The 115,343-nt window shown below is 43.3% G+C and carries 109 protein-coding genes, 1 pseudogene, 1 riboswitch and 1 other annotated feature (2 of these 112 only partly in view); of the genes and pseudogenes, 83 read left to right on the forward strand and 27 right to left on the reverse strand.

Annotated features, from left to right (window positions below):
* The 9 genes from ACTW1R_RS05355 to ACTW1R_RS05395 form a co-directional block, all read left to right on the forward strand.
* A protein-coding gene (locus ACTW1R_RS05355) for a sensor histidine kinase (RefSeq protein ID WP_375826234.1) crosses the window boundary here: on the forward strand, positions 1-206 show its end. 1,543 nt of this gene lie to the left of the window's left edge; 206 of the gene's 1,749 nt are visible here — the last part of the coding sequence; its start codon lies beyond the left edge, outside the window; it ends in the stop codon at positions 204-206.
* On the forward strand, positions 199-1,683 hold the full coding sequence (locus ACTW1R_RS05360; protein WP_489927490.1) for a response regulator: 1,485 nt from the start codon (positions 199-201) through the stop codon (positions 1,681-1,683). Before ACTW1R_RS05355 ends, ACTW1R_RS05360 begins: the two co-directional genes overlap by 8 nt.
* A 107-nt stretch (positions 1,684-1,790) precedes the next feature.
* Positions 1,791-2,390, forward strand: a complete 600-nt coding sequence (locus ACTW1R_RS05365) for a YczE/YyaS/YitT family protein (protein ID WP_005225521.1) — start codon at positions 1,791-1,793, stop codon at positions 2,388-2,390.
* A gap of 188 nt (positions 2,391-2,578) precedes the next feature.
* A complete protein-coding gene (locus tag ACTW1R_RS05370) occupies positions 2,579-3,799 on the forward strand; it encodes an MFS transporter (protein WP_010747782.1) in 1,221 nt (406 codons plus the stop codon).
* A 123-nt stretch (positions 3,800-3,922) separates the two neighbouring features.
* Complete coding sequence (locus ACTW1R_RS05375; RefSeq protein ID WP_010747783.1) at positions 3,923-5,254, forward strand: APC family permease; 1,332 nt, start codon at positions 3,923-3,925, stop codon at positions 5,252-5,254.
* Positions 5,251-6,210, forward strand: a complete 960-nt coding sequence (locus tag ACTW1R_RS05380; protein WP_115232107.1) for a D-2-hydroxyacid dehydrogenase — start codon at positions 5,251-5,253, stop codon at positions 6,208-6,210. The genes ACTW1R_RS05375 and ACTW1R_RS05380 overlap by 4 nt, the downstream gene beginning before the upstream one ends.
* A gap of 168 nt (positions 6,211-6,378) precedes the next feature.
* Positions 6,379-7,410, forward strand: a complete 1,032-nt coding sequence (locus ACTW1R_RS05385; RefSeq protein WP_115232108.1) for a YibE/F family protein — start codon at positions 6,379-6,381, stop codon at positions 7,408-7,410.
* Positions 7,407-8,168 (forward strand): YibE/F family protein, encoded by a 762-nt coding sequence (locus ACTW1R_RS05390; protein ID WP_115232109.1) that lies wholly within the window; start codon positions 7,407-7,409, stop codon positions 8,166-8,168. The genes ACTW1R_RS05385 and ACTW1R_RS05390 overlap by 4 nt, the downstream gene beginning before the upstream one ends.
* Before the next feature lie 17 nt (positions 8,169-8,185).
* Positions 8,186-8,707 carry a GNAT family N-acetyltransferase gene (locus ACTW1R_RS05395; protein ID WP_034857670.1) on the forward strand — a complete coding sequence of 174 codons (522 nt, stop codon included), beginning with the start codon at positions 8,186-8,188 and terminating at the stop codon, positions 8,705-8,707.
* An 82-nt stretch (positions 8,708-8,789) separates the two neighbouring features.
* On the opposite strand, the gene ACTW1R_RS05400 is transcribed toward ACTW1R_RS05395, so the two are convergent.
* On the reverse strand, positions 8,790-9,788 hold the full coding sequence (locus ACTW1R_RS05400) for a LacI family DNA-binding transcriptional regulator (protein ID WP_123834121.1): 999 nt from the start codon (positions 9,786-9,788) through the stop codon (positions 8,790-8,792).
* Between the two features lie 254 nt (positions 9,789-10,042).
* Here ACTW1R_RS05400 and ganS point away from each other — a divergent pair, with 254 nt between their 5' ends.
* The 4 genes from ganS (at position 10,043) to ACTW1R_RS05420 (ending at position 15,621) form a co-directional block, all read left to right on the forward strand.
* Positions 10,043-11,314, forward strand: a complete 1,272-nt coding sequence (gene ganS / locus ACTW1R_RS05405; protein ID WP_270290547.1) for a galactooligosaccharide ABC transporter substrate-binding protein GanS — start codon at positions 10,043-10,045, stop codon at positions 11,312-11,314.
* A 106-nt stretch (positions 11,315-11,420) separates the two neighbouring features.
* On the forward strand, positions 11,421-12,689 hold the full coding sequence (locus ACTW1R_RS05410; RefSeq protein ID WP_325836326.1) for a sugar ABC transporter permease: 1,269 nt from the start codon (positions 11,421-11,423) through the stop codon (positions 12,687-12,689).
* A 1-nt stretch (position 12,690) separates the two neighbouring features.
* Positions 12,691-13,545 carry a galactooligosaccharide ABC transporter permease GanQ gene (gene ganQ / locus ACTW1R_RS05415; RefSeq protein WP_010747791.1) on the forward strand — a complete coding sequence of 285 codons (855 nt, stop codon included), beginning with the start codon at positions 12,691-12,693 and terminating at the stop codon, positions 13,543-13,545.
* A 9-nt stretch (positions 13,546-13,554) separates the two neighbouring features.
* On the forward strand, positions 13,555-15,621 hold the full coding sequence (locus ACTW1R_RS05420; protein ID WP_115232112.1) for a beta-galactosidase: 2,067 nt from the start codon (positions 13,555-13,557) through the stop codon (positions 15,619-15,621).
* Between the two features lie 83 nt (positions 15,622-15,704).
* On the opposite strand, the gene ACTW1R_RS05425 is transcribed toward ACTW1R_RS05420, so the two are convergent.
* Positions 15,705-17,219, reverse strand: a complete 1,515-nt coding sequence (locus tag ACTW1R_RS05425) for a flavocytochrome c (protein WP_034857667.1) — start codon at positions 17,217-17,219, stop codon at positions 15,705-15,707.
* 573 nt (positions 17,220-17,792) lie between these two features.
* Between ACTW1R_RS05425 and ACTW1R_RS05430 the strand changes: the two genes are divergently transcribed.
* Both ACTW1R_RS05430 and ACTW1R_RS05435 read left to right on the forward strand, forming a co-directional pair.
* Positions 17,793-18,515, forward strand: coding sequence for a metal ABC transporter ATP-binding protein (locus ACTW1R_RS05430; RefSeq protein WP_375826238.1), 723 nt, complete (start codon positions 17,793-17,795; stop codon positions 18,513-18,515).
* 1 nt (position 18,516) lies between these two features.
* Positions 18,517-20,274: a metal ABC transporter permease subunit gene (locus tag ACTW1R_RS05435; RefSeq protein ID WP_005225531.1), complete on the forward strand. Its 1,758-nt coding sequence runs from the start codon at positions 18,517-18,519 to the stop codon at positions 20,272-20,274.
* A gap of 28 nt (positions 20,275-20,302) precedes the next feature.
* Here ACTW1R_RS05435 and ACTW1R_RS05440 read toward each other — a convergent pair whose 3' ends face one another.
* The 3 genes from ACTW1R_RS05440 to ACTW1R_RS05450 form a co-directional block, all read right to left on the reverse strand.
* A complete protein-coding gene (locus tag ACTW1R_RS05440) occupies positions 20,303-20,476 on the reverse strand; it encodes a hypothetical protein (protein WP_375826239.1) in 174 nt (57 codons plus the stop codon).
* 134 nt (positions 20,477-20,610) lie between these two features.
* Positions 20,611-21,471: a metallophosphoesterase gene (locus tag ACTW1R_RS05445; protein ID WP_015509322.1), complete on the reverse strand. Its 861-nt coding sequence runs from the start codon at positions 21,469-21,471 to the stop codon at positions 20,611-20,613.
* Between the two features lie 172 nt (positions 21,472-21,643).
* Positions 21,644-22,360: a hypothetical protein gene (locus ACTW1R_RS05450; RefSeq protein ID WP_015509323.1), complete on the reverse strand. Its 717-nt coding sequence runs from the start codon at positions 22,358-22,360 to the stop codon at positions 21,644-21,646.
* A 185-nt stretch (positions 22,361-22,545) separates the two neighbouring features.
* On the opposite strand from ACTW1R_RS05450, the gene ACTW1R_RS05455 reads away from it, so the two are divergent.
* From ACTW1R_RS05455 to ACTW1R_RS05525, 15 genes are all read left to right on the forward strand, one after another.
* Positions 22,546-23,316, forward strand: a complete 771-nt coding sequence (locus ACTW1R_RS05455; protein WP_005225534.1) for a TatD family hydrolase — start codon at positions 22,546-22,548, stop codon at positions 23,314-23,316.
* Complete coding sequence (gene rnmV / locus ACTW1R_RS05460) at positions 23,309-23,881, forward strand: ribonuclease M5 (protein ID WP_118214878.1); 573 nt, start codon at positions 23,309-23,311, stop codon at positions 23,879-23,881. The genes ACTW1R_RS05455 and rnmV overlap by 8 nt, the downstream gene beginning before the upstream one ends.
* Positions 23,878-24,765, forward strand: a complete 888-nt coding sequence (rsmA, locus tag ACTW1R_RS05465; protein WP_005225536.1) for a 16S rRNA (adenine(1518)-N(6)/adenine(1519)-N(6))-dimethyltransferase RsmA — start codon at positions 23,878-23,880, stop codon at positions 24,763-24,765. The genes rnmV and rsmA overlap by 4 nt, the downstream gene beginning before the upstream one ends.
* Positions 24,766-24,883: 118 nt before the next feature.
* On the forward strand, positions 24,884-25,495 hold the full coding sequence (locus tag ACTW1R_RS05470; RefSeq protein ID WP_005225537.1) for a hypothetical protein: 612 nt from the start codon (positions 24,884-24,886) through the stop codon (positions 25,493-25,495).
* 138 nt (positions 25,496-25,633) lie between these two features.
* Entirely contained in the window at positions 25,634-26,404 is a 771-nt protein-coding gene (locus ACTW1R_RS05475) for a C39 family peptidase (RefSeq protein ID WP_015509325.1), read from the forward strand.
* A 399-nt stretch (positions 26,405-26,803) separates the two neighbouring features.
* Positions 26,804-27,772 (forward strand): homoserine O-succinyltransferase, encoded by a 969-nt coding sequence (locus ACTW1R_RS05480; protein ID WP_489927491.1) that lies wholly within the window; start codon positions 26,804-26,806, stop codon positions 27,770-27,772.
* The gene (locus tag ACTW1R_RS05485; RefSeq protein ID WP_489927492.1) at positions 27,762-28,961 is read left to right on the forward strand and encodes a MalY/PatB family protein; all 1,200 of its coding nucleotides are present in this window, start codon (positions 27,762-27,764) and stop codon (positions 28,959-28,961) included. The genes ACTW1R_RS05480 and ACTW1R_RS05485 overlap by 11 nt, the downstream gene beginning before the upstream one ends.
* Positions 28,951-30,045 (forward strand): aminotransferase class I/II-fold pyridoxal phosphate-dependent enzyme, encoded by a 1,095-nt coding sequence (locus ACTW1R_RS05490; protein ID WP_016608218.1) that lies wholly within the window; start codon positions 28,951-28,953, stop codon positions 30,043-30,045. The genes ACTW1R_RS05485 and ACTW1R_RS05490 overlap by 11 nt, the downstream gene beginning before the upstream one ends.
* Before the next feature lie 256 nt (positions 30,046-30,301).
* Positions 30,302-31,132 (forward strand): MetQ/NlpA family ABC transporter substrate-binding protein, encoded by an 831-nt coding sequence (locus tag ACTW1R_RS05495; RefSeq protein WP_015509329.1) that lies wholly within the window; start codon positions 30,302-30,304, stop codon positions 31,130-31,132.
* A gap of 51 nt (positions 31,133-31,183) precedes the next feature.
* Positions 31,184-32,764, forward strand: a complete 1,581-nt coding sequence (locus tag ACTW1R_RS05500) for an ABC transporter substrate-binding protein (protein ID WP_060791840.1) — start codon at positions 31,184-31,186, stop codon at positions 32,762-32,764.
* A gap of 72 nt (positions 32,765-32,836) precedes the next feature.
* On the forward strand, positions 32,837-33,796 hold the full coding sequence (locus tag ACTW1R_RS05505; protein ID WP_002307597.1) for an ABC transporter permease: 960 nt from the start codon (positions 32,837-32,839) through the stop codon (positions 33,794-33,796).
* The gene (locus tag ACTW1R_RS05510) at positions 33,796-34,626 is read left to right on the forward strand and encodes an ABC transporter permease (protein ID WP_010747808.1); all 831 of its coding nucleotides are present in this window, start codon (positions 33,796-33,798) and stop codon (positions 34,624-34,626) included. The genes ACTW1R_RS05505 and ACTW1R_RS05510 overlap by 1 nt, the downstream gene beginning before the upstream one ends.
* 3 nt (positions 34,627-34,629) lie before the next feature.
* The gene (locus ACTW1R_RS05515) at positions 34,630-35,508 is read left to right on the forward strand and encodes an ABC transporter ATP-binding protein (protein ID WP_060791841.1); all 879 of its coding nucleotides are present in this window, start codon (positions 34,630-34,632) and stop codon (positions 35,506-35,508) included.
* Positions 35,508-36,398 (forward strand): ATP-binding cassette domain-containing protein, encoded by an 891-nt coding sequence (locus ACTW1R_RS05520; protein WP_002316738.1) that lies wholly within the window; start codon positions 35,508-35,510, stop codon positions 36,396-36,398. Before ACTW1R_RS05515 ends, ACTW1R_RS05520 begins: the two co-directional genes overlap by 1 nt.
* Positions 36,395-36,787 carry an OsmC family protein gene (locus ACTW1R_RS05525; protein WP_074932129.1) on the forward strand — a complete coding sequence of 131 codons (393 nt, stop codon included), beginning with the start codon at positions 36,395-36,397 and terminating at the stop codon, positions 36,785-36,787. Before ACTW1R_RS05520 ends, ACTW1R_RS05525 begins: the two co-directional genes overlap by 4 nt.
* 55 nt (positions 36,788-36,842) lie before the next feature.
* On the opposite strand, the gene ACTW1R_RS05530 is transcribed toward ACTW1R_RS05525, so the two are convergent.
* Entirely contained in the window at positions 36,843-37,499 is a 657-nt protein-coding gene (locus ACTW1R_RS05530; protein ID WP_008378905.1) for a Crp/Fnr family transcriptional regulator, read from the reverse strand.
* Positions 37,500-37,721: 222 nt separating this feature from the next.
* On the opposite strand from ACTW1R_RS05530, the gene ACTW1R_RS05535 reads away from it, so the two are divergent.
* The 4 genes from ACTW1R_RS05535 (at position 37,722) to ACTW1R_RS05550 (ending at position 41,448) form a co-directional block, all read left to right on the forward strand.
* Positions 37,722-38,987: an MFS transporter gene (locus ACTW1R_RS05535; RefSeq protein WP_016608200.1), complete on the forward strand. Its 1,266-nt coding sequence runs from the start codon at positions 37,722-37,724 to the stop codon at positions 38,985-38,987.
* Positions 38,988-39,018: 31 nt separating this feature from the next.
* Positions 39,019-39,201, forward strand: coding sequence for a hypothetical protein (locus ACTW1R_RS05540; protein WP_375826243.1), 183 nt, complete (start codon positions 39,019-39,021; stop codon positions 39,199-39,201).
* A 231-nt stretch (positions 39,202-39,432) separates the two neighbouring features.
* Positions 39,433-39,534, forward strand: a riboswitch (THF riboswitch).
* A 26-nt stretch (positions 39,535-39,560) separates the two neighbouring features.
* Positions 39,561-40,091: a folate family ECF transporter S component gene (locus ACTW1R_RS05545; protein ID WP_005225551.1), complete on the forward strand. Its 531-nt coding sequence runs from the start codon at positions 39,561-39,563 to the stop codon at positions 40,089-40,091.
* A gap of 130 nt (positions 40,092-40,221) precedes the next feature.
* Positions 40,222-41,448 (forward strand): glycoside hydrolase family 3 protein, encoded by a 1,227-nt coding sequence (locus ACTW1R_RS05550; RefSeq protein ID WP_077452719.1) that lies wholly within the window; start codon positions 40,222-40,224, stop codon positions 41,446-41,448.
* 73 nt (positions 41,449-41,521) lie between these two features.
* On the opposite strand, the gene ACTW1R_RS05555 is transcribed toward ACTW1R_RS05550, so the two are convergent.
* The 9 genes from ACTW1R_RS05555 to ACTW1R_RS05595 all read right to left on the reverse strand — a co-directional run bounded on the left by ACTW1R_RS05555 (position 41,522) and on the right by ACTW1R_RS05595 (position 46,735).
* Entirely contained in the window at positions 41,522-42,373 is an 852-nt protein-coding gene (locus ACTW1R_RS05555; RefSeq protein ID WP_074535038.1) for an Rgg/GadR/MutR family transcriptional regulator, read from the reverse strand.
* Positions 42,374-42,776: 403 nt separating this feature from the next.
* Positions 42,777-42,965, reverse strand: a complete 189-nt coding sequence (locus tag ACTW1R_RS05560; protein WP_005225554.1) for a hypothetical protein — start codon at positions 42,963-42,965, stop codon at positions 42,777-42,779.
* A gap of 217 nt (positions 42,966-43,182) precedes the next feature.
* Positions 43,183-43,605: a VOC family protein gene (locus tag ACTW1R_RS05565; RefSeq protein ID WP_375826245.1), complete on the reverse strand. Its 423-nt coding sequence runs from the start codon at positions 43,603-43,605 to the stop codon at positions 43,183-43,185.
* Positions 43,606-43,708: 103 nt separating this feature from the next.
* A complete protein-coding gene (locus ACTW1R_RS05570; RefSeq protein WP_142423656.1) occupies positions 43,709-44,293 on the reverse strand; it encodes a DEAD/DEAH box helicase family protein in 585 nt (194 codons plus the stop codon).
* An 84-nt stretch (positions 44,294-44,377) separates the two neighbouring features.
* Complete coding sequence (locus ACTW1R_RS05575; protein ID WP_086294897.1) at positions 44,378-44,794, reverse strand: YybH family protein; 417 nt, start codon at positions 44,792-44,794, stop codon at positions 44,378-44,380.
* A 35-nt stretch (positions 44,795-44,829) separates the two neighbouring features.
* Entirely contained in the window at positions 44,830-45,201 is a 372-nt protein-coding gene (locus ACTW1R_RS05580) for a hypothetical protein (RefSeq protein ID WP_074535041.1), read from the reverse strand.
* A gap of 226 nt (positions 45,202-45,427) precedes the next feature.
* Complete coding sequence (locus tag ACTW1R_RS05585; protein ID WP_167821710.1) at positions 45,428-45,913, reverse strand: tetratricopeptide repeat protein; 486 nt, start codon at positions 45,911-45,913, stop codon at positions 45,428-45,430.
* 57 nt (positions 45,914-45,970) lie between these two features.
* Complete coding sequence (locus ACTW1R_RS05590; protein ID WP_167821711.1) at positions 45,971-46,498, reverse strand: GNAT family N-acetyltransferase; 528 nt, start codon at positions 46,496-46,498, stop codon at positions 45,971-45,973.
* Positions 46,499-46,522: 24 nt separating this feature from the next.
* A complete protein-coding gene (locus ACTW1R_RS05595; protein ID WP_005225563.1) occupies positions 46,523-46,735 on the reverse strand; it encodes a hypothetical protein in 213 nt (70 codons plus the stop codon).
* Positions 46,736-47,411: 676 nt separating this feature from the next.
* Positions 47,412-47,465: a sequence feature (sodium ion sensor (DUF1646 type); this cis-regulatory element may regulate processes involved in with the transportation of sodium ions), on the forward strand.
* Between the two features lie 110 nt (positions 47,466-47,575).
* Here ACTW1R_RS05595 and ACTW1R_RS05600 point away from each other — a divergent pair.
* The 10 genes from ACTW1R_RS05600 to ACTW1R_RS05645 all read left to right on the forward strand — a co-directional run bounded on the left by ACTW1R_RS05600 (position 47,576) and on the right by ACTW1R_RS05645 (position 57,449).
* A complete protein-coding gene (locus ACTW1R_RS05600; RefSeq protein WP_186318412.1) occupies positions 47,576-47,908 on the forward strand; it encodes a V-type ATPase, subunit F family protein in 333 nt (110 codons plus the stop codon).
* A complete protein-coding gene (locus ACTW1R_RS05605; RefSeq protein WP_270290540.1) occupies positions 47,886-49,847 on the forward strand; it encodes a V-type ATP synthase subunit I in 1,962 nt (653 codons plus the stop codon). Before ACTW1R_RS05600 ends, ACTW1R_RS05605 begins: the two co-directional genes overlap by 23 nt.
* On the forward strand, positions 49,844-50,314 hold the full coding sequence (locus ACTW1R_RS05610; RefSeq protein WP_005225567.1) for a V-type ATP synthase subunit K: 471 nt from the start codon (positions 49,844-49,846) through the stop codon (positions 50,312-50,314). Before ACTW1R_RS05605 ends, ACTW1R_RS05610 begins: the two co-directional genes overlap by 4 nt.
* 13 nt (positions 50,315-50,327) lie before the next feature.
* Positions 50,328-50,912: a FliH/SctL family protein gene (locus ACTW1R_RS05615; RefSeq protein WP_086292065.1), complete on the forward strand. Its 585-nt coding sequence runs from the start codon at positions 50,328-50,330 to the stop codon at positions 50,910-50,912.
* A 3-nt stretch (positions 50,913-50,915) separates the two neighbouring features.
* Positions 50,916-51,902, forward strand: coding sequence for a V-type ATPase subunit (locus ACTW1R_RS05620; RefSeq protein ID WP_074535045.1), 987 nt, complete (start codon positions 50,916-50,918; stop codon positions 51,900-51,902).
* Entirely contained in the window at positions 51,892-52,200 is a 309-nt protein-coding gene (locus ACTW1R_RS05625) for a V-type ATP synthase subunit F (RefSeq protein WP_005225570.1), read from the forward strand. The genes ACTW1R_RS05620 and ACTW1R_RS05625 overlap by 11 nt, the downstream gene beginning before the upstream one ends.
* Before the next feature lie 15 nt (positions 52,201-52,215).
* The gene (locus ACTW1R_RS05630) at positions 52,216-54,003 is read left to right on the forward strand and encodes a V-type ATP synthase subunit A (protein WP_016608179.1); all 1,788 of its coding nucleotides are present in this window, start codon (positions 52,216-52,218) and stop codon (positions 54,001-54,003) included.
* Entirely contained in the window at positions 53,987-55,384 is a 1,398-nt protein-coding gene (locus ACTW1R_RS05635; protein ID WP_016608178.1) for a V-type ATP synthase subunit B, read from the forward strand. Before ACTW1R_RS05630 ends, ACTW1R_RS05635 begins: the two co-directional genes overlap by 17 nt.
* Complete coding sequence (locus ACTW1R_RS05640; RefSeq protein WP_167821713.1) at positions 55,365-55,994, forward strand: V-type ATP synthase subunit D; 630 nt, start codon at positions 55,365-55,367, stop codon at positions 55,992-55,994. Before ACTW1R_RS05635 ends, ACTW1R_RS05640 begins: the two co-directional genes overlap by 20 nt.
* A gap of 78 nt (positions 55,995-56,072) precedes the next feature.
* A complete protein-coding gene (locus ACTW1R_RS05645) occupies positions 56,073-57,449 on the forward strand; it encodes a TrkH family potassium uptake protein (protein ID WP_375826246.1) in 1,377 nt (458 codons plus the stop codon).
* A gap of 43 nt (positions 57,450-57,492) precedes the next feature.
* Here ACTW1R_RS05645 and ACTW1R_RS05650 read toward each other — a convergent pair whose 3' ends face one another.
* Positions 57,493-58,152 carry a hypothetical protein gene (locus ACTW1R_RS05650; protein ID WP_270290538.1) on the reverse strand — a complete coding sequence of 220 codons (660 nt, stop codon included), beginning with the start codon at positions 58,150-58,152 and terminating at the stop codon, positions 57,493-57,495.
* Between the two features lie 309 nt (positions 58,153-58,461).
* Between ACTW1R_RS05650 and ACTW1R_RS05655 the strand changes: the two genes are divergently transcribed.
* The 9 genes from ACTW1R_RS05655 (at position 58,462) to ACTW1R_RS05695 (ending at position 69,135) form a co-directional block, all read left to right on the forward strand.
* Positions 58,462-58,833: a MarR family winged helix-turn-helix transcriptional regulator gene (locus tag ACTW1R_RS05655; RefSeq protein WP_016608175.1), complete on the forward strand. Its 372-nt coding sequence runs from the start codon at positions 58,462-58,464 to the stop codon at positions 58,831-58,833.
* Positions 58,834-59,005: 172 nt separating this feature from the next.
* Complete coding sequence (locus ACTW1R_RS05660) at positions 59,006-60,118, forward strand: NADH-dependent flavin oxidoreductase (RefSeq protein WP_016608173.1); 1,113 nt, start codon at positions 59,006-59,008, stop codon at positions 60,116-60,118.
* Between the two features lie 170 nt (positions 60,119-60,288).
* The gene (locus ACTW1R_RS05665; RefSeq protein ID WP_156235443.1) at positions 60,289-61,599 is read left to right on the forward strand and encodes an ABC transporter substrate-binding protein; all 1,311 of its coding nucleotides are present in this window, start codon (positions 60,289-60,291) and stop codon (positions 61,597-61,599) included.
* Between the two features lie 30 nt (positions 61,600-61,629).
* Complete coding sequence (locus ACTW1R_RS05670) at positions 61,630-62,514, forward strand: carbohydrate ABC transporter permease (protein ID WP_156235441.1); 885 nt, start codon at positions 61,630-61,632, stop codon at positions 62,512-62,514.
* 21 nt (positions 62,515-62,535) lie between these two features.
* Positions 62,536-63,351 carry a carbohydrate ABC transporter permease gene (locus ACTW1R_RS05675; protein WP_270290537.1) on the forward strand — a complete coding sequence of 272 codons (816 nt, stop codon included), beginning with the start codon at positions 62,536-62,538 and terminating at the stop codon, positions 63,349-63,351.
* A gap of 241 nt (positions 63,352-63,592) precedes the next feature.
* On the forward strand, positions 63,593-64,639 hold the full coding sequence (locus ACTW1R_RS05680) for a DUF2189 domain-containing protein (RefSeq protein ID WP_196228629.1): 1,047 nt from the start codon (positions 63,593-63,595) through the stop codon (positions 64,637-64,639).
* Positions 64,640-64,866: 227 nt separating this feature from the next.
* Entirely contained in the window at positions 64,867-65,703 is an 837-nt protein-coding gene (gene licT, locus ACTW1R_RS05685; protein WP_010747835.1) for a BglG family transcription antiterminator LicT, read from the forward strand.
* Between the two features lie 116 nt (positions 65,704-65,819).
* Positions 65,820-67,691 (forward strand): beta-glucoside-specific PTS transporter subunit IIABC, encoded by a 1,872-nt coding sequence (locus ACTW1R_RS05690; protein ID WP_325836312.1) that lies wholly within the window; start codon positions 65,820-65,822, stop codon positions 67,689-67,691.
* A gap of 16 nt (positions 67,692-67,707) precedes the next feature.
* The gene (locus ACTW1R_RS05695; RefSeq protein WP_128431841.1) at positions 67,708-69,135 is read left to right on the forward strand and encodes a 6-phospho-beta-glucosidase; all 1,428 of its coding nucleotides are present in this window, start codon (positions 67,708-67,710) and stop codon (positions 69,133-69,135) included.
* 81 nt (positions 69,136-69,216) lie between these two features.
* Here ACTW1R_RS05695 and ACTW1R_RS05700 read toward each other — a convergent pair whose 3' ends face one another.
* On the reverse strand, positions 69,217-70,164 hold the full coding sequence (locus tag ACTW1R_RS05700; protein WP_016608166.1) for an AraC family transcriptional regulator: 948 nt from the start codon (positions 70,162-70,164) through the stop codon (positions 69,217-69,219).
* 117 nt (positions 70,165-70,281) lie between these two features.
* On the opposite strand from ACTW1R_RS05700, the gene ACTW1R_RS05705 reads away from it, so the two are divergent.
* The 4 genes from ACTW1R_RS05705 to yicI all read left to right on the forward strand — a co-directional run bounded on the left by ACTW1R_RS05705 (position 70,282) and on the right by yicI (position 75,661).
* A complete protein-coding gene (locus ACTW1R_RS05705) occupies positions 70,282-71,556 on the forward strand; it encodes an ABC transporter substrate-binding protein (RefSeq protein ID WP_489927493.1) in 1,275 nt (424 codons plus the stop codon).
* A 71-nt stretch (positions 71,557-71,627) separates the two neighbouring features.
* Positions 71,628-72,494 (forward strand): carbohydrate ABC transporter permease, encoded by an 867-nt coding sequence (locus ACTW1R_RS05710; RefSeq protein WP_489927494.1) that lies wholly within the window; start codon positions 71,628-71,630, stop codon positions 72,492-72,494.
* The gene (locus ACTW1R_RS05715) at positions 72,491-73,366 is read left to right on the forward strand and encodes a carbohydrate ABC transporter permease (protein WP_008378845.1); all 876 of its coding nucleotides are present in this window, start codon (positions 72,491-72,493) and stop codon (positions 73,364-73,366) included. Before ACTW1R_RS05710 ends, ACTW1R_RS05715 begins: the two co-directional genes overlap by 4 nt.
* Before the next feature lie 12 nt (positions 73,367-73,378).
* Complete coding sequence (gene yicI, locus ACTW1R_RS05720) at positions 73,379-75,661, forward strand: alpha-xylosidase (protein WP_489927495.1); 2,283 nt, start codon at positions 73,379-73,381, stop codon at positions 75,659-75,661.
* A 109-nt stretch (positions 75,662-75,770) separates the two neighbouring features.
* Here yicI and ACTW1R_RS05725 read toward each other — a convergent pair whose 3' ends face one another.
* On the reverse strand, positions 75,771-77,474 hold the full coding sequence (locus tag ACTW1R_RS05725; RefSeq protein WP_270290598.1) for a sensor histidine kinase: 1,704 nt from the start codon (positions 77,472-77,474) through the stop codon (positions 75,771-75,773).
* Positions 77,471-78,994, reverse strand: a complete 1,524-nt coding sequence (locus ACTW1R_RS05730; protein ID WP_325837641.1) for a response regulator transcription factor — start codon at positions 78,992-78,994, stop codon at positions 77,471-77,473. The genes ACTW1R_RS05725 and ACTW1R_RS05730 overlap by 4 nt, the downstream gene beginning before the upstream one ends.
* 168 nt (positions 78,995-79,162) lie before the next feature.
* Here ACTW1R_RS05730 and ACTW1R_RS05735 point away from each other — a divergent pair, with 168 nt between their 5' ends.
* The 6 genes and pseudogenes from ACTW1R_RS05735 to ACTW1R_RS05760 all read left to right on the forward strand — a co-directional run bounded on the left by ACTW1R_RS05735 (position 79,163) and on the right by ACTW1R_RS05760 (position 85,170).
* Entirely contained in the window at positions 79,163-80,452 is a 1,290-nt protein-coding gene (locus ACTW1R_RS05735) for an ABC transporter substrate-binding protein (protein ID WP_096741405.1), read from the forward strand.
* Positions 80,453-80,513: 61 nt separating this feature from the next.
* Positions 80,514-81,389 (forward strand): carbohydrate ABC transporter permease, encoded by an 876-nt coding sequence (locus tag ACTW1R_RS05740; protein ID WP_010747841.1) that lies wholly within the window; start codon positions 80,514-80,516, stop codon positions 81,387-81,389.
* A 2-nt stretch (positions 81,390-81,391) separates the two neighbouring features.
* Positions 81,392-82,207: pseudogene (locus ACTW1R_RS05745) on the forward strand (carbohydrate ABC transporter permease); the annotation flags it as partial.
* Positions 82,208-82,247: 40 nt separating this feature from the next.
* Positions 82,248-84,440, forward strand: a complete 2,193-nt coding sequence (locus ACTW1R_RS05750; RefSeq protein WP_489927496.1) for an alpha-galactosidase — start codon at positions 82,248-82,250, stop codon at positions 84,438-84,440.
* Between the two features lie 191 nt (positions 84,441-84,631).
* Positions 84,632-84,910: a (4Fe-4S)-binding protein gene (locus ACTW1R_RS05755; RefSeq protein ID WP_015509363.1), complete on the forward strand. Its 279-nt coding sequence runs from the start codon at positions 84,632-84,634 to the stop codon at positions 84,908-84,910.
* Positions 84,898-85,170: a GNAT family N-acetyltransferase gene (locus ACTW1R_RS05760; protein ID WP_060793047.1), complete on the forward strand. Its 273-nt coding sequence runs from the start codon at positions 84,898-84,900 to the stop codon at positions 85,168-85,170. The genes ACTW1R_RS05755 and ACTW1R_RS05760 overlap by 13 nt, the downstream gene beginning before the upstream one ends.
* A gap of 67 nt (positions 85,171-85,237) precedes the next feature.
* On the opposite strand, the gene ACTW1R_RS05765 is transcribed toward ACTW1R_RS05760, so the two are convergent.
* From ACTW1R_RS05765 to ACTW1R_RS05785, 5 genes are all read right to left on the reverse strand, one after another.
* Positions 85,238-86,992, reverse strand: coding sequence for an ABC transporter ATP-binding protein (locus ACTW1R_RS05765; protein ID WP_489927497.1), 1,755 nt, complete (start codon positions 86,990-86,992; stop codon positions 85,238-85,240).
* A complete protein-coding gene (locus ACTW1R_RS05770; protein WP_010747847.1) occupies positions 86,989-88,719 on the reverse strand; it encodes an ABC transporter ATP-binding protein in 1,731 nt (576 codons plus the stop codon). The genes ACTW1R_RS05765 and ACTW1R_RS05770 overlap by 4 nt, the downstream gene beginning before the upstream one ends.
* 15 nt (positions 88,720-88,734) lie before the next feature.
* Positions 88,735-89,274, reverse strand: coding sequence for a GNAT family N-acetyltransferase (locus ACTW1R_RS05775; protein WP_489927498.1), 540 nt, complete (start codon positions 89,272-89,274; stop codon positions 88,735-88,737).
* 149 nt (positions 89,275-89,423) lie between these two features.
* Positions 89,424-89,783: a hypothetical protein gene (locus tag ACTW1R_RS05780; RefSeq protein ID WP_489927499.1), complete on the reverse strand. Its 360-nt coding sequence runs from the start codon at positions 89,781-89,783 to the stop codon at positions 89,424-89,426.
* 81 nt (positions 89,784-89,864) lie between these two features.
* Positions 89,865-90,797, reverse strand: coding sequence for a helix-turn-helix transcriptional regulator (locus tag ACTW1R_RS05785; protein ID WP_489927500.1), 933 nt, complete (start codon positions 90,795-90,797; stop codon positions 89,865-89,867).
* Positions 90,798-90,874: 77 nt separating this feature from the next.
* Between ACTW1R_RS05785 and ACTW1R_RS05790 the strand changes: the two genes are divergently transcribed.
* The 8 genes from ACTW1R_RS05790 to ACTW1R_RS05825 all read left to right on the forward strand — a co-directional run bounded on the left by ACTW1R_RS05790 (position 90,875) and on the right by ACTW1R_RS05825 (position 99,127).
* Positions 90,875-91,339: a VOC family protein gene (locus ACTW1R_RS05790; protein ID WP_489927501.1), complete on the forward strand. Its 465-nt coding sequence runs from the start codon at positions 90,875-90,877 to the stop codon at positions 91,337-91,339.
* A 193-nt stretch (positions 91,340-91,532) separates the two neighbouring features.
* The gene (locus ACTW1R_RS05795; RefSeq protein WP_086292080.1) at positions 91,533-92,672 is read left to right on the forward strand and encodes an LCP family protein; all 1,140 of its coding nucleotides are present in this window, start codon (positions 91,533-91,535) and stop codon (positions 92,670-92,672) included.
* A gap of 177 nt (positions 92,673-92,849) precedes the next feature.
* Positions 92,850-93,764 (forward strand): cation diffusion facilitator family transporter, encoded by a 915-nt coding sequence (locus tag ACTW1R_RS05800; protein WP_128488898.1) that lies wholly within the window; start codon positions 92,850-92,852, stop codon positions 93,762-93,764.
* 765 nt (positions 93,765-94,529) lie between these two features.
* Positions 94,530-97,196, forward strand: a complete 2,667-nt coding sequence (locus tag ACTW1R_RS05805) for a cation-translocating P-type ATPase (RefSeq protein WP_128489497.1) — start codon at positions 94,530-94,532, stop codon at positions 97,194-97,196.
* 209 nt (positions 97,197-97,405) lie between these two features.
* Positions 97,406-97,813 (forward strand): MarR family winged helix-turn-helix transcriptional regulator, encoded by a 408-nt coding sequence (locus tag ACTW1R_RS05810; protein ID WP_034857624.1) that lies wholly within the window; start codon positions 97,406-97,408, stop codon positions 97,811-97,813.
* A 14-nt stretch (positions 97,814-97,827) separates the two neighbouring features.
* Positions 97,828-98,463, forward strand: a complete 636-nt coding sequence (locus ACTW1R_RS05815) for a nitroreductase family protein (RefSeq protein ID WP_008378805.1) — start codon at positions 97,828-97,830, stop codon at positions 98,461-98,463.
* A gap of 14 nt (positions 98,464-98,477) precedes the next feature.
* The gene (locus tag ACTW1R_RS05820) at positions 98,478-98,765 is read left to right on the forward strand and encodes a putative quinol monooxygenase (protein ID WP_016608137.1); all 288 of its coding nucleotides are present in this window, start codon (positions 98,478-98,480) and stop codon (positions 98,763-98,765) included.
* 2 nt (positions 98,766-98,767) lie between these two features.
* The gene (locus ACTW1R_RS05825; protein ID WP_015509373.1) at positions 98,768-99,127 is read left to right on the forward strand and encodes a DUF1304 domain-containing protein; all 360 of its coding nucleotides are present in this window, start codon (positions 98,768-98,770) and stop codon (positions 99,125-99,127) included.
* A gap of 132 nt (positions 99,128-99,259) precedes the next feature.
* On the opposite strand, the gene ACTW1R_RS05830 is transcribed toward ACTW1R_RS05825, so the two are convergent.
* Entirely contained in the window at positions 99,260-99,862 is a 603-nt protein-coding gene (locus ACTW1R_RS05830; protein ID WP_016608135.1) for an ECF transporter S component, read from the reverse strand.
* A 109-nt stretch (positions 99,863-99,971) separates the two neighbouring features.
* Between ACTW1R_RS05830 and ACTW1R_RS05835 the strand changes: the two genes are divergently transcribed.
* The 3 genes from ACTW1R_RS05835 (at position 99,972) to ACTW1R_RS05845 (ending at position 104,368) form a co-directional block, all read left to right on the forward strand.
* Positions 99,972-100,592 carry a TetR/AcrR family transcriptional regulator gene (locus ACTW1R_RS05835; protein WP_015509375.1) on the forward strand — a complete coding sequence of 207 codons (621 nt, stop codon included), beginning with the start codon at positions 99,972-99,974 and terminating at the stop codon, positions 100,590-100,592.
* Positions 100,593-100,957: 365 nt separating this feature from the next.
* On the forward strand, positions 100,958-102,448 hold the full coding sequence (locus ACTW1R_RS05840; protein ID WP_489927502.1) for a C40 family peptidase: 1,491 nt from the start codon (positions 100,958-100,960) through the stop codon (positions 102,446-102,448).
* Between the two features lie 33 nt (positions 102,449-102,481).
* Positions 102,482-104,368 carry a glucosaminidase domain-containing protein gene (locus ACTW1R_RS05845; RefSeq protein WP_489927503.1) on the forward strand — a complete coding sequence of 629 codons (1,887 nt, stop codon included), beginning with the start codon at positions 102,482-102,484 and terminating at the stop codon, positions 104,366-104,368.
* A gap of 61 nt (positions 104,369-104,429) precedes the next feature.
* Here the strand turns inward: ACTW1R_RS05845 and ACTW1R_RS05850 are convergent, their stop codons facing one another.
* Positions 104,430-105,053, reverse strand: coding sequence for a hypothetical protein (locus ACTW1R_RS05850; RefSeq protein ID WP_074535072.1), 624 nt, complete (start codon positions 105,051-105,053; stop codon positions 104,430-104,432).
* A gap of 487 nt (positions 105,054-105,540) precedes the next feature.
* Here ACTW1R_RS05850 and ACTW1R_RS05855 point away from each other — a divergent pair, with 487 nt between their 5' ends.
* The 3 genes from ACTW1R_RS05855 to ACTW1R_RS05865 all read left to right on the forward strand — a co-directional run bounded on the left by ACTW1R_RS05855 (position 105,541) and on the right by ACTW1R_RS05865 (position 108,209).
* Entirely contained in the window at positions 105,541-105,918 is a 378-nt protein-coding gene (locus ACTW1R_RS05855; RefSeq protein WP_016608130.1) for a DUF7006 family protein, read from the forward strand.
* Between the two features lie 139 nt (positions 105,919-106,057).
* Entirely contained in the window at positions 106,058-106,825 is a 768-nt protein-coding gene (locus ACTW1R_RS05860; RefSeq protein WP_489927504.1) for a putative ABC transporter permease, read from the forward strand.
* A 205-nt stretch (positions 106,826-107,030) separates the two neighbouring features.
* Positions 107,031-108,209 carry a 3D domain-containing protein gene (locus ACTW1R_RS05865; protein ID WP_489927505.1) on the forward strand — a complete coding sequence of 393 codons (1,179 nt, stop codon included), beginning with the start codon at positions 107,031-107,033 and terminating at the stop codon, positions 108,207-108,209.
* A 222-nt stretch (positions 108,210-108,431) separates the two neighbouring features.
* Here ACTW1R_RS05865 and ACTW1R_RS05870 read toward each other — a convergent pair whose 3' ends face one another.
* Positions 108,432-109,901: an AcpB/EbpR/MafR family transcriptional regulator gene (locus ACTW1R_RS05870; protein ID WP_153883265.1), complete on the reverse strand. Its 1,470-nt coding sequence runs from the start codon at positions 109,899-109,901 to the stop codon at positions 108,432-108,434.
* 854 nt (positions 109,902-110,755) lie between these two features.
* Here ACTW1R_RS05870 and ACTW1R_RS05875 point away from each other — a divergent pair.
* The 6 genes in view from ACTW1R_RS05875 to ACTW1R_RS05900 are tightly spaced (at most 45 nt apart) and all read left to right on the forward strand, a layout consistent with a single transcriptional unit that may run on beyond the window.
* Positions 110,756-111,625 (forward strand): hypothetical protein, encoded by an 870-nt coding sequence (locus ACTW1R_RS05875; protein ID WP_074931993.1) that lies wholly within the window; start codon positions 110,756-110,758, stop codon positions 111,623-111,625.
* 45 nt (positions 111,626-111,670) lie between these two features.
* Positions 111,671-112,600 (forward strand): LCP family glycopolymer transferase, encoded by a 930-nt coding sequence (locus tag ACTW1R_RS05880; RefSeq protein WP_489927506.1) that lies wholly within the window; start codon positions 111,671-111,673, stop codon positions 112,598-112,600.
* 16 nt (positions 112,601-112,616) lie between these two features.
* On the forward strand, positions 112,617-113,396 hold the full coding sequence (locus ACTW1R_RS05885) for a YveK family protein (protein ID WP_270273414.1): 780 nt from the start codon (positions 112,617-112,619) through the stop codon (positions 113,394-113,396).
* Between the two features lie 13 nt (positions 113,397-113,409).
* Positions 113,410-114,114: a CpsD/CapB family tyrosine-protein kinase gene (locus ACTW1R_RS05890; RefSeq protein WP_270273416.1), complete on the forward strand. Its 705-nt coding sequence runs from the start codon at positions 113,410-113,412 to the stop codon at positions 114,112-114,114.
* Positions 114,115-114,137: 23 nt separating this feature from the next.
* A complete protein-coding gene (locus tag ACTW1R_RS05895; RefSeq protein ID WP_489927507.1) occupies positions 114,138-114,902 on the forward strand; it encodes a tyrosine-protein phosphatase in 765 nt (254 codons plus the stop codon).
* 11 nt (positions 114,903-114,913) lie between these two features.
* Positions 114,914-115,343: the 5' portion of a sugar transferase gene (locus tag ACTW1R_RS05900; RefSeq protein WP_489927508.1), read on the forward strand. Its footprint extends 266 nt past the window's final position; 430 of the gene's 696 nt are visible here — the first part of the coding sequence; its start codon is at positions 114,914-114,916; its stop codon lies off the right edge, out of view.

Consider the following 115,343-nt stretch of genomic DNA (forward strand, 5'->3'; position numbering starts at 1 on the left):
AGTTGGCGATGATCCAAGAAGAACTGCAAAATCAGGAGATCGGAGCCCAAACCTCGATCGGGATCAAAAATGTTCACGAACGGTTGCGGGGTATGTTCAACAGTGCCTATCAAATGGACGTTACATCTCAGGCAGGTGCTGGGTTTACGGTCAAGATCCGGTTAGATGAGAAACGTTTGCAAAGGGGGCATGAGACAGATGTATAAAGCAATGTTCGTTGATGATGAATACATGATCTTGCAGGGGCTGCAAATGATCTTGCCTTGGCAAGAACTGGGCTTTGAAGTGGTGCATACAGCGAAAAGTGCTAGTGAAGCCCTCGAGTACTTGCAAGAGCATTCCGTTGATTTGCTGATCACGGATATTCGGATGCCAGAAATGAATGGCATCGATATGATCCGCCAAGCACAAGCGTTTGGGAATCGATTTTTCTCGATCATTCTATCAGGCTATCAGGAGTTTGCCTTTGTCAAACAAGGCATGGCGTTAGGTGTGCGTAATTATCTCGTCAAACCTGTTAACAAAGAAGAACTACGCAGCAGTGTACAATCAATTGAAGCTGAGTTAGAGGAGCAGCAAAAACTGTTGGCAGAAAAAGAACTGTATCAAGAATCAAGCCTGCTGCTTTGGTTGAATGATGAATTGAACGAAAGCGAGTACCTCCATTTGCTGGCGCAACAGCGGGTGCCACTAGCAGCACCCTTTACCGTTTTGCAGTTCAATGGGACTGCTGAGATCTTACAAAAAATCACGACGTTTTTTCAGCAACACGATCAGCCATTGATCTTACCAGGGCGATTAGATGAAAACCAAGTGATCATTACTGCTGCTGGACCAAGGCAGCAAATCAACGCTGATCTAAAAGCACTGGCACAGCAGCTCAATAGTACTGACTGGCAGTTGATTATGAGTGAGACCATCAACGAGTGGGAGAATTTGTATAAAGCCTATGAAAAAATCAAGCAGGTTCAGTCACTGCAAGCCTTCTACCCAGATCTGTTCTTACAAGAACAGACGATCCACGTGGATATTTTAGAGCGAAACGAAGAACTCCCGTTTCTATCTTTTAACAAAGCACTGACTATCGGGGATGTCAAAACGATCCAACATGAGCTGGATAAAATGTTCGCTATTTTGGAACAAACCCAAGCAGACCCTGAACATGTTCGCTATGTTTCGTTCTTGTTGTTCAATGATATCTATCGGCAGCTGCCAGTACTTTCTCATGAAAACCATGAACAGATTTTGGCACGGATTCGTGAGTCTAATACACTGGCAGATTTGCGGCAGCTCTTTGATGATGTGCTGGAGCTGGCGAAATCGCAGCCACCGCAAAAACGCTATTCGGAGATCGTTCAAAAGACGATCCAACTGATCGAAGAAGGCTATACCCATGATTTGACGGTCAAATTAGCGGCAGAAGAACTGCATGTCAGCGTCGTTTATTTGGGCCAGCTCTTTAAGAAAGAAACGGAAATGAGCTTTAATCAGTACGTCAATCTGGTGCGGATCAAGCAAGCCCAGCAGCTGCTGCTTCATTCGAAAGCCACGATCAGTGAGATCGGCGATCGTATTGGTTACAACAATACCAACTATTTTTCCAAAATGTTTAAGAAATTGAATGGTCTGACTCCCAAAGAGTTTCGCGATACCTATGAACAGCATTACGAATCCCTTGATTGAATTTAGATTTCTTCAAAAAAATTCTGGTTTTTGTGATTAAATGATAGTAATTGTGACGCTTTCACGGTAAACTAAGAGAGGAAAAATAAAGAAGAGAGCGTGATGTTGTGAAAGAAACCAAAAAATTTGCACAAGTTTTGATAGGTACCGGGCTGATTGCGTTGGCCATTTCCTTATTGATCACCGCCCATCAAGGATATGATACGATCAGTACGTTTTTACTAGGAATTTTGAATTTCGTCGATGTCCCTTTTTGGATTGCCAGTTTGTGTTTTAATATTATTGTTTTGTTGATCGTTGCTGTCTTTGATCGTGCCGAATTAGGCATTGGCAGTTTTATCAACGGGATCGGATTAGGCCTGTTGATCGGGATCTTTGAACCAGTGATGGACAAAGTATCGATTCATTTGCCTTTTTATCCTTGGATCGCTATTTTCGCAGCACCGATCTTATTTGGGATCGGCGCTGGTATCTACGTTTCTTCCAACAAAGGATCAGCGGCGTTAGAAGCCTTGACTGCCTTGATCTACAAACGAAGCAAATTGACGCAAAAAACAATCCGTATCGGCTTGGATGCAGCCATGGTCTTGATCGGTTTTGCGCTAGGCGCCAGTGTTGGGTTAGGTACTCTCTTGTGTATCGTCTTTATTGGCCCAATCTTTGAAGCCACCATGAAAACCATCGCTGCTCGGAAGAAAAACGCCTAGCCTTGAGAATAAGTCGGAAAAAGCTGTCCTTACAGACAGCTTTTTTGCTGCTTCCATTTAAGGGAATTATCTGAGGTAAGAAAAATCCTGATTTCCTTAAGATTCTCTGGGTAAAAAAAGTGTTTTCTCCATGGTTACTGTCTTATTGGACTTGGTATACTGATAAGACGAGTAAAGGAGAAGTGAAAATGAAAAGTTATCGTTCGACGATTGCGGCTTGCTTTGTAGGGTACATCGTTCAAGCCGTCATCAATAATTTTGCCCCCTTATTATTTTTGACCTTTCAAAGCCAATACCAGCTACCGATCAGCCAGATTACTTTGCTGGTTAGTTTTAACTTTTTGACCCAGTTAGCCGTCGATTTTGCAGCAATCTTTTTTGTAGACCGCATCGGCTATCGAGTGTCGATCGTAGCCGCGCATTTTTTTGCAGCGATCGGCTTGATTGGTCTAGCCGTTTTTCCCTTATGGTTTCCGACCCCGTTTAGCGGATTGTTAGCAGCGGTTTTGTTGTATGCCATTGGCGGTGGCTTGCTGGAAGTCTTAGTCAGTCCCATCGTTGAAGCCTGTCCAACGGAACATAAGGAAAAAACGATGAGCATGCTGCACTCGTTTTATTGCTGGGGGTACGTGGGGGTCGTTTTGTTCTCAACGGCGTTCTTCATGGTGTTCGGTATTCAACAGTGGCCGATTTTGGCGATCATCTGGGCGCTGATCCCGTTGGTCAATTTGTTTTTCTTTACCAAAGTCCCGTTGGCGCCAATCGTTGCCGAAGGAGAACGAGGGTTGACCACTCGGCAGCTCTTTTCCTTAAAAAGCTTTTGGCTGTTTCTGGTGATGATGGTCTGTGCTGGAGCCAGCGAACAAGCAGTCAGCCAATGGGCATCGACCTTTGCCGAACAGGGCTTAGGCGTTAGTAAGACGCTAGGCGATTTAGCAGGGCCAATGGTTTTTGCCTTGATGATGGGGATCTCCCGCTTGCTTTACGGCAAGTTTGGGGAACGCATCGATTTGAAACGCTTTATGTTTTTGAGTGTTTTGCTTTGCCTACTGGCGTATATGATGATCGGCTTTGCTTCATTGCCATTGATCGGGTTTCTTGGCTGCGGCTTAAGCGGTTTTGCCGTAGGGATCATGTGGCCAGGGGTCTTTAGTCTTTCTGCGCAATACATTCGCAACGGCGGAACGGCGCTATTTGCTTATTTGGCATTAGCAGGAGATCTAGGGTGTTCAATCGGACCCGCTGTCGTCGGCAGTATCGTCGAATGGACGGGACAACAGCTGCAGGTTGGGATTCTAGGGGCGATCGTTTTCCCGATCATCTTGCTGGCAGGAATTTATTTGGTTCAACAAATGCACAAAAAACGACAGCTTCCGTTGCTGGTTTTTCAAGAATCCACAAAAGAATAAAAAATTTTTGGAGCAAATGCCGTCTTTTCATGGTATTTGCTTTTTGTTTTCTGAAATTCCTCTAGTCAAGATAGTTTCTATCCGCTATACTTTGACTTATTCATTTAAAAAGGAAGTGATGTTGTGAAAAGTCAATTGAAAAAAGAAATCAGTTTTTTTGGGGCATTATCGACAGTAATGGGAACGGTGATCGGCGCCGGCGTGTTTTTCAAAGCAGCGGCTGTGGTCCAGCAGACCCAATCCACCGGTTTGACCTTGTTGGTCTGGCTGCTTGCTGGCTTTCTAACGATTTGCGGCGGCTTGACCGTGGCGGAGTTAGCGACTGCGATTCCTGAGACTGGCGGACCCATTCGATATATTGAAAGAATTTATGGAAAATTACCCTCCTTTTTATTAGGCTGGGCACAAAGTATCATTTACTTTCCAGCGAACGTGGCGGCTTTAAGTATTATTTTTGCGACCCAGTGTTTGAACTTATTTCATCTACCCAGCAATTATTTGCTTCCTTTATCGATTTTGACCGGAACGAGTGTGACCTTGATCAATCTTTTGGGAACAAAAGCCGCTGCTCAAGTCCAGTCCGTCACGTTGGCAGTCAAGCTGATCCCGATTGCGGTGATCATCGTGGCGGGCCTGTTGACACCAGGGCAAGTATCGGTCTCATTGGTGGATTTTTCTTCCAATACTCAAGGATCGCTTGCAGCTGGCATCAGTAGTGCCCTCTTAGCAACCCTTTTTGCTTATGACGGCTGGATGGGAGTCGGTAATGTCGCTGGGGAAATGAAGCGACCCGAAAAAGATTTACCAAAAGCCATCATCTTTGGGTTGAGTTTTGTTACCTTGGTGTATGTGTTGATCAATGTTGCCTTTTTAAAAACATTGCCGATCGATCAAATCGCTGGTAATTTGAACAGTGCCTCAGAAACTGCGATGGCCTTGTTTGGCAGCTTTGGCGGAAAACTGGTCACGATCGGTATCCTGATCTCTGTGTATGGCGCATTGAACGGCTATACAATGACTGGCTTGCGGGTCCCATATGCCATGGCGTTGGAAGATGAGATTCCTTTCAGCAAGACCTTTGCCACCTTAAGTAAAACCACCAATGCACCTTATGCGGCGGCCTTTTTACAGTTGGGGATCGCATGTATCATGATGCTTTTAGGTACCTTTGATCTCTTGACCGATATGCTGGTTTTTGTTATGTGGTTCTTTAGTGTATTATTGTTTGTAGGGGTTTTTCGTTTGCGAAAAACAGAACCGCAGATGAAGCGTCCGTATAAAGTTCCCTTCTATCCAATCATTCCCTTGATTGCGATCTTAGGCGGCTGTTTTATCTTGATCATGACCTTGATCACTGACACGTGGTTAGCAGTCGTGGGAATTGGCGTGACGTTACTAGGAATTCCCGTTTTTTATGGAAAAGCAAAAGGAAAAGCGAGAGGAGCGAAAGAATGAAGATCGTTGTACTTGATGGCTATGCGTTGAATCCAGGAGATTTGTCTTGGCACGGGTTTGAAGAATTAGGAGAGGTGACGGTGTATGATCGTACCTCGTATACAGATAAACAAGAAATTATTGAGCGAATCGGCGATGCCGAAGCAATTTTGACAAATAAAACACCGATCACCGCAGATGTTCTCAAAGCATGTCCGCAATTGACCTACATTGGGGTCTTGGCAACTGGATACAATGTCGTTGATTTGGCAGCAGCGAAGGAACAGGGAATCACCGTGACCAATATACCTAGCTACAGTACCAATGCAGTGGCACAAGCGACCTTTGCTTTGCTGCTGGAAGTGACGAATCAAGTGGGACACCATAATCGTTCCGTGCATCAGGGCGACTGGCAAACCAGCAAAGATTTTTCTTATTGGCAGACACCATTGATGGAATTGGCAGGCAAAACGATTGGGCTGATTGGATATGGTGCGATTGCTCAAGCAGTTGCCACGATCGCTCATGCGTTTCAGTTGAAGGTGATCTACTTTAATCATCGACCAAAACCAGCACAAGCGGATTGGGCAAAACAAGTTTCGCTGGCGGAATTGTATCAAGAAGCAGATATCATCAGCCTTCATGTTCCGCAGTTTCCTGAGACAGAAAAAATGATCGATCGCACAGCATTGGCACAAATGAAATCTTCTGCGATCCTGATCAATACCGCCCGTGGCGGCTTGATCGATGAAGGGGCAGTTGCTGAAGCGCTGCACACTGGGCAGATCGCAGCCTTGGCGGCAGATGTCGTTTCAAAAGAACCGATCGCAGCTGACAATCCCTTATTACAGGCGCCAAATTGCTATTTGACACCGCATATCGCTTGGGCACCCGTCGAAACGCGGCGTCGTTTGATGGGGATCGCTGTGGCGAACTTAAGCGGTTTTAAAGCAGGTACACCGCAAAATGTCGTGTAAGCAAAACGAGCAAGTAAAAGGACTTTGACAAAGCAGGCGACTAGCAAAGCAGTTAGTCTCGCCGACACAGTAACCATTTCGACCAGTCATCCAGCCTCACAAGGTGATTGGTCGTAGGACTGGTGGTTTGTCTAAGTCTTTTTTTGCTGAAAATGAAAGGAGACGGTCTTGAAAAAGTATTATTATCTAGTGGCCTTTGTTAGCGTGCTGGTCTTTAGCTGGCTGATCCAAACCCAAAGTAGCCGCTTTTATGCACAACCGATCATAGAAGTACAAACGGTTCAAGTCACCGCCGACCAGCAGCAGATCCAAGGGATCGTTCGTAACGGAGAAGAAGCTGGGGTACTACGGACAGTCACTACGCAATACACCCCCAACGGTGCGATTCATCCCATGTATCAGACCGGACAACAGCTGCTTTTGCAAAAAGAAGGGGATGGCTGGCGGGTACAAGCACAAAAACGGGATGGGTATCTCTTTTTCTTCCTTGCCTTATTTTTGATGGCAGTAGTCGCAATTGGTGGCAAAAAGGGCTTGCGGGCTTTACTTAGTATCTTTGTGAATACTGGCTTGCTGCTCCTTTTTCTTTGGTTTCACAAAGGCAACAGCTCCTTTTCATTGGTCTTTTTGATGATCGTTTTTACGATCGTCTCGTTGGTTTTGACGATGGGGATTTCCTATGGCTTTCGTACGATCGACAGTCGCAAAATCATTGCCTCGTTAGCCAGCGTCCTCTTGGCGTTTTTTCTCTGTCGGTTCGCCATGGATCTTTTGCAAGATCATGGGTTGCGCTATGAAGAAATGTCGTTTCTGACCCGTCCGTATCGCAGTGTCTATCTAGGGAGTCTGCTGATTGGCGCGATTGGTGCCAGCATGGACAATATTGTCATGCTGATTGCCAGTCTAGATGAGATCCAGCGCATCAATCCCCAGACTAGCCGCAAGGAACGATTAGCGATCGGTCGGTCCATCGCGCAAGATACGACTTCTTCGATGATCAATGTCTTGTTGTTTGCTTATTTAAGTGGGAGTATGCCAGCGCTATTGTTTTACCTAGCAAATGGCTGGCTGCTGTCGCAAGCATTGCCGATGCATCTTTCTTTAGAAATAGTGCGTACATTATGCGGCGGCTTTGCGCTGGTTTTATCGGTACCGTTGACGCTCCTTTGCTTTGAACTACAAAGGAGGAAAGCAAAATGAATGTTTTGTTTGTGTTGAGCTTGCTTTTTCTCTTGCTGACCTTCGCTGTTTTTCGGATCGAAGGGCTGTTTCAAGTCACTGGTCTGTTTATGAATGTGGCTGTCTTTCTAGCGCTGCTGGTCCTGATTGACCGAGGGACACCGATATTACCAGCGGCTTGTGTTGCCTTTTTAGCCGTGGCGGCGATCACCTTGTTTTTCGTGAACGGCGTCAATCAGAAAACCAAAATTGCCTTTGTCTGTGTGTTGGTCTTTCTAGGGCTTTTTCTACTACTATTTCCGCTTGTGCTCTCTGCAATGAATCTGCATGGGTTTTCGGCAGAGGAACTGGATGAGTTGGCGATGTATTCCTTTGATGTAGCCATCGATTTTAAGACATTGATGACTGCGATCATTTTGATGAGTTTTTCGGGGGCGGTGGCAGATGGGAGTATGGCGATCAGCACTGCGACCTATGAACTTTTTCAAGCAAACCCGCAAGTCTCGATCAAGGCATTAAGTAAAAGTAGTATGACCGTGGTATCAGACGTATTGTCTTCAACGATCAATACCTTATTGTTTGCCTTTATGGGAAGTAATCTGGCGTTGATTGCGTGGTTTCAAGATTTGTCGATCTCCTTTGGTGAAATGATCAATTCGAAGGCGTTCGTCTCAGAATTGGTCGTTTGTTTGATCACGGGTCTGGCAGCGGTGATTATTTTACCCATCACCGCATGGGCAGCGAGTTGGTATTTTTTGAAAAGAAACCGAATGGAATAGGAAGGAGCGCAACCACCATGGAACCACTAATTGAAACTAAGCGATTAGTGCTGCGAGAAATGAGTCATGACGATCGACCAGCGATTGAAAAGATTTTGCAAGATCCAGAAGTTATGATTGCCTATGAAGGACCCTTCAGTGAGCAAGAAGTCACTGGTTGGATCGACAAACAGCTGCAACGCTATCAAAACGATCACATTGGCTTGTGGCTAGTGATTGAGAAAGCATCAGGGCAAGCGATCGGTCAATGCGGGTTGACATGGCAAGACGTCAAGGGAGAAGCCGTTTTAGAAATTGGGTACTTGTTTCAAAAGAACTTCTGGCATCATGGGTTTGCCACAGAAGCCGCCCAGGCTTGTAAAGACTATGCGTTTGCAACGCTGAATGCCGCCATTGTTTATTCGATCATTCGTGAGACCAATCAAGCCTCCATAAATGTGGCATTGCGCAATGGAATGAAGCTGGTGGATCGCTTTGTCAAACACTATCGGCAAGTGGACATGCCGCATCTTGTGTATGCTGTGGCGAAAGAGATGTGAAAAACGTAAGAATGCTTTTTTCGATTTAGACAATGAAACGCCCTTAGAAAGTTAGCTTTTTCTAACTTTCTAGGGGCGTTTTTTATGCTTGCGTAAAGCTTTTTCGTTCGATGAGTTCAGCACCTAAAAGGACTGTTTTGGTGATCGCTCGAGGATGAACGATCTGATCCACCAATAAATCGATCGCGGTTTTGGCGATTTCCTCCACATCAATGTTAAACGTTGTTAGAGGGGGAGCCACAAATTTTGCGATCTCATTGTCGTTGATACTGATTAATTCCAAGCGATCAGGAATGATGATGGATCGTTCATTTAACGCTTGGAGCACACCAACTGCGATGGTGTCAGAAGCCACAAAGAGCGCCTCTGGCAAATTATCACCAAGGGATTCCACCATTTTTTTCGCCAAACGATAGCCGGTTTCAACGGAAAAATTGCCACCACTAAATAAGAACGCCTCATCGAGCGCATCTCGACGAGCCAGCGTTTGACGGAAGATGACCTCGCGACTATCCATTTCTGCACGTTGGGTATCAGGATTTAGATAAGCACCACCAATAAAGCCGATCTTTCGGTATCCTTTTGTTAAAAATAGATCGATCGCCAGTTGCGTCATTCGATCAGTATCAGGTTTGACCGTATCGAACAGCTCTGGACAGGGGTTGATTTCCAAAAGGACGCCATAGGGGCAAACGGATTTGAACTGCTGCGTTTCTTTCTCAGTGAAAGAGCCAATCCCAATAAATCCGGCGACTTCTTGCAGTGTTTCTAAAACATCATCTTCATGGGTGATCAGTTGAATTTCCAAATTGTTGATTTTCGCATATTTTTCTAAAGAGATACGCAATTGTCGAAAATAGACATCTTGCAGCTCTTCTTGTTCTGTCAGCCAGAAAAGGACGGCGATTTTTTCTAGTGTTGTTTTTATTTTTGAGCGATCATAACCTAGTGATAAAGCGGTATGAATAATTTTTTGACGCGTATCGGCTGCGATCGACAACGATTCGTCGCCTTTCAATAATCGGGAAACAGTCGCTTGTGAAAAGCCTGATTGCTCGGCAATTTTTTTTATTGTAACCAATCTTCTTCACCTCTTTCTTCTAGTATACGCTAACAACTTTACCAAGTAAATGAATTTACTAAATATATTTACTCAATAGTGAAAGTTTAGAGCGTGGAGGTATTTTGAAAAATTATTTGTGAGATAAACCTTGATTTTATCCGTTTATTTACTCCGTTGGAGAAATTAATTTAGTAAAACTATTTACATATTAAGTAAAATAATTTATTATAAACGAGAAGATAGCGTTTGCAAAATAAAGAAAAGGTGGAGAAATGATGATGAAAAAAATGTCTCGAGTTCTTTTTTTAAGTGTAGCAGCTTTAGGATTAGGTGCTTGCGGTCCACAAAGTGAAGGGACAGATAGTACTGCAGCAAATAGTGGCAGCAATAAGGACTATGATCTATTGGTCTGGGAGGACCAAGCAAAATCAGCTGGGATTGAAGAGGCAGTCAAACAATTTGAAGAAGAACACGATGTGACGATCAAAGTGGTCGAAAAAGCCTATGGTGGACAGATCGAAGATTTACGATTGGATGGACCCGCTGGTACAGGTGCGGATGTCATCACGATTCCTGGCGATCAAATCGGTACAGCCGTTACCGAAGGTTTGTTGAAAGAATTAACAGTCGATCAAACGCTACAAGAGCTGTATACAGAATCAGCAATGCAATCGCAAATCGTTGACGGCAAAGTCTACGGCTTACCAAAAGCGGTTGAAACACAAATTTTGTATTATAACAAAGAACTAATTTCCGAAGAAGACTTGCCACAGACAACGGATGAGTGGCTGGAGTATTCCAAGTCTGTTTTAGGTGCTGACAGTTATGGGTTACTGGCATTATGGGATCAAATTTATTACGCACAAGGTGTATTGAGCGGTTATGGCGGTTATGTTTTTGGCGAGAATGTCGATGGATCCTATGACCCTGAAGATATTGGATTAGCTAATGAAGGCGCGATCGAAGGGGCAGACTATATCCAACAATTTTATGATGCAGGTGTTTTTCCATCCGGATTGGTCGGTGAACAAGGAATCAATGTGTTGGACTCTTTATTTACGGAAGGAAAAGCTGCAGCTGTCGTCTCGGGACCATGGAACTTGTCTCCTTATAAAGAAGCGGGCATCGACTATGGTGTGAAAGAATTGCCATTATTAGGCAATGGTGAACATATGGGCTCCTTTATCGGTGTCAAAAGCTACAACGTAAGTAGCTATTCCCAAAACCCTGAATTAGCTGAAGCGTTCGTCAAATTTATCAGCAATGAGGAAAATTCAAAAGTTCGTTATGAAAAAACACAGGAAGTACCAGCGGTTGCTTCATTGGCAGATGATCCAGCAGTTCAAGAAAGTGAAAGTGCTGCAGCCATTGCCGCTCAGTCCCAACACGCAGAACTAACGCCTGGGATCACTGAAATGAATTCAGTATGGGAACCAATGGATGCCGCATTGCAAACTATTGCTACTGGAAAGGCTGAACCGAAAACAGCTTTACCACAAGCAGTCGAACAGATCAAATCAGCCATTGCGGCAATTCAAAACTAGAAAGTCGTCTCAAGGACAAACGTTTCGGATGGTCATTCATCATTAGGAATCAAGTAAGGCCGAACGAAACGTTTGTCAGCGGCTTTTTCTTACAGGGGGCGAAAATGTGAAAAACACGCAGTCGTATGCAAAACGAGCAATGCTATTCTCGATAATACCAGGATTCGGTCAACTCTATAATCGGCAAAAAATCAAAGGCGCTTTATTTTTCTTCTTTTTTGCTATGTATCTTGTCGTCTTTAAAGATTTATTTAATATGGGACTTTGGGGCATCGTGACATTAGGCGTGGAAGTGCCGAGAGACAATTCCATCTTTTTATTAGCAGAAGGATTAGTTGCCTTGATCGTCATCGGTTTTGGTCTGTTGTTCTATTATTTAAACATCCGTGATGCCTATAAAAACGGTGAATTAAGAGACAATGAGCTACCAGTCAACTCTATCCGTGAAAGCTACCAGGCACTATTAAGAGAAGGCTATCCTTATTTAATGAGTAGCCCAGCATTTTTCTTACTCGTGTTTTCTGTTATTTTTCCGATTCTCTTTAGTATCGCGTTAGCTTTTACGAACTATGATCTGTATCATTCTGCACCTGCCAATTTAGCAGATTGGGTGGGATTAGAGACCTTTAAGAAGATTTTTACTGTCGATATTTGGCGTAGTACCTTCTTCAATGTTCTGGGCTGGACAGTTATCTGGACCTTGATCGCCTCAACGTTACAAGTTTCTATCGGAATATTTTTAGCGGTGCTGGTGCATCAAAAAGAACTACGACTCAAAAAGTTCTTTCGAACGATTTTGATCCTCCCATGGGCAGTTCCGGGATTTGTTACGATCTTGGTGTTTTCAGGAATGTTCAATGATTCCTTTGGTGCGATCAATCATTCGATTTTGAATTTCTTCCAGATTTCACCGATTCCTTGGCTAACGAGTGCGAATTGGACCCGCTTAGCTTTGCTACTGATTCAAGGCTGGCTAGGCTTCCCGTATATTTTTATCGTGACTACAGGGACGCTGCAATCCATTCCTGATGATTTGTATGAGGCTGCGACCATCGATGGTGCTTCAGCTTTACAAAAATTCCGCCGAATCACATTGCCATTATTGCTTTATGCAATGGCACCGATTTTGATTACGCAATATACGTTTAACTTCAACAATTTCAATATCATTTATCTGTTTAATTCTGGTGGACCAGCAGTTCCTGGTTCGACCGCTGGTGGTACCGATATTTTGGTTTCGTGGATCTATAAGCTCACGATGCAAAATAGTCAATATGCACTGGCAGCAGCGTTGACGATTCTCTTATCGATCGTCGTGATCGCGATTGCTTTATGGCAATTCCGCCGAACAAATTCATTCAAGGAGGTTGGATAACATGAAGGCAGCAAGTATGAAGAAACAAAAATTTGTCCGCCTATCCTTGACGTATCTCGTACTGATTTTTACGGTAGTGGTGATCGTCTACCCTTTACTTTGGACGATCGGTGCTAGTTTTAATCCTGGGAACAGTTTAGTAAGTACGAGTTTGATTCCGACGAGTCCGACATTAAGTCACTACACGAAATTGTTTGCTGGCGACAACTCGCTTTATTATAGTCAATGGTATTTGAATTCATTAAAAATCAGTGTATGCACCATGTTCTTGTCACTGATTTTTGTCTCCATGACGGCGTATTCCTTTTCACGATTTCGTTTTACAGGCCGTAAAAATGGGTTGATGCTGTTCTTACTCCTACAAATGATCCCGCAGTTCTCTGCCTTGATCGCAATTTTTGTATTGGCGCAAATGCTCGGCTTGATCAATAGCCATTGGTTGCTGATCTTGATTTACGTTGGGGGCCAGATTCCCATGAACACGTACTTATTGAAAGGGTATTTTGACTCGATCCCGTTAGATTTAGACGAGAGTGCCAAGATAGATGGCGCAAGCAATACGCGAATATTCTGGCAAATTTTGATTCCTTTATCACGACCAATGCTGGCAGTCGTTGCCATGAATGGCTTTACTGGACCACTTGGAGACTTTGCCCTGTCTTCTGTGATTTTACGTAATCCTGAGTACTATACATTACCCATCGGGTTATACAAATTAGTCACGGATAAAATGGGAGCCAGCTATACGACTTTTGCGGCAGGGGCTATTTTGATCAGTATTCCGATCGCACTCGTCTTTATTGCATTACAAAAACATTTTGTCTCCGGTTTGACCGCTGGTGGCACAAAAGGATAGGAAGAGAAGATGACAAGATATAACTTAGAAGAACGCTTTTTACATGGTGGGGATTATAATCCTGACCAGTGGCTAAATTATCCCGAGATCTTAGCCAAAGATTTAGAACTAATGGAAAAAGCTCATGCTAATACATTTTCCCTTGGTATTTTTGCTTGGAGTGCCTTAGAGCCAGCAGAAGGGGTGTTTGAATTTGAATGGTTAGACAAAATCATGGATGAGCTCGCCGAACGAAACAGCAACGTCATTTTAGCGACGCCAAGCGGCGCGCGTCCTGCCTGGTTGTCTAAAGCATACCCTGAAGTTCTACGGACCAATGAAAAACGGGAAAAAATGTTACACGGCGGGCGTCACAATCACTGCTTTTCTTCACCGATCTATCGTGAGAAAGTGGCGATCATCAATCGGAAATTAGCTGAACGCTACCACGATCACCCAGCACTATTGATGTGGCATATTTCCAATGAGTATTCTGGCGATTGTCATTGTCCCATTTGCCAAGAAAACTTTCGTCAGTGGGTCAAGCAGAAGTACCAAACATTAGCAGCCTTGAATGAGGCCTGGTGGGGACCTTTCTGGAGCCATACGATCACCGATTGGTCGCAAATCGAATCTCCTTCACCGATCGGCGAAATGCAAGTTCATGGACTAAATCTAGACTGGCATCGTTTTGTGACCGATCAGACCATTGATTTCTATGAACATGAGATCAAAGACATTCGTCGTTTGTCTCCAGATGTACCGATCACAACGAATTTCATGGCAGATACCCGAGATTTGATTCCCTTTTATAGCCTTGACTATGGAAAATTTGCCCAGCATGTAGATGTCATTAGTTGGGATTGTTATCCTGCTTGGCACAATGATTGGGGAACGACCGCTGATTTGGCAAGTAAGGTTGGGTTTATCAATGATCAGTACCGTAGCTTGAAAAAGCGGCCCTTTTTGATCATGGAATCAACCCCTAGTGGTGTGAATTGGCATCCAGTCAATCGCACGAAACGCCCCGGGATGCATCTGTTGTCTTCTATGCAATTTATTGCTCACGGTTCAGATAGTAATCTTTATTTCCAATGGCGAAAATCTCGAGGCTCATCTGAGAAGTTCCATGGGGCCGTCGTGGACCATGACAACGACGAACAGAATCGTGTTTTTCAAGATGTAGCAGAAGTGGGAAAAGCCTTAGAAGAAATCAAAGAAATCAAAGGATTGCACAAAAAAGCCAAAGTGGCGATCATCTATGATTGGGATAACAATTGGGCGCTCAATGATGCGCAAGGTTTTGGTTTGGAGAGCAAACGCTACCCACAAACGTTGCAAGAGCATTATCGCTATTTTTGGGATCATGACATCGCGGTTGATGTCATCACGAAAGACCATGACTTTGATGCTTACCAATTGATCATCGCTCCGATGCTTTACCTTTTACCAAAAGAAACTATGAAAAAGTTTCAACAGTATACGAAAAATGGCGGGACGCTGGTTTCCACTTATTTGACGGGGATCGTGAATGAAACGGACTTGACCTATTTAGGGGGCTGGCCCCAAGAGTTAGAAGAACTGTTTGGTGTGTCTGTGAAAGAAATCGATACGTTATATCCGAAACAAAAAAATTTGCTTTTAATGAAGGAGCAGCAGTACCAAATTCATGATTATTGTAGTGTTGTTCAAACAAACACTGCCCAAACGTTAGGGGTCTACGGTGCTGATTTTTACCAAGGTCAAGCTGCAGTGACCGTAAATGATTATGGTGAAGGGAGTGCCTACTATCTTGGGGGACGGACGGATCAAGCCTTTTTGGAAGACTTCTATCAAGAAATAATACAACAGCTTCGCTTACAAAATGAGTGGGTCCGTCAAGGTTCGACGAGCGTGTCGATCCAAAGTAGAGAAAGTCAGCAAGAGCAGCTCGCTCCGACCACCTATTATTTTGTGATGAATTTTTCCGAAGAAAATCAAGAAGTAGAGGTAGCAACTTCAGGAATCGATTTGCTTACTGGAAAAACGACAAACCAAAAGCTTCAGTTGGCGCCTTATGAGGTGCAGATTATCAAAGTGACAGCACCAGAACAATAAAAACTATTGTGTCAATTATATGAAAAAAGAAGTACTTACGTTGATGAAAAAAACGTAAGTACTTCTTTTTTATAGAGAGTGTTTTAATTTTCTTGCGCAAATTCGGCAGCTTTTGTTCCTGCTTGGCGTCCGAAGATGATGATATCGGCAACGGCATTACCGCCAATTCGGTTTTCACCATGCAACCCACCAGTTACTTCACCGGCTGCAAAAAGACCTGGAATGATCTCGTTATCCGTAGCGATCACTTCTGTGTTGGTGTTGATCTTCACGCCGCCCATCGTGTGGTGGATACCAGGAGCGATGGCAATGGCATAGTAAGGTCCTGTTGACAAATCGTTGTCCATTGCTGTGCTGCGTCCAAAGGCTTCGTCTTCACCAGCAGCTACACTGCTGTTCCAGGTAGCGATCGTGTCAGCAAGCGCTGCTTCTGGCATGTCCAATTCTTTTGCTAATTCTTCGATCGTGTCAGCGGATTTTACTAACCCTTGTTGCTCGTAAAAATCAATGGCTGTCACGCGTTCTTTGACACCTGCATCAAAAACTAACGTTGCTGATTTTTCAGGTAAGGCAATGATCGCTTCAGAGACTTTGTCTCGTGTTTCCATTTCATTGAAGAACCGTTCGCCTTCTTGATTGACCAAGATCGCGCCTTCTCCACGGACAGCTTCAGTGATCAACAGTGATTTAGACTGATCCACTGTTGGGTGGATTTGGATTTGCTCTAAATCAACCGTTTGTCCACCTAATGCTTCGATCATTTTGATCCCATCACCAGTCGAACCCTCTTGGTTCGTTGTCACGTAGTCTGCCAATTCTGGTTTGTATTCGGTGATCATGTCGAAATTGGCACCGAAACCGCCTGTTGTAACGACAACTGCTTTGGCATCAATGGTTTGTTCGGTTCCTTCTACTTCAACGGTCACCCCGTTGACTTGACCATCTTCTTCATTGATTTCTTTGACATCGGCATTCACAAAAATTGGGATTTCCAATTCATGGATGTTGCGCATCAAGCCATCAACTAAGTATTCCCCAACAGCGGAACCATCCGATGGACGGTGCGTTCTTTTTTCACTCATCCCGCCAGTCGTTGTTAAGTTGTCTAAAGTGATACCCATGGAATCTAACCAATCGATTGCTTCTGCTGAATGATCCACAAAGTAGCGCAACAATTCTTCATCATTGGTGTTGTGACCGCCAGCTAATGTTTCTTCATAAAATAGATCGTTTGAATCTTCGATGCCTTCTGCTTCTTGGAATTTGGTTTCTGAAGCGTTCATTCCTGCTGAAGATTTCAATGTATTCCCACCAGAAATTGGCATTTTTTCTAAAATAACTGGGTTTGCGCCAGCTTCTTTTGCTTGGATCGCAGCGGCCATTCCAGCGCCACCTGCACCGACGATCACGACATCGTAGCTGTCTGCAAGTTCGCTAGGGTCTGTGTATTCTTGACCAGATGCAGCAGAAGTTGCATCTGTTTCTTCATTAGCAGATGAACCAGTACTTGAGCTGCTGCTTGTTTGTGAATCAGCGCCACAAGCACTCAAAGTTGCTAACGAGGTTAGGACTAATAGTGTTTGGAAAATTTTCTTCATTGTTTTTATTCCTCCTAAAACTTTTTCCAAATCAAAGACTAACATAGTTGTCATGTTATTTTTAGCTTTTGTTCGAAAAATCACATAATAATTAGAAAAGTTTAATTTATAAAGCGTTTTAGTCGAGATGAAAGGGTTTCTTGGTCATCATAAAAAAGAGTGAATTCGTGAATTTATGGAAATAGAAGAATTATTGATTCTTTGATTTGTTTGGTATTAATCATGAAGGGAGAAAGCGAAGAGGCTTTGATTCGCCTCTCTTCTGTTATTGAAAAAACGTACGTCACTGAGGTGCCGAGGAATAATCTCTTTTATTAAGAATAAATCAAATGCTTTGCGCTCAAAATATAGAAAGAAATTGATGGCATCCGTGTTTGTGGGCACCAACTTTTACTCAATAAATAAAGATAGAATCTTAGTTTTCAAGAGTCATTGCCAAGAAACTGCGGTGTTTCTTAAAAAAATCAAGAGAACTGTCTTGCAAAACAAATCCTTTCTAGTATAATAAAAATAAGTTAGGTCTACCTAAAAAATAAATAAACTATCCTTAACTATGGAAATGGAGTGAAAATAATGATTACTTTTTCAGAAATATCCGCAGCCTATGATGGCGATCATCAAGTGATCTCGGATTTGTCGTTTCAAGTAGAAAAACCGTCGATCGTAGGGATCATTGGTCCAAATGGGGCAGGGAAGTCGACGCTGATCAAAGCGGCGTTGAAATTGATCACTTCCAGTGGGAACATGAGTGTCGACAAAAAAGCGTTAAAAGACTTTCAAAAGGAAATTGCCTATGTCGAACAAAAGACCGCGGTTGATTACACGTTTCCGATCACAGTCAAAGAAGTCGTATCTTTAGGCTTGTATCCTAAGATGCGCATGTTCCAAAGGATGTCGGCAAACGATTGGCAGAAAGTGACAGCCGCTCTGGCAGCGGTAGAAATGGAATCCTTTGCGGAACGTCAGATTGGGGAATTGTCCGGCGGGCAGTTTCAGCGGGTCTTGATTGCTCGAACGTTGGTGCAAGATGCCAACTATATTTTCCTCGATGAGCCCTTTGTAGGGATCGATGCCACCAGTGAAGCGATCATCGTCGGCCTGTTGCGTAACTTGCGAGATGCTGGCAAGACGATTTTTATCGTTCACCATGATCTGGGGAAAATCACCGAATACTTTGATTACTTGGTTCTGCTCAATCAAACCCTGATCGCTGCGGGACCAGTCAGTGAAGTCTTTACCGAAAGCAATTTGAAGCAAACATTTGGCGATGCGATCATCGTGAAAGGAGGCGTTTAACATGTTGACAAGCTTTTTTACGAGTTTAAGTAACTATCATTTCTTGCAAAATGCCTTGATCACGGCAGTCGCGATCGGGATTGTGGCAGGGGTGATCGGTTGTTTTATTATCTTACGAGGGATGTCCTTGATGGGGGATGCAATCTCTCATGCGGTCTTACCAGGGGTAGCCTTGTCTTATATCTTCGGCGTTCATTTTTTTGTCGGGGCGATCTTCTTTGGGATCTTGGCTTCCATGATCATTACCTATATCGCCAATAACAGCCTGATCAAAAGCGATACGGCGATCGGTATCACCTTTAGTTCGTTTCTAGCTTTAGGGGTTATCTTGATTGGAGTAGCAAATAGTTCGACTGATTTGTTTCACATTTTGTTTGGGAATGTGCTAGCGGTGCAAGACAGCGACAAATGGCTGACGATCGCTATCGCTATCCTTGTGCTGGCAGTGATCATCCTCTTCTTCCGTCCACTGTTGATCACGTCTTTTGATCCGATGATGGCAAAGGCCTTTGGGATGAAAGTGCAAGCCTATCACTATTTATTGATGTTCTTGTTGACTTTGGTTTCAGTGACAGCGATGCAAAGCGTCGGAACGATCTTGATCGTGGCTCTGTTAGTCACTCCAGCAGCAACGGCTTATCTTTATACAAAACAATTGAAGCATATGATGGTCATCGCAGGGGTTTTAGGTGGTTTCGCCTCATTTATCGGCTTGTTTATCGGGTACAGTTTTAATATTGCCGCAGGATCAAGTATCGTTTTGACCGCAGGAGCCTTTTTCGTGATCGGTTTCTTGTTCTCACCAAAACAAAAGACCAGTCCAGTCAAACGCTGGTCAGCGACGGCGGTTTTAGCAACGGCAGCTGTAGCTGGTGGCTTCTTTTTGGCACAGCAAAACGGACAGATGGCCCAAACAGAAGGGAAACTTTCAGTAGTAGCGACCAATTCGATCATTGCTGATATTACGGAAAACATTGCCGGTGATCGAATCGATCTTCACAGTATCGTACCAGTGGGGCGTGATCCCCATGAATATGAACCTTTAGTGGAAGATGTTCGAAAAGCGACCGATGCCGATCTTATCCTTTACAACGGCTTGAATCTAGAAACTGGCGGCAATGGCTGGTTTACCAAATTGATGAACAATGCCAATAAGGTAGAAAATGAAGATTATTTTGCCGTCAGTGATGGCGTGGATGTGCTTTATCTTTCTGATGATGAAGACCACAGCAAAGCCGATCCTCATGCATGGTTAAATCTAGAAAACGGTATGATCTATGCCCGCAACATTGCTCAACGCTTGAGCGAAAAGGATCCTGACAATCGCTCTTTCTATGAAGAAAACCTTGAACGCTACTTGGCTTCATTAGAAGAACTGGATCAGCAAGCGAAGGAAAACTTCCAATCGATTCCCGAAGAGAAGAAATTGATCGTCACCAGTGAGGGAGCCTTCAAATACTTCTCCAAAGCCTACGGTGTACCGTCTGCCTATATCTGGGAAATCAATACCGAAGAAGAAGGAACCCCTGCGCAAATCAAGAACTTAGTGGATCAGCTGCAAAATTCAGCCGTCGCTTCCTTATTTGTCGAAAGCAGCGTCAATACTCGTCCGATGCAAAGTGTTTCTCGTGATGCAGGTATTCCGATATTCGGAACCGTCTTTACCGATTCGATTGCAGAGCCGGGAGAAGAAGGCGACAGCTACTATAACATGATGAAATGGAATCTCGATACGATTTATCAAGGCTTGAATCAATAATGCAAAAAACATCCTTAGCTCGTTCTGGCTAAGGATGTTTTTTCGTCGTATTTTTGTGCTGGAGAAAAGCAAAGAGATAAAATCCGCAGCCCATCAAAGCAGCAAGAAAAGCGATGACAGGAAAGTACAACCCTTGACCGTATACATAGGCTGTATAAGCGAAGAAGGCGGTCAAAAACCCAAGCGTTCCCGAGATGAGCATTTTTTGGTTCCTCCTAATTGTTGAAAAGTGTTTATTTAGTATATTTTAACACGGTAGGCGCAAAAAGAAAATCAGCGAATCGAACGTTTGCTGAAACGAGTCGCTGATTTTTTCCCAATTGCACCGATAAACAGTTAAGAAACGTTCAATTGCTGTTGCGGTTCTAAATGGTAATAAAGGATCTCAGGTGGGACACCGAGTCGGGCGGGAATCTTGGTCATACCAACCCCGCTGGAAACACTTAATAAGGTCTCATTACCTAAAAGGTAGAGCCCATCGGTATATTTCAACGCGCCCTTTGTTTTCGCATAATAAAAAGGCAAGCGAATCTGCCCGCCATGGCTATGGCCAGAAAGAATCAAGTCGTAGTTTGGCAGATTGGTGATCCGAGAAACATAATCGGGTTCATGGAGCAAAAGCAGCTGCCATTCTGCTAAGGTTGCTTCATAGGTAAAACTGACTTTCGGACTTTCTATATCGATACCGACAATATTCATCGACGTCTTGTCATCAGAACCAAAAACCGACTCATTATCAAGTAAGGTAAACCCTGCATGCTGGTATATTTCCTTAACAAAGTAATGCCCGTCATTCAAATGGTCATGGTTCCCCATAACTGCGATCTTACCCAGAGGCGCTTGCAATTTTTTCAGCTTTTCGATCAGTCGCTTGGTTGAACGATGCGGCCATTTTTTATAATTATCGATCAGATCCCCCGTGATGATGATCAGATCCGGCTTGTTTTGGATCGTTGATCGAATGATGCGATTCATTCGCCGTGGTTTGTACCAACGAGAAAAATGAAGGTCGCTGATATGGGCGATCACGAGATTGCTTTCTGCTTGATAAAGATCGTAAGCCTTTGAAATATCTAAGACGGTGCGCTTGTCTTTTTTTATGAGGTAGTGCCGTTGTTTGAGAAGATGCGGTTCAATAATAAAGGAGTAAACTAGCAAGCCCGTAAGGAGGAATGCAATAAGAATGAGGGTGTACATGGCGTGGCTCCTTTTTTGATTTGCTAGTTTCTAGCATAGTAGATTCTTACAAAAAAAGCAATCATGCGAAAGCAAAAATAACAAAAATATCCATCGTATTTCGTTTGTTTCTTCCATGAAAAAAAGATACAAAAGGGGCGGTAATAGCCGACTTTTGTATCCTAGATCGTAATTATTTGATTTTCACCAAACGTTTGAAGCGTGCTTTGTGTTTGACGGGGATCAAAGCCATGACACAATCATAAGGGACGGAGATGATCGCCCATGCGAGACTTTTACTTGAAGCAAAGGGATAGTTTTGCTTTAAGACAAAATGGCCACTGATCAAGGCAAAACCGATACTGCCGACCCACAGCCATTGCGGGTCCCAATTCGTAAAGTGTTGGAGGGCTGTGATGACAAACGGATAGCCGTAAAAGTACAATGCAGTCAAAACGAAAGTGACATTTTTGGTTAATTGACGCAGGGTCAGTAAGAAAAATAAGCCAGAAAGAACGATACCCAATGGCGGGAACAGACTAACTAAGAAGGAATACACGATGCCCCATACGATCATGCCAGGTCCTTTGACGAGAGCGGCTAAGACAAAGACAAAAAGTAGGAATAAGAGCTGTTGCGAAAAACTTGCTGCTGTCAAAAGTCCGAAGAAACCAACCAATAACCAGTGAGAAAAAGTCGCTGTTTGATTCTTTTGTGGTGTCTGTTGCTGCAATTTTAGCCAGGTAGCAAAATTCGGGAAATCATGCTGGAAATTTCGCTGAAAATCGCTGTTGAATGCTTGATGGGCATTTTGCTGCCGATAGTAATGATATTGATGTTTTAACGTGCCTTTCGTTGCTGCTTTTTGTCCAGAAAAAAAGCGGCCGGGATCAATTTTTGATCGTTCCATATTTCCACCTCCATACGATTTCGTTACCCTCAGTATAGAGAAAATCAGCTTCGGCGTCCTCCAACTTTGGGCGGATTTTTTTTGCTTGCTGAAAGTTTTCTTAAACTGATGAAAAAAGCGAAGAGGATTCGTTTCTTAAACCGTCAAAATATGCTAGAGTATAGAAGGACTAAGGAGGAGATTTCATGATTTTTGATTCTCATACACATTTGAATGCAGAACAGTTTAACGAAGACATTCCCGAAACGGTCGCCCGTGCGCAAGAACTAGGAGTAACGGAGATGGCGGTCGTCGGTTTCGATCAGCCAACGATTGAAAAATCGTTAGCATTAAGCAAAGAATATCCTGGCATTTACAGTATTATCGGTTGGCATCCAACCGAAGCTGGTTCTTATACCCCACAAGTGGAAACCTATTTGCAAGAGCGCTTGGAACAACCAAAAGTCGTTGCCCTAGGTGAAATCGGTTTAGACTATCACTGGATGGAAGATCCGAAGGAAGTTCAAGAAAAGGTCTTTCGTCGGCAAATGGCGATCGCCCGTGAACATCAGCTGCCTATCAGTATTCATACCCGTGAAGCCTTAGAAGATACCTATGCGATTTTAAAGGATGAAAAAGTCCAAACGATCGGCGGCATCATGCACAGCTTTAGTGGGGACGGCGAATGGGCGAAAAAGTTCTTGGACCTAGGAATGTATATTTCCTTTAGTGGTGTCGTGACCTTCAAAAAGGCGACGGAGGTACAAGAAGCTGCGCAAGTCGTGCCACAAGATCGGCTGCTCGTTGAGACTGACGCGCCGTATTTAGCCCCTGTTCCTTATCGTGGCAAGCGCAATGAACCGGGCTATACTCATTATGTAGTGGATAAAATCGCGGAGCTGCGGCAAGAAGCGGTGGCTGATGTTGCGGCCTACACGACAAAAAATGCCCATCGCTTGTTTAGGATCAATGACTAATAAACCGAAAATCGAAGAAATCATTGTCGTCGAAGGCAAAGACGACACCCGCCGATTGCAAGAAGTGTTCGATGTAGATACCATCGAGACGATCGGTTCGGCGATCGATGACACGATCCTTGATCAAATCGAGCACGCCCAAGAGACACGAGGGGTTATCGTGTTTACCGATCCCGATTTTTCGGGAGAAAAGATCCGCAAAATCATTATGGAAGTCGTTCCTGATGCCAAGCATGCCTTTTTACCGCGCAGCCAGGCAGCACCGAAAAGCAAGGGCAGTTTAGGCGTGGAACACGCCAGCCATGAAGCGTTGAAAGAAGCCTTGCGAAAAGTCGTAACCCCGATTGCTTCAAATGAAGTCAGTGAAGGGACCATTGATCGGCAACAGTTGTTAGCGTATGGCTTGATCGCAGGGGCTGGAGCGAAAGAGAAACGAGAGCGGTTGGGGGATCTTTTACGCATCGGCTATACGAACGGCAAACAATTAGAGAAGCGGCTGGCAATGTTTCGTATCACCGATGCAGAGTTGGCAGAAGCAATGAAAATAGTGGAGGAAGAATTGTGAAGGAAGAACGGGATATAGCAACCCCCTCAAGAACCAAAGAGATTTTAGCGAAACATGGCTTTACCTTTAAAAAAAGTTTAGGGCAAAACTTCTTAACAGAACCGAATATTTTACGGAAAATCGTAGAAACTGCAGGCATCGACGAGACGACAAACGTCATTGAGGTTGGTCCTGGAATCGGTGCGCTGACCGAACAGTTGGCAAAACATGCCAAGCAAGTGTTGGCGTTTGAAATTGATGATCGGTTGATCCCAGTGTTAGCCGACACAATGCAGCCGTATCAAAATGTGAAAATCATTCATCAAGATGTCTTGCAAGCAGATCTGGCAACGACCATTCAGTCAGCATTCAGCGATACGGCTGCTTCATTAAAAGTTGTCGCAAATTTGCCCTACTACATCACTACGCCAATTATGATGCACTTTTTAGAGTCTCAGGTAAAAGTAGATGAAATGGTCGTGATGATGCAAAAAGAAGTGGCAGATCGAATCTCAGCAGTTCCCGGGACTAAAGCCTATGGCTCGTTGTCGATCGCTGTGCAATACTACATGGAAGCAAAACTGGCATTCATCGTCCCGAAAACCGTTTTTGTGCCCCAACCGAATGTTGATTCGGCTATTTTGAAATTGACGCGTCGATCACAACCAGCAGTCGCAGTCACCGATGAAAAAGAGTTTTTCAAATTAACGAAAGCAGCCTTTCAGCTGCGTCGTAAAACCCTTTGGAACAATTTGCAAAATAGCTATGGAAAAGATGAAACAACCAAACAGTGGTTGGCAGACAGCTTAGAAGCAAGTGGGATCGATCCGAAACGACGTGGAGAAACGCTGTCGTTAGCGGAATTTGCCAAATTAAGCAATGAAATGCAAGCGCGTAAAGGATAACTTCAATAAAAACGGATGTTGAATAAACATTCGTTTTTTTGTGTCTTGACACCTCGTGGAAATACCAGTAGAATAAGCAAGACAGAACTGTCATGACACATTGAAGGAGAGAGTATAAATGAAAAATCATTCCATCCGCCATTTAACGATCGCTGCATTGTTGATCGGCATGGGGATCGTCATTCCCATGGTAATGCCCAAAATCGTCATCGGACCAGCATCTTTTACCTTAGCTAGCCATGTGCCCGTCTTTGTGGCGATGTTCTTTTCACCTGCGATGGCGATCGCGGTAGCTTTAGGAACGACCTTTGGCTTTTTCTTAACACTGCCACCAATCATTGCTTTACGGGCATTGTCCCATGTTGTTTTTGCCGTCATCGGTGCCTTTTATTTACAGAAGCACCCAGATATTTTACTAAAAAATGGCAAACCCTCTTTATTGAATATCAAATTTCAGAGCTTTAACTTGATTATCGGACTGATCCATTCTGCCGTAGAAATGGCAGTCGTTGCCGCCTTTTACTTCACAGGAAATGTACCAGGGACCGCATTCGATGGTAATTTCTACTATTTCTTGTTCGTTTTGATGGGGATCGGCGGTTTGATCCATAGCTTGATCGATTTCAATTTGGCTTATTTTGTTGCAGGTGCCTTAAGCAAACAATTTGATATTCGTTCGTTTTCGAAAGCAAAAGGACGCTTTATTCAGAAACAGAAGAAAGCGGCATAAGCGCCAGTTTGAATAGACCCGCTGCCTAAACGGGTCTATTTTTTTGTGTTTAGATTAAGAAAATACTCCTTCTTAAAAAGTTTATTATAGTGAAATAATAAACAGAAATAAGTTATAATATACAAGAGGAGGAAGTAGATGAAGAAGAAAAAGTTAAAACGGTTACTTTTAGGTATGTTCGTCTTGATGCTCTTCTTTCTGCTGATTTTTTATGACAGTAAGAACGGGCAGTCCCCCTTTGAAAAGATAGAGGATGAATTGACACTAGCACTTTCGGATGAAGAACAAACACCAGAGCCTGAATACAGTGAGGTTATTCAATTGGATGTTCCGTTAGAAAATCAATTCGATGAAGTAGCGTTAGGGAATGGCTGTGAGGTAACGGCTTTATCGATGCTCTTGAATTTTTACGGATTTGATACCAATAAAAATCAATTGGCGGAAGAATTAGCGTATGTCCCGCTTTATGAGGATTATTATCACCATGGAGATCCGCGAGAAGGCTTTGTTGGAAACATCTATGGCGGTGATAGCGCGATGGGGGTTGACGTAGAACCGATCACCGATGTCGCCGAAAGGATTGTAAAAGAGCAATACGAAGTTGTTAGTGGACGAGACAAAAGCTTTGATGAGATCGTCAAAGTACTACAATCTGGGAAACCAGTTTGGATGATTGCGACATTAGAATTACAAGTACCTACCGATGCGGATTTCTTTCAATGGAATACCCAAAATGGCGAAATCCTTGTGACGGCATTGATCCATTCGGTGGTGATCACAGGCATCGATGGTGATACGATGTATGTCAACGACCCTTATGGACATAAGGATCGTGAAGTCAGCAAAGAAGACTTAGCAGCGATCTATGAAAAAATGGGTCAGCAATACTTATATTTAGAAGAAATCTAAGAAAAACCCCTAACTTGCCGTTGACAGTAAATGAAAAAACAATTATAATTTTTTAAAATTAAACAAAGAAATCGATAACGTTGAAGAGAAGAGTAGCAGATCAACAAAGGTACAGAGACTCCGGTTGGTGAAAAAGGAGACATGCGGTGATCAGTGAAGATGAGCTCTGAGTTTTTTTGTTGGTTCACGCCAGCAAAACGGCATGCGCCCGTTACAGCGCCAAGTATCATAGTGTACTGTTGAGGTGTTATTTGTGAGAATAACACGAATTAGGGTGGTAACGCGCATCAAGTCGTCCCTTTTATCCGTAAGGATAAAAGGGCGGCTTTTTTTGTTTCTCACAGCCGAAACTATTCGCCTTCTTTTCAACAAGAAATTTATCTGTAAGGAGTTGAAGCAATGCCGATCATTATTCCCAAAGAACTACCCGCTGCAGCGGTCCTGCAAAAAGAAAATGTCTTTGCCTTACTGCAGCATAAAGCGGTGAAACAAGAGATTCGTCCCTTGAAGATCGCGATCGTCAATTTGATGCCGAAAAAGATCGCCACAGAAAATCAATTGCTGCGCCTGCTTTCCCAAAGTCCGCTGCAAATTGAAGTAACTTTACTGAAAATGAAGTACCACGAAAGTAAAAACACGTCTGTCGATCACATGGAAAAGTTCTATCAAGAATTCTCAGTGATCCGGTCCCAACGATTCGACGGCTTGATCATCACTGGTGCCCCTGTTGAAAAAATGGCCTTTGAAGCCATTGATTATTGGCAAGAACTGCAAGAGATCATGGATTGGAGCCAGACGAATTGCACTTCAGTCCTGCATATTTGTTGGGGGGCACAAGCTGGACTTTATTACCATTATGGTATCGACAAAGTTTTGTACCCAAGCAAGTTGTTTGGCGTCTTCGAACAAGCAGTCACGCATTTTCATCCGCTCGTTCGCGGTTTTGACGACGTCTTTTATACGCCCCATTCGCGCTATACTGGCATCGATGAAGGCCAGCTCGCCCAAGCGCCTTTAGAAATCTTGGCAGCGGGTGTTGAAACAGGGCCTTCCATCTTCGTATCAGAAGATCATAAAAATGCCTTCTTGCTAGGACATTTTGAATACCACACAACGACCTTGAATGAAGAGTACTTGCGAGACATGGAACGGGGTTTAGCTACCGCATTGCCCAAAAATTACTTTGCCTATGACCGTTTAGGCGGTAAAATTACCAACCGTTGGCGGGGACATGCCTCTTTGTTTTTCAGCAATTGGATCAATGAAACCTATTTGCGAACGCCGTATGACCTGTCCGTCACGCCGACGAAAGAAGGTTACCGAATTGGCAGTGAGCCAGAAGGTCGGGTGAGTATCAATGACGATTGAGCATTTTCTCTCCCACTATGCTAGACAGCGAAAAGGCACTGATTCTTTAAAATGGGATCTTGTGGATCAACGGTTCCAAGGAGAAAAGCTTTTGCCTTTATGGGTAGCTGATATGGATTTTGCTGCGCCAAAGGCAGTGGAAGAAGCCTTGCAGCAACTGGTTGTTCAAGGAACCTTTGGCTATGCGATTCCCCCCTCAGGCTATTTTTTAGCCTATCAAGCTTGGCAAGATCGCCACTGGGGGACGAAATTCGAAGAAAAATGGCTCTCGTTTTCCACAGGGGTCGTCCAATCTTTGGTTGATTTGCTTCATTGTTTCACAGAACCAGACGATGGCATCTTGAACCAGCCGCCCGTCTATTATCCCTTTTTTGACAGCATCAAAGAGACGAAAAGGCGCTTGATAGAAGCACCCTTACAAAAGGTGGGGAATTCTTATCAAATCGATTTTGCTGCTTTTGAAGGCAAAATCATTGAAGAAAAAGTGAAACTATTTATTCTCTGCTCCCCCCACAATCCATTAGGGCGGGTCTGGCAAGAGAAAGAACTGCATCAGTTATTGGCCATTTGCCAAAAACATGAGGTTGTCGTGATCGCCGACGAGATCCATTGTGAGCTGATACTCGGTGAGCAGCAATTTGTTTCAGCCGTGACAGTGGCACAGGGGGTCGGCTTTGAGAAGCTGATCGTTCTGGATTCGCCCTCAAAAACCTTCAACTTAGCAGGATTATTGCTCTCTCATGTTTGGATTCCTGATTTAGAGATGCGCAGAGCCTATGAGGAGTGGTGCCGACAATACAAGCAGACGGAAGTTAATCGTTTGGGATTGGTGGCTGCGAAAGCCGCGTATGAATCGGGGGATCAATGGCTAGATGACCTGCTTTTGGTGATTGCTGCCAATGAACAAATGGTCCGCCAGCAACTGCAAGAAGCATTTCCCAAAATTGAGCTCCTGCCATTAGAAGGAACCTATCTTCTCTGGGTCGATCTGCGGCAAGTCATTGCCAAAGAACGAACCAAGCACGTGATCCAAGATACTGCCGGTCTGGCAGTCGACTATGGGGAATGGTTTTCACAAGACGGTCAGGGCTTGATTCGTCTGAATCTTGCGACAACACCGACGATCATTCAAGAAGCCCTTGATCGCATGATCGAGGCAATCAAAAAGGAGGAACGACATGACGATTGATACAGCAACTTTTCTGGCACAATTAGGCAATCATTCGGATCAGCAAACTGGGGCGATCAGCCCACCGATCTATCTTTCCACGACCTTTGCTCATCCCGAGTTAGGGCAAAGTACAGGCTATGATTATACCCGTACCAAAAACCCGACCCGTGATATCTTAGAAGCAGGTCTTGCTGAATTAGAAAAAGGAGCTCGGGCAGTAGTGACCAGCTCTGGCATGAGTGCGATCGCTTTGATTTTTGACTTATTTACCAGCGGGAGTCGCTTTTTGGTTTCTCGTGATTTGTATGGCGGTAGCTTTCGCTACTTTGCGGAATTGGAAAAAAGCCAACGGGCATTCTTCGATACCTTCAGCACTGTAACAGAATTAAGTGAAAAACTAACTGACGAGGTAACGGCTGTCTTTTTAGAGACCCCAACGAATCCTTTGATGACCGTGACGGATATTGCTGAAACCGCCAAGCTTGCTCACGACCATGGGGCGCTACTGATCGTAGATAATACCTTTTTGACGCCATTACGACAGCTGCCCTTAGAAGAAGGCGCGGATCTAGTGATCCATTCAGGCACCAAGTTCTTATCAGGTCACAATGATATTTTGGCTGGCGTCGTCATCGCCAAAGATGCGCAAGTAGGGGAGCGCTTGAATTATTTAGCCAATACTTCAGGCCCGACCTTGAGCAGCTTTGATACGTGGTTATTTATCCGAAGTTTAAAGACGCTGCCGTTGCGCTTTGAACGACAGGAAGCCAACGCCAAGGAAGTTGGCCGCTTTTTACGAGCCCATCCGGCGGTCAAAGAGGTGCTGTACCCAAATGCAGGGGCGATGATCAGTATTCGGGTGCTTGATGAAACCAAAATCAGCGGCTTCTTAGCGGCATTAAAGGTCTTTACCTTTGCGGAAAGCCTGGGTGGTGTGGAAAGTCTCATCACGTATCCAACGACACAGACCCACGCAGATATTCCTCAAGAGGTACGAGAATCTTATGGATTGACGCCGGATCTTTTACGGATCTCCATTGGGATCGAAAGTAGTAAAGATTTGATCGATGACTTAGAAAATGCACTGAAGATATTCAAATAACCCAACCACAGATCAGCTAGTGAAAAACTTACTTTTGTAGAGTAATTTTATTGACAGTTTTAGTTGTATAGGATAAAGTTACACTACATATGAATAGTGAGTCCGATGTTTTCGGTTGACGGCAACAGGGATTAACCATTTCTCCTTTGAAAAAGTAGGTTGTTTTGAGAAACAGAGGGGAAATTGGTCTAGTTGGACCATTCGACAAGGAAATAGGACGATTGATCTGAGGAGGGAACAAAAGGGGAAAAAAGGGATGAAAAGAAATGTAGTAAATGTGTTGACGACAGGAGTGATTGGGCTGTTTGCCTTGTTTAGCTTGGCTGCTTGTGGCACCAACCAAGCGGATGAAGAAACGACCGTCGTCAAATTAGGTGTCGTTGGCGAACAAAATGAAGCCTGGGAACATGTGCAGGAAGAATTGAAGGAAAACGAAAATATCGACTTGCAACTGGTGAAGTTTACCGATTATCGCCAACCAATCGTCGCACTAGAGGATGGGTCGATCGATCTTCACGCAGCATTGACGGAAATTTTTATGGATAATGTCAACGAAGAAAGTGGTTATTCCAACACGACGATTGCGTATACGACATTAAACCCACTTGGTATTTATTCCGATAAAATCACTGATGTCAGCGAATTGGCAGATGGTGCCACGGTGGCTTTACCCAATGATGTGTCAAATGAAAGCCGCGCACTATTACTCTTACAAACGGCCGGTTTGATCACTTTGGATGAATCAAAAGGGTTACTGCCAACAACCAGTGATGTCACTGAGAATCCCAAAGCCTTGAAATTTGAGCTGCTTGATTCCAATCAAACGGCTCGGGCAATGACCGATGTCGACATCTCTTTGATCAACAACGGCATGGCAGTCGATGCTGGCTTGGTTCCTACAGAAGATGCGATTTTCTTAGAACCTGTGGCTGACTCCTCTACGCCCTATTATAATGTCATTGCTGCGCGAGCAGACGAAGCAGAAAATGATGTGTACCAAACGGTCGTAGCGTATTATCAGACCGATGAAGTAAAAGCAATTATTGACGAAGTTACCAAGAAATCAAGTATCCCTGTTTGGGAATAAAAAGCAAAAAATCTACTATAATTATATAGGAACAGGAAGTAGGATGGAAAAATGATCAATTGGAAAAAAGGTTTAGCAAGTGTTGCCGTCGTCGGACTAGGATTCGTTCTAGCAGCCTGCGGTGGATCAAATACAGAGGAAACGGCAACCAGTAGTGCAGCTGGTACTGGCGATGATGCAACATTCACTTATGCCATCAGCGGTGACCCATCGTCCACCAACCCGATCAACACCAGTGATCGCTGGGGCTTGACAGTGACAAACATGATCTATTCTCCACTCGTTACAGTGGAAGCAGATGGAACAACACAAAATGCGTTAGCAGAATCAGTGGAACCGGCGGAAGACGGCCTTTCATTGACCGTGCATTTGAAACAAGATGTCAAATGGTCAGATGGCGAAGATTTTACTGCCGATGACGTTGTTTTCACGTATGAACAAAAAGTCAAAAAAGAAAACGGCAATGCCGATTCGCTTTGGGTCGACGACCAGCCGATCGCGATCGAAAAAGTGGATGAATACACCGTGAAATTTGTGTTGCCAACACCGAGTGCAGCAGCAATCAGCAATATCGCAACCGAAACATACATCATTCCAGAGCACATCTTTAAAGATGTTAGCGACTTTTCGGTCAGTGAACTGCCTGAAAAACCAGTTGGTACGGGTCCATATCAATTGAAAGAATACAAACGTGGTGAGTACTTTACTTTTGAAGCCAATGAAAACTATTATGGCGGCAAGCCTTCGATTCAAAACGTGACCTTGCGGATCATTGAAAGTACTGATACGGCCAAAGTTGCTTTGCAAAAAGGGGAAGTTGACGCAGCCGTTGTTTTGCCTTCAGATATTGAAGACTTAGATGATACGCAAATTTCTGTTTATCCCTATACAGAAAACCGCATCGGATACTTAGGCTTAAATACTCATTCAGATGCATTACAAGATGTGAAGGTTCGTCAAGCAGTCTTGTATGCTTTGAACAAAGATGAATTAAATCAAGCAGCGTATTTAGATGAAGACTATTATGCAACACCGTATTCATTCTTACCACCCAACAATCCATACGTTACCGAAGATGTCGAGAAATATGAAACAAATGCTGAAAAAGCAAAAGAGCTTTTACAAGAAGCAGGTGTCACTGATTTGTCATTGAACTTGGCGTTCAACTCAACTGACCCAGCTCAAACGATCCAAGCTACGTTGATCCAACAACAATTGCAACAAGCAGGCATTACAGTTACCCTTGAAGGGGGCGATGGTACTGCGATCTTCACTGAGTTGAAAAAACCTGATTCAACGAAATACAACCTGTTCCTTGGCGGGTATATCATGGGGAATGACCCTGACTTATACGGCAGTTTATTCGAAACTGGCGGCAGTGCCAACTACTTCCAAAGCAATAGCGAAACCATTGACAATTTGTTTGCGCAAGCAGCAGTTGAATTGGACACAGACAAGCGTGAAGCATTGTACGATGATCTGCAAAAAGCCATTGCTGACGAAGCGATTATTTACCCAATCGTTGACAACAAGAAAATCTTAGCGGTCAATAACCGAATTGGTAATGTAGAAGATGCAGGCTTGATCCCAATCTATACATTCGAAGATATGTCTAAATTGACAATCAAGTAAATCCATTGGCTGTGATAAAGAGGAATCTTTTTTATCACAGCTTTTTTCTATGAAAAAGAAAGAAGGTCAATTATGTTTCGATATATTGCAAAACGAGTATTGCAAGCAATCCCTTTGCTATTTGTGATCTCTTTTATCGTATTTTCACTAATACATATCGCCCCGTATGATGTGATCGATTCCATCACGACACCGAATATGTCACAAGAGCAAATCGATCTGTTGCGGCAGCGCTATGGCTTGGATCAACCCTTTTTGGTTCAATATTTTCTTTGGATCAGAAATGTTCTTACTGGTAATCTTGGCTTTTCGTTGGTTTCTCAAAGCAGCATTTCACAGGAACTTGCCACTCGGATCCCGAATACGATGCGGCTAGTGATCCCTGCTTATTTGACCGCTTTATTGCTGGCGATCATTTTAGGTCTGTTAGCCGCTGCCAACAAAGGAAAGATTTGGGATCGGATCATTGACGCTGTGGCATCTCTAGGGATCGCCGTGCCGACCTTCTGGTTTGCGATGATCTTGATTTATGTATTTGGTTACTTATTGAATATGTTCCCAATCATTGGCATGTATACAGTCGGCAAAGAAGGGGATTTTGGCGATTTTCTGCAGCACTTTATTTTGCCTTATATCACATTGACTGTCGCCTTCTTCCCAGATTTGACAAGGTATATTCGGGCATCAGCGACTCAGCAAGTATCAGAAGACTACGTGATGGTGCAACGGGCATTCCACGCCAGCAAATGGCAGATCTTCAGTCGTCACATTAGTCGCAATATTTTGATTCCCGTTGTCACCCAAATCGGCTTGGCGTTACCGATGTTAGTTACCGGTGCGATCATTACAGAAACGATCTACGGCTGGCCGGGCGTCGGACCTTACTTGATGAGTGCAACGAAAAGCCTCGATTATCCTGTGATTATGGCGATCATGCTGCTGTCAGCAACACTGGTCATCTTAGGGAATTTGTTAGCGGATGTATTATATTCTGTGGTTGATCCACGTATCCGTAAAGGAGGGAGCAAGTAATGAAACGTTTCAAAAAAATCAGTGAAGTCATGCTTGCTTCGCCCATCTATACTTTTTCTGTCGTTTTCTTGACGTTATTGATCGTGCTATCGCTCGTTGCGCCTTTGATCCCGATCGATCCCAATGCAACGGATGTCAGCAACATGTCACAGCCACCGAGCTGGGCTCATTTGTTTGGGACTGATGAAGTGGGGCGGGATTACTTTATTCGGGTCGTCTACGGCGGTCGGGTGTCCTTGTTTGTAGGTGTGTTGGCAATGATCACTGCGACGTTTATCGGGACCCTTGTCGGTCTTGTTTCTGGCTACTTTGGCGGATGGATCGATAACTTGCTGATGCGGCTCGTCGATGTGTTGTCATCAATTCCTTGGCTGGTGTTAGTGATCGTTTTGAGCGTCTTTTTACGTCCTGGACTAACCACGATCATTATTGTGATCGGCGGGTTTTCATGGATGAACATCGCTCGTTTGATTCGTGGTGAAACGTTAGCGGCGAAAGAACGGGAGTATGTTGCTTACGGGAAATTTATCGGTCGTTCTTCATTCAGTATTATCGTGAAGCATGTTTTCCCAGCAGTACTGCCAACCTTGATCGTTGCGGCATCCGCAAGTATTTCTGGGGCGATCATGACCGAATCAGCATTGAGCTTCCTCGGATTAGGCATTCAGCAGCCGATGGCTTCGTGGGGCAGTCTGTTGCAAAATGCGCAAAACAGCTTGCAGCGGGCACCATACATGGCGATCCTTCCAGGGCTCTTTGTTATTTTCACCATCTATTCCTTCAACAACATCGGCGACATGATCAAACATGTCTTGCAAAGAGAGGTGTGACCGATGAAGACAGAATTGTTAGCGATCGAAGCGTTGAATGTGACGTTTCACAGCAAAACCGGTCCGAAACCGTTAGTCAAAAAGCTGGATCTAGTGATTCCAAAAGGCAAAGTGGTTGGGATCGTCGGCGAATCTGGTAGTGGCAAAAGTATGACCATGAAAAGTGTCATGGATCTTTTGCCTGATAAGGTGACCGATCACTATGCCAGTTATACATTTGAAGGAGCAGCAGTGACCGATCGTCGAACATTACCGATCGCCATGATTTTTCAAGACCCGATGACTTCGTTGAATCCTTTGCGTACGATTGGCTATCATTTGATCGAAGTGATTCGCCGCTCACAAAACGTATCGAAAAAAGCAGCTCAAGAAATCGCCGTCAAAGAGTTAGAAAAAGTCGGCATACCTTTTCCAGCACAACGTATGAAACAATATCCCCACGAGCTATCAGGAGGGATGCGTCAGCGGGTGATGATCGCCATGGCTTTATTGGCGCAACCGAAATTACTGATCGCAGATGAACCGACGACGGCTTTAGATGTGACGATCCAAGCACAGATTTTGGCATTGATCAAAAACCTGCAAAGAGAGAACCAGCTTTCCGTCGTCCTTGTGACCCATGACTTTGGGGTCGTTGCAGGAATGTGCGACTTTATTAAAGTGATGTATCAAGGTCGAGTCGTGGAAGAAGGCACCACGGAAGAGATCTTTTATCAACCTGCGCATCCTTATACGAAACAATTATTGCAAGCGGCACATTTAGGCGACAAGCATGCCGAATTAAAAGTCTTTGACTATCATGAGACATTGGCAGATGAGTTGCAAGAAACGCAGTTATCTAAGACCCATCGCGTTTGGCGCAATCAGGAGGTGACAGAATAATGGAAGAACTGATTCGCGTAGAACATGCGACGAAAACCTTTCGCAGCAAAAACTGGCGCGGCACTGTCAGTGAAGTCCGAGCGGTCGAAGATGTCAGCCTAACGATCCATCGGGGCGAGACATTGGGGCTAGTAGGGGAATCTGGGAGTGGGAAAACCACTTTAGGACGCAGTATTTTAAATTTAGAGACCTTAACAAGCGGGGAGATTTTCTTTGAAGGCAAAGAGCTAACAGCATTGACGGCAGAAGATCGCAAAGCAGCGTATCAGCAAATGCAGATCATTTTCCAAGATCCGTATTCATCATTGAATCCACGCATGACGGCACTTGAACTGGTGATGGAGCCGTTGTATCATGAAACGAAAGATGCTGCCCGAGCGAAAGCCAAAGAAATCTTAGCGATCGTCGGGATCACGGGTGATGATGTCCATAAACTGCCCCGCAGTTTCAGCGGCGGACAACGGCAACGGATCGGCATCGCTCGTGCGGTGGTCAATCGCCCGGCGTTCGTCTTGTGTGATGAACCGACTTCGGCATTAGATGTCTCCATTCAGGCTCAGATCATCCAATTGCTGCTGCGTCTGCAAAAAGAGTTTTCGTTGTCTTATTTGTTCATTTCCCATGACTTGTCCGTGATTCGTCATATCAGTGACCGAACAGCCGTCATGTATCAAGGGAAATTAGTTGAATTGGCACCCACCGACCGTTTGTTTGACAATCCGCTGCATCCTTACACGAAGAAATTATTAGCAGCAGCGCCGATCGCTGATCCTGTGTTAGCAAGAGGTGCGATGGAACAAACGGAAATTCAAAGCACGATTACTTTGACACCATTGTATGAATGGGTCGAAGTTGAACCAGATCATTTTGTGAGGAGAGAAAAACGATGACAGTAGAAACATTGACGATCCATCAAGGAAGCGACAAATTTGAAATGACGACCCCAACTGGCAATTGGGTATTAGCACGGGAAAAAGGCTATTCGCCAGTCCAAATGCTGGTGAGTGCGGTCGCTGCTTGCGGCGGCTATGTATACGCATCCGTCCTAGAAAATTCAAAAATCACAGCAGAAATCGAAAAGATCGAAGTCAGCTATGACCGGGACGACAACAAAAAAGCCCAACCAGTCAGTGCCATCCACATTCAGTTTTATGCGAAAATCGCTGAAGCCGACCATGACAAAGCGATCCGTTGCCTAAAACTCGTTTCACCAAATTGCCCAGTGATCCAATCATTAGATCCAGCGATCGAAGTGACGGAAACGGTGACGTTTATTTAATCGAAAAAGACTTTGTGTGCCTGAAACCAATAGGCGTACAAAGTCTTTTTTTTGATCAATAAATAATATTCTCCCGAATAAAGTCGATATCTGTCACTAATAGTTTGCGATCGACACTTTTTAGGGCGCCAGATTCTCGTAATTTTTGCATCATTCGATTGACACTGCTGGCAGAGGTAATGCCGCAAAAGCGAGCGATCTCCTCATTGGTGACTTCAAAGTCAATCAAGACACCATCTGTTGTCTGGATTCCGAACGTTTCATACAGCTCATTGATTTGGGTACAGACAGCACCAAATTTGCCGTTCATCAGCATTTGCTGCATCTTTTTCATCGTATCCATCAAGTTTCTTCGATAATACTCTTTGACATAATCCTGCAGCAGACGGTCACGATTGACATCTGCCCAAAATTGATCCCGCACGATTTTGTATAATTCGGCTTCTTCTGATTCAACCCGCACATTAAAAGGGGCTTCGACTTCTTGAGAGGATTCGTCTTTAAACAAAGAGACGATCTCAAAATCCGTCAAATAGCGCAAGTTGAATTCGCGCCCTTCATGGGTCACTACGCTAGTTTTGATGATGCCTTTTTTTAAAATATAGACGTACCGATCCGGGATGCCTTCATATGTCAAGTAACTCTTTTTCTTACGGATAACGACCGGTATTGCTTGTTTTTCTAAATAATCACGTAATATCTGTTTCTCCACCCACGTTACTCCTTCACTTCATGCCAACCCAACATTTTCTGAAAAAAATCTGAAATTTCCTCTATTCATGCTTCATTAAAAGACATTTCTGGTGAAAAAGCAATAACAAATGTTAATGTTTCTTGTTAATGCTCTTTTTTAACAGCAAAAGCGCATTTCAAGCAGAGGAAGTTTCGGTATAGTAAAACGCATCACAGCACAAACAGGAGGAATGGAAGAAACATGTCAGATAGGGAAACCAATCAAGAAGGAGTCGTCAGCTCGTTGCCGACAACTAAAAATGAAAAACTATGGAACAAAGGGTTTATCACGATTACCTTGATCAATTTTATCGTCTTTCTCGTGTATTATTGTTTTGTCGTCATCACCGCGAAATTTGCCACGCAGGAGCTAGGGGCATCCACTGCACAAGCTGGCTTGGCAGCGGGGATCTATATTATCGGGACCTTGATCGCTCGCTTGTATGTTGGGAAAATTTTAGAATTAGTTGGTCGTAAAGCCGTTTTGCGCTGGGGGATATTGTTTTATGTCATTACCACCGCTGCTTATTTGGTCTCAGTCAACATTTATATTTTAGATGCGGTGCGCTTTTTCAATGGCTTTGCTTATGGTGCCGTCTCGACTGCGGCTAATGCGATCGTCACCGCTTATATCCCAGCTTCCAAACATGGCGAAGGGATCAATTACTATGGATTAAGTACTAGTTTAGCAGCGGCGGTCGGACCTTTTATTGGTATGCTATTACTACCGACGGTCGGCTTTGATTTCATTATTTGGTTAGCAACTATTTTATCGATCGCAACAGCCATCGCTTGTTTCTGGTTCCCGGTCAAAAACATCCCATTGACGGAAGAACACAAAGCACAGCTGCAAAAATGGTCCATCAAAAGTTTTGTCGAACCAAAAGTTTTTTTCATTTCTGGGATTGCCTTTTTGATCGGGTTGGCTTATTCCAGCGTTCTCGGCTTCTTGTCGATCTACGCCAGTGACCTTGGGTTGGAAACGGCCGGTGCCTTTTTCTTTATCGTCTATGCACTTTCTGTGACCTTCACACGGCCAATGACGGGCAAACTATTTGACCGTCATGGCGCAGATGCGGTCATGTATCCGAGCTTTCTATTCTTGACCCTTGGTCTTTTCTTATTGAGTATTACCGGCAACAGCTGGATGTTGTTGCTTGCGGGTTGCTTTGTCGGCTTGGGCTATGGCACCTTCATGTCCAATGGCCAAGCTGTCTGTCTGAAAGAAGTCGATCCTCACCGAGTCGGCGTAGCGCTCTCCACTTATTTCATCGGGCTGGATCTCGGCTTAGGCGTAGGTCCCTATGCACTAGGAAGCTTACACGGTCTGTTTGATTATTCGCAAATCTACATCTTATGCGGACTGATCCCAGTCGTCGTTCTTGTTTTATACAAATTGTTTTATAAAACGAAACGCGCAGTTGCCGCAGTTGGTACGATGAATCAGCCAATCAACGAAGAAGACTAACCTCAACCATTACAAAAAGGAGTGTTTCACCATGGATAACAATCAATTGATTATTGAAGCATTGAACAAATTAGTAACGAATATCAACGAATTGAATGAAGAAATGCATGCCATGAAAGAGGTCACCACAACAATGACCCATGAACAGCTTGCTATCGATCATCAATTACGCGACATCAAATCGGTATTGATCAATGACAATCTGATTGGGTAAATTGTCATAAGGCTTGAAAGGAAACAAGAAACAGGAATGAACGCTTTTTTTGAGAATGTTTGCTTCTCACTTACTGGTGGCAGAAAGATTCACATGAGAAAAGCGTTTTTTTGATGCACAAAAAAAGAAAAGCGAACATTGGCAGATTTTGTACAAGAAAATAAGCAAGAAAAATTGTAGCAGTCCGCGCTTGTATGCTATAGTGTGTCTGGGTAGCAATACCTAAAAAAAATCAGAGTAGGAAATAAAGCGTTAAGTGCTGAAAGGATGGGATGTTGCCTTTCGGACGAAGAACGATCATTCGTTCGCGGTTTTATTTTCGCATTCGCTGCATGAATTTGTAGCAACTCTAAAAGGAGATGCTCGCTATGAAAAGAAAAGTCGATGCACACATGATTGCGGTCATGGGACTTTTGATTGCCTTAATGGTCGTCTTGTCGCAAATCTTGGGGTTTGAAACCTCCTATATCAAAATCACATTTTCCTTTGTACCACAGCTGATCATGGGTATGCTGTTTGGTCCGTTCTGGACAGCAGTTGGCTCCTCATTAGCCGATATCGCAGGAATGGTGATTTTTCCAAAATCAGCCTACTTTTTCGGCTTTACCATCAATGCCTTCGTTGGTGGACTGATTTATGGCTACTTCTTTTATCGGAAAGAAGTCACATTAAAACGAGCGGCGATGGTCGTCTTGTTAAATACACTTTTGATAACCTTGATCTTAACACCGATCTGGTTAGCTATGATGCTGAATATTCCTTTGACAAGCTGGGCGATCTGGTCGGTCCGCTTGCTAAAAGCAGTCATCATGTTCCCGATACAAACTGCGTTGATTTACATCGTAGGGCGTGCGGTACCATACAAACGGCTGATCCGACGGTTCGTTTAACGAGTAAAAAAGAACGATAACATCCATTGAAGTGAATCATCTGCGAATATTTCGTCAGTGGTTCACTTTTTTCTTTCTAAGGATTGGCTTAATCATTCTCAATAACTTGTTTAGAGGGGAAGAGGAACCTATGAATAAAAAAGGACTCGCTATGGGACTGTTTCTTTTCTTGGTCTTAGCAGCAATGGGAGGGATGAAGTGGATGATAGAACAGCAAAAACAGCAAACCGAAGAGCCAGCCATGATCCAGCAAAGTAGCTTGAGGGACGAAACACAGGAAGAAAGCAGGGAAAGTCAGGAACCCACCTCAGTTTCCACGTCAACTTCTGTTTCAACTTCCACGCAAGAACAGCCAGAAGAGGCAATAGCAGAAAAAATCGCCACGATGAGTTTGGAGGAAAAGGTCGGGCAATTGTTTTTTGTGCGTGTGCCAGAAAGCAATCAAATCGAAGAGCTTCAAAAGTATCACTTTGGTGGCTATCTGTTATTCGGCCGTGATACCGAAAATGAGACGGCGGCGAGCTTGAAACAGAAAATTTCAGATTACCAAGCAGCCAGCGCCATCCCGCTGTTAATCGGTATGGATGAAGAAGGGGGCACAGTGACTCGCATCAGCCGCAATCCGAACCTTACGGATCAGCGTTTTCTCTCACCACAACAGCTGTATGCCCAAGGTGGATGGTCAGCGATCGAAGAAGATACAGCAAAGAAAGCGGAAATTTTAAAAGCTTACGGCATCAATGCTGGGCTGTTTCCCGTTGCCGATGTTTCCACTGATCCGCAGTCCTTTATCTACGACCGAACCATTGGCATGGATGCGCAGGGCACGAGTGCGTTTGTAGAACGTGTGGTTCAAGTTTTACAGAAACACCACGTTGGGTCTACCTTGAAGCATTTTCCTGGCTATGGCAATAATCGTGACTCGCATGTCGAAATCGTCACCGATGACCGCCCGCTATCTGCACTGCGGGAAACGGATTTTCTGCCTTTTGCCGCAGGGATCAAAGCTGGTGCCGATAGTATTTTGGTCGCCCATACGATCGTCAATAGTATCGATAAGACCGTACCCGCCTCTATTTCAAAACCCGTGCATGAGCTGCTGCGAAATGAATTGCATTTTAAAGGGGTCATCATGACGGATGACTTGGATATGGCAGGACTTTCTGAGTTCATTCCGCAAAAAGAAGCCGCATTACAGGCGTTGCAGGCGGGAAATGATCTAGTGATCTCCTCTACCTATCAAGAACAGATTCCTTTTGTGGTACAAGCGGTTGAAGATGGCCGCTATTTAGAAGCTGATTTGAATGCTTCCGTCAAACGGGTCTTGCTCTGGAAAGAAGCATTGCATTTACTTTAAGAAAAAAATAAACCTGCTGTTTCCTCCGTGTAAGAGAGTCGTTCTCTTACTGAGAGGAAGCAGCAGGTTTTTTTTAGATACTCTGAGCCAGTGCCTCTAATTCTTTGGCAAAGGCTTCTTGCCCAATAAAACGCAGATAATCCAGTGCTTTTTCAATCGTGGCCATTCCCAGCGTACGATCTCCTTGAAACAAGGCGTAGATGCCTTCGAAATAACGAATCATCAAGCGGATACGATCATTGTCCGGCGGCAGGTGATCAGCTAGATACGTCAGCACATGCGCCAACTCGGCAGGTTTTTTGCGATCGATAAACAAGAAAGCCGCATTCGTCAGCAATTTTGTGTAGATTTGATAATTGATACTTAACGCATTGCTGTAAAAAATTTTTTTATTCAGGTGTTTCATTTGATACAAGATGTACTCGTCAGAAAAGAGGAAGAGCAGATTGGTAAATAAGGAGATTTCAAATTTTCCCCACGTGTCGATGCGTTCCAAGTATTTCTTGATGGTCGCTTCGATGATGCACCGTTCTTCCTCGTCGGTAACCACGCCTTTTTTCTCTAAAATCAAAAAGAATTGACTATACAGGACATAATAGAAGAAATCCTTCGTGGTTTTATACAGCGCTTGGGCTTTGTTAATCAAAGAGAGGACTTCAGAATACTTGCTTTCATAGTAAGCGGTGGTCAACTGTTTGGATAGCTGCTTTTTCTCGCTGACTTGATTGTCATCCAAGCGATACTCAAATTCCTCCAAAGTGACATTTAAGCGGTCCAAATATTGGTGCAAAATATCAAAGGCGATGCGGTGCCCTTTTTGTTCAAAGGTTGCCAGTGTACTGCGTTCTGAAATGTTCTCAACCAATTTTCGCTGTGAGATATTTCGTTCCGTTCGTAACTCTTTTAACAAGTCATTGGCCTTCAAAAAATCCCTCCTAAAAAAAGTGGACGGAAAAATAGTCCAAATATGTTACAGCTTTATTTTGCGGGTAAACTTGAAGAAAGTCAATTAAAGGAGGAGAAATGGATGTTTGATTTTTTTAGTTTTCCCTGGGAAGTTGTAGAACTAATGGCTAACGTTTTTTCTTTCTTCAAATAATCGATCCTTTGTGATTGGTTAGCAATTGATTTTTTAACAGGAAAAAGTATAAGTGGTTTCACGTAATAAGTTACTGTTCATTCGTGCATTCAAACGCCCTCTCCCCAAACAGCTTACCCTGTCAAGGTGCGTAGGTTTGCCGAATCCCTTTTAAAAAAGGAGCAAACACAACAGCGAGTGATTGCTCTTTTTTTGTTGGTCAAAAAACCTGCATACGGCATCGCAACAGTCAGTTTTGTTTTTTCTTGAACATTGGTTCATTTGGATCAGAATAGTAATCAGGATTGAATTCATCATCGATCGAGACTCCGAAAAGAGAAACGAGACTGGGAAGAACCCCAATCACGCCGAGGACGACGGCAACTGGAAGGTAGAACTTTTTGCGCTTGTACCACGGAAGCTGCGATTTCTTTTCCATAGGAACTCCTCCTTTTTAAATAGTGTAGCATGTTCTGAGTTAAGTGTGTTAATAATTATCTTCAATATTTAAAAATATACTAAAACGGTATATCTGATGGGATAAAAAGTTTCGCTAGGTAAATCTAGGGAGCGTTCGTTTTTGTCATTGTTGCCAGAATCAAGTTTTATAAAAAAGGAACCGAGTAAGAAAGCCATCCTTCTTACTCGGTTCCATTTTATTGTAAGTAATCCTTGGTTTGGTCCATCAAGGTTTGAAAGTCTGATTCGTTTTTTCTTATCGCCTCTGTTAGGGTAAACAAATAACCGTTGGGGTCTTTGATGGTCATTTCAAGGGCATTCCACGGCTTTTCAATTAAAGGTTCCACGATCCACTTTTCGGGAATTTTCTGAGCGATATTCTTAAGATCAATCATCGCTACATTCAAAATTGCCCCATCGCCAACAGTGAACGAGTCTGCGGCAATCAGCATCAAATCTTGGTAGTCAGCAAGACGCAGATGGTCCATCATCACTTGATTTTCTTGATTGCGAAACTGATACAATGACTGGAAACCCAAGATTTCTGCAAACCATTTTGATGATTGTTCAATATCTTTTGTCTTCAATTGATAAAACATGGGCATAACATAAACTTTCATTTTGACACCTCCTCTTAATTAGAGGATACCGCTTGACGCAGCGTCAAAGTCAATAGACAATTTCGTATTGAAGCAAAGCTTGAAAATGGCGTTTCTTTTACACTTAAGTCAAGGAAAAATGGGCAATAATTGTTTGACTTACTTCATCAGGTGATAAGTGGGTATTGTTGATTTTCAGCGAAGGAATCGTTGGAAAAAGGGTAGTTAATTCCTGTGGCAGGCTTTCTAAGCGATAGTTTTCAAACGAAGACAAAAGCTCGTTTCTAGAAAAATCCAGCGCTCTTTTTGACGGCTTTGCGGCTAAACGGTCCTCATGGCAATTGCGCTTTAAGCGTTCCTCAATATCAGCCACTAGTTCGATAAAATAGACCTTTTGCTGGGCATCGGTAAATAGTTGGGCGATCTCTTGTAAAAAAGCTAAATCTCCCGCTTGATCGAAACCAATCAAGACCGTAAAAATGATTGATTTTGTCGTATTATTGGCTTCATTTTGAACAAAGGCTTTGAAGAGTTCGATCCGTGTTTGATTAGACAAAGCGAATGCTGCGGGGCTATAGCCAAGAAAGTTCGCAAAAAGATCAATGGTCTGGTGATTGAATAAAAGCTTTGCATCCAATCGTTTTTCCAGTTCTTTTCCCACAGTCATTTTCCCTGCGGCTTGTGCGCCAATCAAGACGATCAATGACATCACAACACATCCTTTTTATCAATCGTAACAAAGGTGGTTTGCAATGTAAATCAGTTCTTGTGATCATTTAAATCATGACGTAGGCTAGGGGGTAACTGAGGAGCTTAAGTGTTCGTGGACCAAAACCCAGTTTCCTTCGATCTTTTCAAAAACATTCGTGGCTCTACCCGAGCCTTCAATAAATTCTTCATTCAGAAAACCTTCATAGTGATACGTATAAAGACAGACTGCGGATTGAGCAGATTTGTGGAGCCATTGTACATCTGAAATATGATAATGTTCGTCTTTGATTAAGTCCCAAGCATTCTCAAAATATTGGCAAATTTCCATAGGTGTTCGACAGGTTGCATCAGAAAAGTAATAGATCGCCTGTTTTCCAAGGAATGGCTGAACTTGACGAAAATCGTGGGTATTGGTTGCTTGAATATAGCCTTCAAGAGCTTGTTCCGGTGTGTGGATACGCGCACTTCCTTTCGCAAATAGATAAGGATAGTGTATCAAGGAAACCGAAAACTGTGAACCCTTCTTCTCACTGACTATGTAAATAAGAAACGTCGGAACTTCTCCGACAAAGGGAAGAAAACCATGCAGCACAAAAGCACAGTCTGGAACAACAAAATGACTAGTAGATTGATCGTTTCAAATCGTGAATAAAGATAGAAGTGGATCAACCATTCGAAGACATTGACAAAGACTAAATAAAGGTAGTGCGCTTTTTTGACTTTGCAGTTTTTTAACCAATAATAGCTTAAGTAATAATCCAGCAAGATCATCAATAATAGAAAAAGTTTGCTGAAAGCCGTCAGATTGTCATGCTGCGAGGCGAGTTTTTGAAAAAACAGCAAAAGGGTTGGTGTCGGAATATAAATGATCAATAAGGATAGGAAAAAATAGACAATAAAGGGCATAGTCATTCCTCCAATCTGTTATTAAAAAAACATAGATAAACTAACAGATTTATTGAGAGCCGTCAACTGGTTGTTTATCGAAAAATTCGATAATGATGGGTAGCGTTGCTTGGAGGAAAAGGTTCAAAGGACAGTCGGTGGTAGCAAAGGATGATCGCGAGATATCCAAAAGAAAGACTCCCTTTTACGAGAAAAGGGAGCGGAGGAGCTGCTTCATGGGGTATATTTATGCCCATGTCTCATTGAGTTTATCCGCATAAAACAAAAGTGCCTGTCGGTAAGACTGGATGTCTGGATCGCTAGAGGTTTCGGCAAGCAGGGTCAATAATTGTTTAGTGGCTTGCTCATACTCGGCGAGATTAAACAGTGTCATGGCATAGAAGGTTTGCAAAGCATGATTTTTTGGAAACTGCTTCATCGCGTGTAAAAACACTTCTTCCGCTTTTTGATAGTTGCCGAGGGCACGATAGGTGCTGCCTAGACCTAGGTAGGCATCTGGCAAGTCGTTTTCTGATAACCCTAACGCGATTGCTTGTTCATAATAAGGAATTGCCTGTTGTTCTTCCCCTAAAAGATCATAGCTCCAAGCCGTTTGGTACTGCACAAAGGCATCTTGGGGATTTTCGGCAGCTAATTGAATCAAATGTTCATTTGATTGTTGCAGCTTTTTTTCAGCCCGCAGTTGGATCGCAGCAGCTAGTCGTTCATTCATTGGTTCGAAGCTCCTTTTCAAATAGTAGAACATGACTTAGATAACTTGCAAGCTTAGCTAAGGAGAAAGATCAGCCCAGCTTTCACCTGCAAAAGAAAAACCGCATGCTTCATACAGCTTGTAGGCTGGCTGGTTTTCAACCGTCACTACCAAGTAAAGGTGAGTGAGTCCCATGGCTTTTGCTCGTTGGATCACTTCCTTCATCAGCAGCTTGGATAAGCCTTTGCCTTTAAAGGCTGCGTCCATAACGACAAATAATAGCAGGGGAAGCTCTTGAAACGTGCTGGTTACTACGGCACCGATAGGATGATCAACCTTTTGTAACTGAAAAGAAAGCTCTGGAATCAAGGGACCGTATTTTCCGTCAGCGGTCTCTCTCAGCTCTCTTTGCCAGTCAGCAAGCGATTCCCCTTCGTCATCTGTCGTTTCATGATAGGCGGAATAAAAAAGCTCTGCGACACTTCGAGAATTCGGGAGAAAAGGCTCAAAAGAAAGGGCGGATTCTTGTAAAGCTTTGGGAGCATGTTGTAAGTCACAAGCCATAATGATTCGTTTCATAGAAGCACTCCTCTCTGCTCGTTTCATTTATTATAGCAGAGCCAAGCTTTTTCACGCTCGTTTTTTTCTAATAAAAGCCCAGATCCAACGAATTCCTTCGTAGATTGCAGTGAAGACAGCTACCAGAAACAAAAACGACATGTAGTGGATCAAAAAAGCGAGCTGAAACCATAAGCCATAGACCATCGGCAGGACGACAAGCAAACAAAGAACCAATTCGATGTTTCGCTTTCTTCTAATTTGAAACCAACGTTCATCTGACATCCTTTTTTCCTCCTGTTCATTCTTTACACACATACTTCGTTAAATCTCCATCTTTATATAAAATGATCGATATAGTTGCGATATTTTGATTAAAAAACTAGAAAATTGATTTATTTTTTGGTAATCTTGAAGATAAGATTAGAAATAGCTGTTGTTTTTTATTTTGACTGATTTTCCCACGAAAGACAAGGTGAGCACAATGGAAAGAAAACCGATGTATTTAAAAAATGGGCTTCCTTTAATAATGGAACCAGGTAAAATTTACACATGCCTATATCGAGGCGGTTATTTCATTTGTGAAGAAAAGGGCCAACCGCTGCCACCGATAAAAAGAGAAGTAAAATAAGCGAACTTCTCACTTAAGATTTGTCAGGGATCGAATGGGTTGTTGGAACTGTTATCTCCTTTTGGGTACCAATCAAATGATGTCTAGCATTTTCAAAAAATCTCAACGTTCTTCATTCATACCATTCTAAGTCTTAAATTGATTTTGACCGATTTCAATTTAGTAAGAACAATCCGATCCCTGGCAAATGTTAGGTGGAAAGTTGGGCAGGTAGCAAGTGAATCAGTAATAGGTGAAAAACACTTTTTTTCTCACAAAAGATGATTTCACTTGAATAGAACGCCGTTTTTTGCTACAATAGTTCAGGAATTGAAAAATAAAATAGACAAAGGTTGAGCATTTTTTATGCTTCAAGGATCAGGTTTGCCAAGGGGTGAGGCAAACATTCTTGGAGGAATGCTGGCCTTTTTTCATATCAGCATACTTCTTCGTGAGGTATGCTTTTTTTGTTTATTTTTCAGTTGAGAATACAAATCATTATAGGAGGGGAATCGATGAGAGAAGCTTTGACTCGTTTACGAGAAGCAGAAGAAGCCAATGAACAGCAATTGCGCGCTTTGAAAAAAGAATTGCAGTCGGAAGAAGCGCAGCAGCAACAAGCATTGCAAGAGCGATCAGCCGCTTTGGAAGAGGCGCTTGCTCAAGAACAAGCAACAATCGAAGAGCAGTTGCAACAGTCACTAGAAGCACAAAAGCAGCAGCTGGCAAAAGAGAACCAGCAAGTGTTAGATCGTTACCAAAAAAATATGCAAAGCTTCCAAGAGCAAGCGGTTCAACAGATCGTTGAAGGAGTGATCGGGACTTATGGCAGTAACCAAACTAAATAAACTAACGTTGATCACCCCGAAGCACTACCAAGAAAGGTTATTGACGAAGCTGCAAACGATGCAGTTTGTTGAAATCGAGAACGTATTTGAGCAGGAAGCCAACGAAACTTGGCTGCAGGAATTTTTTGCAGGAGCCACCCCAGAAGGTGCTTCTCATCAACCAATGATTCGTCGACTGCAAGAAGCGATCCGCTTTATTCGTCAAAATGGTGATGCGAAAAAAGGCACGGAATGGCAACGAGATGCCTTGCGGCTGTCGGACTTTGAAACAAGCTTCGATGAAGCCGCAGCATTAACGGAGCTGGTTGAAGACGAGAATTTGCAGGAGCGCTGGGTAGAGACGATCGAAGCGATCGAAGCAGCGACGCAGTCGGAAGAATGGGCGACACAATGGCAAAATCTTGACGTACCCTTGGAGATCGAAGCGCCTGCACATACAAGTTTTTTTGCTGGGAGTGTCGAAGGCCCACGCTGGGAAGATCTAGCTGAAGCCTTGCGTCAATTGGAAGAGGTTCATATCGAAGTGATCTATTCTGAACCCAAAAAAGTCAATTTCAGCTGCCTGTTTTTAACAGCGATCGAAGAGCAAGTGTTCCAATTGTTTCACCGATATGGGGTGAAGAAAGAAACTGGCCTGACATCCGAATCACCAAAAGTGGTTTTGCAAAATGCGAAACAAGCCTTGACTTCCTTGACGCAGCAGCGCAAAGAACTGATTACAGAAATCAGTCAGCACAAACAACGGCTGATCCTGCTGCAGCAAGCGGAAGAACTGTTTTTGACTCGTGAGAATCGGGCAATGATGCAACAGCGCTTAGCAGCTGGTCAGACCTTTGCCCTCTTGCGCGGCTGGATCGAAGAAAAGGATCAGCCGTTAGTGGCGGAAATGGTCCAAGAATCCTTTGCCAACGAGATTTACTATTCATTTGAAGAACCCACTGCAGAGGAGATCGCTGCCAATCAAGTGCCAACGAAACTAAAAAACGCCTCGTTTATTCAACCCTTTGAAATGTTGACGGAAATGTACAGCTTGCCAAAATACGATGAGATCGATCCAACCCCATGGATGACGCCTTTTTACTATGTTTTCTTTGGTATGATGGTGGCTGACTTAGGTTATGGTGCATTAATGGCTGTCGCGACCACGATTGGGCTACACGCCTTGCGTTTGCCCAAAGGGACCAAACGGTTTCTGAAATTGTTCCAGATTTTGTCTGTGCCAACTATGATTTGGGGCGCAATCTACGGCTCCTTCTTTGGTGCTACATTGCCCTTCCAACTTTTATCGCCCTCCGAAGATTTTATGGCGATCTTTGGTCTATCCATGATTTTTGGTGGCATCCAACTGTTTACAGGCCTTTATTTAGCAGCCAAAGAAAATATCCGCAAAAAGGATCTTTTAGGTGCAGTCAACGAAGGCTTTGCGTGGCTAGGACTTTTGAGTGGTCTTTTAGTGGCAGCCGCTGGCAATCTTTTGATCGATGTCCCAGCACTAACAACCGTCGGCTTGATTTTAGCAGGCTTTAGTGCCTTATTGATCATCGTGGTACCAATTCTGAAAGGGAAAACCAAAGTGGGCGGCTTCTTTTTAGGCTTGTATGACTTATACGGTGTGACCAGTTACATCGGCGACTTTGTCAGCTATAGCCGCTTGATGGCATTAGGGATCTCTGGTGGGAGTATCGCAGCAGCCTTCAACTTATTGGTGGGCTATTTGCCGCCAGCCGCTCGTTTTTCTGTAGGCATTCTCTTATTGGTTGTCCTACAAGCTTTAAACATCTTTTTATCGTTACTGAGTGCGTATGTGCATGCCGCTCGTTTACAATATGTAGAGTTTTTCGGAAAATTTTTCACTGGTGGGGGGCGCCAATTTGAAACCTTTAAGCCAAGTGAGAAATACGTTGATTTTGATAAAGAAAATGGAGGAGACAATAAATGATTGATTACTTAATTAATAACAATGGTGGTATGGTGTTTGCAATTATCGGAATGGGGATCGCTACGATCTTTTCTGGGATCGGTTCAGCCAAAGGGGTGGGCCAAACTGGTGAAGCAGCGGCAGCCTTAACGACGAATCAGCCGGAGAAGTTTGGACAAGCCTTGATTTTACAATTGCTTCCCGGAACGCAAGGACTATACGGATTCGTTATTGCGTTTATGATCTATGGTAGCTTAAGTGGTGAAATGTCGACAGTGACTGGTATGGCGTACTTGATGGCATCACTGCCAGTTGCCTTTACTGGCTTATTCTCAGGAATGGCGCAAGGGAAGGTCGCTGCAGCTGGGATTCAAATTTTAGCGAAGAAACCCGAGCATTTCTTTAAAGGGGTCATGTTCTCAGTAATGGTTGAGATGTATGCCATCTTAGGCTTTGTTATTTCTTTCTTACTTTTAGGAACGATTTAAAGGGGGCGAAGGTATGGATGCAATCGACAAAATAATTGCTGAACTAGACCAAGAAGCGCAGACAAAACGAGAACGTTTGGCTGCCGCTGAACGTGCTAGGATCAGTGAAACGATGGCACGTGACTGGGCGAAAAAAGAGTCGGACTTGCAGCTTCGTGCCCAGCAAGCAAAAAAGCAAGCCGAAAAAAATTATCAGCAAGCGCTGAATCGCCAAGCAAGTGCCGCTAAGCAGCAGCAAATGGTGAAACAAAACGAATACCTGACACAACTTTTTGAGCAAGCGTATCAACAAATGGTTGCCTGGACGCCAGAAGAGCTGCAGTCATTTGCTGAAAATGTGCTGCAACAGCTGCCGATCAGCGGGACGGTGACCTTCCACGCTGGTCCTGAGCAAGCAGCCCATCTAGATGCCGCTTGGCTTACGTCTTGTCAATCAAAACTACCGTATCAAATCAAAGCAGGCGCACCATTGACAGAAGCAGGCTTTTTGGTGGATGACAACGGCATTCAATACAATTTTACCTATCAGGTTTTGCTTGATGAATACAAGAAAGAAACCCGGGAACGGTGGTTGCAGATCATACAACAAGGAGGTTGATCCATGAGGAACTATCATCAATTGAATCCAATCATTCGGCTGAAAGAGATGACGTTGCTAAAGCCGCAAGAAGTCGAGCAAATGATTGCGGCAGAAGGGTTTGCTGAAGTCGAAGCTGTCTTGCAGCAGACCCATTATCAACGCTATTTGAAGCCAGATTTTCATGAACGATTCGAAACCTATCTCGATGAAGAATTGTTAAAGACGATCAAAGAATTGGCCGAGCTGGTTCCTGATCAAGAGATCCTCCGACTGTATATGATGCCTTTTACTTTCCATAATCTAAAAGTCTTGACCAAAGAGTCAGTCACTGGAAAAGATTATGATCATCTACTGATCGAAGATGGCTTTTACACGATCGATGAGTGTCGGACCGCCATCAAAACGGGAACCTCAGAGGTATTGCCTGAGAAAATCGTGACTACGATCCAAGAGGTGCGGGAGTACTTAGAAGGCGGCGCCGTGCTGCAAGGCATCGATATCATTTACGATCGCCGGTATTTACATGAACAACGGCGACTGGCAGATGAAATCAAGATCCCTGAGCTACAAGAAGCTGTCATCAAGATGATCGATCTGACCAATATAACGATTGCCGCACGTTGTGTACTTCAAAAACGATCGCGCAGTTTTATGGAGGCAGTCTTAGTGAGTGTCGGCAGTATCCCGAAAGAAGAATTTTTAGCGTTTGCGGATGCGTCCTATAGTGACTTTTTAGCCTTCTTATTAGAAAGTGATTATCAGGAAGTGTTGCGGCCTTTGATTCATGAACAGGTGATCGACTTTGCTGGCTTGGCACTTTTACAAGACAATTTGATCACAGAAAGCTATGGCCAAGCCCAAACAGATGCTTTAGGACCACTGCCTTTACTCGCATTTTTGAATGCTAAGGTTTTGGAACTGCAAAATCTGCGTATCTTGCTAGTAGGCAAACGCAGTGGCTTTACGGAAGAACAACTCAGAGAAAGGATGCGGCACTATGACTCATAAAATCGGCGTAATCGGCGAGAAAGAATCCGTCATTCCTTTTCAACTATTTGGCTTTCAGGTCTGCTATGCCTCGGAAGAAAAAGAAGTGAAGCAGGCGCTGGCAAAATTAATGAAGAACAGTACGATCATCTACCTGACTGAAAAATGTGCCGAGCTGATTCCCGATGAATTAGCAAAAGTCCAACAAAAAATGACACCTGCAGTCATCTTGATTCCTGATTATGATGGTTCCCGAGGAATCGGCAAGCGAATGATTCAAGAAAATGTCGAAAAAGCAGTTGGACAAAACATACTATAGAGAGGAGCCGATGTTGTGGAAAAAGGAACAATTATTAAAGTATCTGGTCCATTGGTGTTAGCCAAAAATATGGGCCATGCAAGTTTAGAAGATATCTGTTATGTAGGAGATTTAGGCGTGGTCGGTGAGATCATCGAAATGCGCGGCGACGTCGCTTCGATCCAAGTCTATGAAGAAACGTCTGGGATCGGACCTGGTGAACCAGTCGAAACCACCGGTGAACCGCTATCCGTCGAATTGGCGCCTGGGATCATGTCACAAATGTTTGATGGCATCCAACGTCCCTTAGAAACCTTCATGTCTGTCACCCAAAGCAACTTCTTGACGCGTGGGGTGCAATTGCCTGCGTTGGATCATGAGAAAAAGTGGCCCTTTGTACCGACAGTCGAAGTCGGCGCAGTAGTCAGTACCGGGATGGTCATCGGCACCGTGCAAGAAACACCGTTGATCAATCACAAGATCATGGTTCCTCATGGCGTTTCAGGAACAGTCAAGGCTGTTTATGCGGGGGAATTTACCATCGATGAAACGATTTATGTTTTAGATACACCCAAAGGAGAACGGTCTTTCACAATGCTGCAAAAATGGCCCGTTCGTCATAGCCGTCCAGTAAAGCAAAAACTGAATCCAGTCGAACCAATGATTACTGGCCAGCGAGTGATCGACACCTTCTTTCCAATCGCTAAAGGCGGGGCGTCAGCCGTTCCAGGACCTTTTGGTGCAGGGAAGACTGTCGTTCAGCACCAAATCGCCAAATGGGCGGATGTCGACCTGGTCGTCTATGTCGGCTGCGGCGAACGCGGCAATGAAATGACCGATGTAATGAACGAGTTTCCAGAGTTGATCGACCCTCGTAGTGGTGAATCTTTAATGGCGAGAACCGTGTTGATCGCTAATACCTCCAATATGCCGGTAGCCGCTCGGGAAGCGTCGATTTATACTGGGATCACGATTGCGGAATACTTCCGAGACATGGGGTATTCAGTGGCGATCATGGCGGATTCCACCTCACGTTGGGCAGAAGCACTGCGAGAAATGTCTGGTCGTCTGGAAGAAATGCCTGGGGATGAAGGGTATCCAGCTTACTTAGGCAGCCGCTTGGCAGAGTATTATGAGCGTTCTGGAAAAGCGATTTGCTTAGGTTCTGATCAAGAAGGCAGTATCACTGCCATCAGCGCCGTTTCACCATCAGGCGGCGATATTTCAGAACCAGTTACCCAAAATACGTTGCGGGTCGTAAAAGTCTTTTGGGGCTTAGATGCCACCTTAGCGCAAAAGCGTCATTTTCCATCGATCGATTGGTTGAAGAGCTATTCTTTATACGAAAATGAATTGGGTGCCTTTTTGGACCAACAAATGCAAGTGGATTGGTCCAAACAAGTAACAGAAGCCATGCGGATGCTGCAAAAAGAATCTGAGTTGTCAGAGATCGTTCGACTTGTCGGCATCGACGCTTTGTCCGAAAAAGATCAGTTATTGCTGGAAACCACCAAATCATTGAGAGAAGATTTCTTGCAGCAAAACGCTTTTGACGACGTCGATACGTTTACCTCTCGTGAAAAGCAGTTCAAAATGCTGGAAACGATCTTGCTGCTCCACAAAGAAGCGGAAGATGCGTTGACACTAGGTGCGTATCTTTCAGAAATCTATGCAGGAACCGAAGAATTGCGAGACAAAGTGGCACGTATGAAGTACTTGCCTGAAACGGAATTAGCAAAAATTCCTGCTTTGCATCAAGAGATCAAAGCAACGATGAAAGAAATTTTACAGAAAGGAGACCGCACCGATGATCAAGGAATATAAAACGATTGGAGAAGTCGTCGGACCATTGATGGCCGTCGATCGCGTCTCCGGTGTCAAATACGAAGAGTTGATCGAAGTCCGCATGCAAAACGGCGAAACGCGGCAAGGACAAGTACTGGAGATCCAAGAAGACAAAGCGTTAGTCCAAATTTTTGAAGGAACCGGCGGGATCAATTTGCGGGAATCTGCGGTGCGTTTCTTAGGACATCCTTTGGAATTAGGCGTTTCCGAGCAAATGATCGGGCGAGTCTTTGACGGCTTAGGTCGGGTCAAAGATGGCGGAGTAGAGATCGTCCCAGAAAAATATATGGACATCAACGGCGAAGTGATCAATCCAGCCGCGCGGGATTATCCTGATGAGTTTATTCAAACGGGGATCTCATCGATCGACCACTTGAATACGCTCGTTCGGGGACAAAAGCTGCCGATTTTTTCTGGTTCTGGTCTGCCTCATAAAGAATTGGCTTCGCAAATTGCGCGTCAAGCACAAGTGTTGAACTCGGAAGACGATTTCGCTGTTGTGTTTGCTGGCATCGGGATTACCTTTGAAGAAGCAGAATATTTCATGGAAGATTTTCGTCAAACGGGCGCCATCGACCATTCTGTCGTCTTTATGAATCTAGCCAATGACCCAGCGATCGAGCGGATCGCTACTCCCCGAATGGCACTGACGGCAGCCGAATACTTGGCTTACGAAAAGGGCATGCATGTCTTGGTGATCATGACGGATATGACCAACTACTGTGAAGCTTTGCGGGAGATTTCCTCTGCTCGTCGTGAAGTGCCAGGACGTCGGGGTTATCCTGGGTATCTTTATACCAATCTATCAACGTTATATGAACGTGCGGGACGGATTCGCGGCTTGAAAGGTTCAGTGACCCAGCTACCGATTTTGACCATGCCAGAAGATGACAAAACCCATCCGATTCCCGATTTGACCGGCTATATCACCGAAGGACAAATCATCTTGTCTCGTGATTTGTATAAAAACGGCATCCAGCCACCCATCGATGTCTTGCCGTCATTGTCACGGTTAAAAGATAAAGGGACCGGTGAAGGAAAAACCCGTAAAGACCATGCCGCAACGATGAACCAGTTGTTTTCTGCCTATGCTCAAGGAAAGCAAGCCAAGGAATTGGCAGTCGTTTTAGGAGAATCGGCATTGTCGGAAGTAGATAAAACCTATGCCAAATTTGCGGAACGCTTCGAAAATGAATACTTGAACCAAGGGTATCGCACCAACCGTTCGATTATCGAAACCTTGGAATTAGGCTGGGAATTATTGGCGATGCTGCCAAAAGTCGAACTGAAGCGGATCAGCGATGCCCTACTGGCGGAATACTTACCGGGAGAGGAGAACAATGGCGCAAAAAACCGTTAATCCAACCCGCATGGAGCTGTCGCGCCTCAGCAAACAATTGGCGACAGCCAAACGCGGACACAAATTATTAAAAGACAAACAAGACGAACTCATGCGTCAATTTATTGAATTGATCAAAAAGAATGACCGCTTGCGTAAAGAAGTCGAAGAACAATTGCAGCGTGCCATGAAGGCATTTCGCTTAGCCAATGCCACGATCAATGAAAAATACATTGAAGAAATGTTTATTTTACCAGCAACTGAAGTCTCCCTTGAGTTATCCACGAAAAATATCATGAGTGTGGAAGTGCCAGTGATGCATTTTGATTACGACGATACGGTGATGCAAGCGCCGATCGAGTACGGCTTTTTGAATTCCAATGTTCCGTTAGATAATGCTGTCGCCCGTTTTACCGACGTTATACCGAAGCTGTTGGAGCTAACGGAAATCGAAAAGACCTGTCAATTGATGGCAGGGGAAATCGAACGGACGCGCCGACGCGTCAATGCCCTAGAATATTTGACGATTCCCGAGCTGGAAGAAGCCATTTATGGAATCAAAATGCGGCTGGAAGAAAATGAACGAGCAAACGTAACAAGAATGATCAAAGTGAAGAATAAATCAAAATAAAATGGTATGATAAGAGAAAAAACAAATGCAATAAACTTGGATTACTAAGACATTGGTTTTTGCAAAAGGTCAAAGGAAATGAAAATGAAAAAAAGAAATCGTTTGAAAAAAAAGCTGGCATCGCAACGCTTTTTGATTCCGCAGATCGTCACACTGGTCTTCGTTTTGCTGATATTGGCAGGAACTGGCTTGCTAATGCTGCCGGCTGTCACCCAAAGTGGTGAAGGCACTAACTTTTTAGATGCGCTGTTTACTGCCACATCGGCTGTTTGCGTGACGGGTCTTTCGACCTTGACCGTAGCCGATCATTACAACCTGTGGGGCCAAGGGATCTTGCTGATGCTGATTGAGATCGGTGGGATCGGCTTCATGTCGATTCCCGTCTTCTTTTACATCTTGGCGAGAAAAAGAGTCCATCTTAGTACTCGGATGATTTTGCGGGAATCATTGAATCTGGACCGAATGTCTGGAGAAATCCATTTGGCATGGTACCTGATTCGGATCGCCTTTTTGATCCAAGTCAGTGGGATCATCTTGCTGGCTTTTGCATTCGTGCCCCGTTTTGGTTGGGAGCAAGGCCTTTGGTACAGTGTTTTTCATGCGATCTCGGCCTTTTGTAATGCTGGGTTTGATTTGTTCGGCAACAGCATGGTAGGGTTTCAAAACGACCCATTTGTGCTGGGGGTCATCAGTTTCTTGATCATCGCAGGTGGTCTGGGATTTCTCGTTTGGTTCGATCTCCTGCATACGGCGTCCAAAAAACGGTCCTTGCATAGCCGCTTGGCATGGATCGCTATGATCGTTTTGGTGCTTTTTGGAACGGCAGGGTTCTTTTTGACCGAAGCCAATTCACAGTTGATCACGGGTGATTCGGTCATCGAACGTTTTTTCCAATACCTCTTCTTAGCGGTCACCCCAAGAACCGCTGGGTTTTTCAGTATTGATTACGGACAAATGAGTCAAGCAGGCTTGATGCTGACGATGATTTTCATGTATATCGGCGGCACCTCTGGATCAACTGCTGGGGGATTGAAGACAACGACATTTGCGGTCTTGATCATCAAGATCCGCAGCTTATTGAAAGGGCGCAGTCGAGCGGAAGTTTTTGGTCGCACGATCAAAGAATCTGCTGTATCGCGTGCCTTTACGTTGTTCTTCCTTACCTTGACGTTATGCTTCGTAGCGATTTTCTTATTGTCGATCACTGAGAGTATGCCGCAAACCCCAAACTTTGGGTTGCCAACCATTGCCTTTGAAGTTTTTTCCGCTTTTGGAACGGTGGGGTTGACCATGGGGTTGACGCCTTACTTGTCGGTTTTTGGCAAACTTTTGATCATTTTTTTGATGTTCATTGGTCGAGTCGGCATCATGACCGTTGCTTTTTCATTGATGAAAAAAGCCAACAAACAAGAAGCTGGCTACAAATATCCTGATGAAACCGTGATGATCGGGTAACGAAACAGGGAAACGAAGCACGCTTCGTTTCCCTGTTTTTCGTTTATTGAAGTACTTCTAACATCACATCTCCTTGGTCATCGCTGACATTTCCCGCATAGTTCGGTGTGATCAAAGATAGACCACCCTCCTTATTTGTAAATAGGTACAGGTTGTGGCTAAAATCAGGATTTCCATTGGAAGTGATCCCTTTTGCAAAGGTCAATTGAGTGTTCACTTTTACGGTGCGAATCCCATTGTCATTTGCTGAAAAGATGCGAATCTCTTTGGTTGCGATCGTATCGACTTGTGCTTCATAGCTTGCGCTGTCGTCGATCGAAATGATCAATGGGCTCGTATTTTGAATCGTGACAGCATCTGGTACATTGACGCCATGGAAATAAAAAGTCAGTGAAGGGCCATATTGGGAAAGATCAACGGCATATGGAAACTCGTTGGTGGATACTGAGCTTGCTGTCGTTTGCGTTGCGTCAGAGTGGTCCGTCGATTGCTGGCTTGAGGTTGAAGTTTCTGAAGTAGAGGTTGACGCTAAGGAGCTGCTTTCAGTCGTTTGCATCGTCGTACTTTGTTTGCTTACAGTAGACACATGACTTTGGCTTAGCTCGCTGGTTGATTGCGCGGTATCTTTTTCGTTGTTACAGCCTGTCAAAAGCCCCAAACTGACCAGCGTCAGTGTCCCAATCAAAGAAATTGTTTTTTTCATCGTTTGTTTCATCCTTTCCTTAGAATACTAAAACATCTAAAAAAAAACAAATTATTGTGTGAAAATGCACAATTATGTTGATATAGTGTTTAAATATTCTTTGGTGTTAAAGATATTGTAGTCCAGAACACTGAAAAAGAATAGGAAGATTTTGCTGAATTTTTCGTCAATTCTATCATAAAACATTCATGAACGCCCGCAGTAGCTGGCAAATTTTGTATAATAAAGTGTTAGCCATTTCTGGCGACTTGCGTAACGCAGGGATCTAGATTAAAATACCTTGGTATAGAAGAATGGGTGGTGAAGAGGATGGAAAAAGAACGGATGGGGCAATGGTTAGCCTTTACGAATCAGCATCAAGCGATCGAAGCTCGTTTGGAGCAAGCCCTCAAAGCAGAAAGCAATCTGTCTTTGAATGAGTATTACGTGCTTTATTACTTAGAAAAGACCCCCAATCATAGTATGCGCCTCAATGATTTGATCGCCCATTTTGATCTGAGCCAAAGTGCGATGTCACGTATGATCATGCGCATGGAAGACAAGCTGTGCGGTGTGATCGAACGGCATTCTTGTCAAGATGACAAGCGGGGGATCTATATTGATTTGACCCAATTAGGGGAAAAGAAACTGCAGCGTTCAAAAGTCGTTTTTGAAAAAGTCTTGGAGGAAATGCTAGACTAATGATGTTTTTCACTTGTTTTCTCCTTGATTCTTTTGTAATATAGATGCATGTGCATGTATATTTTGATAAAGGGAAAAAAGATGCACCGATTTGCTTTAAGGATCTCTTTGGACAACCAAGCCAGTCAGATCCACAAAGCGAAATGAATCCAATGGAAAAGGTGGGAAACCCATGCGAAATGTAACAGATAAAGCAACATTTAAGCGCGGATTGCAGTTGAAAAATCGAATCATTATGGCACCAATGACGACCAAGATGTCCTTCTTTGATGGGGTGATTACGAAAGATGAGTTGGCTTACTATGGCTTACGCTCTGGGGAAGTCGGAGCAGTCATCACAGCGGCAGCCAATGTCCAAGAAGATGGCAAGGGCTGGGAAGGGGAATTAGGCGCTTACGACGATGCCTTTTTACCTGGATTAAGTAAATTAGCCAGCACCATCAAAACCAATGGGACCAAAGCTATTTTACAGATTTTTCATGCCGGTCGGATGACGGATGACTCGGTCCTACGAGGAACACAACCGATTTCTGCTAGCGCAGTTGCTGCCGAACGACCAAATGCCCAGGTTCCCCGAGAAGTCACAGTAGATGAGATTTTAACGATTATTGAAAACTTTAAAAAAGCTACCGAACGGGCGATCAAGGCGGGGTTTGATGGCGTAGAACTCCACGGAGCCAATACGTATTTGATCCAACAATTCTTTTCTCCGCACTCAAATCGTCGATCCGATGAATGGGGTGGCTCACTAGAGAACCGTTATCGTTTTATTGAGAAGCTCGTCGATGAAGTATTGGAAACAGTGGACCAATCAGGTGTGAAGGAGTTTATCGTCGGTTATCGTTTTTCACCGGAAGAATTCGAAGAACCAGGGATTCGCTTTGAAGATACGTTGTTCTTAGTGGACCAACTGGCAGAAAAAGGATTAGACTATCTGCACATCTCCCTTGCGGATTATACCCGCAAATCGATTTCAAAAGCGTACCAAGCAAAATCGATGTTGGCGTATGTCTATGAAAAAATCGCTCAGCGGGTTCCTTTGATTGGTGTAGGGGATGTCCGAACATCGAAAGATGCCGCGGGCTTGCTAGAACATGCAGACTTTGTAGCAGTGGGCCGGGCATTGTTGATCGATCCTCATTGGGGACAAAAAGTCTTAGACGGTCAAGATGCGTTGATCCGCACCACGGTTTCTACTTACGAACGTGAGGAACTCGTATTACAAAACGGCGTTTGGGGTTTTATGGAAAACATGATGCCAGATCGCCTAAATGAAGAAAAATAAGCAGACAACCACCTTTGCCTTGGGCGAAGGTGGTTTTTTGATAGAAGGAGAGGAACGATCCGATTATTTTCAATTATGAACATCATTCTTTATAATTGATGTAATAGTAAGCGTTTGCTTTATTTTTATGCTGTTGGGGATGAGGAGAGAATCATATTGGAGGGAGAAAAATGAAAAAAAGTAGCTTGTTTTTGCTAGTAATTGTCACAGGGGTGTTGTTCGCTGGTTGTGGAGGAAATCAAGAAACAGCAGATTCACAAGATTTTGCCAGTACAGATGAGAATACGCTGACTGTTTGGGCTTGGGACACAAATTTTAATATTCCAATTATGGAAAAAGCTGGGGAATATTACAATGCGGACAATGATGCAATCGACCTTAATGTCGTCGAGATGTCCAACGAGGATACCAAACAAAAAATGGTTTCATCCTTTACTTCAGGGGTCTCCGAAGGTTTGCCAGACATCATTTTGATGGATGACTATGATGTGCAGAACTATTTGCTGAACTACGAAGGAAAATTTGCAGAATTATCGGAAGACATCGACTTTGACCAATTTGCTCCTTACAAAGTAACGAATGCGACCTATCAAGAAGGCGTTTATGCGGTTCCTTTTGATTCAGGTTCTGCTGGACTCTACTACCGCAAAGATTATTTAAGTGAAGCGGGGATCGATGAAAGTGAACTCACCAATCTAACCTGGTCCAGATTTGTGGAGATTGGTGAGACAGTCAAAGAAAAAACGGGGAAATGGTTCGTTGCGTTTATTCCAAATCGCGGCACTCATTATATCCAGATGGCGATGCAGTCAGCCGGATTATGGTATTTTGATGAAGACGGAAACATATTTTTGAAAGACAATCCTGCTATTCGTGAAATGCTGCCGATCCTGAAGACGATCGAAGAAAAAGAGTTGGCAAAACCAGTAGATTATTTTGCGCCAGAAGGGATCGGTGCAGTGACGAGTGGAGAAGTGGCAGCAGTCAATTCAGCCATCTGGTTTTCAGCGACGATCCGCTCCGCAGAAGATCAAAAGGGAAAATGGGGCTATACGAATCTTCCCCAATTAGAGACAGTGTCTGGAGCGACACCTTACTCGAACTTGGGTGGCTCTAGCTGGTTGGTGCTCAATGACTCACCAAATAAAGCGTTGGCCATTGATTTTCTCAAACAAGAATTTGCTGGGAATGATGAATTCTATCAAGAGATTTTAGTAGAAAATGGGGCAGTGGGGACTTACCTACCCTCACAAGAAGGAGAAGCTTATCAATATGAAGATCCTTTCTTTAATGACGCCCCAATCTATAAAGATTTCTCCAGTTGGATGGCGGACATCCCCGCCGTTGATTACGGGGTAAATACCCAAGCGGCAGTGGATGCCTTGCGTGGGGGAATGCAAAGCTATTTTGATGGTGCCATGTCCTTAGATGATATGTTGACGGAAGCAGAAAACACCTACAAGATGCAAGTCGGCGAATAGCCGACTTGTGTTGCTTAAGGAGTGATGAATATGCAAAATACGATCAGAAAAAAGCGCCCCAAAAACCAACAAGTCTGGGGATTTATTGGCCTTTCTTTAGTATTCAGTAGTGTCTTTTTGCTGTATCCCATCGTCTATTCCTTATACCTTTCCCTGCATCGTATGCAGGGACTGCAATCGGTTTTTGTCGGCTTCGGCAATTACCTGCGCATGCTGCAGGATACGATTTTTCAAAAAGCTTTACTCAATAATTTTATCTTTCTGATCTTTCAAGTACCGATCATGGTGTTGTTGGGTCTTCTGCTAGCGTTTGTTTTGAACACGCCGAAGCTTGTAGGACGCTCCTTCTTTAAATTGGCGTTGTTTCTACCCTGTGTCACCTCGCTGGTTTCCTATGCAGTTTTATTTAAAATGATGTTTCAAATTGGCGGGATCGTTAATCAAGGGCTGCTGAACATTGGCTTGATTACGCAACCGCTAGATTGGCTAAATAATCCGCTTCTAGCAAAACTGACCGTTATTATTGCGTTGTGCTGGCGTTGGACAGGCTATAACATGATTTTTTATTTGGCAGGATTGCAAAATATCTCGGATGACACCTTAGAAGCAGCTGCGATCGATGGAGCGAATGGGTTTCAAAAGTTCTTTTTCGTAGTGATCCCGCAACTGAAGCCGGTGATCGTTTTCACAACCATCACCTCCACCATTGGGACGATCCAGCTCTTTGATGAAGTGGTGAATCTAACAGGTGGTGGCCCATCCAATGAGACGTTGACTGTCGCCCAACTGATCTATAATCACTCCTTTGTCTATACGTCAAATTTTGGGTACTCGGCTACGCTTTCTTGGGTCTTAGTGATCATCATCGCTCTTTTATCTGTGATCCAGTTGAAACTCTCGAAAACGAATCAATAAAAGCGATAGAAAGGAGCAGCTATGAAAGTTACTTTAGGTGGATGCATAAAATATGGATTTTTACTGATCGTCTCATTTTTTTCGATTTTTCCGTTTTACTGGATGATGGTGGGCTCTACCAATACCGCCAATCAAGTTGCCGAAGGGAAACTGACTTTTGGGAATCAGTTAGCAAGCAATTTTCAGGTGCTGTTCAGCAATTACGACATCCCATTGATCATGTGGAATTCCATCAAGATTTCATTGATCACCGTCCTCGTCAGTCTACTGGTCACTTCTTTGGCTGCCTTTGGATTTGAGAAGTTTCGAACGCGGGCGAGTGAAGGGATTTATGCGCTTTTTCTGTTATGTATGATGGTGCCACTGGCAACTTTGGTGATCCCTTTGTTTAAGATGATGGCAGGAATGCAGCTAGTCAATCAGCACGTGGCGGTCATTTTGCCATTGGTCAATAACCTGTTTCTGATTTTCTTTTTTCGCCAGAACTTCAAGTCTTTTCCTGACGGTATTTTAGATGCGAGTCGCATCGAGGGGGCAACAGAGTACACGATATTTTTCCGAATCGTTTTTCCTATGATGCGCTCGACCTATGCTGCCGCTGCCATCTACGCCTTTATGAACGCATGGAACAGTTATTTGCTACCCTTGGTCTTTTTGCAAACGGAAAGTCGTCAAACCATGACATTGCTGATTTCCAATTTATCGTCAGCCAGTTACGTACCAAATTATGGCGTTCAAATGCTGGCGATCGTGATTGCAACGATCCCAACGTTGGTATTGTTTTTGTTTATGCAAAAAGGTTTTGTGAAAGGCATGACCGGTTCTTTGAAACTATAAGTAGCAATAACCAGCTTGGCTACTTCTCCAAAAGGTTGGGGAAGGCTTAACGCAGGGGGTGAAATAGCTTTCCCCAGATAAAAAACAATTGCAGTGAGAGGCATTATTTTAATAAATAGTCAAACAATTCAGAATCATTCATTTTTCTTACAAAAAGATAGCGCAAGTCGAGTTGATTGATAAAAAAACAATCAGTTGTTAGACTTAATTCAGGTTAAAAAAACAAAAAGGGGATGTAATGATGAAAAGAGGATTTAGAAATTATTTAGGTTCAGATGAGCGGGAGGCAGGCTACAATTTGTCTTGGGGGTCTATCTTTGCAGGGGTCGTAACATTTATCGCATTGTTCATGACACTGTCAATGATCGGCTCAGCAATCGGTTTTGGTTTGGTGGAACCAACATCAAATAATCCATTAGATGGTGTTGGGACAGGACTATTGATTTGGACAGTGATTACCTTCGTCTTGGCATTATTCGGTGCTGGTTTTGTTTCTGGTGTTGCTGCTCGACGTGTCGGATTGGTTCATGGTTTCTTAACATGGGCAACAAGTATGATCGTGATGATGGTTATGCTCTCTTACTTAACGATCGGTGCTTTTTCTGTAGTCGGTTCACTTTTAGGAAACGTTGCTTCTGCTGTCGGCAGTGGTGTTGAAACAGTGGCATCTGGTGCTGGCGATGTCGCTTCAAAAGCCTTCGATGAAATAACAGGAAACATGGAAGACGTCAATACAGATGAATTACAAGCAAACGTCAATGATGTTTTACAAGATACCGATGTTCCTGAATTGCAACCAGACTACTTGCAAAATCAATTGTCTGATGCGACAAACGACATCAAAGATGCTGGCAAAGACATTGCAACCAATCCAAATGATGCCGATAAAATCATTGATGATTTAGCAAGTAAATTGCAAGATCGTGCTACAACGATCGGTGATTCAGTGGATGAAGAAGCAATTTCAAATGCAGTGGCTCAAAACACAGATCTAAGCCAACAAGAAGCGGAAGAAGCAACGAACAATATCGTGAACGGCTTACAAGATGCTTCTGATGAAGCACAAAAACAAATCGAAAATGCACAACAAAATCTTGAACAAGCCAAACAAGACATTGACCAAGCAGTGGAAGACGCTCGTCAAAAAGCGGAAGAAGCAAGTGATGCAACCGCCAAAGCGTCCATTTGGGGCTTTGTGGCAATGGTCTTAGGACTCGTTCTTACGTCAATTGGTGGTATGGTGGGTGCAAACTTAGTCAAAACTGCTGACCACGAAAATCGTATCTAATTCACCTCTCACAAAGAGAGTTAGTGATCCATAAACCATTGAACAGCGTTCTGCCAAAGACTCAAATGGCAGCAGCGCTGTTTTCTGCTTTTAAACAAGCGGTTAAAAATCCCCATTGACGAGTGATTTTTCTCATGCTACACTGGCTCTGAGGATTGTTACCGCTTTAGGCGGGCTATACCTATTTTTTTGTGTGAAGAAATCTAAAGAAGAATAGGGTCGTTAAAATGAACGTAACAAAAGTGATCAATAACAACATTGTGATTTCTGAGAATGAGGAAAAACAAGAATTGGTCGTCATGGGCAAAGGCTTAGGCTTTAAGAAAAAGCCAGGCGATGTGATCGACGATACCAAGATTGAAAAAGTCTATCTCAGTACACAAGAGTGGAATGTCACAAAACTAACCCAATTACTTTCTTCTATCCCTATCGAACATATTCAAGCAGCGAATGAGATCATCAGTTTTGCAAAAGTTTCCCTTGGGAAAAAATTGAGCGAAAAATTGTTTCTGACGCTGACCGATCATATCAATTATGCTATCGAGCGCTATCAAAATGGCATGGAAATCAAAAATGCCTTGCTATGGGAGATCAAGCGGTTTTATAACCATGAATACCTCATTGGCAAAGAAGCGTTATCGATCATCAAAAATCGCTTGGCGATCGAGCTGCCAGAAGATGAAGCCGGCTTCATTGCATTGCACATCGTCAATGCGGAGTTGGATATGGCGCAGGTCAGTCAAGTATCGGAAATGGCGAAGATCATTCAGCATATCCTGAACATCGTCAAATATCATTTTTCAATGGAGCTTGATGAGTATTCATTGAACTACGAACGCTTTGTGACCCATTTGAAATTTTTTGTCCAGCGCTTATTCAGCGGAACAAAGCTCGATGATGCAGGAACCGGCAGTTTTATTTTTATGTTGAAAGACCGCTACATGAAGGAATATGCGTGTGCGCTGAAAATCAGCGACTACATCAACAAAGAATTCGGTAGACCGTTAGAAGAAGACGAATTGATCTATTTAACTATACACATCAAACGAATAACAAGTGCTTAGGATTGTTACTGGATTGGCAGGCTATACCTAAATGAACTCCCAAGGGGTTCGTTTAGGTATTTTTTTATGTTTTGACACACGAAAAGCAAACGAAGGACCAAAATAGGAGGAACGACATGAATTACAAAGAGTTAGCAAAAACGATCATCACCAATGTTGGTGGGGAAGAAAATATCCAAAGCTTGACCCATTGTGCGACCCGCTTGCGCTTCAACTTGAAAGATGACAGCAAACCCCAAGAAAGTACCTTAAAACACACACCAGGCATCATGGGTGTGGTCAACAAAGGTGGACAGTACCAAGTGATCATCGGCAGTGATGTTGGCAATGTCTACAACGAAATCACTGCCCAAACCAATTTGATTAGTGATCAAGAAACAGAAGAAGACGATCGGGGACGTGTAGCGAAAATTATCGATACGATCACTGGGATCTTCACCCCGATCTTGCCAGCCATCACGGCAGCTGGGATGTTAAAAGCGGTCCTTTCGTTGCTGGTGGTCTTCAATGTCTTGACGGCAGAAAGTCAAAGTTACCAAATCCTAAACTTTATGGCAGATGCTGCGTTCTACTTCTTACCGATTCTACTGGCTGCTTCTTCTGCGCAAAAGTTCAAAGCCAACATGTATCTGGCGATGATGGTGGGTGGAATTTTACTGCATCCCAACTTCATCGGTATGGTGACAGCAGTCAATGAGTCAGGTGGCGGCATCCATTTGTTCGGTTTGCCGATTTCACCAGTGACCTATTCATCATCGGTGATCCCCATTATCTTAAGTGTCTGGTTCATGTCTTACGTTGAACCGATTGCTGATAAGGTCTCACCAAAAGCAATCAAATTCTTTAGCAAACCGTTGCTGACGATCTTCATCGTAGGGACGGTAGCATTAGTTGCTTTAGGTCCCCTAGGCTATATGATCAGTGAAGCGATTTCCGCAGGGATCCAAGCCTTAGAAACGGTCAGCCCATGGATCGTTCCGTTATTGATCGGTGCCTTCACCCCATTGTTCGTGGCAACGGGTACCCACTATGGATTGGTTCCTATCGGTATCAACAACCGAATGACCACAGGTTATGATACAGTGATCTATCCTGGCATGCTGGCTTCAAACGTCAGTCAGGGAGCTGCAGCTATCGGCGTTGGTTTCAAATCAAAAGATTCTACAATCAAACAATTGGCATTTTCTGCTGGTCTGACAGGTCTATTCGGCATCACTGAACCAGCGTTGTATGGGGTCAACTTACGGTTTAAAACACCTTTGTATGCAGCAATGATCGGTGGCGGATTTGGGGGTCTGTTTATGGGAATCATGCGTGTCCGCAATTTCTCAGGCGGTTCACCGGGCCTATTGACTTTGCCAAGCTATATCGGCGATGACACCTTACGTCATTTGACCAATGCCTGCATTGGTGCGGCAATCAGTATCGTGGTCACATTTATTGCGACATTATTCTTATACAAAGACCCTGTCACAGAAGAAGCACCTGAAGCAACACCAACAGACAAAGAGCAAGAACCAACCCATCAAATCAGCGGCGCGGAGATCAAAGCACCTTTAAAAGGGGAACTGAAAAACCTACAAGCAGTCAATGACGGCATGTTTTCAGAAGAAATTCTTGGACAAGGGGTAGCGATCGAGCCAACCGTTGGAGAAGTGCTAGCACCAGTCAACGGGACTGTCACAGCAGTCTTTGATTCCAAACATGCCATTGGATTGACCAGTGAGGAAGGCATTGAGCTGCTGATTCACGTGGGGATCGATACGGTGCAATTGAATGGTGAAGGCTATGCCTATCAAGTAGAAAAAGGGCAAAAAGTATCAGTTGGTGATCCATTGATTACATTTGATATCGAGTTTATCAAAGAAAAAGGTTATCCAGTGATCACGCCGATCGTTATCACCAACAGTGCAGAAGTGGGCGACATTTTGACGGCAAACAGTGGTCCGATTACGTTTGGCGATCAAATCATCAAAGTGATCGGCTAAAAAAGGAGAATAAGACATGGGATTTCCAGAAAACTTTTTATGGGGCGGCGCTACAGCCGCCAATCAATGTGAAGGCGGGTTTGATCAAGGGGGGCGTGGACTTGCCAATGTCGATGTGATTCCGACTGGCAAGGACCGACGAGCAGTCATTACCGGCAAGCGTGAGATGCTTGCCTTTGAAGAAGGGTATTTTTATCCAGCAAAAGAAGCGATTGATATGTACCATCATTTCAAAGAAGATATCGCCTTATTTGCGGAGATGGGCTTTAAAACCTATCGTTTATCGATTGCTTGGTCAAGAATTTTTCCGAAGGGCGATGAAGAAACCCCTAATGAAGAAGGCTTGCGCTTTTATGAGGAACTGTTTTTGGAGTGCCGCAAATACCAAATCGAACCCTTGGTGACGATCACGCATTTTGACTGTCCGATCCATTTGATCAAAGAATACGGCGGTTGGCGCAACCGTAAGATGATCACCTTTTATGAAAATCTTTGTCGGGCGATCTTCACTCGCTACAAAGGATTGGTGAAGTACTGGCTGACCTTTAATGAAATCAATATGATCTTGCATGCCCCGTTTCTCGGTGCAGGGCTGACCTTTGCTGAGGGCGAAAATGAAGAACAAATTAAATACCAAGCTGCTCATCATGAGTTAGTCGCTAGTGCGTTGGCAACAAAAATCGCCCACGAGATCGATCCAGAAAACAAAGTAGGCTGTATGCTGGCAGCGGCTAGTTATTATCCTTACAGCTGCAATCCGAAAGATGTCTGGGAAAGCAAAAAAAGCGATCGCGGCAACTATTTCTTTATCGATGTGCAATCGCGAGGAGAATATCCAAATTATGGTTTGAAGATGCTAGCGGAAAAAGGAATCACTTTGGAACAAACCGCCGAAGATACGGCTTTATTAAAAGCCCATACCGTCGATTTTATTTCCTTTTCTTACTATGCCTCTCGGGTCGCTGCTTCAGAAGATTCCGGTGTTGAGAAAACGGAAGGCAACTTGTTCCCGACCATTAAAAATCCGTATTTAGAAGCGTCGGAATGGGGCTGGCAGATTGATCCGCTTGGTTTGCGGATCACGATGAATGATCTTTATGATCGTTACCAAAAACCGCTTTTCATCGTCGAAAATGGTCTAGGAGCGGTGGATACACCAAACGAAGATGGAAAAATCAATGATGTGTATCGCATCGAGTATTTACGTGCGCACATCGCTGCGATGAAAGAAGCCATTGACCAAGACGGTGTGGAACTGTTGGGCTATACTTCATGGGGCTGTATCGATTTGGTTTCTGCAGGAACCGGAGAAATGAAGAAACGCTATGGCTATATCTATGTCGATCGCGACAATGAAGGCAATGGCACATTAGCCCGCAGCAAAAAGCAATCCTTTTATTGGTACAAAAAGGTGATTGCCTCAAATGGGGAAGATTTGGCTTAAGCCAGTTCATTTATAAAAAGTAAACAAGGGTGTTCCGCTTTTTCAACTAGCGGGATACCCTTGTTTTATTGATTTTCAGAATTATAAACTCGTGGTGTTGCTCGGTCGTTTGCGATAGTTGGAAGGGGTCAAAGCGGTCTCCCTTTTGAAAAGTGTCGTAAAGTAATTCGGATCATCAAACCCAGTTTCCAATGCGATTTCGATGATTTTTAAATCCGTATGGAGTAAGAGATACTCCGCTTTTTTGATGCGGAACTTATTTAGATAGGTAAAAAAGCTCATCTGGAAATTTCTTTTAAAAAAACGGCAGAAATGTTCTTTGCTATAGCCAATATATTGACTGATTTCCTCAAGTGTCACTGGGCGTTGATAATTTTCTTCAATAAAAAGTAGGATTTTCTTGCATTTGTACGTATTGAGTTTGCTTTTACTGTCGATAGGTTTCTTATTGCGATTAATGTATTGGCTATTTTGACAAAGATATTTAATAAATAAAAAGAGTTCCGCTTTGATCGCCAGCTCATACAATGGTTCCTTTAATGCAAATAAATCTATAATATGAGTCAATGCCTGTTGAATGTTCATATGAGAAACGAAATCACTTGTGATGTGAATCGCTTGCTGATCCGCGGAATGGAGCAACGGGTCCAGATAGGACTGCTGGATCAAATCAGAGACGCGGCTCTCAATAAAGGTCGCGTCAAAGACGATAGCAAAGAAGGTACAAGCTGTTTGCTGATAATTTAATGCCTCATGTAGCTGATTGGCAGGGATAAATACAAGCTCGCCTTCTTTAGCGATGTAAGAAACACCTTCGACCTTTATTTCCATCTTTCCTCGAAAAATATATAGGATCTCAAGCTCGCGATGCCAATGGGTGTGGATCATATTTGCTTGATCAGCAGGATGATTTGTCAAATAAACACTGACTGGAAACAAGCTGTCACCATGTTCCGTGATCTCTTTTAAAGAAGTATCAATATCATATTCACTAGGGTTTGGCGTAAAAATATAGGGTTGGGTCACCATCTGTCTCCTCCGTTTTCATCAATATTACAAGGTATTTCGGCTAAGATAACGATTACAGAAGGGCCGAAATATCAATATAATCAATTTGTGTTCGAATTGATTGAGGAGGGAACAATGATGAAAAAGAGAATTTTGTTGACGGCTGCTACTATGTTAAGTGTGATCGGAATTGCTGGTTGCGGAAATTCTGGAAGCGGTACCTCAGATGATGGTAGTGTAACACTAGAAGTTTTTAACATCAAGACAGAGACTGCAGAACATATGGATCGATTGGTTGCGGCTTTTGAAGAAAGCCATGAGGACATAAAAATCAATATGACTACTGTAGGTGGAGGAACGGACGCCACAGCGGCTCTCCAATCAAAATTTTCATCTGGTGATGAACCGGACATTTTTATGCTGGGGGGACTAGCAGATACGCAAACATGGGAACACAAGTTATATGACCTTGGGGAAACAGAATTAGCCCAAAAAGCAATTGAGGGAACGTTGGAAGGGGCAACACTGAATGAGACAGTCTATGGCTTGCCGATGAATATCGAAGGCTACGGTTGGCTGATCAATAAAGAGCTGTTTCAGCAAGCGGGAATCGATAGTGAAGCGATTGAAACATTTGCCGATTTTAAGGAGGCAGTAGAAACGTTAGATAGTAAGAAAGAAGAGTTAGGATTAGACGGTGTATTCGGCTTCAGCGGCGGTGAAACATGGGTTTCCAGTCAATTCAGTTCGAACTTTTTTGCACCTGAATTTAATGATAGCTTGAAAGAAACACTGGAAGCCAAAGAGCTTCATTTAACTTATGAGGCACAACTGAAAGACTACGCTGATCTGGCGATCCAATACAATGCTCAACCGTTGGAATCAATGGATTACAGCACGTCAGTCGAAGAATTATTTGCCAGTGAGAAGGTTGCCATCATTCATCAAGGCAATTGGATCGTTCCTACATTAAACAGCTTGGATGATACATTTGCAAAAGAAAAATTAGCGATCGTCCCAATGCAAGTGGGAGACGGCAGCAAAATCGTAGCCGGACCAGCTTGGTATTGGGGTGTCAACAAAGATAAGGAACAAGAAGTGATCGATGCCTCCATACAATTTTTGACATGGATGTATACCGATGAAGAGGCGATGACCGCGATCATCGATGATTTTGAGTTTATTCCAGCTTATACGAACTTCTCCAGTGACGATATTTCTGATCCGTTGTCCAATGACATTTATACGTATTTAACGAATGGACAAACGGTTCCTTGGGTCCATAACTCTTATCCAGATGGATACGGACAAAATATTTTTGGGGTTCAGTTCCAGGCCTATGCAGCCGATCAAATCTCATGGACTGAGTTCACTGATCAGCTGAAAAGCAGCTGGGCGCAAGAACGTCAATAACCAAAGTGATGCCTATCCTGCAGTGATGCGCGCAGGATAGGCAAAATCAAGGAAATCATAGGAGGAGCTGTATGTTAACAAATCGTTCAAAATCATTTTGGCTGCTGCTAGCACCGGCATTCGTCGCATTATTGGTCGTTCTGTTTATTCCTTTATTTACAGGGGGATATTACTCACTGAACAACTGGAACGGCAATACGATCAGCGACTTTATCGGATTGGAAAACTACTTGCGCGCTTTTAAAGATCAGGCGTTCATTAACAGCTTGTTGTTCACGGCGAAATTTTCTGTTTACAGTGTGATCTTGATCAATGTCATCGCGCTGTTGTTAGCAACTTTAGTCACACAAAAACTGGGACGCTGGACCACTCTATTTCGGACCGTCTTTTTCATGCCGAACTTAATTGGTGGGATCATACTAGGATTTATATGGCAATTTATTTTTAATAAAGCATTCGAGAGTATCGCCGATTTGACTGGGATCAATTTTTTTAATGGCTGGTTGAATACACCAGAAACAGGTTTTTGGGGTTTGGTTATCTTGTTCGTCTGGCAGATGAGCGGGTATATGATGTTGATCTATATTTCGTTTCTAAATAATATTCCAGAAGAAATTTTAGAAGCAGCAGATATGGACGGCGCCAATCCGCTACAAGTCTTTTTCCGAATCAAACTACCCATGCTGATGCCCGCGTTTACCGTAACATTGTTTTTGACGCTGTCAAATGCCTTTAAAATCTATGATCAAAACTTGGCGTTGACACAGGGGGGACCGTTTAATTCGACTCAGATGGCAGCCATGAATATTTACAATGAAGCTTTTTCAATGAGGAAAATGGGCTTTGCTCAGTCAAAAGCGATGATATTTCTGGTGATCATTGTCATTATTTCCATTATTCAAATCTCAATTACCCGCAGAAAGGAGATCAGCGCATGATCGAGACTCGTCACTCCTCTACTAAAAAGGGGAATACAAAAAGTAGACGGCAGAAGAAAAAAAAGCTGCAGCACAGTCTGCTGATCGTAAGTGGCCTTTTACTTGCGTGCTTATGGTTTTATCCGTTTTTCTTGATCGTGATCAATTCATTTAAAACAAAAGCAGAGATCTTTCAGAGTACGTTGTCGCTGCCTGGCGGATTGTCCTTTGAGAATTATCAAGAGGCGTTAGAAAAACTGGATTTCATCAGAAGTTTAATGAATTCATTGTTGATTACTGTCGGTTCTTTGATCTTGGTGGTCTTTGTTTCTTCAATGGCAGCATACGCTTTATCGAGAAATACCAGCCGCTTAAGTTCAGTCCTCTATTTTGTTGTTGCCATCGGCTTGCTGATCCCTTTTCAAGGGATCATGATTCCACTGATTTCTCTTTTTGGACGAATGAATTTGTTAAATCAGCCGGGTCTAATGATAATGTACTTGGGATTGGCTGTCAGTATGTCGACTTTTTTGTATTATGGTGCGTTAAGAGGCATTCCACGTTCGCTGGATGAAGCAGCGATCATTGATGGGGCGAATACCTTTCAGATTTATTGGAAAGTAATATTGCCTTTGTTGAAACCAACGACGGTAACGGTGATTGTTTTGAATACATTGTGGTTTTGGAATGACTATTTATTGCCTTCATTAAGTATTAATAAAGCCGGAATGTATACGATTCCCTTGCGGATGTTTTATTTCTTCGGCGAATTTAACAAGCAATGGCATTTAGCGCTAGCCGCTCTGGTGATTGTTGTTCTGCCAATCATTCTCTTGTTTATTGCCTTGCAAAAACATGTAGTGAAAGGCATCTCAGATGGTGCAGTAAAGTAGGAGGAAAAGAAGATGAAATTTACAAATGGCTATTGGCTGGCAAAAGAAGGCGTCCAACTTGAGCATCCCCGAATTGCTTATGATCATAAGGTAGAAAAGGAGCAATTGACCCTTTATCTGCCCTATCAAGAGATTCAGCGGCGTGGCGATACCTTAAACCTTGGTTTAACCACACTCACGTTTTCAACTCCGCAAAACGATGTAATCAAAGTCAGCTTGGTGCATCATGACCAGACGATGCAGGCCCCGTCGTTTGCACTAGATACTCAACCGGCAGACGTGAAGATCGATACCGATAACGAAGACATGTATATCTTCAAATCTGGATCATTGGAAGCGAAAGTCCCTAAACAAGCGGCTTTTAAAATCGACTTTTTCGGAGAAGGTAGCTTGTTGACTTCTTCCATGCCTAAAGCACAGGCTAAAATTTCGGGAAATGACGGCAAGCAGTATATGCGAGAACAGCTTTCGCTAGATCCTTATGAACTTGTTTACGGATTAGGGGAACGGTTCACTCCTTTTATCAAGAACGGTCAAACCGTTGATATTTGGAATCAAGACGGTGGTACGGGTAGCGAGCAGGCATACAAAAATATTCCGTTTTATTTAACGAATAAAGGCTACGGTATTTTTGTTGATCATCCCGAAGCGGTTTCCTTTGAAGTGGCTTCTGAGAACGTTTCCCGCACGCAATTCAGTGTCGAGGGGCAGCGTCTGGACTATTACATCATCTATGGACCAGATATGAAAGCCATTCTAGAAAAGTACACCGACATGACAGGAAAACCCGCCTTACCGCCAGCATGGTCTTTTGGCTTATGGCTATCCACTTCATTTACGACTGATTATAGTGAAGAAACAGTGATGCACTTTATCGATGAAATGCAAGCTCGTGATATTCCTTTTGATGTCTTTCATTTTGATTGTTTCTGGATGAAGGAATTTGAATGGTGTGGATTTGAATGGAATGACGAATTGTTTCCTGATCCGAAAGGATTACTAAAGAAAATCCATGAGAAAGGATTAAAAGTCAGTTTATGGATCAACCCTTACATTGGGCAAAAAGCCTCTGTATACCAAGAATGCAAAGAGAAAGGGTACTTTATTAAGAACCAAGCAGGTGAAGTCTGGCAGTGGGATCTTTGGCAAGCTGGACAAGGGATCATTGATTTTACCAATCCAGAGGCTCGTCAATGGTATAAAGATCGCTTAAAGGAATTGATTGAATTAGGTGTTGATTCCTTTAAGACGGATTTCGGTGAGCGGATCCCTGAAGATGCTGTCTATTATGACGGATCAGATCCAAAAAAAATGCACAATTATTATGCCTATCTATACAATGAAACCGTCTTTGAACTGCTGGCGGAAATGCGGGAAAATCAAGCCGTTCTTTTTGCCCGTTCTGCTTCTGTCGGTTCCCAAAAATTTCCTGTCCATTGGGGAGGCGACAATTTATCTGAATATTCTTCGATGGCAGAGTCTCTGCGTGGTGGCTTATCCTTTGTCTTATCTGGTTTTGGATTTTGGAGCCATGATATCGGCGGGTTTGAAGAACAAGCGACTCCCGACTTGTATAAACGTTGGACGCAATTTGGTTTATTGTCGACCCACAGTCGTTACCATGGCAATGTTGAATATCGGGTACCATGGAATTTTGGAGAAGAAGCAGCAAAAGTCAGTCAATCTTTTTCAAAATTGAAAAACCGCCTAATGCCTTATATTTATCGTCAAGCAGCAGACACTGCAAAAACGGGCATTCCCCTGATGCGTCCGTTGATGCTAGAGTTCCCAGAGGATCAGACGGTTTATGCCATTGATAAGCAGTATATGCTGGGGGATCGCTTACTAGTTGCGCCGATTTTTAATGAGCAAGGAAAGGTTCCGTTCTATCTGCCAGCTGGAACTTGGACAAATTATTTAGACAACAAACGCTATGAAGGCCAAAAATGGTGGGAAGAACGCTATGACTATTTCCATCTACCGTTGATGGTACGACCGAATTCACTGATCATTGAAGGAAGCGTTGAACAGACCGCCGCCTATGACTACACCAAAAACCTGATCGTTCATGCCTTTGAAATAACGGAAGCAGTTTCTGCTGAAGTCTGTGATCAGCAAGGCGTGCCAACTGGAACAATCTCTGTTGAGCCAGAGGCGAGCGGTTATCGAATTTGTATGGAAGGGTTGGGAAAGGTTCAGGTGCTGTTTCGCAATCGAAGCTTTGCAAATGCCCAACGACATCCTTTTGGCAGCTTGATCACTATGGACGGACAAGAAATGACCGTCTTTGAATAGGGAAATAAAACCTACCGTTCTTGATGGGTATCTATCAAGGACGGTAGGTTTTTTGTAGTGAACGAAGCATTGAAGAACTAACGGCAAAGTGCAGACCTAGTTCTTTGGCTCAGTTTTGTTCCTCCCGCTGGATCGGCAGCAGCAAGCGAACGGTGGTTCCTTCGTTGATGCGTGATTCTACAGTCAATCCGTATTTTTCCCCATAGAGCAGCTTGATACGCTGATCAATATTGTCTAAGCCAATACCCGAATAGTGTTCAAAATGGTTGGCGGTGCTGGTTGGGTGCTCTTCATTGAACCCGATGCCCGTATCGATAATCTCAATTTTCAGGCCTTCCTTACTGACGCGAGAAAAAATCTGGATCAATCCTGAATCCTCTTCGGGAAAGGCATGCAGGTAGGCATTTTCGATAATCGGTTGCAAAATCATCTTCGGTACGAGAATATCTTCGCAGCCATCTTCTGAAAAAATCGTTGACTGGATGCGATTGCCGTAACGTACGTTCATTAACACAAGGTATTCTTCCACGATCGCTAGCTCATCCTTTAAGGGGACGATCTCTTTGCGGTTAAAGGTGTGCCGCAACAATTGGACAAAGCTTTCAATCGCTTGAGTGGCGGCTTCTTGTTCGTTTTGCCAGATCAAAAACTTGATGGCAGTCAATGTGTTGTAGACAAAATGCGGTTGGATCTGCATTTGCAACGAGCGGATCTCGAACTTGCGTTTTTCGGCTTCTGTAACCATTAAATGATCGACATAAGATTCCAAGTCCTCTAGCATCAAGTTATAGGCACGCCCCAATTCTCGCGTTTCGTACGTCCCATTGATGGTAACCTTGTCGCTGAAATCGCCTTGTGTGACCGCAGGCAGCTTGGCAATCAGCTGATAAATCGGTTGGGTGATGTTGCGGATGATCCAAAATGCCAGCAGACTAAAGAGTAAAATACTGACGACAGAAATCAAAAGAGCTGGCTTGATCAGATTCATATTGCGTACTAGATGCGATTCATCCAAAACATCGTAAAAAGTAAAATGATACGAATAAAGGGGCAGCTGATTGATGCTAGTATCTCTTTTGACCGTGACGAGACGATCTTCAAACGGCTTGCCTAAAAGGCTCGGATCAGAAGTGGAAAGAATTTGATTTTGCTCATTGACGATATAGATCGAGTGGAGACTGGTATCTAAGAGTTGACGATAGATCGAAGAAAAATCGGATTCTTTTAAGAAAATCAGGGCATAGCCGAAAATCGTTTCTTCTTTCATTAATTTGCGCACGTACATCAAGCCAGGGGAGTCGCTGGTGGAGGTACTTAAGCCTTGGTCCAAGAAATAATATTGACTGATGGCGTCATTGTCATTGATCTGCTGGATAAAGGCACTGGCGAGAAAATCATCTACTGATTGATTGCGAACCGCATCGTTTTGAAAGAAAGTGCCCCCGTTGACCCCAATCAACACTAAATTCGAGGGGATGTCTTGAAACAAAGAGCGGGTGTCTTTTAATTGCTCGTTTAATTCTAAAATCGTACGGCCTTGATTCATGTCGCCTTCTAAGTATGTTTCAACGGCTTTGCTTTCATCGACGATGTCAAAAATCCGATGGATATTCTCGTTCAGACGCTCATAATCTTCTTGGATTTTTTCCAGTAGCAGCTGATTGGAACTCTGGTACGAAGCAACATAGGCATCTTTCGAGCGACCATAGATCACGACGACGGTTAGCAGACAAACACTAATGACCCCGACGACAACAAAGAGGAAGATCCGACTGAATAATTCATTTTTCTGAATCCATTGGTTGATTTTCATAATTGATTCAACCGCCGATACTTCGATGGGGTGACTTGGCATTCTTTCTTAAAGATGCGAGAAAAATAGCTGATATCCGAATACCCGACCGCTTCACTGATTTCAGATAGATTCAGATCAGATTGTGTCAGTAGTTCTTTGGCTTTATCCAAGCGGGTTTTCTTTACATACTCAGAAAAGCTCATTTTCAGTTTCGCAGAAAGAAAAGCCGAAAGATAGGTGTAACTAAAATGAAAGGTTTCAGCCAGTTCAGACAAAGACAGACTTTTAGTGTAGTTGTCTTGAATGAAGCGCTGGATCGCAACGAGTAGATCATCTTCATCCAATGGTGATAAGGTCGTCAGCTGTTGACGAATATCATCAATGGTCGCCAACAACAAATCAGAAAAATCTTCCAAATACTGCACGTGACCGATGGCATGCAAAAATTCGGCTTTTAAGCGGCTAAAGCGTGGAGCAGTGGGAAATTCTTCTTCCAAGCGGGACAGTAACGTGTAAAAAATACTGCTGGCCTGCTGTTTTAAGAATGTCGGATCGACATTGGATAAGATCATGTCATTAAAATATTCCTCGATTCTGGTGATTCCTAACAAAAAGTTGTTGTCTAACAAAGCCCGCAAGAACTTCTTCGTATCAAAGCGATCACTTTCGATGTACAAAAAGAGTTCTTGTTCTGGCACCAACCGTTGTCGTTTATAAAAAAACGATTGTCCTTGGCTTTTGGCTTTAAGGGTCACAAAATGGTCCCGCAACTGTTCAATCTTTTGAAAGGGCACACTGAGAGTAAAGAAGGCGTCTGGCTCGGTAAAACGCAATTGTTCCAACGTTTCTTTCAAAGAGGAATAAAAACTCGTTCCTTTGGGATAACTGATCACTAAGCCGGCATCTTTGTTACTAGTTTGAAAAAAGAGCGTCTTTACCTGCGGTTGTGATTGAGTAAATTCCGTTAATGCATGCAGCAGCTGATCATTGGCACGAAAGCCGCTAAAATTGGTGGTCAAAATTTGGGCTTGCTGTTGCGACTGATCTAATGCAAGGTAGTCCGCCAAAGGAGCCAACGGTTCTTCATACCCTGCTAAATAGCGATTCAACGATTCTTGCAGCTGCGTCTCCTCAGTCACGGAGCCTTTTGTATGTGACAGCTTTTGTGAGATGTTGTGCAGCGTCTTCAACAAGAGTGTCGGTGTCAGTGTCGGTTTTAAAAGATAATCTACGGCACCATTTCTAAAAGACTGACTGACGTATTGGAAATCATCGTAGCTGCTCAAGACCAAAAAATGGACTTCTGGATATTGTTGTTGAATGATCGTTGTGAGTTGAAGACCGTCCATTTGTGGCATTTTCAAATCCGTGATCACGATGTCGGGATTCAGTTCATGGATCAGCGCCAATGCTTCTTGCCCGTTCGCTGCATCGCCTAAGAGACGGAACCCTTCTTGCTCCCAACGTATCATATGTTTCAATCCATCTCGGATCGTTGCCTCATCATCAACGACTAAGACCGTGCGTAAAATAGTCATGGTATCCCCCCTATATCTCTTCTTTATTATAAACGCTTTCAAAAAAGAAAGGTATTGTAACTTTTTTCTATTTTTGGACAAATTTAGTAAGCTCTTTCACAATCATTGAATACGGTTACAAAACCAGTGTATAGTTAGCCATGTAAATAAAAGGAAAGAGGGATAAAAATGAAAAAACTATTTGCATCGATGGTAACGGCGGCTGCAGTGCTGACTTTGGCGGCTTGCGGAAACAGCAACACAAGCTCTGGGGATTCTGGTGAGTCCTCAAACAAAGTCACGGTCTGGGCATGGGATGAGACCTTCAACATCAAGGCAGTCAATGAAGCCAAAAAAGTATATGAAAATCAAGATGTCGATGTGGAAGTCGTGACGATGTCACAAGATGATATCGTTCAAAAATTAAATACGAGTCTGGCATCTGGAAATACGGACGGACTACCAAATATCGTTTTGATCGAAGACTACCGCATCCAAGGATACCTTTCTTCTTATCCAGATGCGTTTAGTGATCTAACGGATATCGTGAATGAGGAGGATTTCTCCAGCTATAAATTTGCGGTCAATAAAGTCGACGATGTCATTTATGGGGTGCCATTTGACAGTGGCGTCGCAGGACTATTTTACCGCACAGATTATTTGACCGATGCAGGCTATGAGCAGGCTGATCTCCAAGATATTACTTGGGATGATTTTATCAGCATCGCCAAAGATGTCAAAGAAAAAACGGGTCACGCTATGATGTCGTTAGACCCAAGCGATCTTGGCTTGGCACGAATCATTATGCAATCGGCAGGCGAATGGTATACCGGTGAAGATGGCTCCACTGTAACCATCAAAGACAATGAATCCTTCAAAGCCGGTCTAACTGTCTTAGCAACATTGTTGAATGAAGGCTTAGTTGAACAAGTTTCTGATTGGGATGGCGGAGTCAATGCCGTTCAATCAGGCAATGTCGCCTCTGCGCCAACTGGTGCGTGGTATTCCAGCACGATTCAAGGCGCGGAAGACCAAAGCGGCAAATGGGCGATCGCTCCAATCCCATCTATCGCTGGCAACAGCAATTCAGTCAATGCTTCTAGCATCGGCGGAGCAGGCTGGTACGTGATCAAAGGGGTTGACGGCGAAGAAAATGCCAAAGACTTTTTAGCCAATACCTTTGCTTCAAACAAAGAATTGATGGGTACACTAGCTACCGAGATCGGTTTGGTTTCAACTATGAATGCTGCAGAAGAAACGGAAGAATATACGTCGGGGCTTGATTTCTATGGCGGTCAAAAAGTCTTCCAAGATTTCTCTCAATGGTCACAAGAAATTCCAGCCGTGAACTACGGCAATCACACCTATGCCATTGAATCTGTCTTGACTGAAAGCTTGCAACGAGTGATCAACGGCGAAGACATCGATAAAGTATTAGAAGAAGCACAATCACAAGTGGAAGCACAAATTGCAAACTAATCGAACAACTTTGCAGAAACTCGTGAGCGATCGCGAGTTTCTGTGTTAAGGGGGAATTACAATGAAAAACAAAACAAAAAATTGGTTTGCAAACGGCAATGCCTTTATTACCTTACCCGTCATTTTGATCACGATGCTGGTCTTTATTCCGATGGTCTCGGCATTGTTCACGTCATTCCAATCAGGACCACCGACAGCGATGACCTTTAACGGTCTTGGCAACTATCAGCGGATGTTGAGCGACTCAACCTTTAAAAAAGCCTTTGGCAATACGTTTTTATACTTATTAGTCCAAGTTCCGATCATGCTCTTTTTGGCGCTGATCGTATCGAACATATTGAATGACAAAAAATTGAAATTTAAAGGGCTATTCCGCACCGCCTTGTTTTTACCCTGTATTACATCCTTGGTTTCTTATTCCTTGATCATGAAAAGTCTCTTTTCGGCAAATGGGTTAGTCAATAACTTTTTGACGCAACTACACCTGATCGATGCACCGATCCAATGGTTGACGGATCCATTCTGGGCAAAAGTACTGATCATTTTTGCCATCACGTGGCGTTGGACTGGCTACAATATGATCTTTTTCATCTCAGGCATGCAAAATATCGATCCAAGTATTTACGAAGCGGCAGAGATCGATGGTGCCACGAAATGGGATCAATTCTTCAAAATCACGATTCCCAACTTGCGTCCAATCATCTTATTTACCACGATCACCTCAACGATCGGTACGCTGCAATTATTCGATGAAGTTCAAAATATCACTGGCGGTGGACCAGCCAATGCCACGACGACCTTGTCGCAATATATCTACAATTTGAGTTACAAATTCACGCCAAACTTTGGGTACGCAGCTGCGGTCTCCTTTGTTATCGTGATTGCGATCGTGATTTTATCGATCATCCAAACGAAAATAGGAGGAAAAGAAAATTGAAAACAATCTCACTCACTTTAAAATACGTCTTTCTTGCGATTTTGGCTTTCATCTCTATTTTTCCATTTGTTTGGATGATCCTAGGGATGACCAATCAAACCTTTGATATCGTTGCTGGAAAAATCATGATTGGCGATCAGTTTGTCATCAACTTCCAAAACCTCTTTTCTTCCGATTTGAATTTTACTCGGGCATTAGGCAACTCCGCAGTGATTGCCGTGATTACGACCGTCTTTGCGCTGTTGTTCTCCTCCATGGCAGGGTATGGCTTTGAGATTTATCGGACGAAAACCAAAGACCGCATCTTTAATATTCTCCTGTTGTCGATGATGGTGCCTTTTGCTGCGCTAATGATCCCGCTCTATCGGATGTTCAGCAAGCTTAGCGGCACACCGATCGGGATCAATACCTTCGCTGTTGTGATTTTGCCCTCAGTCTGTACCGCCTTTTTGATTTTCTTTTTCCGCCAAAACATCAAGGCATTCCCTAGAGAATTAGTCGAAGCTGCTCGGATCGATGGCTTGAATGAACTGAGCATTTTCTTTAGAGTCTACATGCCTACGGCTAAAAATACTTATGCAGCTGCTGCGATCATTACGTTTATGGGCAGCTGGAACAATTATTTGTGGCCATTAGTTGCCCTACAATCACCAGACAAACGGACCGTTCCACTGGTTCTTTCGGCTATGGGTGCTTCTTATACCCCTGATTATGGCATGATGATGTGCGGCATCGTGATCGCCACACTGCCAACGGCCATCATTTTCTTCGTTTTACAAAAACAATTCGTCCAAGGGATGCTGGGTTCCGTGAAATAAGCGGGGCATCAGCAAACAAATACAAAGTAGAGGGTACGATATGATTCTTTTTGACAAACAATTAAACGTCTTTCATTTAAGCAACGATCAAATCAGCTATCTCTTACAGATAGAGGAAGGGGGCAATGTGGCGCACCTTTATTTTGGGAAAAAAATCGCCCATTATTCTGGTGGCTATCGCTACCCACGCCTTGATCGGTCCTTTTCACCTAATCCCCCAGACAGTAGCGATCGGCTTTTCTCATTAGACACCTTGATGCTAGAGTTTCCTGGTAATGGCTTCGGGGACTTTCGAGAAGCTGCCTATACGATTCGCCAGTCTGACGGCAGCCGAGTCAGCCATTTTGTCTTTAGTGATTACCAGATTCAACAAGGCAAACCAGCCTTAGCAGGATTGCCTCAGACCCATGGGGCCAACGACGGCATCGAAACACTGATTCTGTCCTTAAAAGATGATGTGGCGGGACTCGAACTGCAATTGTTTTACACGATTTTTGAGGAGGCGGCAGTGATCGTCCGCTCAAGTAAAATAATCAACCACGGAAACCAGCCTGTTATCATCGAACAGCTGGCGAGTCAATCCCTGGATTTTCCTAACCGTCCCTTTGATTTGATCCACTTGCCAGGGGCGTGGGCGAAGGAACGCCAAGTGACTCGAGAACCAATCCATCGCGGCATCAAGCGTTTAGACAGCAAGCGGGGTTCCAGCAGCCATCAGCAAAATCCCTTTGCCGTCTTGCTGGAACCTAATGCTACGGAGTTTGCTGGGGAGTGTTTTGGTTTTAGCTTGCTATATAGCGGCAATCATGAAACCATCATCGAAAAAGATCCTTACCAACAAACTCGTGTGATCATGGGGATCAACAGCCATCAATTTGCCTGGCAATTGCCGCCAACTGAAAGCTTTCAAGCCCCAGAAGCCGTGATTGCTTATAGTGATGCGGGCTTGAATCAGCTGTCAGCCACCTATCATGATTTTTATGATGAGCATTTGATTCGGGGTAAATACAAAAAGCAAGAACGGCCGATCCTGATCAATAACTGGGAAGCAACGTACTTTGATTTCAATGAAGAAAAGCTAGATGCCCTCGTTGATGAAGCCAAGGAGCTGGGAATCGAACTGTTTGTTTTGGATGACGGCTGGTTTGGTCAGCGAGAAGATGACCAAACCTCATTAGGCGATTGGTTTGAAAACGAAGGCAAGCTAGCTTCTGGCTTGGCAGGATTTGCCCAAAAAGTCCATAACAAAGGGCTGCAATTCGGGCTTTGGCTGGAACCAGAAATGGTTTCGGGCGACAGTGAACTGAACCGACAGCACCCCGATTGGCTGTTACAAGTACCAAATCGCAAGCCAGCGCTTAGCCGCAGTCAGTATGTGTTGGACTTTTCTCGACAAGATGTCAGAGACCATCTCTATCAGCAATTATCCCAACTGTTTGATACGGTTGCCATCGACTATATCAAATGGGACATGAACCGCAGTCTGTCGGATGTCTATTCCTTGCTCCTCGATCCTGCCCAGCAAGGGGAGGTTGCACATCGCTATCTGCTGGGCTTGTATGAATTTCTGGAAAAACTGACCACTGCCTATCCAACGATCCTGTTTGAAGGCTGTTCTGGTGGCGGTGGGCGCTTTGATGCTGGCTTCTTGTATTATATGCCGCAGATTTGGACCAGCGACAACACCGACGCCATCGCCCGCCTGAAGATCCAATACGGAACCAGTCTGGTCTATCCGCCATCCACCATGGGTGCCCATGTCTCAGCGATCCCGAACCATCAGACCCAACGGGCAACGGATCTAGCGATTCGTGGCAATGCTGCAATGTCTGGCTTGCTGGGCTATGAGCTTGATTTAACACAGCTGACACAAGAGGAAAAAGCGCAGATCAAAGAACAAATCGCTTTTTATAAAAAACATCGGCGCCTGCTGCAGTTGGGCCGCTTTGTTCGACTGCTCAGCCCTTATGAAGGCAATGACGCCGCCTGGCTGTATGTTTCCCCAGATAAAAAAGAAGCGATCGTCTTTTACTTCCGAGTCTTAGCCGAAGCCTCTGCACCATTGGTTACTTTAAAGCTGGCTGGCTTAGATCCAGACCTTACCTATCAAAGTGGGGGAGAGACCTTCGGTGGCGATGAATTGATGCAGCTCGGGTTGTATATCGATCCTCATTTAGCAGGGGATTACGCCACGCAGCGGTTTCATTTTGTTGCAAAAGCGCCTCACGAATGAAAATCAGCGTCCTGTCAAAGCAACATGTTTTGACGGGACGCTTTATTGTGCTGCCGCAAGCTTTTGGCTAATGATCGGCAACTGAGAGGTTATTTTTGAACAAATGATTTATTTTTTTCTTGAGAAGTCGTATGATGAAGGAGGAGGCAGGCAGTTTGCTTCTGACAATCAATAAGAGGAGGGTGTTCAACATGGACGAACAGCCACTAGGCAAGGAAACAGAAGCAGGGTTGATTGCTGCAGGATATCGGAAGTATCGTGGCGAAGCGATCGATATTTATTACAACAAAGAGATCTGCACCCACAGCGGCAACTGTGTGCGGGGCAATCCCGCTATTTTTGAAGTTGGACGGCGCCCATGGGTGATTCCTGATAACGGGGAAGCAGCGCAAGCGGCACAAGTGATCCACACTTGCCCCAGCGGTGCATTAAAGTACATATTGAAGGAGGAAGAACCATGGAAATCTTAGAAGAAAATACTCGATTTGTGTTAAAAGACGGCGACAAAGAAATCGGTGAAATGACGTGGTCGGAAGCGGGGGAAACGCGCTTGATCATAGACCATACCTTTGTCGATCCCGCTTATCGGGGCCAAGGTCTGGCCGAAAAATTAGTGGCAAAAGGGGTGGGAAAAGCCCGCAAAGAACAAAAGAAAATCATTCCTTTGTGTCCCTTTGCCAAAAAAGAATTTGAACGCAAACCAGAATATGCCGATGTTTGGAACCAATAAATAAAAAAAGACCCCCGTCAGCTCAAGCAGGTACCTTTGAGCTGAGGGGGGGTTGTGGTATGGCTGATCAATGTTGGAATTGAGCATGGTACAGGCGATAGTAATAGCCTTGTTCTGCCAGTAATTCTTCATGGGTTCCTTGCTCCACGATTTGACCGGCATCCATCACCAGGATCTTGTCTGCTGCTCGAATCGTTGATAAGCGATGGGCGATCACAAAGCTGGTTTTGCCTTCCATCATTTTCAAGAAAGCATCTTGGATTTTTTTCTCAGTCAGAGTATCAACCGAACTGGTTGCCTCATCCAAAATCAGCATGGGTGGGTTGCTGATCATCGTGCGGGCGATCGTCAAGAGCTGCCGTTGCCCGTCAGAGATCTTGATCCCTTGATGACCGATCGGTGTATCTAGTGTTTCTGGTAAGCGCATCACATACTCATACATATAGGCATGCTTTAAGGCATCGTAGATTTCTTCATCTGTGGCAGTGTCATTGCCGTATTGCAGGTTTTCTCGTAAAGAGGCATCAAAGAGCCACGTATCCTGCAAGACCATTCCGAAGCTTTGCCGTAATTCTTCTCGTTTCAACTGACGAATATCGGTGCCATCGATCTTGATTGCCCCTTTATCGACATCATAGAAACGCATCAATAAATTGACCAACGTCGATTTACCAGCACCAGTTTTTCCGACGATCGCGACGGTTTCTCCAGGTTTTGCGGTAAAAGTGAAATCTTCGATCAATTTTTGACCAGGATCATAAGCAAAAGAAACCTTCTCAAAGGCAATCTCGCCTTTGATCTCACCCAGTGATTGAGATTCTTGATCATCGGCTGTTTCGGGCTCTTGATCCAATAGCTCAAAGGTTCTTGAAAGTCCAGCTAATGCCGTTTGGATCTGGGTGGTAATTCCCGACAATTCAATGAATGGTTTCGAAAACTGACTGGAGTAGATCGTAAAGCTGGAGATCACCCCAACCGTGACGGCACCTGAACCAGAAAAGTAAAGCAGACCGCCGACAAAGCCGACTGACAGATACGCCAAGTGATCGACGAATCGTGAAAGGGGATTGGTCAAAGAAGAAGAAAACTGTGCTTTTTGCCCCCGGACATTCAATTCTTGGTTGATCGTTTCAAAACGGTTTTGGTTGATGGTTTCTCGATCAAAGGCTTTGACGATTTTTTGATTGCCGATCATTTCCGTAACAAAGCCAGAAATTTCGCCGACGATTTCTTGTTGGCGAGCAAAATGCGATTGAGACGTTCGTGCCACGATCCAGTTGACCAAAAAGATGATCGGGGTCGAAACCAATACGACCAACGTTAAGGGCACACTCATTTGCAGCATGACGACTAAGGCGATCAAGACAACCGAAATACCAGAGAACAATTGGTTAAAGACTGCAGCGACGGCAATGGAAATGTTGTCCATGTCGTTGGTAAAACGACTGACGATGTTGCCGTGGGAGTTTTGGTCATAATAGCGCAACGGCAATGTATTGAGATGGGCAAAGCCTTTTTTACGTAAGTCGGCGACGGATAAATACGCCACGCGGTTGCCTAGTCGCTGGATCAACCATTGACTGACCACAGTCACTAAAACCACTCCGGCAAACAAAAGCAAAATACGATAGAGGGCGCTGAACTGCACTTGATCGGCACCTATCAGCTGATCGACGGCTTGACCGATCTGATACGTCATATAAACCGAGGAAACACCAGCAGCGATCCCGAGGACAACTGCTGCCCAAGTTTCCTTCGCGTAGGCAGTCAAATAAGGGAGGTAGCGACGAAAGGCCGACCAATCGAATGATTTCTTTTTCATGCTTCTTCCTCCTCTGCCTGTGATGCCACGATTTCTTGGTATTCTTTTGACGTTGCCAGTAGCTCTTCATGGGTCCCTTTGCCTACCAAATTCCCTTGGTCTAAGACTAAGATCTGCTGCGCATCTTGGATGGAGCGAACCCGTTGGGAGATGATGATGACCGTACCACGAATGCTTTCTTTTAAAGCCATCCGCAAATCAAGATCGGTTTGATAGTCAAGGGCACTTAAAGAATCATCCAAAATCAAGATATCTGGTTTAGCGATCAATGCTCTGGCAATCGTTAACCGTTGTTTTTGTCCTCCAGAAAAGTTCTTGCCGCCTTCAAAAATAGGGGTATCCAATTGCTGCGGCAAGGCTTCAACGAAGTCGCGGCTTTGAGCGATTTCTAGTGCACGCCAGCACTCTTCATCGGTGGCATCTTTTTTGCCCCATTGCAAGTTTTCTCGAATCGTTCCCGTAAACAGCACAGCGGTTTGAGGCACCATGGCGATTTTTTGGCGTAATTGCTGTAAAGGCCATTTCCGCACATCGTGTCCGTCAACGATCACTTTGCCATCTGCCACATCGTAGAAACGGGGAATCAATTGGGTCAAGGCAGATTTCCCACTCCCGGTTGGTCCAGTGATACCTAAAATAGACCCCGGCGCGACTTGGAAATCAATGTTTTTCAAGGCTAATCCGTATTCTTTTGAAAAGCGGAAATCAACGTGCTCAAAGCGAATCGCTCCGACGTTGTTTTTCGGCTGATCCATAAAGACTTCTGAAAGTTCGTCGCCGATCGACGGCTCAGTGGCTAACACTTCGTTGATCCGTGAACCAGATGCTGCCGCACGGGTAAAGATGATCACTAAGTTGGAAACCACGATCAACGCTAAGAGCATTTGATTCATGTAATTGACCAGTGCCAATACTTGTCCTTGCTGCAAATTGCCAATATTGACCTTGAATCCACCGATATAAAACAACGCGATAATACCGACATTCATGATCAAGGTGGTGGCAGGCGTCAATAAAGCAGAGAGATTTGTGACCCGTAAATAGACATCACTTAAATCATCAGTTGCTTTATCAAAGCGTTTTGTTTCCGTTTTTGTGCGGGCAAAGGCACGAATCACCCGAATCCCGCTTAAATTTTGACTCACTAGTTCGTTCAATTCGTCGAGATGAATTTGAACTTTCTTATATAATGGCACGGTTTTGGCGATGATCCAGAATAAGACGATACAAAAGAGCGGTAAGACGAGTAGGAAAATCAAGCCAGCTTGCCAATCAATGACAAAGGCCATAATCACCGAACCGATACTTAAAAAGGGCGCACGGACCACCAGCCGAATCAGCATCGCCAAAGCAATCTGCATCTGATTGATGTCGTTGGTCATTCGGGTGATCAAGGTATCCGTCCCGAATAAGTTCAGTTCGCTATGGGAAAGGGTGTTGATTTTTTTCATCAAACGATTGCGTAATTCCGTCCCGAAGCCTTGAGAAGCGACGGAAGCATAATACTGACAGATGACGGCACAGATCATGCCTACCACGGACATCACGATCATCCAGATCGTCATTTCAACGACCTTCGACCAATTGTTTTGCCGTAGGCCCTCATCGACTAAAGCGGCCATCTGCAAAGGCAGAACCAATTCAAACACCGCTTCTAAAAATTTGAAAAACGGACCAAGAATAATCTGTTTGCGATAATCCTTGGCGTAGCGTAACAAGCTTATCATAAAAAACCTCCTAAATTATTTCGGATGAGCAGGATATTCACTGGCTAAACAGGCAAAAACCAAACTATCGGTCCATTCCCCCTTGTTCCACCAGTCTTGGATAAAATGTGCTTCTTGGCGCAATCCAATGCGTTGGCAAAGCTTAGCTGAGGCCTGATTGCGGGCGTCTAGCGTCGCTTGGACCCGATGGATCTTCTGACTGGCAAACAACCAGTCCAATAATTCCTTCAATGCTTCTTGAGCAAACCCTTGTCCGCCAAATGACGGATGGAAGGCATAGCCGATTTCAACGGAAGACGGCTGACCAGTAGACCATACCGACAAATCGCCGATGACCGTTTGGTCGTGTAGTACTGCCAAAGAAAGACCTGCTTGGTCCGTCAAGGCGTGCTGTTGGCATTTTTTGGCAAAAGCCGCCGCTGCCGTTTCTGTCTGCCAAGGCTCATGAAGTAAGAAACGGCAGACTTCCGCTTGACGATAAATAGCAAAGGTATCGGCAAAATCACTTTCTTGGAACGGGCGGAGCAGTAAACGTTCACTTTCAATAAAACCCATAACAGCCTCCATTTCTTTAGGGACATCTTACCATAGAACGAAATAGCCGAAAACATCCCCTGAAAAATCTGTTCATTTTCTTGCAAAAAAAATGTAAATCACTGGAAAAGTCTTTTTCTAGGAAACGAACCTTGCCAGTTGCTGCTCATTTACCACGACTGCCAGCGGGCAAGAAAGGTTTTTTGCCAATCGCCCAAGGGCAAGATCACTCGCTGCATTTGAAAACGGTAGGTTTCCCCTTTATAAGTAAAGCGAATCGGGACGAGCATCCCTACAACAGGATCTTTGTACTGTTTTTTCAGCTCAGCAAGCGGTATGCTTTTGTGCTGCACGACTTTTGTCGAGAAAAGATTCAATGCCAAAATCGTCAATTGCTGATCATCCAAGACGAGCAGGCTACGGCTGGTGATGGCGTTGAAGGACTGCCATTTTGCATAGCCGATGGTAGCCCCTTCTGTCCTATAGGGGGCAGCCAATGCTTGGAAGGTTTTTTTATTTAAAAGAAACATAGGTAGAAAACTCCTTATCAATTAGAATCAGTTTCGGCGCAAGCAAGCAATCAATAATCAATAATCAATGCAGGAAAGCGGTCAGTCCGTTGCAAATGGCTGCAGCATCCGCCGAACGTTTTCAGTATACGCTTGTTTGAGGACTAACGGGTGGATTTCTTTGATGGTTGGACCAAATTGCAAGAGAAAATCAGCCAGAAAACCCAGCTCATTGTCGGCAATGTGCCCCTCTAAGCAAAGCTCGCTAGAACGTTCCACCACTGCCATGTCAGGATATTTTTCTTGCCACAAGCGTTCCTTTGCCGATAGATCAAAGCGGATGTGATAGCCCAGTGTTTGTGTCAACACTTGTTGCTGCAGCTGTTTTTCAGCTAACTGCTGCAAGGTATAGCCTATTTTTTCAGTCGGAGCAAGTCCCTGCATTGCATCACAGCGATAGCGGCGAAAAGCCTGCTTTTGACAATCATAGGCCAAACAGTACCAGTAACCAGCACGAAAATCCAGCTGATAGGGCTGAACGATTTTGCTCGTTTTTTGATAACGCTGATAGCTAAATTGGATGACCTGTTCTTGTACAATCGCTGAAAAAAGCGCTGAGAGGATCGGCGCACTCGTCAATTGAGGCACCCCTTGAAACGAAACCGCCGTCTCCATTTTTTCTAACCACTCGGTGTCTCCTTGATAAAAAGACTGCAACAATTTTCGCCTTAGCCCTTGATAGCTCCGATCAAAAGGAGAATCGGTTAATTTTTGTAAAAGCTGCAAAGCAAAGAAAAGGGTATACCGTTCATTTTTGTCAAAGTACAACGGGGTCAGTTGATTTTTCAAAATCTGATAGCCCCCATAACGACCGGTTTCTACCACGAGAGGCAAGCCCAGCTCTTCCAATGATTGGACATCACGGACGGCTGTACGTTTGGAGATTGCGAAGGTTTCCATCAAATCGGCTAGATGAAAAGTGGTTTTTCCTTGTAAATACAATAGTTCCTGTGTTAAGCGTTCTGATTTTTTCATTTCTTTCTCCAATGGTGCCAAGTTTTGGCAATATTCACAGTTACACTTATGGTAACAAGAAAAGGAGGAACCAACAAATGATCGAACCAAAAATCGCTTTGTTTTTAACCTTAGACGGCAAAGCCCAAGAAGCCATTCAATTTTATCAAGATACACTAGACGCAACCCTCTTATTTGCCATCACCAACCAGGAGTATCGTGAGAGACTTGATCCAACGCTGGAGATTCTTGCGGGACAAGAACAGTATCTTTCTCACTCCATCCTACAGATCGGAGATTTCCAGTTGCAGCTGGCAGACAATCCATTAGTTGAAGGAGAGGCGATTCAGCGAGGCAATCACTTGTCACTGAGTTTGACGCTAGCGGAGAGCCAAATCGCTCAGAAGCTTTATCAACGATTGATGCAAAAAGGCAGTCAGACGATCCAAGCACCAAGTGAGAATGCTTTTGCGTTTTTTTATGCAAGTGTTCGCGATCCATTTGGTGTAATTATTCAGCTGACTGTCGAAAAAGAAGTTGATCCCTCCAAAAAGGGTGAATGAAAAAACTCGTTTTTTAATAAAATATCCATAGAAGTTGACTAATTATCCAAGTTTCTTTCAATCCCAGAATTATTTTTAAGGAATGTTTAAAGGACTTCACAGAAAAAGAATAAAACTTCTTAAAAAAATAGGCGGATCGCAAAAATTCTGGTACAATCGGGGAGAGCAATTCAGGAGAAATGAAGGAGGCACTATGGATAGAAAGACGAGATATAAACAGCAAAGAGCCCACAAAGCGCGCAACAAACGCGTGATTATTGGAGGAATCTTTCTTTTCGCCATTGCAGGCATCGTTTTATTTGCCGGCTATACGTATTATGCAGCAAAAAATTCAGTGGATAAAATGTTTAAAGAATCCGCTGTGATCAGCTCTAATAAAAGTAAACAGGACAACTCATTAAAAGCTTCAGACGTGAATTCAAAGTTTGGGATCTTGTTAATGGGTGTTGATAATGATGCGGAACGTGAAAAGACAGAACATTTGGACAGTGCCCGTACCGACAGTTTGATTTACATGGTGTACGATGGCGAAAACAAGAAAATCGATATGGTCAGTCTCCCACGAGACATTTGGACCAACATTTATGATGGAACAGGAACCGGGACGATTGCTGCTACCGCCAAGATCAATAGTGCATTCACGATTGGTGAGGAAGACGCAACGATTGAAACAGTCCAAAACTACCTGCAATTGCCAATTGACTATTACGTAAACATCAATTTTACCAGTTTTGAGAAAATCATCGATGCCATCGGAGGGATCACTGTTGATGTGCCTTACGACATCAACAAGAAATATACTTCAGACAACACGGGAGAAACATTGATTCCAGAAGGTCGTCAATTGTTGAACGGTGAACAAGCCTTGATTTTTGCCCGCATCCGTAAAATGGATACCGATGTGGATCGAGGAAATCGTCAGCAAGAAGTTATTGAAGCAGCGATCCACCAAGCTTTGAAAATCAATAATGTCACCAAGTACCAAGAAATCTTAGACTCAGTCAGCGAAGACGTGAATACAAACTTCAAGTTTGAAGACTTAGTATCTTTAGCAGGCAATATGTTGTCTGGATTCGATATTCAAAAACATACCTTTGAATGGTACGATGGGGAATCTTATGATGGACAATCGATCGTATATATTCAGGACTATTCTTACAATGAAATTCGTAACGATATGTTGAAAGCGTTAGGTCAAGCACCCGCAGATACACAAGCAGATGCGAATACAGAAGCCCAAACCGGCGTAGGTACCGATACAGGAACCGAAACCGGTGCAGGAACTGGCGACGGATACGGCTCGGAAGTCGTTGATGACGGAACCGGCTACTAATCAAGAGAAAAAAGTCAGGAGCGATCCTGACTTTTTTTGTGCCCTCAGTCCTTTTTAACCCTGAGTGAAGACAAGGTCAGACCCGCAAGCCACTTTCGTTTTCATCTAGGAAGTGCAGTGCTATGCTTAAGAAAAGAGACAGATTGTTACAGCGAGTCCGACACCGAAGGAGGAAGTATGATGGAAAAACAGCAAGAGCAAAAAGCCCGTAGAATCGTTTTGCTGACCCATGTCTTAGGGTTGATCATGAAAGCCATCGGCTACTTCTTTAGCGGCAGTGCTGTCTTGATGAACGAAAGTATCCATAGTCTGATCGATTGCATCAATCAAGGACTTCTAGCCATCGGTGAAAACCGAGCACAGCGAGGACGCAGCGAACTGCATCAGTTTGGTGAAGGACGAGCGACCTATTTTTTTAGTACTGTAGTTGCCATGACAGTTTTTTTAGGTGGTGGGATTTTAGCGGTTGTTGAAGCCAGCCGTGATCTGCTAGACCCCACCCACGAAGTGGAACAGCTCCAGCTGGTGGCAGCGATCTTATTTGTCAGTTTGTTCATTGAAGTGACAGCTGTTCAAGAGGGGTGGCAAGAAGTCAAAGAACAAAACAAGCAAAAACAGCCCCTCGTCCGTTTCTTAAAAGAAAGCCGCGATTCCGATCTGCTTTTAGGCTTCACGGAAAATTTGTTTGCCTTAGGTAGTGTGACGATCGCCATCGCAGGAATCTTATTGACCGCATTGACGGATAATCCGATATTTGATTCCCTCGGCGGCATTTTGGGTGGATTGTTGCTGATTGCTGCTGCTGTCTTTTTAGCCAAAGAATTTTATAGCCTCTTGATTGGAGAAGGCGCTTCTGCTTCTGATTTAATGGCGATCAAACAAATTTTAGCCGACCCTGCCATCATTCAAATCAAAGATTTGCGAACCCTCCATCTAAGCCCAGAAGAACTTTTGATCGTCGCCGACCTTACCTTGAAGCTAGGACCCGAAGAACCAAGCGTATTTATCGATACCATCGAACAGCGGATCAAACAGGCTTTGCCTGATCTGCGAGTTTATTGCTACATCGAGAGTGAGGAAGTTCCCTCTTAAAATAGAATAGATACGAAGTATTCCTCGGTTGGTGATTTATCATTCAAACGAGGAATGCTTTTTGGGGTATTGGCGTGCTTGTTTTATATGAACACAATGGATCAATGGCTTGTTTTGCTTCAACCTTTTCTGGCGATCAGGAAGGAGAATGTCAGCGAGAGGTCGTAATTCAATTATTTTTTTAGCAATAAACATTTTTTTTGTTCAAAAGTTTGTTGTTTTTTGTTAAAATAAAGTAAAGACAGCAAGCGTTCTCTTTTTAAAGTTATTTTTTTGCTAGAGTTGTAACATTGTAAATCACAACATAGCAAAAGCTTAGATTATTAAGAAAACACCGAAATGAGTACCTGTTTGGCATTACTGACATGCTGCCCAATCGTCACCAAAAGCGGTGGTGCTAATTTTGTTACGACTGTTTTTTTACACCACTTGTGAAGCAAAATCCTTTGCGAACATCTTCATTCATGATAGGTTAGAAGTAGGCCGGATGGTTTTTTCACAAAGTACGTACATAGAAAGATCACTTGCGACGATTAAAAGAAGCGACTTCATTGCTCGCAAAATGATCGATGCTCAACACACATACCTTTTCCCTCAGCCAGTCAACCTGCGCTTGCTTTTCTTATTGGTTATATTCCCTTCATTCAGCGATCGTCTGAACCGATTCAAATCAAAAAATGACTGTGCAAGGTATCTGTACCGATTTATCCCTTCAGAAACGTGGAAACCCTCGGCAAGAAGTTTACAATTAAAAGGAGGAATTTGATGGAAAAATTTTACCAGCAAAAGACTGAAGAGACCTTGAAACATTTTGAAAGTGACCGCAAGCAAGGCCTAAGCGGGAAAGAAGCCGACAAACGCTTAGAAAAATACGGAGAAAACACGATCCAGCAACAAGAATCCCTTTCTGTATGGGAATTGCTGTGGCATAACTTGAACAACTTGATTGTTTATTTATTGCTAGCAGCTGCGTTACTCTCTTTTGCGATGGGGGAAACGATTGAAGGAATTGCAGTATTGATTGCCGTGGTGATTGCTGTAATGACAGGTTTTATCACAGAGTTACGAGCACAAAAATCAATTGATTCTCTTCAAAGCATGATTTACACTACCGCAAAAGTGATTCGTGATGGAGAAGTAATGGAGATCGAGTCGGCAAAAATCGTTCCAGGCGATATTCTCGTTCTGGAAGAAGGGGATGCCATTGCGGCAGATGCCCGCTTACTTGAAACGAGCAACTTTGCCTGCATCGAATCAGCGCTGACCGGTGAGTCAGAAGCTGTTGAAAAAGATGCACGAGAAACCTATGAAGAAGATGTTCCGCTAGGTGATCGCCGCAATGTCGTTTTCGCAGGAACTGCGGCAACTCGGGGAAATGCCTATGCTGTAGTGACAGAAACCGGTATGAAGACTGAGGTCGGAAAAATCAGTGACATGCTGACGGGTGACAAAAAGCGTCAAACGCCGTTAGATATCGAATTGGACAAGCTAGGAAAAGCAATCATTATTGCCGCGCTTTTTGCTGCGGTGGCAGTTTTGATCGCTGGGGTCTTGACGAATCAACCATTTGTCGAAATGATCCATATCTCGATTATTTTGGCGGTCGCAGCGATACCTGAGGCAATGCCAGCCGTTTCGACCATCACATTGTCCCGAGGCATGCGGACGATGGCCGAGCACAAAGCACTGGTCAAATCGTTATCAGCTGTTGAGACCCTGGGCGCCACCAGTATTATTGCCAGTGACAAAACGGGGACGCTGACAGAAAACCAAATGACGGTTGCTGAGATCATTTTAGGTTCAGGAGAAATGTTCAAAGTTACAGGAAATGGGTATGAACCCAACGGAAAATTTTACAAGGCAAACTCGGAGGATGAAACCGAGATCGATGCAGCCAATCATGATGCGCTGCAAGGGATGATCGAAAACGGTGCTTTATGTACCACCGCCACCTTACGTGAAAACGAAGGGCAATACGAGATCCTCGGTGATCCAACAGATGGGGCGTTCGTCGTTTTAGGTCAAAAAATCGGCATCGATCGCCAAAAAGAGCAGGACAGCGGGCTGAAGAAAATCGCAGAAATGCCCTTTGATTCCGACAACAAATACATGGTGACCGTGTATGAAGGAAAGCAACGAACATTGATCATCAAAGGGGCACCAGATGTCTTGATTGATTTAGCCGATGCTGATGCCAAAGAAAAAGAACAGCTTCATGAATACAATGACACGTTAGCCAGTCATGGGCAGCGGGTGATCGCTGTCGGTTGCATCAAGGATTATCAAGGTGGAACGGACGAAGCAGAGCTGAAAGCAGCACTGCAGGAAATCAAGATCCAAGGCTTTGCGGGCATCGTCGATCCGCCGCGAACAGATGTCAAAGAAGCAGTGAAGGTTGCACAAGAAGCGGGGATCCGAGTGAAAATGATCACTGGGGACCATCCGAAGACGGCATCCATGATCGCCAAAGAAATTGGCTTAAAAGACCATGAAAAAACCATGACGGGTCGTGAGATCGATGAATTGGCAGGGCAAGAAGGCTTTAACGAAAAAATCGAAGAAGTCGCTGTCTTTGCTCGAGTTTCACCAAAAAATAAATTACAGCTTGTGGAAGCGTTGCGTGAAGAAGGCGATATCGTTTCAATGACTGGCGATGGGGTCAACGATGCGCCAGCACTCAACGGCGCCGATATCGGGATCGCCATGGGGATTCGGGGGACAGAAGTAGCCAAAGAATCTTCCGATATGATTTTGACGGATGACCGTTTTGGAACGATCGTCGATGCTATCAAAGAAGGACGCATCATTTTTGACAACATCAAAAAATATGTTTCCTTCCTGTTCTCTTGTAATATGGTTGAGATCGTGACGATCTTTTTAAGTGTCATTTTCTTGATGCCCATGCCGATCCAACCGCTGCATATCCTTTTCTTGAATCTAGTCATCGATATTGCTCCAGCCATGGCATTAGCCTTTGAACCAGCTGAAGACGACATTATGAAGCGCCAGCCACGGTCGAAAGCTGATGGCCTCGTTAACAAGCGTTTCTTAGGACGCATCATTTTAAGTGGGGTCGTGATTGGTTTGGTGGCGTTTGGCTTCTTCAACTTCCTGATGCTGACGGATCACGAGTTGCTTTATGCACAAACAGCAACCTTTACCTTTATGGCAGTGGCGCAATTGATGCATATTTTCAACGTTCGTAAGAGCAGCGGCTTTGGTTTAGACAAAACCCTCTTGAAAAACAAACCATTGATGGGGGCATTGCTCCTTTCCGTCGGCTTACAGCTTTCAGCGGTCTATGTACCGTTTATGAATGAGCTATTGGATACGATGCCGATTCAAGCTGGCACGTGGGGCATTATCTTCGCTGCTGCAGCGATCTCTACACTGATCGTGATGGGCTTGAAGAAACTCTTCCAATTAAAATAAAATAAATTCTACCGTATTTTCTCAAAACTGGAGTCACGAAGACCCGCAGCCTGATGGTGTACCTTTATCAAAGAATTTCTGTTTCGATTCTTGATGAGGTTCGCCTAGCAGCGGGTCTTTTTTGCTTACTCTTTACAAGCAAAAGAAAATAGTTTATACTTGACTAGTCAACAGTTGACAAGTCAATGATGAAAGGAGCGGTTTATGCAATGAATTTACGTGAGCTAAGCGGATTGCTGTATCGGATGAAAATCGTGAATCAAGAATTAACGGCGATCTTTGAAAAAGAGACTGGCTTTAGTCTGACCCGTTATCAGTTGCTGCAGTTTTTGAATGAGCAAGGACGCTGTACCCAAAATCAAGTACAGAATGAATTGAAGATCGATAGTGCAGCGGTCACGCGGCATTTGAAGATTCTCGAAGAAAAACAATTTGTGACACGGGAACGAAACAAAGACAATAACCGCGAGATTTTTGTTTCTTTGACACCGAAAGCACAAGCCGATTTGGCTAGTTGTGCTTCAAAGCATGCCAGCTCTGAGGAGTCGTTAGGCATCAATTTGACCGAAAAAGAAGAAGCACAGCTTCTAACATTACTTATGAAATTAGTTCCATGAAAGAAGGCAAACCCATGACAGAATATAGCAATAACAATTTTTCAGAGATCACCTTTGGCCGAAAATCGGTTCGTGTCTATGATGAAACCTACAAAATCCCCCATGAAGAAATGTTGACCATGATCCAAGAGTCAACGACAGCACCTTCCTCAGTCAATATGCAGCCTTGGCGCTTTGTCGTTGTGGAAAGCGACGAGCAAAAAGCAAAATTGAAACCATTGATTCGTTTCAACGTTCGTCAAAATGATACCTCTTCTGCAATGGTCTTGATTTTTGGCGATATGCTTTGTCATGAACTTGGGGAAGAAATTTATAACAAAGCAGTAGCAGAAGGCAAAATGCCAGCAGAAGTACGTGACCAACAATTAGCAGCGATCATTCCGCATTACGAAAATCTTACAAAAGAACAAATGAATGATGTGGTGAAGATCGACGCTAGTTTAGCAGCGATGCAATTTATGTTAGTTGCGCGGGCGCATGGCTATGAAACCAACCCAATCGGCGGCTTTGAAGCAGATCAATTAGCCGAAGCTTTTGGCTTAGATAAAGAACGTTATGTTCCTGTCATGATCCTCTCAGTCGGAAAAGCCAAAGAATTAGGCTATGAATCCGTTCGGTTAGACGCAGAACAAATTACGACATTTCTATAAGAGGAGGGAAAACGATGGAAATCATTAATGCAACGTTTTACATCAAAGAAGAAAAGCGGGCAGATTTTTTAGCCGCTGTTACGCCATTATTAGCATCGGCGAGAGCTGAGGAAGGCTGCCACGGCTATCATCTCTATGAATCATTGGAAGAGAACAATCGGTTTGTCATGGTCGAAAAATGGGCGAATCAAGAAGCGATCACCGCTCACAATCAAAACCCGCTGCTGCAACAATTATTCCAACAAATGCCTGACTTTGCAGCCAAACCGAGCGAGATCGTTGTCGCTCATCAAGGAGAATAAAGATGACGATTTTATCGACGATTTTGATTGTACTGGTTGCCTTAGAGTTTTTCTATATTCTCTATTTAGAAACATTTGCCACTACGTCCAAAGCAACGGCGCGGGTCTTCAACGTGACGAAAACAGAGCTTGAACGACCGATCGTTGTGACCTTGTTCAAAAACCAAGGCGTTTACAATGGGCTGATTGGTTTGGGGTTACTTTACAGTATTACCTTTGCTTCAGCACCACTGGAAATCAGTCGCTTGCTGTTGATCTACATTATCTTAGTAGCTGCATATGGCAGTGTGACTAGCGACAAGAAAATTATTTTGACCCAAGGCGGTCTAGCGATCCTTGCCTTGCTATCCACCTTTTTTTAACCAATAAAAGAAGAAGTCCCCCGATCGAAGAAAGCATTTCTATACAATAGAAGCTTTCTTCGATTGGGGGCTTTTAATGTTTGGGCAAAGAGTACTCAGAACGTGAAAAAAATGATAGGATAAGAGAAGGGACTAACGATTTTCTGGACGTAAGCTGGTTGCTGCAAATAAGGCTTTTACTAGAATGGGTGTTAAGATCGCAGCTGTGATCACCTCAGAAATTCCATTCGTTACAGCAATTCCACCGAGGGTCACGAATAAAGCCGAAGCATCGACACCATAGGTAGTGGCAACTAAGCCAGTATACAAGGTTCCCATTAACGATAAGACCAAAACTGTATTGGTGATGGTCCCAAAGATTGCTGCAACAATCGAAGCAGCGACGACTTTTTTGGTCTTTTTGTAAATGATCGTAAACAAGAGACCAGCCACTAAGCCAACCAATACACGGGGAACCACCGAGATGATTGGGTTGGTGAAAACGGCAATGTCCAAGGGTGTTGTCGGAGAGGTAAACGCACGGATCATGGTAAAAATCCCCCAGACTAAGCCGATGAACATCCCGTCTTTTGTCCCTAAAACGATGGCAGCGACGATCACCGTGATATGGATGATCGTTAAACTAGTGATACCGATCGGAATAAATCCAAGGAAAGGCACCATCGTCTGTAAAATAATAATAGCAGTCAAAATGGCACGAATGACAAGGCGATAGGTTTTGCTTTTTGTATTCATTGTAAAAACTCCTTTTTTATAATGACACTCGTGTCATTTTTAAGTTAGGTTGATTATACAACAAAATGACACGAGTGTCATTAATAATGTGATGAAAGGAGCCAAAAAAATGGCAAAGAAGCAACAGAGCGAATTGACTACAGCGGAAAAGAAAAAACAACAAAAGCGTGATTTGATTCTTGAAAGTGCCAAAGTCGTCTTTAGTAAGAAAGGCTTGATCGATGCGACAATGAAGGACATTATCGAAGAGTGCGGCATTAGTCGTGGTGGCATTTATTTATACTTTCGTTCGGTGGATGAGATTTTTTTGGCAGTGTTAGAGCAGCGCTCCAAACGAAAATTTGATGATGTACGAGAGATGATCATGGAGCAAGTGCCCTTTGAAACGATTTTAAACAAATATTTTTCCGACCATCGCAAGCGTCTACTCCACAGCATTTCTGACGGTATGCTGCGAGCCGTCTACGAGTATTACTATACGCATAAAACCGAAGCCTCCAGTTCCCTGCAGCAAGCACAACTTTCGGAGACGAAACGGACGATCCATGAAATCTTTCAAGTCGGCGTTCAGCAAGGCGTGTTAAAAGATGAAAACTTGGCAGTGATTGCAGAAAACTATATGTTCGTGATTGAAGGATTGGGGATTTTGGCTCTGACCGGTCACATCACAGAACAGACCATTGATGACCAAATCGCTGTAATGAGACAACTACTCCCTTATCGCGAATAACCCAGACAAAAAACTCGCTCTTTTCTAGAAAACACTAGGAAGGAGTTTTTTTCGTCTGTAAATATTTTGTGAATCAAGCATATTTTGCAGAAAATTAATGTAATCAAAGTGAAATCTACAACATTATTTATTTTTTCTTAAGAAAAAGGACTTTTTCTATGAAGTTTTCTTGAACAGTTGATAAATAGGGATTCACTAGGGGTGTCGATCGCAGAGGAGTGGGGAACATGCAATAAAAAAACAGAGTTTATTTGTGTAACTAAAATGTAAATCGCTTACGGATTGGGTTTGTTGCTGAACTATGGTAAAATGAAAATGGTCAAATAAATGAAAAAAAAGTTTTAAAATTGAATTTGGAGGATCAGATGAAGAAGAAAATCTTTGCAACAGTGTGTATGTGTGGCATTGTATTGTCATCATTCGGCGGACCTGTGACCGTTTTTGCTACGAATCATGATCAATTGATCGAACAAAAAAATAACGAGATTGATCAGTTGAGACAGCAACGTCAAAGCGTACAAGGGGAAATTGATGGATTGTCTGCAGAAATTGATTCATTAAATCAAGAAGCAGCAATCATTTTAGCGCAGCAAAGTGATTTGTTGCAAGCGATCGAAGGATTGGATCAAGAAATCAGTCAGTTAGAAGAGCGGATTGCCAAACGCTCAGAAAACATTGAAAAGCAAGCCAGAGAAACACAAGTCAATGGAAAAGGCGACAATTTTCTAACAGCCGTACTAGAAGCTGATTCTGTCAGTGATCTAGTGGGTCGAGTCCATGCCATGACGACGATCATTCGAGCGAATAATGAAGTGATCGAACAGCAAAAAGCCGATCAACAAGCAGTTGAACAAAAGCGTGCGGAATCACAAGAAAAAGTGGCAGAATTGCAAGCAGCACAGAGCCATCTGGAAGCACAAAAAGGTGTCTTGGAAGCAAGCCAAGCAGAATTAAATGTCTTAGTTAGTCAGTTAGCCTATGAAGAAGCAACGAAAGAAGAAGAAAAAGAACAGCTGCGGGCGGAAAAAGAAGCCTATGAAGCGGAGCAAGCAAGAATCCGTGAAGAAGCTGCCCGTGTTGCTGCTTTACAAGCCCAAGCGGAACAAGCGGCGCAACAGCAGGCAGAACAAGCTGCAGCGGAAGCAGCAGCCTTGAATGAAGCGGCTGTTCAAGCAGAGGGCACCGAATCTGACGCAGGAGCAGAGAGCCCTGCGCCAGTGGAAGAGCCAGCAGCGCCAGCAGAAACGCAGCCAGAGGAAACGCAAGAATCTGAACCAGTTGACACACCAGAGGCTCCAGAAGAAGCACCAGTAGATACACCAGAAATTCAAGAGCCAGAAACACCAGTGACACCTGCAGCACCAGAGTCGCCAGCGGACAGTGCACCTGCAGTTCCTGCACCAACGCCAGCACCGACGCCAGTTACACCAACACCGGCGCCAACGCCTGCTCCGTCACCTGCACCGATCGTGACGCCGCCAGCACCTTCTGAACCAGCATCAACAAATGGTGCTGCAATCGTGGCAGAAGCTTATAAGCATATCGGAAAACCCTATGTTTGGGGTGCCAAAGGACCGGACAGCTTTGACTGTTCTGGGTTTACTCGCTATGTCTTTTTACAAGTAACAGGGAGAGATATTGGTGGATGGACGGTACCACAAGAAACAGCGGGTACAGTGATTTCCGTTAGCCAAGCACAACCAGGAGATCTATTATTCTGGGGTTCATCAGGCAGCACCTATCATGTAGCCATTGCTTTAGGTGGCGGACAATACATTCATGCACCACGCCCAGGACAAAATGTTTCTGTTGGCAGTACCGCTCATTTTACACCTAGCTTTGCAGTAAGAATGTAAGAAGTAGCTAGCTGTAGTTTTAAGGAGAGACAAATGGAAGAAAGAAAACAGCTTCGTTATCGTGCGAAGAAACAAAAAAGAGGACTTCTTTACCGTAAAAGTGCGGCGGCAACCGCTGCACTTGTAAGTACGGTGAATATTTTGCCGATGAATGTCTTAGCAGATACACTTGAGTCAGCAGAAACCCAAAATGGTGTTCAAGTAGTTGAAACAGCAGAGTCAACCCAAGACACATCGACGCAAGATTCCGTGAGCATTGTAGAAGATCAAGAAGTGAACGAGGGATCACCAGCAACGCAAGATAGTACCGATCCATCAGAAGCTGAAAGTTCGGATGTAGTAGAAATTCAAGACGTACCCGATAATGAACCAGCAGATGATGCTTCTGAACAGAATGAAGCAGAAATCGATCATGACATTCCTGTTCTGTCAGAAGAAGAGCGGATCGCCATTGAAACGAAGGTCATGCCCAACTACAACAATCCAATGGCACGTTCTAATAATCAGCAAGCATTTATTCAGCAAGTAGGACCAATGGCACAAGAAGTTGCGGGGGCAAATGACCTCTACGCTTCAGTCATGATTGCGCAAGCGATCTTAGAATCAGGTTGGGGGCAATCCACGCTGACTACTCTTGCCAATAATATGTTTGGTATCAAGGGATCTTACAATGGACAGTTTGTAGAGATGCAAACCATGGAAGATGACGGGAATGGCAATCTCTATCCGATTATTGCGAAGTTTCGTAAATACCCCTCATTAAAAGAATCTTTTCAAGACAATGCGCACGTTTTGAGAACCACCTCATTCTCGCCGGGTGTTTTCTTCTACCATGGGGCATGGAAGTCTAATACGAATTCTTATCGTGACGCGACACAATGGCTGCAAGGACGTTATGCCACCGACACGGCTTATGCAAGTAAGCTAAACAACTTGATTGAAACGCACAATTTGACCCAGTACGATACATCAAGTGGTGGCGGTTCAAATGATAATAACAATAACAACAGTAACAACAATAACAATTCTGAACAGGCGATCAATAAACAATTCAGAACAAATGCAGCACTCAATATCCGTTCGGATGCTTCCACCAGCGCCTCGATCGTGGGTTCATTGGCTGCCAATGCAACATTTGAAGCAGTAGCGCAAAAAAGCGGCACCAGTGTGAATGGCAATACGACGTGGTATCGAATTCAAGGACGTGGCTGGGTAAGTGCCGCTCATGTGACGGAGATCTCATCGAATACGGGTGGGAATGATAACCACAATAATAATGGTAATAACAACGATAATAATAACAGTAACAACAGTGCCGAACAAAGCATCAACAAAGAGTTTCGCACCACCGCTGCCTTGAACATCCGTTCTGACGCATCGACTAGCGCTTCTGTCGTCGGCTCCTTGGCAAGCAATGCAACATTTCGAGCAGTCGCTCAAAAGACGGGAACGAGTGTCAACGGCAACAATGTGTGGTATCGAATCCAAGGACGCGGCTGGGTGAGTGCTGCCTACGTGACAGAAGTCAACGCTGGAAGTAATAGCTCTGAACAAAGTATCAACAAAGAGTTTCGTACAACGGCAACTCTGAACATTCGCTCCGATGCGTCTACCAGTGCAAGAATTGTCGGTTTATTGGTGAACAATTCCTCTTTTCGCGCAGTTGCGCAAAAGACGGGAACCAGTGTCAATGGCAACAATGTCTGGTATCGAATTGAAGGGCGTGGCTGGGTAAGTGCAGCGTACGTTCAAGAAACGAACGCTTCCTCATCAAACAGCACCACCTATACTGTACGTTCGGGAGACACTCTATGGGGGATTTCGCGACGCTATGGTGTAACTGTGAATCAGTTGATGCAGTGGAATAACCTTTCTGGCTCATTGATTCTGGTAGGGCAACGTCTTGTAGTCCGTAGATAAAAAGAAAAAACATCTGTACCCATGTTTGTGGCGATTAGCCAAAATGGGTACAGATGTTTTTTTATTCTTCTTTGAAGCTGTTCATGATCGCTGTTAGTTCCTCTTTTGAAGAGTCGTATAAGCTCTCTAACGTCCAGCCATACAACTGAACGTAATTATTTTCGGTTTCAAGTACATAATAAATATAGTGGATATTTAGCCCTTCAACTGTCGCAGGGAAATCAACGAAATAGGCCTTTGTGTCAGGAATTGGTAAAAAGGTGGCAGTTGTATCGAAGCTCGTTGCCAAATTTTCTTGAACCAATCCGAGATAAGTTTCTAAATCGGCAAAATCCTGTTTCGATTCAACGACTGCAGCTAAGTATTTCGTTTCTAACGCATCGGACAACATGAAATCATTGTCAGGATTCAATGAAGTGAAATCAGGTACCTCTTGCCAATTACTAGGTAAATCGATGGTATAGTTTGTTCCGCTAACGCCTGTGATGGTTTGTTCTGAACTTGGTAAAGCCGCTTCGCTAGAAGAGACCGTCGATTCTTGGGCGACTTCGGTTGACGATGTCATAGATAAGCTTGTAGCGCTTGCATTTTCCGTACTTTCTGAAGCTGGTTTCTCCTCTTTTGGCGTGCAGCCAGCAAAAAGAAGTGTGAACCCCAATAAACTAAAAACAACACTTTTTCTCATTATTCTCACGTTCCCCTTTGTTTTTTATTTTCAAATAACCAACATTATTTAGTTAATCGTATAATAGGAAAGGAAATAACGCAATAAAATATTCTCAGTTATTGCATGAATCGAAAAAAATAAAGGGTTGCTAAATAGTAAATTTAAAAAAATAAAGCGGAAATAACTGACTGTTACCGCTTATTTTCACTTTTTTCTTAGATTGATGCAAAAGTTGATTATAAATACGGGACGACTTTTGCTATGCTTTAGAAAAGAAAGGAAGCATTAAAAGAATAGTGAAGTTAAAAATTGTGTCGGTTATATCTATAAAATAATAGTGTGTTTTTTATGTATCTATTTGTTTTGAATAATTGTCAGAATTTTGTTGCGAAATACTATGGCTTCTTTCGATACAAAAAAAGCGACATCAGCGACAGTTGGATAGAGAAAGATAGCTTAAAGTGGCGAAGAAATAGAAGAAACATAGGATCAACGTTTAAAAATAATGGAACTAGGGGGAAGGAAATTGTTTTATCAATCAGTAAATGAGTATCTAGTAAAAATGAGAGAAGGATTATCTGCTGAAACCATTAAAGATGAAATGCCATCAGTCTATGCGTACTGGTTAGCACAGGAAGCAGAATTGAAAAAAATATTGAAAAACAAAGACATGGCTTTTTGGATGGATATCCAAAGAGTTCTCTTGATCGATGCAAAATTAGTATTACTTCGAAGTTACATCAATGACTACGATTTTCATGGTTTTTCCGAAGATGAGATCATTGCCAATGTGGAACAAGATCATTTTACCTTTAACAAAGAACTGTGTGGCTATAGTTTGAAAGAACAAGTGCATCCATCAATTATTTTTGGTGATCAATAAGCAACGAAAAAAAGAACGTTCAAACGAGGAATAAGCTACTGCACTGATTCAAAATAAGACCGATTGATTTGTGGTATGATTGTGATGACAAGTACGATTGCACAAATCATTGTGATAGTTTGAAAAGGAGCGGAGAAGTATGGTTCAATTTGAACGGATCATTTTATTGTTTTTCTTGTACTCATTTATCGGATGGCTTTGGGAAACCATTTATTGCTCGCTAAAAGCCAAGCATTTTGTGTATCGGGGGTTCCTTATTGGTCCGATCACACCCATCTACGGCTTTGGAATTCTTGGCGTTGTCTATTTGTTACGGCCATTGCATGAGCAAGTGATTCCACTGTTCTTTGCGGCAGCGTTCTTGGTCACCGTGCTTGAATATGTGACAAGCTATTTACTTGAGCGGTTTTTTCATGCCTCATGGTGGGATTACAAAGAAGTACCACTGAATATCAATGGACGGGTGGCATTGCCGATTTCTCTTTTTTGGGGCGTGTGTTGTGTGCTCATTGTTCGATTTGTTCATCCACAAATGCTAGAAATTGTGCAAACCTTGAGTACTCGGGTCGGATTCTTATTGCCCGTTTTCTTATTAATGGTTCTTTCTTTTGATATGGGCTATACCCTTGCTAACTTGGTTGCCTTTCAGAAAGCAGTGCAACAGGTCAATCAAGCCTTTGAACAGCACAAAAAAGAATTGGCTGAAAATATTGAGCAATATAAAAACGATTGGCAAGGGCGCTTCGCAGCGTTTCCAGAAGAATGGCGCATATTAAAACAAAATCTACCGAGATTGAATTTCCATCAAAGAAGACTCTTAAAAAACTTTCAAAAGTTAGAAATCAATCAGATAAAAAGCAGTCAGGAATTGTCTCGATTTATCGAAGCGATCCGTAAGAAAAAATAGGTTTGTTACGGTTAGATTACAAAAAATAAACCCTTATCAATGCTGATTCTTCCCACTTCTGACTGATTTCAGTTGAAAAAGACGATGAAAACACCCACTTTTACGATAATTTGTAATAAATTGTAAAGGTCCTGCAATAAAATTCTTCTTAAGAATTTGTATAATAGGATATGTTGGAAACCATAGTGAGAAGTGAGGGAATTTTTTGAAGGCAAAGAAACTACGAACAATCGTTGTCGCTGTCTTTGCGGCAGGAATCGTTTCTCCAATCTTTGCGCAGGCTGAGTCACTTGAATCATTGCAAGAGCAAGAAAGTGCCGTCATGCAGCAAAGTCAGGAAATCAGTACGGAAGTACAGATTGCATTGACTGATGTGAATGCGAAATACAGTGAGGTAGAAGAGCTAAAAGCTCAAATCGCTGAGAATGAAGAATCATTAGCAACAACCAAAGCAGAAATCAAAACTGCACAAGAAACAATTGAAAAGCGTGAAGCAGTCGTTGCGGAACGTATGAAAGACATCCAAGTCAATGGCGGGGCAACCAGAGACTGGACGGTACTGTTAGAATCATCCAACATCCAAGATTTTATCAATCGTGCCTATGCGATGACGATGTTACAAAACTTGGAAAAAGAAAAGATCGATTCATTGACAGCAGAAAAAGAAAAGCTGGAAGCTTTAGAAGAAAAAGCACAGTCAACACAGCAGTCATTGAAAGAAAATCAAACCGCATTAGAATCAGAAGCCAAAACACTGGATTCAAAAATTGCGAATCTACAAGCCCAATTGAAAGAAAACGAAGCAACCTTGGCACAAATCGCTTCCAGCAAAGAAGCTGAAACAGCTCGCTTAGCTGCTGAAAAAGCAGCAGAAGAACGAGCAGCCAAAGAAGCGGCGGAACAAGCTGCGAAAGAAAAAACTGAAAAAGAAGCAGCCCAAGCTGCCGAACGTTCAAGTGCTTCTGAATCACAAGCGTCTGCTTCATCGAGCAGCAACACGACTGAAAGCAGTAGCTCATCATCGAGCAGCTCTTCAAGCAACAACAATAGCTCGAACAGCAGCTCAAGCAATACAACTAACAACAGCAATACAAGTAGCGGTCGAACATTGATGATGGAATCAACTGCGTACTCGTATAAAGAAGCTGGCTCTAGTTTCTTTACAGCAAGTGGTACAGACTTACGTAAAAATCCAATGGCAGTTGCCGTTGATCCAAGCGTGATTCCATTAGGCACCTTAGTCAATGTTGAAGGCTATGGCGTAGCACTAGCGCTTGATACGGGTGGTGCGATCAAAGGAAACATCATTGATGTTCACTTTGATAACGTTGCACAATGTATCCAATGGGGACGTCGTCAAGTAAAAGTAACGATCCTCGATTAATCAATCAACTAGCAAGAAGCAGCTCACTGAATGAAGTGGCTGCTTCTTTTTTTGCTTTTAATGTAGGAAGGCATAAGAAGAGAGCCTATCGCTGCGTCAGTGACGACATAAGCGATAGGCTCTGGATTATTGTTAAACTGCTCACAAGCTCGTACACTCGTTCTCAGGAGCATTTTTTGAACAAATTGGTCAGAAGGTGAGGGGGCGAAATGATTTCGCTTTTCAAGGATTGAAATTGGCATTCAGTTTTTCCTCTAAAGCTTCCCAGTCGTGCTCATCAGGAAAGGTTTTGAATAGCAAATAATCAATGTCTTGGGCATATTCGGTAATGTATTCCGTATAGTTGGTCACGATCAAATCAATTTGATTTTTTTCCAAATAGCCTGCCGACAATTCATTGGAGTCCGGAAAATAAAAGGTCCGAGAACTGCGCAAATAACGAACAGATTTGCATTTTAATAATTGGCATAAATAAAAGGGGCCTTCGAACAAAAAAGCGATATTCTTCTTGGCTTGCCAGTACAACGATTTAATAGAAGTAACGTACATCGTAAGACTCGTTCCTAAGTGCTCCAGTGTGTTACTGTCCCAAATTTCTCTAGCTAATGGCTGCGTCAACAGATAGTTTTTAATTAGATGATAATCATCCGTATACGCCTCTTCGACAAATTGAACGGTATCAGAAATCATATGATTTAATAAGGGGGATAATAATTGCTTGATTTTTGCTACCGTAAAAAAGGACTCTACTAAGAGTCGGTCGCGAGCGCTATCTTGTGTATCTGGCAAGCAATCCTTGACAAAGGCTGCCGCAAGCTGCTTGATTTCAGGCCAATGATTATACTCTCTACAAAAGGTTTGCTCGATTGCTAAGTTACTGATCGAGCGACGGGTTTTCACTAATAAGAACAAATAAAGGACTTCCTCATAGGGAAGTTCTTTTTGGTATTGTTCACTTACAGCCTCATTGATTTCAGAAAATAGCCGAAAATCATTATACTGTTCAAATAGTTTTTTTATTTGCTTAGGCAACTCGATACGTTGACCTGCACAATGGCGCTCAAAGGTGATATACAAGTAATAATTGAATTCACCAAATGAACAAGCATGCTGGTCGAGTTGATAACATCTTGAAAAAGCACTAGCAGTGATATTTTGGATGGCGATCGGTGGAAAGATCGTATGGGCAGTAATTTCCGATTCATAATAGAAATCATGGAAAAACTTGCGAATGTTGATCTCCTCACCAAGAAAGCAAATAGGATTGGTTTGGATCTCCAAACGATAGAAAGAAAAAATAGGTTGCACCTTCCGCAAATAGCGAAGAACGGTGCTTTCTGATATATGGTACTTCTCTGCCCATTCCGATGAGCTATAAAGATCATTGTGGAAAATACTTTCGATGATATGGAACAAAATCTCATCGGCAATCAGCGCACGTTTTTTCGTTAAATACACAGCGGACTGCTTGATTGAAAAAATATACCCCTTATGAGAAGAGTCGATCGATAAACAGTCGCCAAAATACTCTTTTAGATCCGTTATGTCCGTTACGATCGTTCGCGTGGTACTTCCTGAAATCTTTGCCAAACCTTGAGTCGAACATTGATAATTTTTCTCGAATGCCATCAAAATTTTCAGCCATCGAATCGTTGCTGTGTTGGTAATAAAATTAATTTGAAAATTTCTCAAGACGTGGCTCCTTTCATGAATAAAATCGCAAATCTTACTTATTCATCTTAAAGAAGATAGGGAAGAAAAAACAAATCACGTATTTCATCGGTTGGTGAAATCTATACCTGAGTCTGTGCAAGATTTTTTGCATTTTCTATCAATCAACTGAAAATCGGCATATATATAGGTAGAAACACGTTTTTTCAGTGCAAAGAAGGAAATTGATTGGCATTGAATAGTAAGAGAGAGGTGACAATTTTATTACGATAAAATAAAAATTGAATGATTAACTATATTTGAAATAAACCGATAGAAGTTGGTGGGGTGAAATTGAGGGGGAAAGTCAGTTTTCTGAAGATAACTTATAATTTTAACAGGAACGATTGCTGTAATTAAATAGTAACCGCGAAGGAAACCCTATGTGCCCCAAGAAAAATCTTCCGTTTTATTCAACCGGTTTATAATAACAACAAAAGCATTTAACTTTTCTTTCTGAAATTCTTATGTTTTCTATTTATAATGAAAAGATGTTGAGAAAATGATTGAATATAATCGCTCGAGGTTATTTTTCTATGATATGACAACTCTCAAAGACGATGAGAACAACGATTATCACTGAATTATTCATTATTTAAAATGAGGGTTTAAAAAAACTGTCAAGTATGCTACACGTTATTTATGTATATTTAAAATAACTGATGTTTGCCATTATATAAGTCTTTTGTTGATGAAAAATATACCTTTAAAAAGAAAAAACAGGAATTTCCTTTATTTAATGATACATTTCTCTTATAATAAACTAGAATTGCCTTTATTATGTCAGACGAAGGCAGCATGCTTAAACAAGCACAATTGAAGTAGGGAGTGTGTTCATGGGAAAGCCGTTAGTAAAGACTTTGACTGTTTTAGCCGTGGGTATTGGCGCAGTTGCAATATGTTTCATTGGTTACCGACAAAATAACCAAAGGCAATATCAGCAGCGAGTCGAATACGCACAGACAGCGATTGCCAGCGAAAAAGATCGCATCAATGAGTTGTCTAATGAAATTGCTGAATTATACAGCAACGAGGATCAAACATTTTTAAGAAAAGATCTTAAAGAGGAAGACGTTCTTAAAACAGTCGCAAAACTTTCTGCAGTGAAAGTATCTGCAGACGATTATGGGATCGATGATGATGCATTACCAAGTGAGTCAGTCGAGATCCAACAAGAAAAAGCCGCCCTTGATGATCAACTAAAAGACATCGAGGCAAAATTAAAAGTACAAGCGGATACGGAAGCCTTATTTACTGAAGGCGTTTCAAATTGGCAAAGTGCTGAAAATGATGTCATCATTAGAGCCGATCTAAAAGAAACGGATGTTGGGAATGTCCGTGAAAATCTGAGCTTTTTTGAAGATAGTAAATGGAAAGAGTTAGTTGTTTCCTATTTAGAGTATGCGGATACCCAATTGGATCGCATTGCAAAATTACAAGAAACTTTTGATGAAATGCTTGATGGGGATGAGGTGACCAGTGAAGTCACCTTAGAAAAATACCTGAGTGCAGTCGACAGTATCAGCAAAGTTCGCAATGAAGAATTGAAAGAGAAATACACCGAATTAGCAGACAAAGTCGCTACCCAAATGGGGTACACAGGATACAGCACGTATACACCCCCTGCTTCAACAGAAAGTTATTCAGAGGATACATCAGCAGGAGACGGCACCTGGACAGATCAAAGTTCAGACGTTGTCTACTAATGCAAACATGTATCAAAGAAAAAAGAGATAACTGGAGGAAAGCAAATGTCAAAAGGAAAAAAAATCTTTTTAATTATCTTTTCAATCGTCGCAGTGTTAGTCATCGGATTGATCGGTGTCGCTGCCAAACTATATTTTGATGTGTCAAACTCAATTAATGAAACTTATCAATCAGTCGAGCGTGATCGAGAAGATCGCCTACGTGAAAATGATGTCGATCTATCCCAACAAGAGTCCTTCTCGGTTTTACTGATGGGGATCGATACCGGTGATTTAGGCAGAGTCGAACAAGGCCGTTCTGACACCATAATGGTGGCGACCATCAGTCCTCAAGACAATCAGACGACGGTGGTGAGTATTCCTCGCGATACCTATGTTGATATCGTTGGACATGGAACAACAGATAAAATCAATCATGCCTATGCCTTTGGAGGGGCAGCCATGTCTATGAACACGGTTGAGAAGTTTTTAGATATTCCAATTGATCATTACGTGTCACTTAATATGCAAGGCTTGAAAGAGTTAGTTGATGCAGTCGGCGGTATTGAAGTTGATAATGATTTGACTTTTTCAAAGGATGGCTTTGATTTTACAATCGGTCGTACAAAATTAAACGGAGAACAAGCACTCGCTTATTCAAGAATGAGATATGATGATCCCAATGGAGACTACGGCCGACAAGACCGACAACGTAAGATGGTGGAAGCGATCGTAAAGAAAGTTCTCAGTCTAGATGGGGTTACTCAATATCAGACTATCTTGAATGCAGTTGAGAACAATATGAAAACTGATATGAGTTTTGATGATATGCGGACATTGGCGATGAATTATCGCAGTGCGTTTCAAACGATCAAACAAGACCAGCTTCAAGGTGAAGGATTCATGCAAGATGGCATCTCGTATCAGCGTGTAAGTGATGAAGAGTTAAATCGTGTACAAACTATCCTTAAAGACCAGTTAGATATCAATAACTAGAAGAAAGTGGAGAAATATGGAAGAGACTATTAGTTTAAAAGAAATATTTGATATATTACGGAAACACCTGACATCAATTTTAATCTCGATGTTTGTTGGCTTGGCGTTAGCAGCGATCGTTACCTTTTTTGTTCTTACGCCCAAGTATCGTTCGCAAGCACAATTGATCGTTACTTTGCCACAAAGCGAAACAACAAATGCAAATGACGTAAATATGAATCTACAAATGATCAACACATATAAAGAACTAGTTACAGGAGATTTGGTTATCAACCAGGTCAAAGACCGAATAGAATCAGAATATGGCATTGATAAAAGCGTACAAGAATTGAAAGATTCTGTTGAAGTGACACAATCACAAAATTCATTGATGTTTTCTATTAGGGCTACAGATACTAGTTCTGTTTATGCTGCAAACATCGCAAATACAACAGCATTAGTCTTCCAAGAAAACGCAAAAGATGTATTGAGTGTGGACAAAATATCTATCATCTCCAATGCAGAAGCAAGTTCTTCCCCGGTATCCCCAAACAATAAACTTAATTTAGCAATTGGTTTAGTCTTGGGAATCTTAGTCGGTGTTGGTATTGCTTTCTTACTGGAATTGTTGGATCGAACGGTCAAAGATAATAAGTATGTTACAGAAACATTAGGCTTTACGATTCTTGGAACAGTTCCGCAAATGTCTGCCAAAGAAGTAAATGCAACGATCCAAAAGAAACCATCAATACAAATGATCAAAAAAAATACTGGTGACAAGGCAGCTGAATCGCGCCGTAGCCGTACAAGAGTTTAAGGGGGGAAGATGAATGGCGAAGATAAAAGAGCATAAAGGGACACAAACACATGCGGTTAGCTTAATTACATTGGTTGATCCATCGTCACCTATTTCAGAGCAATACAGAACAATACGGACGAATATTCAATTTGCATCCTCAGCCGATCAACAGATCAAAACATTAGTAATTACATCTTCTGGTCCAGGAGAAGGAAAGTCTACGACTTCTGCGAATTTAGCAGTCGTCTTTGCAAAATCTGGTCAGCGGGTGTTATTAGTTGATGCCGATATGCGTAAGCCTACGGTTTATAAAACATTTAACCTAAACAACGCTTCTGGTTTAAGTACAGTGTTAAGCACGACGACAAGCGTCTTAGAAGCATCACAAAAAACGGTTATCGATAATCTTTCTGTGCTAACTAGTGGACCTAAACCGCCAAATCCATCCGAGCTTTTAGGATCTTCTCGAATGAATCAAGTGATCGAAGAAGCAAAGAATTTGTATGATGTAGTTATTTTCGATATGCCTCCTGTGGTCGCAGTTACGGACGCACAGATCATGGCATCGAAAGCAGATGGCACTTTGCTGGTTGTTCGGGAAAATGTTTCCCGTAAGGAGTCTCTAGCAAAAGCAAAAGATTTATTAACTATGGTTCAAGCGAGAATTTTAGGAGTTGTCTACAATGGCGCCGAAAATAGTAAGGATTCAGGCTATTACTATTATTATGGAAACTAAATGATATAAAGGAGACGGGAGAAATGATTGATTTACATTGTCATATTTTACCAGGTGTTGATGACGGAGCAGAAAATATTGAGGCAAGTATTGCCATGGCTGAACAAGCTGTTAGTCAAGGTATAACACATATTTTGTGTACACCACATCATAATAATGGGAAATATACAAATCCTAAGTCAGAGGTCATTTCTCTTGTCGCATCTTTACAGGCAGAATTAGACAAAAGAAATCTGCCGTTAACTGTACTAGAAGGACAAGAAGTTCGAATTACAGGTGATTTAATTGAAGATATACGAAATGATAAGATTTTATTTACAGACCTTGAGGATACGTATATCTTGATAGAATTTCCTGCAATGGAAGTTCCTTCATATACAGAACAAGTTTTTTTTGAGCTATTACAGATGGGGAAGATTCCTGTGATCGTTCATCCAGAAAGAAATGCTCATTTTCGAAAGGATCCTAATAACCTGATTCCATTTTTAGAAATGGGGTGTTTGGCACAACTAACTGCTCCTAGCTATGTCGGTGTATTTGGTAAAGATATTCAAAAAACAGCTAAAGTAATGGTAGAGCATAATTTGGTTCAGATGGTAGCTTCTGATGCTCATGGAGTGACTAAAAGACCTTTTTGCTTAAAAGAAGCCTATCAGCTTATTTATGACGATTTTGGTACTGATAAAGTAAGCCAAATGAAACAAGTTGTCAGAGATTTAGTAAATGGAGAGCAAGTTGTTTTTCCAGAGTTTAAGTTGGTTAAAAAGAAAAAATTTGGTTTGTTTTAGGAGGAAAAAAGGTGGACGAAGTGAGAGCAACTAAAATCGACAAAGATTTTGCTGTGAATAGTAATCAAATTATTATAGATAAAAAAGTATTAGACTCGAAAAAAGGGTATTTCATATTAAAAAGATTAATAGATATTTTTGCTAGCTTTCTTGGTTTAGTATTACTGTCCCCATTATTCTTATTTGTTGCTTATAAAATAAAAAAAGAGGAACCTAAAGGCCCCATTTTCTTTTCGCAAAATAGAGTTGGTAAAGATGGAGAGATTTTTAGAATGTATAAGTTTAGATCAATGTGTGTTGACGCAGAAGAAAAATTAAATCTGCTCCTCGATCAGAATGAAATTGAAGGAGCAATGTTTAAAATAAAAGATGACCCAAGGGTAACTAAAATTGGTAAATTTATCAGAAAAACAAGTATAGATGAACTTCCTCAACTATGGA

It is taken from the genome of Enterococcus sp. R12, assembly GCF_058135755.1.

What these genes read in the sequence shown, in the direction of transcription:
- ganQ (WP_010747791.1), top strand. Translation starts at nt 12,691, where the DNA reads ATGAAGGCAGCAAGTATGAAGAAACAAAAATTTGTCCGCCTATCCTTG.
- ACTW1R_RS05785 (WP_489927500.1), bottom strand. Translation starts at nt 90,797, where the DNA reads ATGAAAAAATCAGAACGCTTAACACAGGAACTATTGTATTTACAAGGA.
- ACTW1R_RS05850 (WP_074535072.1), bottom strand. Translation starts at nt 105,053, where the DNA reads ATGAGAAAAAGTGTTGTTTTTAGTTTATTGGGGTTCACACTTCTTTTT.
- licT (WP_010747835.1), top strand. Translation starts at nt 64,867, where the DNA reads ATGAACGTAACAAAAGTGATCAATAACAACATTGTGATTTCTGAGAAT.
- ACTW1R_RS05890 (WP_270273416.1), top strand. Translation starts at nt 113,410, where the DNA reads ATGGCGAAGATAAAAGAGCATAAAGGGACACAAACACATGCGGTTAGC.
- ACTW1R_RS05470 (WP_005225537.1), top strand. Translation starts at nt 24,884, where the DNA reads ATGAAAAATCATTCCATCCGCCATTTAACGATCGCTGCATTGTTGATC.
- ACTW1R_RS05755 (WP_015509363.1), top strand. Translation starts at nt 84,632, where the DNA reads ATGGACGAACAGCCACTAGGCAAGGAAACAGAAGCAGGGTTGATTGCT.
- ACTW1R_RS05450 (WP_015509323.1), bottom strand. Translation starts at nt 22,360, where the DNA reads ATGGAACGATCAAAAATTGATCCCGGCCGCTTTTTTTCTGGACAAAAA.
- ACTW1R_RS05675 (WP_270290537.1), top strand. Translation starts at nt 62,536, where the DNA reads ATGAAAGTTACTTTAGGTGGATGCATAAAATATGGATTTTTACTGATC.
- ACTW1R_RS05550 (WP_077452719.1), top strand. Translation starts at nt 40,222, where the DNA reads ATGAATAAAAAAGGACTCGCTATGGGACTGTTTCTTTTCTTGGTCTTA.
- ACTW1R_RS05490 (WP_016608218.1), top strand. Translation starts at nt 28,951, where the DNA reads ATGACGATTGATACAGCAACTTTTCTGGCACAATTAGGCAATCATTCG.
- ACTW1R_RS05760 (WP_060793047.1), top strand. Translation starts at nt 84,898, where the DNA reads ATGGAAATCTTAGAAGAAAATACTCGATTTGTGTTAAAAGACGGCGAC.
- ACTW1R_RS05735 (WP_096741405.1), top strand. Translation starts at nt 79,163, where the DNA reads ATGAAAAAACTATTTGCATCGATGGTAACGGCGGCTGCAGTGCTGACT.
- ACTW1R_RS05540 (WP_375826243.1), top strand. Translation starts at nt 39,019, where the DNA reads ATGGATAACAATCAATTGATTATTGAAGCATTGAACAAATTAGTAACG.
- ACTW1R_RS05725 (WP_270290598.1), bottom strand. Translation starts at nt 77,474, where the DNA reads ATGAAAATCAACCAATGGATTCAGAAAAATGAATTATTCAGTCGGATC.
- ACTW1R_RS05645 (WP_375826246.1), top strand. Translation starts at nt 56,073, where the DNA reads ATGAAAATGAAAAAAAGAAATCGTTTGAAAAAAAAGCTGGCATCGCAA.
- ACTW1R_RS05885 (WP_270273414.1), top strand. Translation starts at nt 112,617, where the DNA reads ATGGAAGAGACTATTAGTTTAAAAGAAATATTTGATATATTACGGAAA.
- ACTW1R_RS05690 (WP_325836312.1), top strand. Translation starts at nt 65,820, where the DNA reads ATGAATTACAAAGAGTTAGCAAAAACGATCATCACCAATGTTGGTGGG.
- ACTW1R_RS05710 (WP_489927494.1), top strand. Translation starts at nt 71,628, where the DNA reads ATGTTAACAAATCGTTCAAAATCATTTTGGCTGCTGCTAGCACCGGCA.
- ACTW1R_RS05795 (WP_086292080.1), top strand. Translation starts at nt 91,533, where the DNA reads ATGGATAGAAAGACGAGATATAAACAGCAAAGAGCCCACAAAGCGCGC.
- ACTW1R_RS05545 (WP_005225551.1), top strand. Translation starts at nt 39,561, where the DNA reads ATGCTCGCTATGAAAAGAAAAGTCGATGCACACATGATTGCGGTCATG.
- ACTW1R_RS05565 (WP_375826245.1), bottom strand. Translation starts at nt 43,605, where the DNA reads ATGAAAGTTTATGTTATGCCCATGTTTTATCAATTGAAGACAAAAGAT.
- ACTW1R_RS05740 (WP_010747841.1), top strand. Translation starts at nt 80,514, where the DNA reads ATGAAAAACAAAACAAAAAATTGGTTTGCAAACGGCAATGCCTTTATT.
- ACTW1R_RS05780 (WP_489927499.1), bottom strand. Translation starts at nt 89,783, where the DNA reads ATGTTTCTTTTAAATAAAAAAACCTTCCAAGCATTGGCTGCCCCCTAT.
- ACTW1R_RS05830 (WP_016608135.1), bottom strand. Translation starts at nt 99,862, where the DNA reads ATGAATACAAAAAGCAAAACCTATCGCCTTGTCATTCGTGCCATTTTG.
- ACTW1R_RS05510 (WP_010747808.1), top strand. Translation starts at nt 33,796, where the DNA reads ATGAAACGTTTCAAAAAAATCAGTGAAGTCATGCTTGCTTCGCCCATC.
- ACTW1R_RS05700 (WP_016608166.1), bottom strand. Translation starts at nt 70,164, where the DNA reads ATGGTGACCCAACCCTATATTTTTACGCCAAACCCTAGTGAATATGAT.
- ACTW1R_RS05535 (WP_016608200.1), top strand. Translation starts at nt 37,722, where the DNA reads ATGTCAGATAGGGAAACCAATCAAGAAGGAGTCGTCAGCTCGTTGCCG.
- ACTW1R_RS05640 (WP_167821713.1), top strand. Translation starts at nt 55,365, where the DNA reads ATGGCGCAAAAAACCGTTAATCCAACCCGCATGGAGCTGTCGCGCCTC.
- ACTW1R_RS05880 (WP_489927506.1), top strand. Translation starts at nt 111,671, where the DNA reads ATGTCAAAAGGAAAAAAAATCTTTTTAATTATCTTTTCAATCGTCGCA.
- ACTW1R_RS05590 (WP_167821711.1), bottom strand. Translation starts at nt 46,498, where the DNA reads ATGAAACGAGCAGAGAGGAGTGCTTCTATGAAACGAATCATTATGGCT.
- ACTW1R_RS05715 (WP_008378845.1), top strand. Translation starts at nt 72,491, where the DNA reads ATGATCGAGACTCGTCACTCCTCTACTAAAAAGGGGAATACAAAAAGT.
- ACTW1R_RS05420 (WP_115232112.1), top strand. Translation starts at nt 13,555, where the DNA reads ATGACAAGATATAACTTAGAAGAACGCTTTTTACATGGTGGGGATTAT.
- ACTW1R_RS05610 (WP_005225567.1), top strand. Translation starts at nt 49,844, where the DNA reads ATGATTGATTACTTAATTAATAACAATGGTGGTATGGTGTTTGCAATT.
- ACTW1R_RS05485 (WP_489927492.1), top strand. Translation starts at nt 27,762, where the DNA reads ATGACGATTGAGCATTTTCTCTCCCACTATGCTAGACAGCGAAAAGGC.
- ACTW1R_RS05750 (WP_489927496.1), top strand. Translation starts at nt 82,248, where the DNA reads ATGATTCTTTTTGACAAACAATTAAACGTCTTTCATTTAAGCAACGAT.
- ACTW1R_RS05790 (WP_489927501.1), top strand. Translation starts at nt 90,875, where the DNA reads ATGATCGAACCAAAAATCGCTTTGTTTTTAACCTTAGACGGCAAAGCC.
- ACTW1R_RS05805 (WP_128489497.1), top strand. Translation starts at nt 94,530, where the DNA reads ATGGAAAAATTTTACCAGCAAAAGACTGAAGAGACCTTGAAACATTTT.
- ACTW1R_RS05605 (WP_270290540.1), top strand. Translation starts at nt 47,886, where the DNA reads ATGGCAGTAACCAAACTAAATAAACTAACGTTGATCACCCCGAAGCAC.
- ACTW1R_RS05840 (WP_489927502.1), top strand. Translation starts at nt 100,958, where the DNA reads ATGAAGAAGAAAATCTTTGCAACAGTGTGTATGTGTGGCATTGTATTG.
- ACTW1R_RS05825 (WP_015509373.1), top strand. Translation starts at nt 98,768, where the DNA reads ATGACGATTTTATCGACGATTTTGATTGTACTGGTTGCCTTAGAGTTT.
- ACTW1R_RS05765 (WP_489927497.1), bottom strand. Translation starts at nt 86,992, where the DNA reads ATGAAAAAGAAATCATTCGATTGGTCGGCCTTTCGTCGCTACCTCCCT.
- ACTW1R_RS05360 (WP_489927490.1), top strand. Translation starts at nt 199, where the DNA reads ATGTATAAAGCAATGTTCGTTGATGATGAATACATGATCTTGCAGGGG.
- ganS (WP_270290547.1), top strand. Translation starts at nt 10,043, where the DNA reads ATGATGATGAAAAAAATGTCTCGAGTTCTTTTTTTAAGTGTAGCAGCT.
- ACTW1R_RS05730 (WP_325837641.1), bottom strand. Translation starts at nt 78,994, where the DNA reads ATGACTATTTTACGCACGGTCTTAGTCGTTGATGATGAGGCAACGATC.
- ACTW1R_RS05680 (WP_196228629.1), top strand. Translation starts at nt 63,593, where the DNA reads ATGAAAAGAGGATTTAGAAATTATTTAGGTTCAGATGAGCGGGAGGCA.
- ACTW1R_RS05525 (WP_074932129.1), top strand. Translation starts at nt 36,395, where the DNA reads ATGACAGTAGAAACATTGACGATCCATCAAGGAAGCGACAAATTTGAA.
- ACTW1R_RS05800 (WP_128488898.1), top strand. Translation starts at nt 92,850, where the DNA reads ATGATGGAAAAACAGCAAGAGCAAAAAGCCCGTAGAATCGTTTTGCTG.
- ACTW1R_RS05595 (WP_005225563.1), bottom strand. Translation starts at nt 46,735, where the DNA reads ATGTCAGATGAACGTTGGTTTCAAATTAGAAGAAAGCGAAACATCGAA.
- ACTW1R_RS05505 (WP_002307597.1), top strand. Translation starts at nt 32,837, where the DNA reads ATGTTTCGATATATTGCAAAACGAGTATTGCAAGCAATCCCTTTGCTA.
- ACTW1R_RS05425 (WP_034857667.1), bottom strand. Translation starts at nt 17,219, where the DNA reads ATGAAGAAAATTTTCCAAACACTATTAGTCCTAACCTCGTTAGCAACT.
- ACTW1R_RS05495 (WP_015509329.1), top strand. Translation starts at nt 30,302, where the DNA reads ATGAAAAGAAATGTAGTAAATGTGTTGACGACAGGAGTGATTGGGCTG.
- ACTW1R_RS05440 (WP_375826239.1), bottom strand. Translation starts at nt 20,476, where the DNA reads ATGCTCATCTCGGGAACGCTTGGGTTTTTGACCGCCTTCTTCGCTTAT.
- ACTW1R_RS05655 (WP_016608175.1), top strand. Translation starts at nt 58,462, where the DNA reads ATGGAAAAAGAACGGATGGGGCAATGGTTAGCCTTTACGAATCAGCAT.
- ACTW1R_RS05875 (WP_074931993.1), top strand. Translation starts at nt 110,756, where the DNA reads ATGGGAAAGCCGTTAGTAAAGACTTTGACTGTTTTAGCCGTGGGTATT.
- ACTW1R_RS05855 (WP_016608130.1), top strand. Translation starts at nt 105,541, where the DNA reads ATGGAACTAGGGGGAAGGAAATTGTTTTATCAATCAGTAAATGAGTAT.
- ACTW1R_RS05390 (WP_115232109.1), top strand. Translation starts at nt 7,407, where the DNA reads ATGAATGTTTTGTTTGTGTTGAGCTTGCTTTTTCTCTTGCTGACCTTC.
- ACTW1R_RS05620 (WP_074535045.1), top strand. Translation starts at nt 50,916, where the DNA reads ATGAGGAACTATCATCAATTGAATCCAATCATTCGGCTGAAAGAGATG.
- ACTW1R_RS05600 (WP_186318412.1), top strand. Translation starts at nt 47,576, where the DNA reads ATGAGAGAAGCTTTGACTCGTTTACGAGAAGCAGAAGAAGCCAATGAA.
- ACTW1R_RS05895 (WP_489927507.1), top strand. Translation starts at nt 114,138, where the DNA reads ATGATTGATTTACATTGTCATATTTTACCAGGTGTTGATGACGGAGCA.
- rnmV (WP_118214878.1), top strand. Translation starts at nt 23,309, where the DNA reads ATGACTAATAAACCGAAAATCGAAGAAATCATTGTCGTCGAAGGCAAA.
- ACTW1R_RS05835 (WP_015509375.1), top strand. Translation starts at nt 99,972, where the DNA reads ATGGCAAAGAAGCAACAGAGCGAATTGACTACAGCGGAAAAGAAAAAA.
- yicI (WP_489927495.1), top strand. Translation starts at nt 73,379, where the DNA reads ATGAAATTTACAAATGGCTATTGGCTGGCAAAAGAAGGCGTCCAACTT.
- ACTW1R_RS05430 (WP_375826238.1), top strand. Translation starts at nt 17,793, where the DNA reads ATGATTACTTTTTCAGAAATATCCGCAGCCTATGATGGCGATCATCAA.
- ACTW1R_RS05625 (WP_005225570.1), top strand. Translation starts at nt 51,892, where the DNA reads ATGACTCATAAAATCGGCGTAATCGGCGAGAAAGAATCCGTCATTCCT.
- ACTW1R_RS05435 (WP_005225531.1), top strand. Translation starts at nt 18,517, where the DNA reads ATGTTGACAAGCTTTTTTACGAGTTTAAGTAACTATCATTTCTTGCAA.
- ACTW1R_RS05560 (WP_005225554.1), bottom strand. Translation starts at nt 42,965, where the DNA reads ATGGAAAAGAAATCGCAGCTTCCGTGGTACAAGCGCAAAAAGTTCTAC.
- ACTW1R_RS05615 (WP_086292065.1), top strand. Translation starts at nt 50,328, where the DNA reads ATGGATGCAATCGACAAAATAATTGCTGAACTAGACCAAGAAGCGCAG.
- ACTW1R_RS05695 (WP_128431841.1), top strand. Translation starts at nt 67,708, where the DNA reads ATGGGATTTCCAGAAAACTTTTTATGGGGCGGCGCTACAGCCGCCAAT.
- ACTW1R_RS05455 (WP_005225534.1), top strand. Translation starts at nt 22,546, where the DNA reads ATGATTTTTGATTCTCATACACATTTGAATGCAGAACAGTTTAACGAA.
- ACTW1R_RS05775 (WP_489927498.1), bottom strand. Translation starts at nt 89,274, where the DNA reads ATGGGTTTTATTGAAAGTGAACGTTTACTGCTCCGCCCGTTCCAAGAA.
- ACTW1R_RS05515 (WP_060791841.1), top strand. Translation starts at nt 34,630, where the DNA reads ATGAAGACAGAATTGTTAGCGATCGAAGCGTTGAATGTGACGTTTCAC.
- ACTW1R_RS05845 (WP_489927503.1), top strand. Translation starts at nt 102,482, where the DNA reads ATGGAAGAAAGAAAACAGCTTCGTTATCGTGCGAAGAAACAAAAAAGA.
- ACTW1R_RS05500 (WP_060791840.1), top strand. Translation starts at nt 31,184, where the DNA reads ATGATCAATTGGAAAAAAGGTTTAGCAAGTGTTGCCGTCGTCGGACTA.
- ACTW1R_RS05660 (WP_016608173.1), top strand. Translation starts at nt 59,006, where the DNA reads ATGCGAAATGTAACAGATAAAGCAACATTTAAGCGCGGATTGCAGTTG.
- ACTW1R_RS05815 (WP_008378805.1), top strand. Translation starts at nt 97,828, where the DNA reads ATGACAGAATATAGCAATAACAATTTTTCAGAGATCACCTTTGGCCGA.
- ACTW1R_RS05665 (WP_156235443.1), top strand. Translation starts at nt 60,289, where the DNA reads ATGAAAAAAAGTAGCTTGTTTTTGCTAGTAATTGTCACAGGGGTGTTG.
- ACTW1R_RS05670 (WP_156235441.1), top strand. Translation starts at nt 61,630, where the DNA reads ATGCAAAATACGATCAGAAAAAAGCGCCCCAAAAACCAACAAGTCTGG.
- ACTW1R_RS05370 (WP_010747782.1), top strand. Translation starts at nt 2,579, where the DNA reads ATGAAAAGTTATCGTTCGACGATTGCGGCTTGCTTTGTAGGGTACATC.
- ACTW1R_RS05635 (WP_016608178.1), top strand. Translation starts at nt 53,987, where the DNA reads ATGATCAAGGAATATAAAACGATTGGAGAAGTCGTCGGACCATTGATG.
- ACTW1R_RS05570 (WP_142423656.1), bottom strand. Translation starts at nt 44,293, where the DNA reads ATGTCATTGATCGTCTTGATTGGCGCACAAGCCGCAGGGAAAATGACT.
- ACTW1R_RS05860 (WP_489927504.1), top strand. Translation starts at nt 106,058, where the DNA reads ATGGTTCAATTTGAACGGATCATTTTATTGTTTTTCTTGTACTCATTT.
- ACTW1R_RS05395 (WP_034857670.1), top strand. Translation starts at nt 8,186, where the DNA reads ATGGAACCACTAATTGAAACTAAGCGATTAGTGCTGCGAGAAATGAGT.
- ACTW1R_RS05380 (WP_115232107.1), top strand. Translation starts at nt 5,251, where the DNA reads ATGAAGATCGTTGTACTTGATGGCTATGCGTTGAATCCAGGAGATTTG.
- ACTW1R_RS05810 (WP_034857624.1), top strand. Translation starts at nt 97,406, where the DNA reads ATGAATTTACGTGAGCTAAGCGGATTGCTGTATCGGATGAAAATCGTG.
- ACTW1R_RS05580 (WP_074535041.1), bottom strand. Translation starts at nt 45,201, where the DNA reads ATGCCCTTTATTGTCTATTTTTTCCTATCCTTATTGATCATTTATATT.
- ACTW1R_RS05770 (WP_010747847.1), bottom strand. Translation starts at nt 88,719, where the DNA reads ATGATAAGCTTGTTACGCTACGCCAAGGATTATCGCAAACAGATTATT.
- ACTW1R_RS05480 (WP_489927491.1), top strand. Translation starts at nt 26,804, where the DNA reads ATGCCGATCATTATTCCCAAAGAACTACCCGCTGCAGCGGTCCTGCAA.
- ACTW1R_RS05475 (WP_015509325.1), top strand. Translation starts at nt 25,634, where the DNA reads ATGAAGAAGAAAAAGTTAAAACGGTTACTTTTAGGTATGTTCGTCTTG.
- ACTW1R_RS05585 (WP_167821710.1), bottom strand. Translation starts at nt 45,913, where the DNA reads ATGAATGAACGACTAGCTGCTGCGATCCAACTGCGGGCTGAAAAAAAG.
- ACTW1R_RS05705 (WP_489927493.1), top strand. Translation starts at nt 70,282, where the DNA reads ATGAAAAAGAGAATTTTGTTGACGGCTGCTACTATGTTAAGTGTGATC.
- ACTW1R_RS05520 (WP_002316738.1), top strand. Translation starts at nt 35,508, where the DNA reads ATGGAAGAACTGATTCGCGTAGAACATGCGACGAAAACCTTTCGCAGC.
- ACTW1R_RS05650 (WP_270290538.1), bottom strand. Translation starts at nt 58,152, where the DNA reads ATGAAAAAAACAATTTCTTTGATTGGGACACTGACGCTGGTCAGTTTG.
- ACTW1R_RS05820 (WP_016608137.1), top strand. Translation starts at nt 98,478, where the DNA reads ATGGAAATCATTAATGCAACGTTTTACATCAAAGAAGAAAAGCGGGCA.
- ACTW1R_RS05445 (WP_015509322.1), bottom strand. Translation starts at nt 21,471, where the DNA reads ATGTACACCCTCATTCTTATTGCATTCCTCCTTACGGGCTTGCTAGTT.